General features: G+C 67.3%; 101 protein-coding genes (2 of these 101 only partly in view). 52 read left to right on the forward strand and 49 right to left on the reverse strand.

The window, feature by feature from the left end; all coding sequences use genetic code 11:
- The 8 genes from AC5P5S_RS11190 to moaA form a co-directional block, all read right to left on the reverse strand.
- Positions 1-574 carry the start of a NarK family nitrate/nitrite MFS transporter gene (locus AC5P5S_RS11190; RefSeq protein ID WP_012480472.1) on the reverse strand. Its footprint begins 845 nt before the window's first position, so 574 of the gene's 1,419 nt are visible here — the first part of the coding sequence; it begins with the start codon at positions 572-574; its stop codon lies beyond the left edge, outside the window.
- 145 nt (positions 575-719) lie between these two features.
- Entirely contained in the window at positions 720-1,085 is a 366-nt protein-coding gene (locus AC5P5S_RS11195) for a DUF7009 family protein (protein ID WP_012480473.1), read from the reverse strand.
- Positions 1,082-1,624, reverse strand: a complete 543-nt coding sequence (gene mobA / locus AC5P5S_RS11200; RefSeq protein WP_012480474.1) for a molybdenum cofactor guanylyltransferase — start codon at positions 1,622-1,624, stop codon at positions 1,082-1,084. The genes AC5P5S_RS11195 and mobA overlap by 4 nt, the downstream gene beginning before the upstream one ends.
- 108 nt (positions 1,625-1,732) lie before the next feature.
- A complete protein-coding gene (locus AC5P5S_RS11205; protein ID WP_012480475.1) occupies positions 1,733-2,233 on the reverse strand; it encodes a molybdenum cofactor biosynthesis protein MoaE in 501 nt (166 codons plus the stop codon).
- A 3-nt stretch (positions 2,234-2,236) separates the two neighbouring features.
- Positions 2,237-2,497, reverse strand: coding sequence for a MoaD/ThiS family protein (locus AC5P5S_RS11210; RefSeq protein WP_019337814.1), 261 nt, complete (start codon positions 2,495-2,497; stop codon positions 2,237-2,239).
- Positions 2,497-3,750, reverse strand: coding sequence for a molybdopterin molybdotransferase MoeA (locus AC5P5S_RS11215; protein WP_062606550.1), 1,254 nt, complete (start codon positions 3,748-3,750; stop codon positions 2,497-2,499). Before AC5P5S_RS11215 ends, AC5P5S_RS11210 begins: the two co-directional genes overlap by 1 nt.
- On the reverse strand, positions 3,750-4,745 hold the full coding sequence (gene moaCB, locus AC5P5S_RS11220; protein ID WP_231336590.1) for a bifunctional molybdenum cofactor biosynthesis protein MoaC/MoaB: 996 nt from the start codon (positions 4,743-4,745) through the stop codon (positions 3,750-3,752). The genes AC5P5S_RS11215 and moaCB overlap by 1 nt, the downstream gene beginning before the upstream one ends.
- 8 nt (positions 4,746-4,753) lie before the next feature.
- Positions 4,754-5,734 (reverse strand): GTP 3',8-cyclase MoaA, encoded by a 981-nt coding sequence (gene moaA, locus AC5P5S_RS11225; RefSeq protein WP_062606552.1) that lies wholly within the window; start codon positions 5,732-5,734, stop codon positions 4,754-4,756.
- Between the two features lie 194 nt (positions 5,735-5,928).
- Between moaA and AC5P5S_RS11230 the strand changes: the two genes are divergently transcribed.
- The gene (locus AC5P5S_RS11230) at positions 5,929-6,333 is read left to right on the forward strand and encodes a hypothetical protein (protein ID WP_012480480.1); all 405 of its coding nucleotides are present in this window, start codon (positions 5,929-5,931) and stop codon (positions 6,331-6,333) included.
- Here the strand turns inward: AC5P5S_RS11230 and AC5P5S_RS11235 are convergent.
- Complete coding sequence (locus AC5P5S_RS11235; RefSeq protein ID WP_005416862.1) at positions 6,327-6,656, reverse strand: hypothetical protein; 330 nt, start codon at positions 6,654-6,656, stop codon at positions 6,327-6,329. The genes AC5P5S_RS11230 and AC5P5S_RS11235 overlap by 7 nt on opposite strands.
- A gap of 572 nt (positions 6,657-7,228) precedes the next feature.
- Here AC5P5S_RS11235 and AC5P5S_RS11240 point away from each other — a divergent pair.
- Positions 7,229-7,603: a hypothetical protein gene (locus AC5P5S_RS11240; protein ID WP_044570359.1), complete on the forward strand. Its 375-nt coding sequence runs from the start codon at positions 7,229-7,231 to the stop codon at positions 7,601-7,603.
- 45 nt (positions 7,604-7,648) lie between these two features.
- Here the strand turns inward: AC5P5S_RS11240 and AC5P5S_RS11245 are convergent, their stop codons facing one another.
- Together AC5P5S_RS11245 and AC5P5S_RS11250 are read right to left on the reverse strand one after the other, a co-directional pair.
- The gene (locus AC5P5S_RS11245) at positions 7,649-7,984 is read right to left on the reverse strand and encodes a DUF6984 family protein (protein WP_049403413.1); all 336 of its coding nucleotides are present in this window, start codon (positions 7,982-7,984) and stop codon (positions 7,649-7,651) included.
- A gap of 10 nt (positions 7,985-7,994) precedes the next feature.
- Entirely contained in the window at positions 7,995-8,384 is a 390-nt protein-coding gene (locus tag AC5P5S_RS11250; RefSeq protein WP_062606554.1) for a hypothetical protein, read from the reverse strand.
- A gap of 1,124 nt (positions 8,385-9,508) precedes the next feature.
- Between AC5P5S_RS11250 and AC5P5S_RS11255 the strand changes: the two genes are divergently transcribed.
- The gene (locus tag AC5P5S_RS11255; RefSeq protein WP_062606555.1) at positions 9,509-10,330 is read left to right on the forward strand and encodes an alpha/beta fold hydrolase; all 822 of its coding nucleotides are present in this window, start codon (positions 9,509-9,511) and stop codon (positions 10,328-10,330) included.
- A 34-nt stretch (positions 10,331-10,364) separates the two neighbouring features.
- Here AC5P5S_RS11255 and AC5P5S_RS11260 read toward each other — a convergent pair whose 3' ends face one another.
- A complete protein-coding gene (locus tag AC5P5S_RS11260; protein WP_062606557.1) occupies positions 10,365-11,159 on the reverse strand; it encodes an AraC family transcriptional regulator in 795 nt (264 codons plus the stop codon).
- 79 nt (positions 11,160-11,238) lie between these two features.
- Here AC5P5S_RS11260 and AC5P5S_RS11265 point away from each other — a divergent pair, with 79 nt between their 5' ends.
- The 10 genes from AC5P5S_RS11265 to eptA all read left to right on the forward strand — a co-directional run bounded on the left by AC5P5S_RS11265 (position 11,239) and on the right by eptA (position 21,155).
- A complete protein-coding gene (locus AC5P5S_RS11265; protein WP_231098217.1) occupies positions 11,239-13,200 on the forward strand; it encodes an FUSC family protein in 1,962 nt (653 codons plus the stop codon).
- Between the two features lie 4 nt (positions 13,201-13,204).
- Positions 13,205-13,414, forward strand: coding sequence for a DUF1656 domain-containing protein (locus tag AC5P5S_RS11270; RefSeq protein ID WP_062606559.1), 210 nt, complete (start codon positions 13,205-13,207; stop codon positions 13,412-13,414).
- 1 nt (position 13,415) lies between these two features.
- The gene (locus AC5P5S_RS11275) at positions 13,416-14,300 is read left to right on the forward strand and encodes an HlyD family secretion protein (protein ID WP_062606561.1); all 885 of its coding nucleotides are present in this window, start codon (positions 13,416-13,418) and stop codon (positions 14,298-14,300) included.
- A complete protein-coding gene (locus tag AC5P5S_RS11280; protein ID WP_087802700.1) occupies positions 14,297-15,733 on the forward strand; it encodes an efflux transporter outer membrane subunit in 1,437 nt (478 codons plus the stop codon). Before AC5P5S_RS11275 ends, AC5P5S_RS11280 begins: the two co-directional genes overlap by 4 nt.
- 134 nt (positions 15,734-15,867) lie before the next feature.
- Positions 15,868-16,215, forward strand: a complete 348-nt coding sequence (locus AC5P5S_RS11285; RefSeq protein WP_062606565.1) for an RcnB family protein — start codon at positions 15,868-15,870, stop codon at positions 16,213-16,215.
- Between the two features lie 68 nt (positions 16,216-16,283).
- Positions 16,284-16,817 (forward strand): Cif family virulence factor, encoded by a 534-nt coding sequence (locus tag AC5P5S_RS11290; RefSeq protein ID WP_062606568.1) that lies wholly within the window; start codon positions 16,284-16,286, stop codon positions 16,815-16,817.
- 103 nt (positions 16,818-16,920) lie between these two features.
- Positions 16,921-17,595 carry a response regulator transcription factor gene (locus tag AC5P5S_RS11295; RefSeq protein WP_032962486.1) on the forward strand — a complete coding sequence of 225 codons (675 nt, stop codon included), beginning with the start codon at positions 16,921-16,923 and terminating at the stop codon, positions 17,593-17,595.
- Positions 17,592-18,824: a sensor histidine kinase gene (locus tag AC5P5S_RS11300; protein WP_062606569.1), complete on the forward strand. Its 1,233-nt coding sequence runs from the start codon at positions 17,592-17,594 to the stop codon at positions 18,822-18,824. The genes AC5P5S_RS11295 and AC5P5S_RS11300 overlap by 4 nt, the downstream gene beginning before the upstream one ends.
- Positions 18,825-18,883: 59 nt before the next feature.
- A complete protein-coding gene (locus AC5P5S_RS11305; protein WP_012480499.1) occupies positions 18,884-19,270 on the forward strand; it encodes a diacylglycerol kinase in 387 nt (128 codons plus the stop codon).
- 73 nt (positions 19,271-19,343) lie between these two features.
- Positions 19,344-21,155, forward strand: coding sequence for a phosphoethanolamine transferase EptA (gene eptA, locus AC5P5S_RS11310; protein WP_062606571.1), 1,812 nt, complete (start codon positions 19,344-19,346; stop codon positions 21,153-21,155).
- Here eptA and AC5P5S_RS11315 read toward each other — a convergent pair.
- Entirely contained in the window at positions 21,059-21,979 is a 921-nt protein-coding gene (locus tag AC5P5S_RS11315) for a M14 family metallopeptidase (RefSeq protein WP_062606573.1), read from the reverse strand. The two genes, eptA and AC5P5S_RS11315, sit on opposite strands and share 97 nt — an antisense overlap.
- Positions 21,980-22,124: 145 nt before the next feature.
- Between AC5P5S_RS11315 and AC5P5S_RS11320 the strand changes: the two genes are divergently transcribed.
- The 4 genes from AC5P5S_RS11320 to AC5P5S_RS11335 are packed head-to-tail and all read left to right on the forward strand — an operon-like array spanning position 22,125 to position 26,046.
- Entirely contained in the window at positions 22,125-22,778 is a 654-nt protein-coding gene (locus AC5P5S_RS11320) for a DUF3348 family protein (RefSeq protein WP_049452514.1), read from the forward strand.
- A 10-nt stretch (positions 22,779-22,788) separates the two neighbouring features.
- A complete protein-coding gene (locus AC5P5S_RS11325; protein WP_049452515.1) occupies positions 22,789-25,053 on the forward strand; it encodes a DUF802 domain-containing protein in 2,265 nt (754 codons plus the stop codon).
- On the forward strand, positions 25,050-25,688 hold the full coding sequence (locus AC5P5S_RS11330; protein WP_006449800.1) for an OmpA family protein: 639 nt from the start codon (positions 25,050-25,052) through the stop codon (positions 25,686-25,688). Before AC5P5S_RS11325 ends, AC5P5S_RS11330 begins: the two co-directional genes overlap by 4 nt.
- Positions 25,606-26,046, forward strand: coding sequence for a DUF2894 domain-containing protein (locus AC5P5S_RS11335; RefSeq protein WP_395760172.1), 441 nt, complete (start codon positions 25,606-25,608; stop codon positions 26,044-26,046). The genes AC5P5S_RS11330 and AC5P5S_RS11335 overlap by 83 nt, the downstream gene beginning before the upstream one ends.
- 497 nt (positions 26,047-26,543) lie before the next feature.
- Here the strand turns inward: AC5P5S_RS11335 and AC5P5S_RS11340 are convergent, their stop codons facing one another.
- The 10 genes from AC5P5S_RS11340 to AC5P5S_RS11385 all read right to left on the reverse strand — a co-directional run bounded on the left by AC5P5S_RS11340 (position 26,544) and on the right by AC5P5S_RS11385 (position 38,278).
- Positions 26,544-26,990 (reverse strand): REP-associated tyrosine transposase, encoded by a 447-nt coding sequence (locus AC5P5S_RS11340; protein ID WP_024958589.1) that lies wholly within the window; start codon positions 26,988-26,990, stop codon positions 26,544-26,546.
- Between the two features lie 205 nt (positions 26,991-27,195).
- On the reverse strand, positions 27,196-27,954 hold the full coding sequence (locus AC5P5S_RS11345) for a 2,3-dihydro-2,3-dihydroxybenzoate dehydrogenase (RefSeq protein ID WP_062606196.1): 759 nt from the start codon (positions 27,952-27,954) through the stop codon (positions 27,196-27,198).
- A complete protein-coding gene (locus AC5P5S_RS11350; protein WP_495276316.1) occupies positions 27,945-31,835 on the reverse strand; it encodes an enterobactin synthase subunit F in 3,891 nt (1,296 codons plus the stop codon). Before AC5P5S_RS11350 ends, AC5P5S_RS11345 begins: the two co-directional genes overlap by 10 nt.
- Positions 31,832-32,089 carry a phosphopantetheine-binding protein gene (locus AC5P5S_RS11355; RefSeq protein WP_495276317.1) on the reverse strand — a complete coding sequence of 86 codons (258 nt, stop codon included), beginning with the start codon at positions 32,087-32,089 and terminating at the stop codon, positions 31,832-31,834. Before AC5P5S_RS11355 ends, AC5P5S_RS11350 begins: the two co-directional genes overlap by 4 nt.
- Positions 32,089-32,721, reverse strand: a complete 633-nt coding sequence (locus AC5P5S_RS11360; RefSeq protein WP_012480509.1) for an isochorismatase family protein — start codon at positions 32,719-32,721, stop codon at positions 32,089-32,091. Before AC5P5S_RS11360 ends, AC5P5S_RS11355 begins: the two co-directional genes overlap by 1 nt.
- Positions 32,721-34,373, reverse strand: a complete 1,653-nt coding sequence (locus AC5P5S_RS11365; RefSeq protein ID WP_062606201.1) for a (2,3-dihydroxybenzoyl)adenylate synthase — start codon at positions 34,371-34,373, stop codon at positions 32,721-32,723. Before AC5P5S_RS11365 ends, AC5P5S_RS11360 begins: the two co-directional genes overlap by 1 nt.
- Positions 34,370-35,563 (reverse strand): isochorismate synthase, encoded by a 1,194-nt coding sequence (locus tag AC5P5S_RS11370; RefSeq protein WP_495276318.1) that lies wholly within the window; start codon positions 35,561-35,563, stop codon positions 34,370-34,372. Before AC5P5S_RS11370 ends, AC5P5S_RS11365 begins: the two co-directional genes overlap by 4 nt.
- Positions 35,560-36,756 carry an MFS transporter gene (locus tag AC5P5S_RS11375; protein ID WP_062606205.1) on the reverse strand — a complete coding sequence of 399 codons (1,197 nt, stop codon included), beginning with the start codon at positions 36,754-36,756 and terminating at the stop codon, positions 35,560-35,562. Before AC5P5S_RS11375 ends, AC5P5S_RS11370 begins: the two co-directional genes overlap by 4 nt.
- Before the next feature lie 153 nt (positions 36,757-36,909).
- Entirely contained in the window at positions 36,910-37,221 is a 312-nt protein-coding gene (locus AC5P5S_RS11380; protein WP_005413704.1) for a DUF3817 domain-containing protein, read from the reverse strand.
- Between the two features lie 121 nt (positions 37,222-37,342).
- Entirely contained in the window at positions 37,343-38,278 is a 936-nt protein-coding gene (locus tag AC5P5S_RS11385) for a TIGR03571 family LLM class oxidoreductase (protein WP_062606206.1), read from the reverse strand.
- A 66-nt stretch (positions 38,279-38,344) separates the two neighbouring features.
- Here AC5P5S_RS11385 and AC5P5S_RS11390 point away from each other — a divergent pair, with 66 nt between their 5' ends.
- The 5 genes from AC5P5S_RS11390 (at position 38,345) to AC5P5S_RS11410 (ending at position 42,228) form a co-directional block, all read left to right on the forward strand.
- Entirely contained in the window at positions 38,345-38,794 is a 450-nt protein-coding gene (locus AC5P5S_RS11390) for a GNAT family N-acetyltransferase (RefSeq protein ID WP_062606207.1), read from the forward strand.
- 129 nt (positions 38,795-38,923) lie between these two features.
- Positions 38,924-40,444 carry a thioredoxin family protein gene (locus AC5P5S_RS11395; protein ID WP_062606209.1) on the forward strand — a complete coding sequence of 507 codons (1,521 nt, stop codon included), beginning with the start codon at positions 38,924-38,926 and terminating at the stop codon, positions 40,442-40,444.
- A gap of 247 nt (positions 40,445-40,691) precedes the next feature.
- The gene (locus AC5P5S_RS11400) at positions 40,692-41,321 is read left to right on the forward strand and encodes a superoxide dismutase (RefSeq protein ID WP_062606210.1); all 630 of its coding nucleotides are present in this window, start codon (positions 40,692-40,694) and stop codon (positions 41,319-41,321) included.
- Positions 41,318-41,893, forward strand: a complete 576-nt coding sequence (locus AC5P5S_RS11405) for a flavin reductase family protein (RefSeq protein WP_060380633.1) — start codon at positions 41,318-41,320, stop codon at positions 41,891-41,893. The genes AC5P5S_RS11400 and AC5P5S_RS11405 overlap by 4 nt, the downstream gene beginning before the upstream one ends.
- On the forward strand, positions 41,893-42,228 hold the full coding sequence (locus AC5P5S_RS11410) for a tetratricopeptide repeat protein (RefSeq protein WP_005409958.1): 336 nt from the start codon (positions 41,893-41,895) through the stop codon (positions 42,226-42,228). The genes AC5P5S_RS11405 and AC5P5S_RS11410 overlap by 1 nt, the downstream gene beginning before the upstream one ends.
- Before the next feature lie 5 nt (positions 42,229-42,233).
- Here AC5P5S_RS11410 and AC5P5S_RS11415 read toward each other — a convergent pair whose 3' ends face one another.
- Positions 42,234-43,382, reverse strand: coding sequence for a fatty acid desaturase family protein (locus AC5P5S_RS11415; RefSeq protein WP_005413710.1), 1,149 nt, complete (start codon positions 43,380-43,382; stop codon positions 42,234-42,236).
- Positions 43,383-43,393: 11 nt separating this feature from the next.
- Positions 43,394-44,464, reverse strand: coding sequence for a ferredoxin reductase (locus AC5P5S_RS11420; RefSeq protein WP_043035259.1), 1,071 nt, complete (start codon positions 44,462-44,464; stop codon positions 43,394-43,396).
- Between the two features lie 92 nt (positions 44,465-44,556).
- On the opposite strand from AC5P5S_RS11420, the gene fabR reads away from it, so the two are divergent.
- Positions 44,557-45,213, forward strand: a complete 657-nt coding sequence (gene fabR, locus AC5P5S_RS11425; RefSeq protein ID WP_062606212.1) for an HTH-type transcriptional repressor FabR — start codon at positions 44,557-44,559, stop codon at positions 45,211-45,213.
- 637 nt (positions 45,214-45,850) lie between these two features.
- Here fabR and AC5P5S_RS11430 read toward each other — a convergent pair.
- Positions 45,851-46,111, reverse strand: coding sequence for a hypothetical protein (locus AC5P5S_RS11430; RefSeq protein WP_224481959.1), 261 nt, complete (start codon positions 46,109-46,111; stop codon positions 45,851-45,853).
- Positions 46,112-46,322: 211 nt separating this feature from the next.
- Between AC5P5S_RS11430 and AC5P5S_RS11435 the strand changes: the two genes are divergently transcribed.
- From AC5P5S_RS11435 to AC5P5S_RS11445, 3 genes are all read left to right on the forward strand, one after another.
- Positions 46,323-47,984, forward strand: coding sequence for an autotransporter family protein (locus AC5P5S_RS11435; protein WP_224481958.1), 1,662 nt, complete (start codon positions 46,323-46,325; stop codon positions 47,982-47,984).
- A 260-nt stretch (positions 47,985-48,244) separates the two neighbouring features.
- Complete coding sequence (locus AC5P5S_RS11440) at positions 48,245-50,404, forward strand: TonB-dependent receptor plug domain-containing protein (RefSeq protein ID WP_044570396.1); 2,160 nt, start codon at positions 48,245-48,247, stop codon at positions 50,402-50,404.
- Positions 50,394-50,942 carry a thioredoxin-like domain-containing protein gene (locus AC5P5S_RS11445; RefSeq protein WP_049396543.1) on the forward strand — a complete coding sequence of 183 codons (549 nt, stop codon included), beginning with the start codon at positions 50,394-50,396 and terminating at the stop codon, positions 50,940-50,942. Before AC5P5S_RS11440 ends, AC5P5S_RS11445 begins: the two co-directional genes overlap by 11 nt.
- Positions 50,943-50,982: 40 nt before the next feature.
- Here the strand turns inward: AC5P5S_RS11445 and mntR are convergent, their stop codons facing one another.
- A complete protein-coding gene (gene mntR / locus AC5P5S_RS11450) occupies positions 50,983-51,453 on the reverse strand; it encodes a manganese-binding transcriptional regulator MntR (RefSeq protein ID WP_005413716.1) in 471 nt (156 codons plus the stop codon).
- Positions 51,454-51,570: 117 nt separating this feature from the next.
- Between mntR and AC5P5S_RS11455 the strand changes: the two genes are divergently transcribed.
- Entirely contained in the window at positions 51,571-52,902 is a 1,332-nt protein-coding gene (locus tag AC5P5S_RS11455; protein WP_043035263.1) for an Nramp family divalent metal transporter, read from the forward strand.
- A 112-nt stretch (positions 52,903-53,014) separates the two neighbouring features.
- Here the strand turns inward: AC5P5S_RS11455 and AC5P5S_RS11460 are convergent, their stop codons facing one another.
- The 4 genes from AC5P5S_RS11460 to AC5P5S_RS11475 all read right to left on the reverse strand — a co-directional run bounded on the left by AC5P5S_RS11460 (position 53,015) and on the right by AC5P5S_RS11475 (position 57,319).
- Positions 53,015-53,341: a thioredoxin family protein gene (locus AC5P5S_RS11460; RefSeq protein ID WP_043035264.1), complete on the reverse strand. Its 327-nt coding sequence runs from the start codon at positions 53,339-53,341 to the stop codon at positions 53,015-53,017.
- Positions 53,313-53,780: a flavodoxin gene (locus AC5P5S_RS11465; protein ID WP_080334823.1), complete on the reverse strand. Its 468-nt coding sequence runs from the start codon at positions 53,778-53,780 to the stop codon at positions 53,313-53,315. The genes AC5P5S_RS11460 and AC5P5S_RS11465 overlap by 29 nt, the downstream gene beginning before the upstream one ends.
- Positions 53,781-53,805: 25 nt before the next feature.
- On the reverse strand, positions 53,806-54,846 hold the full coding sequence (locus AC5P5S_RS11470) for a ribonucleotide-diphosphate reductase subunit beta (RefSeq protein WP_024957408.1): 1,041 nt from the start codon (positions 54,844-54,846) through the stop codon (positions 53,806-53,808).
- A 109-nt stretch (positions 54,847-54,955) separates the two neighbouring features.
- A complete protein-coding gene (locus AC5P5S_RS11475; RefSeq protein ID WP_062606215.1) occupies positions 54,956-57,319 on the reverse strand; it encodes a ribonucleoside-diphosphate reductase subunit alpha in 2,364 nt (787 codons plus the stop codon).
- Between the two features lie 430 nt (positions 57,320-57,749).
- Here AC5P5S_RS11475 and AC5P5S_RS11480 point away from each other — a divergent pair, with 430 nt between their 5' ends.
- Entirely contained in the window at positions 57,750-58,727 is a 978-nt protein-coding gene (locus AC5P5S_RS11480) for a zinc-binding dehydrogenase (protein WP_062606217.1), read from the forward strand.
- Between the two features lie 350 nt (positions 58,728-59,077).
- Positions 59,078-61,705, forward strand: coding sequence for a TonB-dependent receptor (locus AC5P5S_RS11485; protein WP_062606219.1), 2,628 nt, complete (start codon positions 59,078-59,080; stop codon positions 61,703-61,705).
- 73 nt (positions 61,706-61,778) lie between these two features.
- Here the strand turns inward: AC5P5S_RS11485 and betT are convergent, their stop codons facing one another.
- Both betT and AC5P5S_RS11495 read right to left on the reverse strand, forming a co-directional pair.
- Entirely contained in the window at positions 61,779-63,758 is a 1,980-nt protein-coding gene (gene betT, locus AC5P5S_RS11490; RefSeq protein WP_062606221.1) for a choline BCCT transporter BetT, read from the reverse strand.
- 195 nt (positions 63,759-63,953) lie between these two features.
- A complete protein-coding gene (locus AC5P5S_RS11495) occupies positions 63,954-64,343 on the reverse strand; it encodes a VOC family protein (protein WP_005413725.1) in 390 nt (129 codons plus the stop codon).
- 150 nt (positions 64,344-64,493) lie between these two features.
- Here AC5P5S_RS11495 and AC5P5S_RS11500 point away from each other — a divergent pair, with 150 nt between their 5' ends.
- The 3 genes from AC5P5S_RS11500 to AC5P5S_RS11510 all read left to right on the forward strand — a co-directional run bounded on the left by AC5P5S_RS11500 (position 64,494) and on the right by AC5P5S_RS11510 (position 68,971).
- The gene (locus AC5P5S_RS11500; protein ID WP_062606223.1) at positions 64,494-65,012 is read left to right on the forward strand and encodes a sigma-70 family RNA polymerase sigma factor; all 519 of its coding nucleotides are present in this window, start codon (positions 64,494-64,496) and stop codon (positions 65,010-65,012) included.
- Positions 65,009-65,953: a FecR family protein gene (locus AC5P5S_RS11505; RefSeq protein ID WP_231336592.1), complete on the forward strand. Its 945-nt coding sequence runs from the start codon at positions 65,009-65,011 to the stop codon at positions 65,951-65,953. The genes AC5P5S_RS11500 and AC5P5S_RS11505 overlap by 4 nt, the downstream gene beginning before the upstream one ends.
- 69 nt (positions 65,954-66,022) lie before the next feature.
- Positions 66,023-68,971, forward strand: a complete 2,949-nt coding sequence (locus tag AC5P5S_RS11510) for a TonB-dependent receptor (RefSeq protein WP_062606227.1) — start codon at positions 66,023-66,025, stop codon at positions 68,969-68,971.
- 139 nt (positions 68,972-69,110) lie between these two features.
- Here AC5P5S_RS11510 and AC5P5S_RS11515 read toward each other — a convergent pair whose 3' ends face one another.
- Entirely contained in the window at positions 69,111-69,434 is a 324-nt protein-coding gene (locus tag AC5P5S_RS11515) for a DMT family transporter (protein ID WP_005409978.1), read from the reverse strand.
- Positions 69,434-69,787: an SMR family transporter gene (locus tag AC5P5S_RS11520; protein WP_005409979.1), complete on the reverse strand. Its 354-nt coding sequence runs from the start codon at positions 69,785-69,787 to the stop codon at positions 69,434-69,436. Before AC5P5S_RS11520 ends, AC5P5S_RS11515 begins: the two co-directional genes overlap by 1 nt.
- Before the next feature lie 160 nt (positions 69,788-69,947).
- Between AC5P5S_RS11520 and AC5P5S_RS11525 the strand changes: the two genes are divergently transcribed.
- Positions 69,948-70,799 (forward strand): LysR family transcriptional regulator, encoded by an 852-nt coding sequence (locus AC5P5S_RS11525; protein WP_062606229.1) that lies wholly within the window; start codon positions 69,948-69,950, stop codon positions 70,797-70,799.
- A 462-nt stretch (positions 70,800-71,261) separates the two neighbouring features.
- Here AC5P5S_RS11525 and AC5P5S_RS11530 read toward each other — a convergent pair whose 3' ends face one another.
- Entirely contained in the window at positions 71,262-72,182 is a 921-nt protein-coding gene (locus tag AC5P5S_RS11530; RefSeq protein WP_062606231.1) for a M14 family metallopeptidase, read from the reverse strand.
- Positions 72,183-72,313: 131 nt separating this feature from the next.
- On the opposite strand from AC5P5S_RS11530, the gene AC5P5S_RS11535 reads away from it, so the two are divergent.
- The 3 genes from AC5P5S_RS11535 to AC5P5S_RS11545 all read left to right on the forward strand — a co-directional run bounded on the left by AC5P5S_RS11535 (position 72,314) and on the right by AC5P5S_RS11545 (position 77,076).
- The gene (locus AC5P5S_RS11535; protein WP_062606233.1) at positions 72,314-74,395 is read left to right on the forward strand and encodes a TonB-dependent receptor family protein; all 2,082 of its coding nucleotides are present in this window, start codon (positions 72,314-72,316) and stop codon (positions 74,393-74,395) included.
- Between the two features lie 62 nt (positions 74,396-74,457).
- Positions 74,458-76,230, forward strand: a complete 1,773-nt coding sequence (locus tag AC5P5S_RS11540; protein WP_062606260.1) for a chloride channel protein — start codon at positions 74,458-74,460, stop codon at positions 76,228-76,230.
- Between the two features lie 129 nt (positions 76,231-76,359).
- Positions 76,360-77,076 carry an MgtC/SapB family protein gene (locus AC5P5S_RS11545; protein ID WP_049397746.1) on the forward strand — a complete coding sequence of 239 codons (717 nt, stop codon included), beginning with the start codon at positions 76,360-76,362 and terminating at the stop codon, positions 77,074-77,076.
- Between the two features lie 71 nt (positions 77,077-77,147).
- On the opposite strand, the gene AC5P5S_RS11550 is transcribed toward AC5P5S_RS11545, so the two are convergent.
- Positions 77,148-77,555 (reverse strand): MerR family transcriptional regulator, encoded by a 408-nt coding sequence (locus tag AC5P5S_RS11550; RefSeq protein ID WP_044570411.1) that lies wholly within the window; start codon positions 77,553-77,555, stop codon positions 77,148-77,150.
- A gap of 63 nt (positions 77,556-77,618) precedes the next feature.
- Between AC5P5S_RS11550 and AC5P5S_RS11555 the strand changes: the two genes are divergently transcribed.
- Positions 77,619-78,446, forward strand: coding sequence for a class I SAM-dependent methyltransferase (locus AC5P5S_RS11555; protein ID WP_062606235.1), 828 nt, complete (start codon positions 77,619-77,621; stop codon positions 78,444-78,446).
- An 80-nt stretch (positions 78,447-78,526) separates the two neighbouring features.
- On the opposite strand, the gene AC5P5S_RS11560 is transcribed toward AC5P5S_RS11555, so the two are convergent.
- From AC5P5S_RS11560 to AC5P5S_RS11575, 4 genes are all read right to left on the reverse strand, one after another.
- Entirely contained in the window at positions 78,527-78,817 is a 291-nt protein-coding gene (locus AC5P5S_RS11560; RefSeq protein WP_019659952.1) for a DUF6959 family protein, read from the reverse strand.
- 121 nt (positions 78,818-78,938) lie between these two features.
- Positions 78,939-79,775: an OmpA family protein gene (locus AC5P5S_RS11565; RefSeq protein WP_062606237.1), complete on the reverse strand. Its 837-nt coding sequence runs from the start codon at positions 79,773-79,775 to the stop codon at positions 78,939-78,941.
- Positions 79,776-79,837: 62 nt separating this feature from the next.
- Positions 79,838-85,366, reverse strand: coding sequence for an ESPR-type extended signal peptide-containing protein (locus AC5P5S_RS11570; protein WP_171968954.1), 5,529 nt, complete (start codon positions 85,364-85,366; stop codon positions 79,838-79,840).
- A 235-nt stretch (positions 85,367-85,601) separates the two neighbouring features.
- Positions 85,602-86,582 (reverse strand): AraC family transcriptional regulator, encoded by a 981-nt coding sequence (locus AC5P5S_RS11575; RefSeq protein ID WP_005409990.1) that lies wholly within the window; start codon positions 86,580-86,582, stop codon positions 85,602-85,604.
- Positions 86,583-87,276: 694 nt separating this feature from the next.
- Here AC5P5S_RS11575 and AC5P5S_RS11580 point away from each other — a divergent pair.
- The 13 genes from AC5P5S_RS11580 (at position 87,277) to AC5P5S_RS11640 (ending at position 99,883) form a co-directional block, all read left to right on the forward strand.
- The gene (locus AC5P5S_RS11580; RefSeq protein WP_012480544.1) at positions 87,277-87,483 is read left to right on the forward strand and encodes a Flp family type IVb pilin; all 207 of its coding nucleotides are present in this window, start codon (positions 87,277-87,279) and stop codon (positions 87,481-87,483) included.
- 88 nt (positions 87,484-87,571) lie between these two features.
- Positions 87,572-88,117 carry an A24 family peptidase gene (locus AC5P5S_RS11585; protein WP_005413738.1) on the forward strand — a complete coding sequence of 182 codons (546 nt, stop codon included), beginning with the start codon at positions 87,572-87,574 and terminating at the stop codon, positions 88,115-88,117.
- The gene (locus AC5P5S_RS11590; protein WP_062606241.1) at positions 88,114-88,590 is read left to right on the forward strand and encodes a TadE/TadG family type IV pilus assembly protein; all 477 of its coding nucleotides are present in this window, start codon (positions 88,114-88,116) and stop codon (positions 88,588-88,590) included. Before AC5P5S_RS11585 ends, AC5P5S_RS11590 begins: the two co-directional genes overlap by 4 nt.
- Positions 88,591-88,613: 23 nt before the next feature.
- Positions 88,614-89,651 carry a Flp pilus assembly protein CpaB gene (gene cpaB, locus AC5P5S_RS11595; RefSeq protein ID WP_059034669.1) on the forward strand — a complete coding sequence of 346 codons (1,038 nt, stop codon included), beginning with the start codon at positions 88,614-88,616 and terminating at the stop codon, positions 89,649-89,651.
- A gap of 18 nt (positions 89,652-89,669) precedes the next feature.
- The gene (locus tag AC5P5S_RS11600; protein WP_062606243.1) at positions 89,670-91,025 is read left to right on the forward strand and encodes a type II and III secretion system protein family protein; all 1,356 of its coding nucleotides are present in this window, start codon (positions 89,670-89,672) and stop codon (positions 91,023-91,025) included.
- A 27-nt stretch (positions 91,026-91,052) separates the two neighbouring features.
- Complete coding sequence (locus AC5P5S_RS11605) at positions 91,053-92,309, forward strand: CpaE/TadZ family protein (protein WP_024958095.1); 1,257 nt, start codon at positions 91,053-91,055, stop codon at positions 92,307-92,309.
- Complete coding sequence (locus tag AC5P5S_RS11610; RefSeq protein ID WP_005413742.1) at positions 92,294-93,643, forward strand: TadA family conjugal transfer-associated ATPase; 1,350 nt, start codon at positions 92,294-92,296, stop codon at positions 93,641-93,643. The genes AC5P5S_RS11605 and AC5P5S_RS11610 overlap by 16 nt, the downstream gene beginning before the upstream one ends.
- A gap of 2 nt (positions 93,644-93,645) precedes the next feature.
- A complete protein-coding gene (locus AC5P5S_RS11615) occupies positions 93,646-94,602 on the forward strand; it encodes a type II secretion system F family protein (RefSeq protein WP_043035231.1) in 957 nt (318 codons plus the stop codon).
- Positions 94,603-94,630: 28 nt separating this feature from the next.
- On the forward strand, positions 94,631-95,566 hold the full coding sequence (locus AC5P5S_RS11620; protein ID WP_043035230.1) for a type II secretion system F family protein: 936 nt from the start codon (positions 94,631-94,633) through the stop codon (positions 95,564-95,566).
- Positions 95,566-96,456 carry a tetratricopeptide repeat protein gene (locus AC5P5S_RS11625; protein WP_062606245.1) on the forward strand — a complete coding sequence of 297 codons (891 nt, stop codon included), beginning with the start codon at positions 95,566-95,568 and terminating at the stop codon, positions 96,454-96,456. Before AC5P5S_RS11620 ends, AC5P5S_RS11625 begins: the two co-directional genes overlap by 1 nt.
- Positions 96,453-96,911: a DUF3613 domain-containing protein gene (locus AC5P5S_RS11630; RefSeq protein WP_043035228.1), complete on the forward strand. Its 459-nt coding sequence runs from the start codon at positions 96,453-96,455 to the stop codon at positions 96,909-96,911. Before AC5P5S_RS11625 ends, AC5P5S_RS11630 begins: the two co-directional genes overlap by 4 nt.
- An 8-nt stretch (positions 96,912-96,919) precedes the next feature.
- On the forward strand, positions 96,920-99,073 hold the full coding sequence (locus AC5P5S_RS11635; RefSeq protein WP_043035227.1) for a TadG family pilus assembly protein: 2,154 nt from the start codon (positions 96,920-96,922) through the stop codon (positions 99,071-99,073).
- Between the two features lie 99 nt (positions 99,074-99,172).
- Positions 99,173-99,883, forward strand: coding sequence for a DUF2968 domain-containing protein (locus AC5P5S_RS11640; protein ID WP_043035226.1), 711 nt, complete (start codon positions 99,173-99,175; stop codon positions 99,881-99,883).
- A 68-nt stretch (positions 99,884-99,951) separates the two neighbouring features.
- Here AC5P5S_RS11640 and AC5P5S_RS11645 read toward each other — a convergent pair whose 3' ends face one another.
- On the reverse strand, positions 99,952-100,347 hold the full coding sequence (locus tag AC5P5S_RS11645; RefSeq protein ID WP_043035225.1) for a hypothetical protein: 396 nt from the start codon (positions 100,345-100,347) through the stop codon (positions 99,952-99,954).
- Positions 100,348-100,532: 185 nt separating this feature from the next.
- Between AC5P5S_RS11645 and AC5P5S_RS11650 the strand changes: the two genes are divergently transcribed.
- Positions 100,533-101,357 (forward strand): alpha/beta fold hydrolase, encoded by an 825-nt coding sequence (locus AC5P5S_RS11650; protein WP_005410005.1) that lies wholly within the window; start codon positions 100,533-100,535, stop codon positions 101,355-101,357.
- A gap of 627 nt (positions 101,358-101,984) precedes the next feature.
- Here the strand turns inward: AC5P5S_RS11650 and AC5P5S_RS11655 are convergent.
- The 7 genes from AC5P5S_RS11655 to AC5P5S_RS11685 all read right to left on the reverse strand — a co-directional run bounded on the left by AC5P5S_RS11655 (position 101,985) and on the right by AC5P5S_RS11685 (position 108,761).
- Complete coding sequence (locus tag AC5P5S_RS11655; RefSeq protein WP_062606248.1) at positions 101,985-103,631, reverse strand: MFS transporter; 1,647 nt, start codon at positions 103,629-103,631, stop codon at positions 101,985-101,987.
- Complete coding sequence (locus tag AC5P5S_RS11660) at positions 103,625-104,908, reverse strand: alginate export family protein (protein ID WP_043035223.1); 1,284 nt, start codon at positions 104,906-104,908, stop codon at positions 103,625-103,627. Before AC5P5S_RS11660 ends, AC5P5S_RS11655 begins: the two co-directional genes overlap by 7 nt.
- Positions 104,887-106,734 (reverse strand): amidohydrolase, encoded by a 1,848-nt coding sequence (locus tag AC5P5S_RS11665; protein ID WP_171968963.1) that lies wholly within the window; start codon positions 106,732-106,734, stop codon positions 104,887-104,889. The genes AC5P5S_RS11660 and AC5P5S_RS11665 overlap by 22 nt, the downstream gene beginning before the upstream one ends.
- A gap of 119 nt (positions 106,735-106,853) precedes the next feature.
- Positions 106,854-107,279 carry a DoxX family protein gene (locus AC5P5S_RS11670; protein ID WP_005413752.1) on the reverse strand — a complete coding sequence of 142 codons (426 nt, stop codon included), beginning with the start codon at positions 107,277-107,279 and terminating at the stop codon, positions 106,854-106,856.
- Between the two features lie 2 nt (positions 107,280-107,281).
- The gene (locus AC5P5S_RS11675; RefSeq protein ID WP_012480558.1) at positions 107,282-107,938 is read right to left on the reverse strand and encodes a hydrolase; all 657 of its coding nucleotides are present in this window, start codon (positions 107,936-107,938) and stop codon (positions 107,282-107,284) included.
- Positions 107,935-108,378 carry a helix-turn-helix transcriptional regulator gene (locus tag AC5P5S_RS11680; RefSeq protein ID WP_012480559.1) on the reverse strand — a complete coding sequence of 148 codons (444 nt, stop codon included), beginning with the start codon at positions 108,376-108,378 and terminating at the stop codon, positions 107,935-107,937. The genes AC5P5S_RS11675 and AC5P5S_RS11680 overlap by 4 nt, the downstream gene beginning before the upstream one ends.
- Before the next feature lie 50 nt (positions 108,379-108,428).
- The gene (locus AC5P5S_RS11685; protein WP_005413754.1) at positions 108,429-108,761 is read right to left on the reverse strand and encodes a hypothetical protein; all 333 of its coding nucleotides are present in this window, start codon (positions 108,759-108,761) and stop codon (positions 108,429-108,431) included.
- Positions 108,762-108,857: 96 nt separating this feature from the next.
- Between AC5P5S_RS11685 and AC5P5S_RS11690 the strand changes: the two genes are divergently transcribed.
- Positions 108,858-111,319, forward strand: partial view of a sensor histidine kinase gene (locus AC5P5S_RS11690; protein ID WP_062606250.1) — the 5' portion only. It continues 568 nt past the right edge of the window; 2,462 of the gene's 3,030 nt are visible here — the first part of the coding sequence; it begins with the start codon at positions 108,858-108,860; its stop codon lies off the right edge, out of view.

Genomic DNA, 111,319 nt, shown 5'->3' on the forward strand with positions numbered 1-111,319 from the left:
CCAGCGGAATCACCGCCTGCGCCACCGACACGCCCACATTGCCCAGGCCGGCGTTCAGGCCCAGCGCCAGGCCCTGCTTCTGCTTGGGGTAGAAGAAGGAGATGTTGGACATCGACGACGAGAAGTTCGCGCCGCCGAAACCACACAGGATCGCGATGGCCACGAACACCCAGTACGGCGTGGCCGGGTTCTGCACCGCAAAGCCGAGCCAGAGCGTCGGCGCCAGCAGCGACGCGGTGGACAGCGCGGTCCAGCGGCGGCCGCCGAAGATCGGGATCACGAACGAATAGAAGATGCGCAGGGTCGCGCCGGACAGGCTGGGCAGTGCCACCAGCCAGAACAGCTGGTCGGTGCTGAAGTTGAAGCCGATCTTCGGCAGGCTGATCGACACCGCCGAGAACAGCACCCAGACCGAGAAGGCCAGCAGCAGCGAAGGGATCGAGATGACCAGGTTGCGGGTGGCGACCCGCTTGCCGGTGCGCTCCCAATAGCCGGGATCCTCCGGCGTCCAGTCGCTGATGACGCGACCGGGACTGGCAGTGCTGCGGACAACAGGATCGCTACCGACGGTCATACATGGCTCCAAGGCTGTGGAATGACGTGGGTACTGCGTTTCAAGTTGTAACCCGTCGTCATGCAGCCATTAGGCCGTGCAGCACGGACGACGGGGTTGATCTGGATCAATCAAGGGCCGGTTTCCACCCTGCCCCTGACAAATGTCAAACCGATGAAGCGGTGCTGCGGCGGGTCACCCCGCGCTGGCGCACGCTGTCGCGCACGTCCACATCGAACTGCAGCTGAAGCTGGCTTCCATCTTCCAGGGCAATGTCGAATGGCAGGCCATCGCGGCACGGCAGCCGCGCCGCCAAGGCCTCGACGGCCGAGCGCGGCAGTACCAGGCGGCAGAAGGTGCCTCCGTCGAGCAGTACCGGTTGATCGCCGCCATGCAGCGACACCGCCATGCCCCAGCCTTCGATACCGCCGAAGCGGGTCATGTTCTCGACCGTTTCACCGGCCAGCAGGCGCGCCAGCTCGGCCTCGTCCAGGCGAAGCCGTACCGATTGGTCCTGCAACTGCACTTTCATGACGCAACATCCTCCCATTGTTCGGGGGTATTGCAGTTGACCAGCCCGGCCTCGTCAACCGGCGCCAGCGCCACGGAATTCACGCCAAGACGACGCTGCAGGGCCTGCAGCGAGCGCGGACCGTCCGGGTCGCCCAGCATCGATTCAAGTACGTTGCGACAAGCATCGTCTATATCCACCAGCATGGGCAGGGGATGGCCGGCAAAGATCGTGCATGGACCGCGATGGCCGTCACGCAATTGCTGCAGCAATCGCGGCGGCAGCAGCGGCGTATCCACCGGCACCACCCAGGCCGGGCCATCGGGCATGCGCATCGCCACGCTGTAGAGCCCGCCCAGCGGCCCGCAACGTGCCACGCGGTCCGGCACGCCGCCGAACGCCGGGTAATTTCCGCTGACCCAGACCTCGCGTGCGCCAGCCTGCATCAACAGGCCCCGCATGTGTTCCAGCAAGGTCCGCCCCTGCCACGGCAGCAGCGCCTTGTCGCGGCCCATCCGGGTGGACAGGCCGCCGGCCAGCACGATGCCGTTGACGCTCATCGCCGTAGAGCCACGCCATGCGTGGCTGCGCCGGCCGGGTGCTCGGGAAAGGCCTCATCCACGCATGGCGTGGATCTACTGAACCCCGCGCCGCCCTGAAGGGTGGGGTCAATGCCCGTGGTCGTGCGCATGATCATGGGCATGGGCGGGTTCGCTGTCCGCATGGCACAGGCTGCAACCCTCGCTCCACTCGCTGTCGCCGTCCTCGTAGTGCTCCTGCTTCCAGATCGGGCACTGGTGCTTGACCACCTCGATCAACTGCCGGCACGCGCGGAACGCTTCGTCGCGGTGCGGGCTGCCCGCGGCCACCACCACCGCCACATCGCCGATGCCCAACCGGCCCTTGGCGTGGGCCACATACAGCTTCAGCTTCGGACCGAACGCCGCCTCGACCTCGGCGGCCAGGCGCTTGAACTCGTTCAGCACCAGCGGCTCGAACAGGTCGTAGGTGATCCCGGTCACCAGCCGGCCGATGTTGACGTCGCGCACCTTGCCGATGAACACGTCGATGCCGCCGAAGCCCGGATCAGAGACCGCAGCAATGCCCTCGGCTGGATCGATCGCCGCCTGCGCGCGGTCCACCACCTTCGCGATGATCTTCTCGCTCATCGCTCAGCCCCCGCTCACTGGTGGCAGGATCGCCACGCGGCCATCGTCGGGCAGCGCCTCGTGGTCGCGCAGCACGCGTTGCTGGTCGGCGAACGCCGAGTAGTCCAGCAGGCCGGCACGGAAACCCGGCCAACGCAGCGGCAGCAGCTCGCGCAGCGCCTGGCGCAGATCGGCCACGGTGCCACCGGCCACATCCACGGCGATCTCGCGGCTGGCATCCAGATCGGAAAACGCACCGAACAACTGCAGATTCACCTGTTTCATCATGACTCCTGGCTCACCAGCTGCACCGGTTCGTGGTGACCCCAGCCCTGCACGCGCACGTAGGTGCCAGCGCTGGCCAGGTCTCCCTCGGCCTCCAGCACCACCCAGGCGTTGGCCTGCAGCATGGACATCAAACGGAACGACTCCTGCCCGGACAGCACGCGCGCACTCAGGCGTCCCTGTCCGTCCATTTCCACCCGCGCACGCGCGTGGAAGCGCAGGCCCGGCGGCTTGCGCACGTCGGCCTGCAGCGGCAGCTGCAACATGAGCTCCGGCGCCAGCCCCAGCAGGCGGCGCAGTACCGGCTCAACGAAGAAGCGCTGGCCCACCGCAGCCGACACCGGGTTGCCGGGCAGGCCGAAATACAGCGCGCCATTGGGCAGCACCGCAAACAGCAGCGGCTTGCCGGGGCGGATCGCCACCTTGTGGAACACGATGCGCGCACCCCGGCCGCGCAGCGCGTCGGGAATGAAATCGTAGCGGCCGGCCGACACCGCGCCGGTGCTGATCAACAGCTGCGCACCCGCGTCCAGCGCTGCATCCAGTACCGCGTTGAACGCGGCCACGTCGTCGCCCACCGTGCCCTGCCAGACCACCTCGGCACCGGCGGCCTGCAGGCGGCCGACCAGGTACGGCCGGTTGCTGTCACGGATCTGACCGGATTCCAGCGTCTGCGCCGCCTCGGTCACCAGTTCCTTGCCGGTGGCGATCACCGCCGCCTTCGGCCGTGCCACCACCGCCACCTCGCCCACGCCGATGGCATGCAGCAGGGTGCGCGCGTTGATGTCCAGCAACTGCCCGGCCCGCAGCACGCGCTCGCCGTCGCTCACATCCTCGCCGCGCAGGCGCACGTTCTGGCCCGGCTTCACCGATGTCTTCAGGGCGATGCGGGCCGGGCGGCCGTCCTCGCTGGCGAGGATCTCCACATTCTCGACCGGCACCACCGTATCCAGCCCAACCGGCATGCGCGCACCGGTCATGATTTCCCAGGCACCCTCGCCGCCTTCGGCGCCAGCATCGCCGGCCGCCTGCCAACCCTGCACGGCAAATTCGGTACCGGCCTCGAACGCCGTGCCGTTGGCGCGCAGCGCGAAGCCGTCCATCGCCGAATTGTCGAACGGCGGCAGCGACTGCGCGCTGTGGATGTCACGGGCCAGCGTGCGGCCCGCGGCCTCATGCAGCGGCAGATGCTCGGCCGGCAGCGGCTTGGCCGCGTCCAGCAGGTGCTGCAAGGCATCGCTGTAGGCAATCATCAGTGGCCATCCCCCTCGACCATCGCCAGGGCATGGCCCAGTACCGGCGCCAGGATATCCAGGCACTGCGCCGCCGCCTTCGGGCTGCCGGGCAATGCGAACACCAGCATGTTGCCCAGCTGTACCACCTCGGCGCGGCTCAGCCAGGCCATCGGCGTGTGCTGCGCACTCAGGGCCCGCACCATCTGCGCCAGGCCATGCACGGGCCGCGCGCTCAAGGAACGCAGCGCCTCCGGGGTCAGGTCACGCGGGCCCAGCCCGGTACCACCGGTACACAGGCACAGGCGCACGCCCTCGGCAGCCAAGGCCTGCAGGCGGCCCGCCAACGGCTCGATGCCATCGGGCAGCACTTCGGCGGCCACTACGTCGCCACCCAGCTTTCTCAGGCCGGTCACCAGGGTCGGGCCGGACACATCCTCATAAGTGCCTTCGCTGGCGCGATCGCTCAGCGTAATCACCGCGCAGGCCGCACCCTCCAACCCCTTAGGTGCACGTGGGTTGAAACGCACGCGCTCGGCCTCGTCCATGCCATCCGGGTGCAGCCAGACCCCGCGCTTGCCGCCTTCCTTGAACAGCAGGCGGATGCCTTCGATGCGCAGTGCCGGTTCCACTGGCTTGCTCAGGTCGTACAGGGTCAGCAACGCCGCGTTGACACCAGCCAGCGCCTCCATCTCGACGCCGGTGCGTGCCTCGCTGGCGCACTCGCACCACACGCGGATCGCCTGCCGCTCCGGCACCGGTGCGCAGAACACCTGCACCAGTTCCAGCGGCAGCGGATGGCACAGCGGCATCAGCATCGACGCCATCTTGGCGCCCTGCAGGCCGGCAATCTCGGCCATCACCAGCGCATCGCCTTTGGGCAGGCGGCGCTCGACGATCAGCGGATAGGCCACTGGACCGGCATGCAGCTCGCCCACCGCCACCGCACGGCGGCGGCTGATGCGCTTGTTACGGACATCGGCCATGTGGAAGGCCGCATTCAATTCCCCACTCATCGTGTTGCTCATCCTCCGATGGAGGCCAGGTGCGGGGTCAGCCCGGTCTGGCCCTGGTGCAGTCCATGCCCGGCCGCTTTCAGGCCAAGCTGTGTGGTGATGCGTGCCAGCAGCGCGTCGTGGTCCTCATCGCGCTGCAGCAGCGGGCGCAGCGGTACGCCGAACTCGCCGAACAGGCACAGCCGCAAGTCGCCCTTGGCGGTCACCCGCAGGCGGTTGCAGCCCTTGCAGAAGTCACGCGAATACGGGGCAATGATGCCGATGCTGCCGCGATGGTCGGGGTGGCCGAACTCGCGCGCCGGGCCGGCGTCGGCCGCGCGCGGCCGCTCGTGCCAGCCAGCGGCCAGCAGCTGCTCGATCACCACGTCGGCACGCAGGTGGTGGCGCTGGAAATAGGCTTCGTTGTCGCCGGTGCGCATCAGTTCGATGAAGCGCACGCTGAAGGGGCGGTCACGCAGGTAGTCCATCCACTGCGGCAGCTCGTCGTCGTTCAGGCCACGCAGCAGCACCGCGTTGAGCTTGATCGCCGGCAGGCCCAACGCCTGCGCCAGGGCCAGGCCCTGTTCGATCTCCGGCAGGCGGTCGTGCCCGGTGATGGTCTTGAAGCGTTCGCGCTGCAGGCTGTCCATGCTCACGTTCAGCGCAGTCAGGCCGGCCCGGTGCCACCCCGGCAGGCGCCGCGGCAGCAACGTGCCGTTGGTGGTGATGGCCACCTTGCGGATGCCCGGCACCGCCGCAACCGTGGCGATGATCTCGTCCAGGTCCTTGCGCAGGCTGGGCTCACCGCCGGTCAGGCGGATCTTGCTCATGCCCAGCGCCGCGAAGGCCCGCACCAGGCGGCCGATTTCATCCACCTGCAGGAAGCGCGGGCGGCCATCGGCCTGGTAACCGTCGGGCAGGCAGTAGCTGCAACGGAAGTTGCAGGCTTCGGTCAACGACAGGCGCAGGTACGGAAAGCTGCGTCCGAAACCGTCGGTGAGTTGGCTCATGGCTGGTCCACCTTGTTGCTCCACCGTCTTGCCTGTGCCCGGAACGGCCCGGATACCCTCGCCTGCTGGAACGATTGCCAGAGTACGCGGCCTTCAGTTCCATGGGCATGACTTAAATCAATCGCGTTCGGCCCCGCGCGGCAGGCGTTGTGGCAGCATGCGGCTTTCCGTGCAGCGGGCGTGTGACAACCCTCATGATGATGAACGATTTCCAGCAACTGCTGCATGCCGCCGGCGAGCAGGCTGAACCGCAACGCCTGCTGTTCGTATTCGTGCGCGCCGAGCTGCCCGAATCGCCCACCGGTGACCAGCGCGACCGGCATGACCGCCGCGAGGGCGGCACCCTGTCGCCGGTGCTGTGCGTGGACAAGCTGCCAGCCGAGGTGCCCAGCTTCCAGGCGCTGGCGACCGAATCGACCACCACCGGCATCGACTGGGACCTGGTGTTCGTGGCGGCGCTGGATGGCAGAGGCGGTTTCGCACCCAACAGCGACGAAGCCGCGCGCCCGCTGAAGCTGATGGTCAACGCCATCCATGACGGTCAGATCGGCCGCTTCGCCGCCTTCGACCGTGGCGGCGAGCCCGTTCAGTTCTATTGAGCCACCAGCTGCAGGGTCAGGAAGAAGATCACCAGCACGGTGTTCAGCCCCCAGGCGACGGTCAACCCGCGCGCCGCCACACCCAGGTTGGGGTTGTGCGCGGTGGGCGCCGCCCGCCAGACCGCCGGGATGATCCAGCCGGTATAAAGCAGCAGCACGGCAAATACCCCCAGCAGCAGCGTGGTGCGCTGGTTGGCCAGGGCCCAGAGGGCCACCGCCCACAGAATGTTGCTGGGAATGACGCCCTGCAGCCAGAACACACTCCACAGGCGGGAACGGCCCTGGGTGTCGGGGGTGGGGTGCAGCGAAGCGGTCGCGGTCATAAGTCTCCTTCTGTTTAGGAAACGTGCTGAACAAGCCTGCGCTTGGTGGCTGGGAACGTCAACCCGAGTCGCACGTCACGCTTTGACGCTTGTAGAGGCGGGCCATGCTCGACTCAGGCCCTTCCCTTCAGAGCCTGTCGTCATCGCCCCTCCCCCCTTGTTCCCTAACGCCCCCCAACCTCGACACCTGTCGCAGATTGCACGGTGCGGGCGGACCGCCGCGCCAGCTAGCGCTGGCGGTGCTTAACAGCGTGGGAGAATGCCGAAAGCGTCTCCAATCGAGTGATGTTTGCAACTCTTCTGATTGGCATTGCACAGCGCCACGGGCTCAGATGGCGTGCCACCGGAAAAGGGTGGCCGGGTTTCGAATCCCGAGTTGGTCCTGAGTGATTGCGCTTGCCAGTCGGCGTCCACATTCCGTGGCGCCGGCTGGCAATCCGTCTGCCGGCTATGGCGGGCGGTGCGTGGGGGCGTTCGCGCCCACCGGCTTGGGACCAACCCGGATTCGAACCACGTACCGCCCGCCACTTTTATGGGTGGCGGCTACCGATTGCCCTGCACGGAGCCTTGCCATGAACGAATCGGACTTCCCGCATCTGCACGCCTACCGCAGCACCGCCGGCGACGACGGTTCGCCACAGGCTGCGCCAACAGTGGACAGGAACACCTTCATTGCCAATCTCCACCGCATCGGCTCCGGTGCGGCGGCTGATGGGCAGCCGTGGCCGGAGCGGCATCAGCTGCCCGGGCGCTGCCTGGCCCTGGCCGATGCCGATTGCGCGTTGAGCGGGTTGCGGGTGGTGCTGGAAATGCTGCTGGCGGCCGAACGCACCCGGCAGAATGGCGAACCCGAAGAGTACGTGGGCGACCGGGTGATGGAGGGGTTGGTCATGGCCTGCCAGTCGTTGTGCGCGCAGGCGGTGGGGCGCTTGCAGCCCGAAGGGTGAAGGCGATGCGCAACGCCCTTCAGCTTGGATCGCTTTCAGCAGGCGTCAGTACTCGCTGAAAGCGCTCCTCAGATCGACGCCGATGATCGGCGAGAAGTCCACCTTGCACAGCTCCAGCTCGAAGAGCTGATCGTGATTGTCCAGGCACAAGGTGACCCTCACCGGTACGCCGTCGGCATCGGCAAGCATGGCCGTGGCAATGTCGCTTCCGAAAACCTGGGTCGTGCTGGACAGGAACACCACGCCCCCGAATCCGACGACCTCCACGTCCTCCACCTGGGCGAGTGCCAGATCCTTCAACAACCGTTCGGACAGTTCGGTCGTCTCGGGCAGAAGCCTGTGGATGAGGGAGACCTCGTCGGGGGTGAGGAATCTGGGCACGGAATGTCCTTCAGGGCACTGCATCCGCCATCGGCTGATTCTCGATCCGCCATGTCCTGGCGTAGATCAGAATGACGCTTCCGGTCGAGCTGGTCTCGATACGAAAACACTTCAGACCGGACAGCGGATAGCCGACCGCCTTCCAACGATCAAGAAGATCAGCGAGTCCCGGCTCGTCATCGTCCACCATGGCGAACTCAATTCCCTCGTCACCCAGTACGCCGAAGTTCATGAGAGCCGAGCACCCGTACGCTTCCGAGAAGCAGACGGTTGCCTGCCGGCAGTCCGGCCAGCGCACCTGGACCTTTACCTCGTCGGACTCGCCAGGATTGCTTCTGTCAATGTTGATAGCCAGCAACGTGGCGTCACACCATTCAAGGGAGTTGAAATCTTGGTTCATCTACTGGAATCCGCCAGATTCATACGACGGTGGTGCGACCTCATCCGCCCCTTCCTCTCTCTCCCCGCTCCTGAAGCTCCCCAAGATTGAGATCCCGAGCATAGGACCGCCGACTACTGATCTGTACCGGCTTGGATGCGAACCTCCGACCGTCCCTGCATTCAACGGCGAATTGGTAGCTCTGGGGTTCCGGCCCTGCAACGACCATCATGGGTACCGAGAATGTGCTTCCAACCGGTTTCGACGAAACCACACCTCCGCCCTCCCCGAGCATGCTCAGCTCACAATCGAGAGCGCGAACGTCACCCTGACCTGGCGGCACGCTTCCCGAGACGCGCACGATCATATCGCCACCCGATGTTGCACAGCCGGCCAGAACCAGACCGGCAATGACAGCTGCGGCATACCTCACCTTCGCCCCTTCTCCGCATTGTTAATGCACCTGTTGAACGCACTGACGTTCGCATTCACCACGGTCAACAGTTGCCGGATGGTGTAGCTGGCGGTACCTGCCGAGGTGACCAGCGCGATGCGATTACCTATGACGTCATGATCTCAAGCCCCCTTGCAAAGAGGTGGTTGAGAAGGCCCGCTACTCCGGGGACCCATCTGCAAAATGCCGCTTTCTCCTAAAGGCAACGAGAACGAAGGCTGTCGCAGCCAGGAAGGCACCACACGCATCCCAGATTCGGCCCATCCACAGCATCAAAGCGAAAATGGCGAGCCACATTACAGATAGTGCAAGAAGCCATCCGCGCGTCAGCTTCATAGGGCTCAGTACACAGGTTGAATTCCAACCATAGCGCAGACGATAGCCAATGCAACCTAATAGATTGCCGGCGTCCCTTCTTCCAACTGCTGCAACGCCGGCGACAAAGGGCAAAAGCAGCGCCAGATCCGACGCACCAGATGCCGACAAGGTCAGCCACGTTGATAGGCGGGCGGAAGAACCCGCAGCGCAGGCGCAGCGACCTCATACACCATGACTTCCTGCACGGGGAATCGGTGTTATACCTCACTACATTACCAGCACGACTTGTCGCGAGGTCGGCAGGCTGTGGCACTCCGCTGCAGACCTGACCCATCGGAAGGGCTGGCACGCGTCACGGCCCAGGGGAATGGCAATGAAAAGCAGCCGAGTGACGTTGTGGGCGCTGGCCGCCATGATGGCCGCAGTGGGCACCGCGCACGCAGGGGAAATCCAGGTGCATCGAGGCGCTTACGCACTGCAGGCCGAAGAGACGGGGGCCGGCCCGATCACCGTGGTCTTTGAATCCGGTTTCGGGCAGGGCGCGGGCGCCTGGAAGGAGGTGGTTGCCGGTCTGGGGCGCGACTACCACAGCATCACCTACGCCCGTGCAGGACTCGGCAAGTCCGGCAGCGACGGCCACCCCAAGCGCATCGATGCGCATCTGGCCGACCTCACGGCAGTGATCGATACGCTCGCAGCCGGTCGCCGCGTTGTGCTGGTGGGTCATTCCTATGGCGGCCTGCTGGCCACGGAGTTTGCACGCCGCCATCCGGAGCGCCTACAAGGCCTGGTGCTGGTAGACCCGGCCACGATGGGTCAGCGCCATGCGTTCAAGCAGGCCGACAGTGCCCGCGTGCAGGCAGATGATGCCCAGCTGCGGGCGATGCTGCCGCCGACCATGGCCGCCGACTACGCCGTGTTGACCGAACAGCTGGATGCACCCGGTGCGGAGACCCCGCGCACGATGCCGGACGTGCCCGTGGCGCTGCTGACTGCAACGCAGCTGGCTGCCGAACCGCTGTTCTTCGAAGAAACCGCAGCGGGCAAGGCACTCTGGAAGGCACAGCACGCCCTGCTCTTCTCAGGGTTCACGCGCGGTACGCATCGCTACCTGGCGACCGGGCATACCCTCCAGCGCGAGGATCCTGCTGCGGTGGTGGCCGCGATTCAATCGGTCTCCGGCACCTTGAAGTAGCCGTTCCAGGCAACGCTTTCCGGGTTGTTCCCTGCTACTGCCCCCGCAGGCGCACCGCAAAATAGCGCGTCGGGGAGAGGCCAAGCGCCTTCTTGAACATCGTGATGAAGGCCGTCACCGATTCATAGCCCAGCGTCTCGGAAACGCGTTGTACCGGTGCACCACCGGCGAGTTCACGAATGGCGATGAGCAGATGCAGCTGCTGTCGCCAGCGCCCGAAGGACAAGCCCGTTTCTCGCTCAATCAGCCGGGTCAACGTGCGCTCGCCCAGGGCCAGGCGCACGGCCCACTGGCCGATGGTGCTGCGGTCTGCCGGATCCGCCGACAGCGCCGCAGCCAGCGCACGCACCTTCGGGTGATGGCTGACCGGCAGCGACAGATGCTCAGCCGGCATCTGTACCAGCTCGTCCAGCAACACCCGCGCCAGCCGGTCGGTGTGGCTGCCATGCGGATAGTCCAGCGGCGCGTCGGCCAGGTGCAGGATCATCTCGCGCAGCATCGGCGAGATGGCCAGCGTCACGCACTGCGCCGGCAGGTCGACGATGCCGGGCTCGACGAACAGGTAGCACAGGCGCGCGTTGGCGGTGGCGCGGTTGCTGTGCGGCATGCCGCCCGGAATCCAGACGCCACACTGGGGCGGCACGATCCACAGCGCATTGGCCACTTCGCAGGTCACCGCCCCATGCAGCGCGAGAATGAGCTGACCCTTTCGATGCTCATGCACCGGAATTTCCGCGTCGTGCTCGGCCACCTGCAGGCGGCTGGCAACCGCCGGGCGATCGGTCTCGTCCGGGTCCAGGTCAAAGCCGGGGAGCGAAATGCGAGCCATTCTCACATTGACCGGTTTTAGCGATTGGTTGTCATTGTAGCGAAATTCGCCAGTGCGGCCGATCACTAGCATGAGCCGCATGCACTCCTCCAGCCCGCTCCGCCCCCACCTGCTCCAGGCATTTGCGCGGTTTAAAAGCCCTGCCCTCAGGACCGACCAGGAGGCGGTGCTGTTCTCGCTCAAATGCCTGCTCGCCGCGTCGCTGGGGCTGTATGTCTCTCTGCGGATCGGCCTGAACCGCCCGTTCTGGGTGATCGGCACGGTCTATCTGGTATCACAGCCTCTTTCCGGGGCAACGCTCAGCCGCGGCCTGTTCCGCCTGCTCGGTACCGTGGGCGGGGCCGTCGCCACCGTCGCGCTGGTGCCACGCTTCGCCAATGCGCCCTTGGTGCTGAGCGCCGCGCTCGCCACCTGGATGGCGCTGTGCCTGTACCTGGCGATGCTCGACCGCACGCCACGTGCGTACGCGTTCCTGCTGGCCGGCTATACCACCAGCCTGATCGGGTTTCCTGCGGTGATGGTGCCGGGAGAGGTGTTCACCATTGCCATCACGCGGGTGCAGGAAATCGCCATCGGCATCCTGGCCGCCACGCTGGTACATGGGTTGGTGCTGCCGCGCCGGGTTTCGATGCGCGTGCACGCACGGGTTGCTGCCGTGCTGGAAGATGCGGAACGATGGACACGCGACATGCGCGCCAGTGCATCGGACACGGTACTGGCGACGGACCGCTCGAAAGTGGCCGCCGACCTGCTCGAGCTGCATGTGCTGTCGATCCACCTGCCCTTCGACAGCGCCCACGGCGTCGCCCAGGTGCAGATCCTGCGTGCCCTGCATGACCGGATGCTGGACGTACTGATGCTGTCCAGCGCGGTGGAAGATTCCATCGCCCGGCTGCGCTCACCACAGGCCAGCGCGATGGATGCAACAGACTGGCGCGATCTGCTGCGGGCCGGCCTGGTCGCGCAACAGGCCGAGATCGACCTTGCCCACGCCGATTGCCGCGTACTGCAGGCGGAGCTGCACACTGCCCGGCCCGACTGGCGCCGGCATGTACCTGCCCGCCTTGCGCGACATACGCAGGGTGCGGCACTTCACCGGGATCATCGGCTTGCCCTGCGCAGCGCGCTGGGCGCGTTCGTCGGCATCCTGCTGAGCTGCGTTCTGTGGATCGTTACCGGCTGGTCGGACGGCGCCACGGCGGTGTCCATCATCGGCACGGCGTGCGTGCTGTTCGGCACGATCGAAGCGCCTGCGCCGCATGTCATGCGCTATCTGGTGGGGTCGTTGATCGGCGTTGGCGTCGGCCTGCTCTACGGTCTACTGATCTTCCCCGCGCTCTCCGATTTCGTCGGCCTGATGGCCGCGCTGGCGCCGGTGCTGCTGCTGTGCGGATCGTTCCTGGCCCGGCCGCCCTTCATCATGGCTGCGCTGGGCGTGGTGCTGACGTTTCCGCTCATCGCCGGCCTGGGCGCGACCAATTCGACCAACATCGTCGGCGCACTCAACAACGGCGTTGCGTTGTTCATCGGTACGACGGTGGCACTGTGCAGCATGCAGCTGTTCCAGACCGCCGATGCGGGCCGCAACCGCACGCGGTTGGAGGGTTCCATCCGTCGGGATATCGCACGACACGCCGCCGGACAAGACGGTGCGACCCGCGCCTGGCTCAGCCGCATGCTGGATCGAATCGGGCTGCTCGCTCCCAGGTTGCAGGGCCGTTCCAGTGCCGCACACGATCTGCGGGCATTGTTTGCGGACGTTCGTGCGGCACGTGCATCCAGCCAACTCCGCGCGCTGGAAAAGCGGCTGCACAACCCGCAGGTTCGGGCGCTTCATGCGGCGCTGGTCGAACGCATCGCTGCACATTTCAGGGTTCGCGCCCACTCTGCACGCAGTGTCGACATCCATCTTCTGGAACTGCTGGACCGCATGCGCGAGGCAGCGGCGGCCAGCAGCGGGGCCGATCAGAGGCATCTGTCGCACCTGCTCTGCGGGTTGCGCCGCGACCTGCTGGCATCCCCGCTCACCGATCGGCACTGACCACATGCTCTCTGATCTTTCCATTGATGGCGTGCTCATTCCCGGCCTGCTCGCCGTGGCCGCCGCCGCGCTGGTGCTGTCGATGCTGACCTCACGCCTGCTCGCCAGCCTCGGCCTGCACCGGTTGTTCGCCGCGCGGCCCTTGGTGGGCCTGTCCCTGTTCGTGATCCTGGCGGAGCTGATGATCCGGCTCTCGCCCCTGCTCGAGAAATGAAATGAAACACCTGCTTGCCGTCATCGGGCGCTGGAGCGCTACGCTGGTTGTATTCGCGATTGCTGTCGTCGCCGCACTGTCCATCTGGAAGCGTTACGAAACACGCCCGTGGACGCGTGATGGACGGGTGCGCGCCGATGTGGTGCGCGTTGCATCGGACATGGGGGGGCTGGTCACCCAGGTGCTGGTGCACGACAACCAGCGGGTCAGCGCCGGAGAGTTGCTGCTGGTGCTGGATCAACCGCGCTTCGCTGCCGCGCTTGAGAAGGCCGACGCAGCGGTCAGCAGCGCTCGCGCCACGCTGGCGCTGGCCCGCCGCGAATCGACACGGGACAACGCACTTGGCAACCTGGTCGCCTCGGAAACGCGCGAACGCAATGCCGCCAAGGTCGATACCGAGCTGGCTGCCCTGGCGCAGGCACGGGCCGAACAGCGCGTTGCCCAGCTCAATGTCCAACGCACCGAAGTGCGCGCAACCACCGATGGCATCGTCACCAACCTGGACCTGCATGCGGGCGACTACCTGCAACCCGGTGCGCAGGCGCTGGCGCTGATCGACACCCGCAGCCTGCGTATCGAGGGCTACTTCGAGGAAACCAAACTGGCCTGCATCACCGAGGGCGATGCCGCGGTGGCGCGGCTGATGGGCGTCACCCGCGATGTCCGCGGACACGTTGACAGCATCGCCGCCGGCATTGCCGACGATCAGCGCTCAAGCACGCACAACCTGCTGCCCGCCGTGGCGCCGACCTATACCTGGGTGAGGCTGGCGCAGCGCATCCCGGTACGCATCCGTATCGATGATGCGCCGCCGGATACCCGGCTGATCGTAGGTCGCACTGCGAGTGTGACCATCACCCCCTCGGCGCAGGGAGCCTGCAAGTGAGCGTGCGGACAGTACGTGGCGGGCTGCTTGCCCTGCTGCTGCCGATGACGGCCTGCGTGTCCGGCCCCGACTATCACCTGCCGGCGAGCGCTGTCGCAGCCTCCCCACGGGCGGCGCGGGCGTTCGTCTCGGGCCAGGAGGCATCGTTCAGCCACGACGCGCCACCGGATCGATGGTGGCAACTGTATGGCGACCCCCAGCTTGACGCCTACGTACGCGAAGCACTGGCGGCCAATACCGACCTGCGCGCCGCCGATGCCAACCTTCGGCGCGCCAGCGCGACCGTGCTGGAGTACCGCGCGCGCGGTGCCGTGCAAGGGGACGTGGATGCATCGGGCACGCTCGTCCATGCCGGTGGCTACACCCAGGCGTCGGCCGCGCCGCAGTCGTACGCGCTGGGCCTCCACCTCTCCTATCCGCTGGATCTCGCAGGTGGCATCCGCCGCGGCATCGAAGCCGCCAACGCGGACACGGAGGCGATTGCTGCGGCACGCGACCAGGTCCGCGTGGTCGTCGCTGCGGCCGTCACCCGTGCCTATCTCCAGGTGTGCACAAGCAATCACACGCTCGCTGCAACCCGGCAGGTGCTGGCGATACAGCGCGCCACGCTGGAGGCAACCCGACGCCTTGCTGCCGGCGGGCGCGGAACGGACTTCGATGTCAGCCGTGCCGGTGCCGCCGTCAATCGCAGCGCGGCGGCGATACCGCACCTGCTGGCGGAACGGCAGGCCTCACTGTTCGAACTGGCCGCACTGATGGGCAAAGTCCCGGCAGACTATCCCAGGGAAGCAGAAGGGTGCCCACAGCCCCCTGAGCTGCAGCAAGCACTGCCGATCGGTGACGGCTGGCAGCTGCTCCAGCGGCGCCCTGACGTACGCGCAGCCGAACGCAGCCTGGCCGCCGCGACTGCAATGATCGGTGTCGAGACGGCGGCTCTCTATCCGCAGATCACCCTGGGCGCCTCTTCGGGCGTGGCCGGCACACCGGCGCATCTGCTGTCTGCCGACGGCTTCGGTGCGAGCATCGGCCCCATACTGTCATGGCACTGGCCCAACCGCCGCGTGGCCAAGGCCCGCATCGCGGCGGCCGGTGCCAATGCGGAGACCGCTCTCGCTTCCTTTGACGGCATCGTGCTGCAGGCACTGCGCCAGACCGAGACCGCGCTTTCTGCCTGCACGCAGGAGCTTGAACGCGAGCGCAGCCTGGCGCACGCGCGTCGGGACGCAGCCCGGGCCACCGAACAGGCACAGCAACTCTACCGCTTCGGCAGGATCGATTTTCTCGACGTGCTTTCGGCCCAGGCCGAGCTGGCAGATGCGGAGTCCGCGTTGGCCGCCTCGCGCGCGGAGCGCATTGACGGGCAGATGGATCTTTTCCTGTCGTTGGGCGGAGGCTGGGCCGCAACGGATTCGGCCCCGGGCGCGGTCCAATGACCCGCTGCCTGGCGACGACTTCAGGCCCCGCCGTCTGTTCAGGAAAGCATCGCCTACACCCGCATTCATTCACATGGATTGCCCTATATTCCCGCCACAGCGCCGCATGCTGCGGCCATGTCGGAGGCATCCCCATGAAGACCACACGTTTGCTTGCCATCGCATTGAGCGCAGCCACCGCGTTGGCCGCGGCCCCCGCCTTCGCCGATCCGCCGCATCACGCCCGAGGCAACGGCCCGCCGCCGCACGCAGGCGGCCCGCACCACCGCGAAGCGCCGCCGCCGGGCTGGCAGAAGAAGGCCTGGCGACGTGGCGAGCGCCTGCCGTGGGCTGAAGTGGACCGCCGCTACTGGGTGAACGATTACGCGCGCTATGACCTGCGCGAGCCGGGCCGCGACCGGCGTTGGGTGCGCCAGTCCGATAACGAGTACCTGCTGGTGGAGATCGCCACCGGCTTGATTGTTGACGCGCTGCATCGTTGAATGCGGAGCGCGCCGGGGCCCTGTAGCCGTGGCCCTGGCGCGCTCCCACCACACTGCGGCCGACATGAATGATGCGAACCACCGGATTCCAGAGCGCGTTTCTCATTGTTGGCCTCATCGCAGGCCAGCCGGTCCACGCTAGCCAGCAGCCATCAGCGGCGGATGTAAAAGCGATCGAACAGGTGGTCGAAGCGTTCCGCACCTCGCTGATCAACAAGGACAAGCCGACCTACATGGGCCTGTTCTTCTCGGACAAACCAGAAGACATCGGCTGGCAGTTCGTTTCCGAGGACGTGCGCCTGCAGGACATCCGCAAGGCCAAGCCCGATGCAATCAAGGCGCGGCAGATTCCTGCAAACAACTTCATCGCGCTGATCGACGGGGCGGTGGCCTCGCCGAAGCCGAAGGAGGAGAAGTTCTCCAACACGAAGATCGAGACGGATGGTGATGTGGCTTCGGTCTCGTTTGACTACAGCTTCCACGACGATGGGGTGAAGACCAACTGGGGCAAGGAAATGTGGCAGCTGATCCGCACCGAACAGGGCTGGAAGATCTTCTCGGTGATCTACTCGGTCCGCGATTCACGCAGCCCGGCCGATTGAGCAGGGCTTGATGCGGGCGCCCTCACCCGCGATCCATTCAGCAAGGGCATTGGCATTCGGCGAGCGATCGGGCAGAGTTCGGCCACGCGCAAGGACGCATGCCATGACCCGCCTGCTGATCATCGAAGACAACCCCGAGCTGGTTGCCAACCTGTATGCCTTCTTTGAACCGCTGGGTTACGTACTGGACGACGCCCGCGACGGCGCCAGCGGACTGCGCCGGGCCACGCAGCACGACTACGACGCCATCCTGCTGGACCTGATGCTGCCGCGGCTGGACGGCATGACGCTGTGCCAGAAGCTGCGCCAGGAGTTCCAGAACCCGGTGCCGATCCTGATGCTGACCGCGCGCGATCCGGTCGAAGACCGCGTGCAGGGCCTGGCCCTGGGCGCGGATGACTACCTGGTCAAACCGTTCTCGCTGACGGAACTGGATGCGCGGATCAAGGCCCTGGTACGACGGGCGCAGGGTCGCCAGGTCCAGAGCGTGCTGGCGTGGAAGGACCTGCAGGTAGACACGCGCTCGCCACAAGCCTGGCGGCAAGGCCGCTGCATTGCGCTGACGCCCACGTCGCACAAGCTGCTGATGTGCCTGGTGCGTGCGGCGCCGGCCGTGGTGCGCAAGCAGGAGATGGAATACCTGGTCTGGGGCGACGAGCCACCGGACAGCGGCGCGCTGCGAACCCACATCCATGAGCTGCGCCTGCAGGTGGACCGCAGCTTCGACACCGCGCTGATTACCACGGTGCACAGCGTCGGCTGGCGCATGCAGGCGTGAGCCCTGCCTCCCTCTACCGCCGCCTGAGCCTGCGTACCCGCATCACGATCTCGTTCGTGCTGTTGATGGCCGGTGCCATGGGCTTCATCGTACTGGCCGAACAGGTGGACTACGATCAGGTCCGGACCGCTGTCGTCGCGCGGACCCAGGACAATGAAGTACGCCGCCTGCAGGACGAACTCGCCCGTGGTCGGCGTCCCGACCTGCCCTCTGGCAGCGCACTGTTCGATGCCCAGGACGTGCCTGTCGTGCTGCGCCAATATGGCCCGGGATATCACGGCGAAGCAGCACCCAACGAGTGGCACCTGCGTGTGTTCGACAGTGGCGGCCAACGTTATTACCTGCTGCAGGACGCTGCCCCCTATGGCTACCTGGAGCACCTGATCAATGCCTTTGCGGCGCTGGTCATCTCGATCTGCGTGCTGGGCGCCTTCCTGATCGGTCGCAAGGTGGCGACGCACGTCATCGCGCCCATCACGCGCTTGGCGGACGCGGTGCAGGACGGCCAGAAGCCCTTTCCCTATCAGGACGCGCGCGACGAGATCGGTGTACTCGCCCGCGCCTTCGCCCGGCACAGCGACGAGCTCGAACGGTTCCTGCATCGCGAGCAGTGCTTCAGTGGCGATGCCAGCCACGAGCTGCGCACGCCGCTGGCCATCATCGGAGGCGCCGCAGAGACGCTGGCCTGCCAGCTTCCGGCCGACAGCCACCTGGTTCCCAGTGCCGAGCGCATCCTGCGCACCACCCAGGAGATGCAGCGCCAGCTGACCTGCCTGCTGCTGCTCTCTCGCGCCCCCAGCACCGTGCCACGCAACGAGGTGGCCCTGCGTGCGCTGGTTGAATGCTGCATGGAGCGGTGCCAGCCCTGGCTTTCCGGCAAGCCGGTGATCGTTGCGTTTGATGCCCGGCATGACACCGTGCTGCACACCAACGCGGATCTTGCGCGCAGCGTGATCTGGAACCTTCTGCGCAACGCCTGCCAGTACACCGAAAGCGGCGAAGTCCGGATCTCCCTCCACGACGCCGCACTCATCGTCGCCGACACGGGGCCCGGCCTGCCCTCCAGTATCGATCCACAGCTGTTCCAGCGCTTCGTACCCGCTAGCGTGCACAGCGGCGAGGGGCTGGGGTTGTCGATCGTGCAGCGCATCGTCGAGCACCTGGGTTGGAGGATGACGGTGCATTCATCGCAGCAGGGATGCCGGTTCAGCCTGGAGTGGCCCCTCTGACGATTTCCTGACGCACGCGTGCACATGCTGGGGATTGCTCACTTCACGGCGGAAACCGCATGCAGCACCCCAAGGACAGCGGCAAGTACCCGCACGGGAAGACCGGCCTGAGCCGCATCTTCCACACCCTCATCCATTCGCGTGATGGCTTCGTCGCCACCTTCCGCGGCGAGGCTGCCTTTCGCCAGCTGCTGCTTCTGCACGCGCTGTTGATCATTGCAGCGTTCGTACTGGACATCAGCGCGGTCGAGCGCGCGATAGTGCTGGCGGTCTGCTTCATCAGCCTGCTGGTGGAACTGCTCAACTCGGCGATCGAAGCGGTGGTTGATCGCATCTCCCTTGAACAGCATCCGCTGTCAAAGAACGCCAAGGATATGGGCAGCGCCGCGCAGACCACCGCACTGTTGATGGTGGGTGCTGTGTGGGGCCTCATCCTGCTGGGCTAGTCCGCCCAACCTGACAACTTCCTGATAAAGCGGTTTCGATACTGCGCGCACTCCCGCTCCACGGAACCTGCTCGTGCGTCAATGCCGCCGTTTTCCACGGCCCCATCCGATCGTTCTGGTCTGGGCCGTCGCACTGTTCTTCACCACGATTGGAAACATCGCCCTCTGGAAGACGCTGTGGGGGCTGGTCGACCTCAACAGCGTGCGCAGCGTGCTGTTCCTGGCCAGCCTGCCGGTGGTGCTGTTCTGCCTGTTCAACCTGTTGCTGACGCCACTGCTGGCACTGCCATTCCTGCGCAGGCCGCTGCTGGTGCTGCTCGTTGTCGTCAGCGCCGCCTGCAGCTACTTCATGCTGCACTACAACGTGCTGATCGATCGCAGCATGGTGCAGAACGTGTTCGAGACCAACCAGGCCGAACTGAACGCCTATCTGTCGCTGCCACTACTGTTGACCCTGCTGGCGCTGGGCGTGCTACCTGCTGCCGGGCTCGCCCTGGTGCGCACCACCAGCGGGGCCGGTTCGATACGTTCGCTGCTGGTGTGGCCAGTCAACGTCCTGGTCTCCATGATGGTGCTGCTGGCGATCGGCTTTGCGTTCTACAAGGACTATTCGTCATTGCTTCGCAACAACCGCTACATCCGCGACCAGGTGCTGCCGTTGAACGTGGTGCGGCATACCCACGGTTACCTGAAGAGCCTCTACAGCACCCGCCAGCAACCGCTGCGCGCGATCGGCATGGACGCACGGCGAATACCGGGCCCGCGCCCGAAGCTGGTGATCCTGGTCGTCGGCGAGACCGCGCGATCACAGAACTTCCAGCTCAACGGCTACCCACGCGCGACCAATCCCCGGCTCTCGCGCAAGGAAGGCGTCATCAGCTTCAATGATGTCTCCTCATGCGGAACCGCCACGGCCATCTCGGTGCCGTGCATGTTCTCGCAGATGACCCGAGGCCAATACGACGACGTGCGCGCCGCAACCGAGGAGAACGTGCTCGACATCCTGCAGCGCACCGGCATAAGCGTGCTCTGGCGCAACAACAACAACGGCGGCTGCAAGGGCGTGTGCGAACGCGTACCGACCGAGGACATGCCTGCGCTGAAGGTGGCCGGCCAGTGCGTCAACGCCGACGGCACCTGCTACGACGACGTGCTGCTGCACCAGCTCGGCGCACGCATCGATGCCATCAACGGCGACGCCCTGATCGTGCTGCATCAGCTCGGCAGTCATGGGCCGACCTACTTTGAACGGTATCCCGCAGCGTCGCGGGCCTTCAGCCCGACCTGCGACAGCAACCAGATCCAGCATTGCAGCAACGAGGCGCTGGTCAACACCTACGACAACACCCTGGTCCACACCGACCAACTGCTGGGCAAGGCCATCGACCTGCTGCAGGGCTATGCGGACCAGCGTGATGTCGCACTGATCTATGTGTCCGACCATGGCGAGTCGCTGGGCGAACGCGGGATGTACCTGCACGGCACGCCCTACTTCATCGCCCCGCGCGAGCAGACCCAGGTGCCGATGGTGATGTGGTTCTCACCGGAATTCAGCCGCAACGCAGGCCTGGACCTGGCCTGCCTGCACCAGAATGCCCTGCACCGGGCGCACAGCCACGACAACCTCTTCCACTCGCTGCTGGGCCTGTTCGCGGTCAACAGCGGGGTGTACCAGCACGATCTGGATGTGTTTGCAGGTTGCCGCGCGTCGGCTTCGCCGGCTGTGGCCACCTCACCGGCGAAAGAAAGGCGCCGGCTGATGCCGGTCGCTGCCCGGAACGTGGCGCGCTACTGCGCCGCCAGGGCGAAATCCAGGCCCGCACACACCGCCGCCACCTGGGCGTCGTTGCATTCCTGCGGGTTGGTGCGCGGGCTGTCCGGGTAGACCTCGGTGGTGGTGGCAAAGCGCGCGTCGGTGAAGCCGGCGCAGGCGCCGATCGAACGCGATTCACCCCAGACCACGCCCGGCGACTGCAGCGGCAGGCCGACCAGGTTGCCTTCGGCATCGGCCGGGGCGATATGGGTGACCGGGGCCACGGCGGTGATCAATGCCTTCTGGAACTCGGCCTGCGGATCTTCGCTGTTGCCGATCACGTAGAAGCCATCCGGAATGGTGTCGCGCTCGAACGGCTTGCCATCGCGGGCGCAGCGGGCCGGGTCGAACTCGTGCAGGTCGCTGTCGGTGGTCTCGTGCAGGTCCAGGTGCACCAGCAGGTTCGGCCTGCGCTCGGCCACCCAGCGCATCAGCGCGGCGGCTTCTTCGATCTGGCCGCCGTCACGGAAGCTGCGGTTGGGGTCGATGGCATCCGGGTTCCAGCGCTGGATGCGCTCGTAGCCCCACGGGCTGACGCACGGCGCCACGATCAGGTTCAGCCGGCCCAGGTAACGCTCAGCCTGCTGTTCCAGGAACTGCAGGGCGCCATGCACGCCGCTGGTCTCGTAGCCATGCACGCCACCGGTGATCAGTGCGGTCGGCAGCGCCGGGTTCCAGTCGTGGTTGACCACGGCGAACAGCGGGTAATGGTCCGGCGCATAGTCCAGCTGGCCGTACTGGATCACATCGAAGCTGTCGTCCAGGCGCTCGAGCGCGGCCACCACGTCATCGTGGTAGCTGCGCTGGCGCTGCTGGCGAGCCCGCCACTGTGCGCGTTCCGCGTCGCCCCAGGGCTGTCCGGGGGTGCCGATCGGGTAGAACTGCGCAACGGTCATTGGGTACTCCGGGGGTCGAACGGGATGGGTGCAGCCGGTCATTCTAAGCCTTGTCGCGCCTGCGGGTCCCCTCCCCCGGCCCCGCCTTCATCCAGGCCGGGTCATCTGGTTGTAAAATCAACGGTTTTTGGCCCCTCACCCCTTGATGGCGAACGCAGCGCAGCCGGTCCTGGGTGGACCGGAGTTCCTCCGCCTGCTCGCCCGTCTCAGCGACGGCGCGATGCCGGCCAGCAGTCCCGCCCTGACCGATCGCCTCGGCCAGTGGGTGGACTGGAGCCGTGCCGTGGCCCTGTCCGGGGCGCTCGGCGGACGCCTGCCCGAGCCGGGTGAGGCCACCGAGGCGGTCGAGGATGTGCTGGCCGACTGCGCGCAGGCGCACGCCAGCCTGCTGGCCTCTATACGTGAGGATGCCGAAGCCGAGCGCCTGCTGGACCTGGCCGAAGCCGCCGCTGCACCCAACTTCGCCTCGCTGCGCCAGCGTTACCGGGTACTGCAGCAGGCCATCCAGACCGCCGCCGGGCGCCTGCGCGGCCGCCTGCGCGACCAGCTGGTGCAGGTTTCGCCCGAGCTGGCGCGGCTGGCCGAGGTCGATGCGGTGATGGAACAGACCCTCACCCCGCGCGAGCACAGCCTGCTGGCCACTGCGCCGGCCGTGCTCGGCGCCCGTTTTGAACGCGTGCACGGCCAGCCCGGTTGGCGCGCGGCCTTCCGCCATGACATGCGCACCCTGCTGCTCGCCGAGCTGCAGCTGCGCTTCCACCCGATCGAAGGGCTGCAAGACGCCCTGCGCTCCCACTGACCGGAACACCATGTCCAGAACTGCTTTCCATGTCGTTGTTTTCCTTGTCGGCCTGCTGGCCGTGTGCTGGATCGGCATTGGCTATGTTTCGGTGCATCCGCTGGGTGCAGCGGTGGCGGCGATCATCGCGGCCTGCTACATCGCCGGTGGCGTGGAGCTGTACCGCTACCGCCAGGCCAGCAACGGCCTGCGCAGTGCACTGAACGACCTGTCCAGCGCGAAGGAGAGCCTCACTCCCTGGCTGGAGCGCGTGCCCGCAGGCCTGCGCAATGCCGTGCGCCTGCGGGTGGAGGGCGAGCGCACTGCCCTGCCCGCTCCGGTGCTGACCCCTTACCTGGTCGGCCTGCTGGTGCTGCTGGGCATGCTCGGCACCCTGCTGGGCATGATGGACACGCTGCGTGGCACCGGACTGGCCCTGCAGAGCGCGACCGACATGGCCGCGATCCGCGGCTCGCTGGCCTCGCCGGTGCAGGGCCTGGCGGTGGCATTCGGCACCTCGATCGCCGGTGTGGCCAGCTCGGCCATGCTCGGCCTGCTGGCGGCGCTGCTGCGTCGTGACCGCCTGCAGGCCGTGCAGCAGCTGGATCGCGCCATTTCCGGCGACCTGCATCCGTACTCGCAGGCCTGGCAGCGCGCCGAGTCGCTGCGCCTCCTGCAGGCACAGTCCGCGGCGCTGCCGGCGCTGGTCGACCGCCTGCAGGCGATGACCAGCACCTTTGAACAGCACAGTGCGGCCGCCAATGAGCGCCTGCTGGCCGGCCAGGCCGAGTTCCTGACCCAGAGCCAGGCACTGCAGGAACGCCTGGCGGTCTCGCTGCAGCAGTCGCTGCGCGAAGGGGCTGAAGCCAGCGCCGCCGCCATCGGTGGCGCGCTGCAGCCGATGGCCGAGACCACCCTGGCTGGCCTGGCCCATCACGGCGAAGCACTGCATGCCCGCGTCGAGCAGGCCGTGCAGCAGCAGCTGGCCGGCCTGAGCGACGGCTTCGAACGCAGTCGCGTCGCCACCGAGGCCAGCTGGGCCAAGGTGGTGAGTGAACAGACCCAGGCACAGCAGGCACTGGTGAGCGACCTGCGCCAGCACCTGCAGGCCTTCAGCGATGGACAGGCCACGCATGCCGAAGCGCTGGTCACACGTATCGGCGAGCGCCTGCAGGCCGATGCACAGGACAATGCGGAGGCCTTGCGTGCTGCCGCCGAACAGCAGCAGGCCCTGAACAGCGCGCTGGTCGAGCGCCAGCAGCAGGCGTTGATCGCCGCCAGCGAGCATCTGGACGCGCGTGCGCAGGCGCTGCTGCAGGCACTGGAGCAGCAGCACAGCGCCAGCCAGTCGCTGCTGCAGGACCACGAACAGCAGCGTTTGCAGGATTGGCAGGCCGCGCAGGCCGCCGCTGCCACCGCGCACGCCGAACTGCAGGCCAGCCTGGACAGCCGCGAGCAGCAACGCCAGGCGCGCTGGGACGCGGTCAGCGCCGAGTTGCAGCAGGCCCACGCCGCCCTGCAGGCGCAGCTGCAGGCCGGCGACGAACAGCGCCTGCAGCGCTGGAGCGATGCTCTGCAGCACGTTTCCACCGAGCTGGCCGAGCGCCTGCAGGCCAATGGCGAACGCCTGGCCTCGCAGCAGCAGCGCGTCTGCGACACGCTGGCGGAGACCGCACAGCAGATCGGCGAGAACGGTCGCGCACAGGCCAGCGCCACGCTGGCCGAAGTGTCCACCCTGCTGCAGACCGCCGCCGCCGCGCCCAAGGCCGCTGCCGACGTCATCAACGAGCTGCGCAGTACGCTGTCCGAGAGCCTGGTGCGTGACAACGCGATGCTGGAGGAACGCGGACGCCTGCTGGCCACCGTGCAGACCCTGCTGGATGCGATCAACCACGCCTCGCACGAACAGCGCACCGCTGTGGACGCACTGGTCGGTGGCTCGGCCGAGCTGCTGGAACGCGTCGGCAACCGCTTCACCGACCATATCGCCGCCGAGACCGGCAAGCTGGATGGCATTGCCGCAGCGCTCCACGGCAGCGCGGGCGACGTCGGACAGCTGGCCAGCAGCTTCGGCGAAGCGGTCGCGCAGTTCGGCAGCGCCTCCACCGAGCTGTCCGGCCGCCTGGAACAGATCGGCGGCGCACTGGATGCCTCGCTGGCCCGCAGCGATGAGCAGCTGGCCTACTACGTGGCGCAGGCGCGCGAGGTGGTCGACCTCAGCCTGCTGTCGCAGAAGCAGGTGATGGAAGAACTGCAGCAGCTGGCCACGCGCCGCGGCAAGGCCGGTAGCGCATGAGCGACGAGTTGGAGGTCGACGGCGGTTCGCACGCCCCGATCTGGGCCGCCTTCGGCGACCTGATGTCGGTGCTGCTGGGCGCGTTCGTGCTGATACTGGTCGGTGTGGTCGCGGTGCAGCTGGAGCTGTCGCAGCGGCTGGACCAGGAAGTGAAGCAGCGCCAGGCCGAAGCCAAGCGCCTGCAGACACTGGAGCAGGCACTGGCTGGCCCGCTGGCCGCCGGTCGCGTGACCCTGGTCGACGGCCGCATCGGCATCAGCGGCAGCGTGTTGTTCGCGCTGAACTCCGACCAGCTGCAGCCGGAAGGCCAGGAGCTGCTGCGCAGCCTGGCCGCACCGCTGGCCGCCTATCTGGGCAGCCGCGAAGAGATCCTGATGGTCAGCGGCTTCACCGATGACGCACCGGTGCGCGAAGGCAATCGGCGTTTCGCCGACAACTGGGAGCTGTCCGCGCAGCGCTCGCTGACCGTGACGCGTACGCTCATCGCCGATGGCGTACCGGCCGACGCCGTGTTCGCCGCCGCATTCGGCAGCGAGCAGCCGGTCAGTTCCAATGCAAGCGAAGACGGCCGCGCACGTAACCGTCGCGTGGAAATCGCGCCGATTCCCAAGCCCAAGGCGCCGGATGCCAAGTAAGCCGCCAGCGCTCGAAGGCCTGCGCGCACTGGTGCGCGACCTCGATGCGGGGTCGCGCTCGCTGCCGCATTACCCGCAGGTGCCGATGCTGCAGCAGGTGCAGCGCGAGTGGTCGGAGCTGCGCAGCGAACTGCAGGTGCGCCGCTCACTGCGCACCGAGGCCCCTGCCGACGGCGGCCCGCTGAACTCGGCGGTGCTGGTGCAGCGCATGCTGGACACGATGCAGGCCACCAGCCCCGGCTACCTGCGGCACTTCATCGACTATGTGGATACGTTGTCGTGGCTGCAGGCGCTGCAGGACGGTGCCGCCAGCGGTGCAGATACCGCGAAGCCGAAGCGGACACGCAAGCCGCGCTGAACACCAATTGGTAGTGCCGGCCGCTGGCCGGCAGCTATGCATCTTCGCGCGGGTCATGGGGTTGCCGGCCAGCGGCCGGCACTACCACCGAGGGTGCTCTGTGCGCCGGAACGCAATCTGCGCTGCGCTTCGGCTTTGCTGTGGTAGTGCCGGCCGGTGGCCGGCATCACAACCAGACCGACCATCGCCGAGGCGCGCGCAAGCGGCGCTGAACAGCGAATGGCCGTGCTGAACATCGACTGGTAGTGCCGGCCGCTGGCCGGCAGCTATGCATCTCCGCGTGGGTCATGGGGTTGCCGGCCAGCGGCCGGCACTACCACCGAGGGCGCTCTGTGCGCCGGAACGCAATCTGCGCTGCGCTTCGGCTTTGCTGTGGTAGTGCCGGCCGCTGGCCGGCATCACAACCAGACCGGCCACGGCCGAGGCGCGCGCAAGCGGCGCTGAACAGCGAATGGCCGCGCTGAACATCGACTGGTAGTGCCAGCTGCCGGCCGGCATCACAACCAGACCGACCATGCATACGGATACTCGCCAATCTGCCCAGCAAGACCGGCGCGCACCGGATTCCCCAGGATGTACAGCGCTTGCTGCGCCAGCGACTCCTCGGCCCTCACGGCATGATCAAAGTAGCCAGACTGCCAGACCGTACATCGACGCCCCACCAGGCGATTCAGGGCGAGCGCGCTCGACGATTTCATCCGGCGCGCGATGTCGGGAAGGTGAGCTGCGCGCAGCTCGAACATCCAGTGGACGTGATCCGGCATGACGACCCATGCGTGTGACTGTACGAGCCCGCGCTGTTCGATGTAGTGGAACTGGTCGATTACACATGCTGCTGCAGCTTCGCTTTCAAAGAGCCGGCGGCGCTGGTGTGTCGTGGTTGTCAGAACGTAGGACTGGCCGATGATCGAGTGACGGCCCAGACGGAGGCGATGGCTGCTCATGCGCCATGGTGGGTCGATCATTGGGCGTTGGCTGTCGGGCCATGCCTCGATGGAGGTTGGGAGATGTCTGAAGTTGAATGAGGTTGCCGGCCAGCGGCCGGCACTACCGGAGCTGTGGGTTGCCGGCCAGCGGCCGGCACTACCGGGACTATGGATTGCCGGCCAGCGGCCGGCACTACCACTGCCGGCAGGCGGCCGTCGGGGCTCAGCCGCGCAGGGTGGCGCCGCCGTCGACGTACAGGTCGCTCATCGCCACGTGCCCGGCCTGCTCGGAGAGCAGGAACATCACCGAGTGCGCGATGTCCTCGGGGGTGGCCAGCTTGCGCAGTGGAATGCCGGCCTTGTAGGTCTCCAGGCTGCCAGCGATCACCCGCTCGGCACCGCGCTCGTCCTGCCACATGCCGGTCTGCATCGGGGTCAACGTGGACCCCGGGGCGACGATGTTGCAGCGGATGCCCAGCGGCGCCAGCTCCAGCCCGAGGCAGCGGGTGAACATGGTGGCGGCAGCCTTGGACGCGGCATAGGCGGCCATGCCGTGCCGCGGCACGCCGGCGGCATTCGAACTGACGGTAACGATCGCGCCCCGCTGGCGCGGCGACATCACCCGCGCCAAGGCACGCCCAACGTGGAATACGCCATCGGCGTTGACCGCGAACACTCGGCGCCAGTCGGCGTCGCCGGTCTCGGCGACGCTGCCCACGTGCAGCACGCCGGCCACGCTGGCCGCCAGCGTGATCGGCCCGATGCTGGATTCGACCTGATCCACCAGGGCGTCCACCGCTGCGCTGTCGGTCACGTCGAGTGCGAACGACCTGACCCGCGTATCGGCCACGTGTGGCGCCTCACGATCGGTCGCCACCACCGTGCAGCCGGCCTCGGCCAACAGCCGTACCAGTGCCTCGCCGATGCCGCCGGCGGCACCGGTCACCAACGCCACGCGGCCTTCAAAACCGGTCAACTGCATGTTGCGATCTCCTGTTGCTCGTCCCATTGGCGCAACCGCGCCGACAACCACGGCGCCAGCTGCGCCACCGCATCGCGGCCGGTCAGCTCGGCGTGCAGGAACGGCAGTTCCAAGGCCTGCACCTTGCGCGCGTGGGTCCGCCACAACGCCGACTGCAGCTGTGGTCGCGCCTGGTGATCCCGGCCCGCGCGGACGTGCACCAGCGTGCCGTCGAACGGTTGGTGGATGTGTTCGCGGATCAATCGATTGGTGCCGGTCACCGCGCGCACCACGCCATCGAGCACCACATCCGGCAGGCTGCCGAGTGCACTACCGCCACGTCGCAGGAACGCGAGAATGCGTTCACGGCTGTCCAGTTCCGGATGCGCATCCGGGTCATGACCGGCAATCGCCAGCAGTGCCCGCAATGCACCGATGGCATCGGGTTCCGGCTCGGCCCGCCAGCACTCGCTGGGATAGGCGTCCAGAAGCACCAGCTCGCCAACCTCGCGCCCGATCTCGTGGAGGCGCACCGCCATCGCCTGGGCGAGGATGCCACCCACCGACCAGCCCAGCAGATGCACCGGCCCCTTCGGCTGCAATGCGACCACGCGCTGTACGTAGTCGTTGGCCATCGCCTTGATGCTGCTTGGCAGCGGCAGCCGCGCGTCCAGGGCCGGCGACTGCAGGCCATACACCGGGCGTGCCGGCTGCAGTGCCCGGGCCAGGGTGCGGTAGTTCCAGGCGATCCCCCCGGCCGGGTGCAGCACGAACAGCGGCGTGGGCCCGGCAGCGTCGGTCGCGGCCAGCGCGATCACTGGCCCCAGTGCGTGATCGGCCAGCGCGGGCGGCTCGGCAATGCGAACTGCCAGCGCGGCCACGGTGGGCTGGGCAAACAAGGCACCCAGACCCAGATCGCAGCGCCAGCGCTGCTCGATCGCCAGCAGCAGGTGCACCGCCGACAGCGAATCACCGCCGAGACTGAAGAAATCTGCATCCACTGCCACCGGCGCCTCACGCCCAAGCGCCTGTGCGAACATCAACGCCAGCTCCTGTTCCAGCGGCGTGCGTGGCGCCAAGCCGGCAACTTCAAGTTGCAGTGGCTTCGGCAACGCGTTGCGATCGAGCTTGCCGTTGGCGGTCACCGGCCAGTGGTCCACACCAACGAAGGCCGAGGGCACCATGTAGTCCGGCACACGCGTGGCGAGGTGGCTGCGCAGCGTCACGGCGTCGGCATACGCCGCTGGAACATAGGCCACCAGCCGGGCATCACCCGGCGCGTCCTGGCGCAGCAGCACTTCCACCCGCTCCATGCCAGGCAGCTCGCGCAGTGCCGCCTCGATCTCGCCCAGCTCGATGCGCAGGCCGCGCAGTTTCACCTGGTGGTCGCTGCGGCCCAGGTACTCGACCGCACCATCGCGCCGCCAGCGTGCCACGTCGCCGGTGCGGTAGATACGCTCGCCCGGCAGGAAAGGATCGGCAAGGAAGCGCTCGGTAGTCAGGTCATCGCGACCGAGATAGCCGCGTGCCAGTTGCACACCACCCAGGTACAGGTCACCGGCCACGCCTACCGGCACCGGCTGCATCCGCGCGTCCAGCACGTACAGGCGGGTGTTCCAGACCGGGAATCCGATCGGCACCGGCCGCGAGCGATCCTGCGCCGACGCCGGCCAGTAGCTGACATCCACCGCCGCCTCGGTCGGGCCGTACAGGTTGTGCAGCTCGGCGTGCACGTGCGTGTGGAAACGGTCGCGCAATGAGGCATCCAGCGCCTCGCCACTGGTGAACACCCGTCGCAGCTGCAGCCCTTCGGAGGCCGGTGCAGCGAGGAAGGCATCGAGCATCGACGGCACGAAATGCACCGTGGTGATCCCATGCCCGCGGATCAAGCGCGCCAGTTCGATGGGATCGCGATGCACGTCCGGCCCGGCGACCACCAGCGTGGCCCCGCACAGCAGCGGCAGGAAGAACTCCCAGACCGAGACATCGAAGGTGGCCGGGGTCTTCTGCAGCACGCGGTCATCGGCGCGGATGCCGTAGTGCTCGCGCATCCACAGCAGGCGGTTGACGATGGCACGATGTTCGATGACCACGCCCTTCGGCTCGCCGGTCGAGCCGGAGGTATAGATCACGTAGGCCGCATCGTCAGGTGCCGGATCGGCCCACGGCGCGGCGAAGCTCAGCGCCGTCCACTGCTCCGGCGCGAGCACCGGTACGCCGGCCATGCGCGCCGATACGTCCGCCGCAGCCAGTACGCACACCGGCTGTGCCGACGCGAAAATACGCGCCAGTCGCTCATCGGGATGGGCAAGGTCCAGCGGAAGATAGGCCGCGCCTGCGCGCAGCACCGCGACCAGCGCGATCACCAGCTCCAGCGAGCGCGGCAATGCCACCGCCACCACGCTGCCCGGGCCGACATCCATCGCCCGCAGCTGCGCCGCCAGCGCGAAACTGCGCGCTTCCAGCGTTGCGTAATCCAAAGCAGCGTCGCCGAACACCAGCGCAGGCGCGTGTGGGTCCCGATCCATGCCCTGCTGCAGCAGCTCGACCAGGGTCGTCTCCGGCAGCGCGTGCGCGGTGGCATTGAATTCCTGCAGCACCTGCTGCGCCTCCTTGGGCGTCGCCAGGGGCACGGCTGCGATATCGTCAGCCTGCAGCGCCGCCGATACGAAATGCAGCAGCCGCGCCGCGTGCGCCTCGACATCCTCGCGACTGTACAGCGCGGGATTGGCCTCGATTTCCAGATCCAGCAGCGCCTGGCCATCGCCACGGAAGCCCAGCGTCAGGTCATCCACCGGCCCGGTGCACAGCACCTCGAGCGTCGCCTGCACGCCGGCCAGCGCCAGCGGCTTGTAGAACGGCTGCACATTCACCAACGGGCCGTGCAGGCGCTGCTGCGCTCCGACCAGGCCCAGGTCCCGGCGCAGCTGCTCACCGCGGTAACGGCCGTGCTTGCGCCCCTGGCTGAGCTTCCGGCCCAGGCCGCGGGTGAAGGCCTCCACGCTGCCCTCGCCGGCCGCCACGCGCAGCGGCAACACATTCATCACCATCGCCGGCACCCGCGCCGACGCGTTGCCGAGCCGCCCCATGTAGGGCACGCCCAGCACCACTTCATCGGCCGCGCTCATCCGCCGCAGGTACTCGGCCGACAACGCGGCCAGCACATCCGGCCAGGGCTGCAGCCAACGCACCGAGGCCTGCAGCAGCTGCTCACGGAAGGCCGCATCGAGCGGCTGCACCCAGCGCAGCGCGTCGTCACTGGCCGCGAGCGTGCCGGCCAGGCCCACGCCTGCCGGTGCGCCCTGCATGTGCTCGCGCCACCACTGCCCGGCCAGCGCGCGGCGCGGATCGGCACGATAAGCGGCATCATCGGCCAGCACGCCCGCCAGCCCCGGCAGTGGCTCACCCATGCGGCCGGCGTACAACGCGCACACGCGATCGGTGAACAGCGCCATGCCATAGCCATCGGCCGCCAGATGATGCACCCGCAGGTACCAGACCCAGCGCTGCCCGCCCAGCTCAAGCAGCATCTGTTGGCTGATCCGGTCGCGGGCGGGGTCGACCGGGCTCAGCCGGTCGGCGTGCATCAGGCTGCGTGCCGCAGCGGCTGGATCAGCCTCGACGGACACATCACGCACCGAAAGCAGCGGCACGTGTGCCGGGTCGTACCACTGCAGCGGCTGGCCATCGGCCCCTTCGGCAAAGCGCAGCGCAAAGGCATGGGCTTCGAACGCAGCCTGGTCTGCCGCTGCAACGAACGCGGTCACGTCCAGCGGGCCATCGATCCACACCGCGTGCGCGGTATTGAATGACGGATTGTCCGGCGCCAGCCGCTGTGCAAACCACAGTCCGGTCTGGGCCTCGGTCAATGCCACCGGCGTGGCCAGCGCAGCGGCGTTCATGCGTTCTGCGCGGCCTGCAGCGTCTGCACCACGTTCCACCACTGGCGCAGCGTGGTGTGCTCGGCCAACTGCGAGAACTCCAGCGGCAGGCCGGTGTTGCCCCAGGCCAGGACCAGGCCGAGCATGCGCATCGAGTCCAGGTGCAGGTCGATCAGGTTGTCGTCGTCACCGATCCCTGCTGGCTCGCACTCCAGAACGCGCGCCACGTCGGCACGCATGCGCTCCAGATCCAGCACCTCACCCGCGGCAGCCATCACAGCACCTCCAGCAACTGGTCGGTGGTCATCGGCACCCCGCTGGTGCGCGCGATCCAGTGCAGCGCCTGATCGTGATCGGCGCGCGAGAAGTCCGCCACGGCATCGGCGGCAATGAAGGCCTCGATATCACGCTGGAACGCCTCGACCACGGTCGCCGTGCAGCCGATATGGGCGTACACGCCGGTCACCAGCAACTGGTCGCGGCCACGCACCCGCATCAGCGTCTCCAGGTTGCTGCGCTGGAACGCGCTGTAACGGTGCTTGACCAGCACGTGCTCGCCCGGCTGCGGTGCCAGCGCGTCGATGATCGGTTCATGGTCGGCGCTGCGGCGCATGCCCGGTCCCCACAGGTCGGCCTGCAGGCCACGGTCACGGCGATCCTGGTCACCATGCTGGGCGGTGTAGAACACCGGAATACCGCGCGCGCGGCAATGCGCCAGCAGGCGTGCGATGTTGTCCACGGCCGGCCGCAGCGGTGCATTGCCGGCGTCGAATGCGGCCAGGAAGTAGCGCTGCATGTCGTGCACCAGCAAGGCGACACGATCGCGCTGCGGGCGCCACGGGCCGCGTGCCTGCGGCAGTTCGGCGGCGGTCGGCAAGGGGTAATCGGTGATACGGGGCAGCGCCATCAGCGCGTTCCTCCTGTCTGTTGCAGATGACGCGCACGCAACTGCGCGCGCAGTTCGCGGCGGCTGATCTTGCCGACCGCGGTGGTATCGAAACTGTCGACGAACACGACCTGGTCGGGCACCTTGAACGCCGCCAGGCCGCGCCCGCGCATCCAGGACTTCAGCGCCGGCGCCTTGAACGGTTCGCCCTGCGGAATCACGAAGGCACAGCTGCGCTCGCCCAGGTACTCGTCGGGAATGGAGACCACGGCCGCATCGAACACACCGGGGTGGGCCAGCAGGTGATCTTCGATCTCTTCGGCGGAGATCTTCTCGCCGGCACGGTTGATGTGGTCACCGGCGCGGCCCTGCACCACCAGGTAGCCTCCGGGCAGCTGCTGCACACGGTCACCGGTACGATAGAAGCCGTCATCGGTGAACGAGCGCGCATTGGCCACCGCGTCGTTGTGGTAGCCGCGGATGGTGTACGGCCCACGGGTGAGCAGATGCCCCACCTCGCCTTCGGCCACCGGCTGGTCATGGTCATCGACCACGCGCACTTCATCATCCGGACTGATCGGCCGGCCCTGGCAGGCCACGATCAGCTCCTCCGGGTCATCCAGCCGCGTGTAGTTGACCAGGCCTTCGGCCATGCCGAACACCTGCTGCAGCGTGCAGCCAAGGCCATCGATCACCCGCCGTGCGGCTTCCGGCACCAGTTTGGCGCCGCCTACCTGCAGTACCTGCAGGCTGGACAGGTCATGCTTGCTGGTGGCGGCGGCCTGTGCCCACAGCAACGCCAGCGGCGGCACCAGCCCACAGCAGGTCACCTGCTCGCGGGCGATCAGCGGGAGGGCCGCATCCGGACCGGGGCCGGGACTGAGCACCACGCGGGCGCCGGCATACAGTGCGCCGAAGAAGCCCGGCGAACTCATCGGGAAATTGTGCGCGGCCGGCAGCGCGACCAGATAGACGCTGTCGCGGTCGATGCCGCAGAGGTCATTGCTGGCGCGGAACGAGTAGATGTAGTCGTCGTGGGTGCGCGGAATCAGCTTGGACAGCCCGGTGCTGCCTCCGGAAATCTGCAGGAACGCCACCGACTGCGGGTCCGGATCGGACGGCAGCTGGCTGCGATCGCCCTGCAGTGCCTCCAGCGCGATGAACTCCGCTGCATCGCCGTCGATCACCACATGGCGAACCGCCGGCACTTCGGCCTGCAGCGCCCTTGCCAACCCGCGATGATCGAAGCCATCGTGGAGTGTGGTGGTGATGTAGGCACTGGCTTCCGCCTTGTTGGCGAAGTGCGCCAGCTCGGTGATGCGGTGCGCCGGCAACGCATACACCGGCACCAGGCCGGCGCGGAACAGGCCGCAGACAGTGGTGATGAACCCGGCGGTATTGCCCAGCTGCACCAGCACCCGTTCGCCAGGCTGCAGGCCGAGCGCCAGCAGGCCCGCACCGATGCGGCCTGCCTCATGCCACAGCTGCGCATAGCTCAGGCGTACGTCGCCGGCGACCACCGCGATGTCATCGGCATAGCGTTCTGCACGCTCGCGCAGGAAACCCGGGAAGGTCTCGCCACGCCAGTGACCGGCTTCGCGATAGCGCGCCACCAGCGCGTCGGGCCACACCTGCTGCAGCGGCAGGCGGGAAGAGTCAGTGGAGGTACTCATGCGGCAGGCTCGATGGCGGGCGCGGATTCATGGACACCCAGCGCGTTCAACAGGGCAGCGAACTTCGCTGCGGTTTCGGCCACCTCGGCCTCGGGGTGTGACTCGGCGACGATGCCGGCACCGGCATACAGGCGCAGCTGCGTGCCCTGCAGGCGCGCGCAGCGGATCGCCACGTACCAGTCGCCGTCACCCTGCGCGTCCAACCAGCCCACGGCACCGGCGTAGAAGCCGCGCGGCACCGGTTCCAGCTCGCGGATGCGCTGCAGCGCCGCCAACCGTGGCGTACCGCAGACTGCCGGCGTGGGGTGCAGCTGCGCCAGCAGTTCGGCGGCAGACGCCTGCGGATCCTTCAGGGTGGCGTGGATGCGGGTGCCCAGGTGCCACATACTGGCGGTGGCATGCAGCACCGGGCGCGGCTGCGCATCGATGTGGCTGCAGTACGGTGCCAAGCCCTCGACGATGGCTTCGACCACGTGGCGGTGCTCGTCGTGGTCCTTGGTCGAGGCCAGCAGCGCCTGCGCCGCACGCTCGTCCTCGGCGGCATCGGCGCTGCGCCGCGCGGAACCGGCCAGCGGATGCGACAACAGCTCGGCGCCGCGCTTGCGCAGCAGCAGTTCCGGCGTCGCCCCCACCAGCCAGGCCGGTGCCTGGCACAGCTCCACCGGCAACGGCACCGCGTAGGTCGCCACCGACGGATCTGCGCCCAGGCGTGCCAGCAGCACGTCCGGAGACAGCGCCTGGCGGGTGCGTGCCAGCAGGCTGCGCGCCAGCACCACCTTCTGGAGGTTCAGTTCGGGCGCGCGCAGTACCTGCACCGCCGCGGCAACCGCTGACGCATAGTCCTGCGGCGCAGGCTCGGCCTTCAGGGAACCGTCCAGCGGCGGTGCGGCCTGCGGCTGCAGTGCCAGTGCCGGCAGCAGGCGCTCGGGCTGGAATAGCGCATCGTCCGCACGCGGTTCGAACGGCACTGCGCCAACCAGCAGGCCCGGGCCGCCACGCTGCCGGGCAAAGAACGCCGAGACGCGTTCTGCCAATGTCGCCAGTGCACCGGCCGGCAGCGTGGCGCGGCAGCCGCGTGCATGCACGTGCTGGCCGGCATGCTGCAGCAGGAACAGCGACGCGTCGTCGGTGCTGTCCAGTGACGCTGGCGCAGCCTCCGGCCACGCGCCCTGCATCAGGGAATCGTTCATGGGGTCTCCTTCGTCCGATGCGCTGCAGCCAGCGCGCACAGCAACAGCAGCAGCGCACCGACCAGCAGGTAAGGCAGGCTCGGCCCGCCGCGATACAACAGCGTGCCGAGCATCGGCCCGGCCACCATGCCCAGCCCCTGCGCGGCAGCGACGGTGCCGGCGGCGGCGCCCTGCTCGTGCGCCTCCACCGCATCGGCGGCCAGCGCCTGGAACGAGGGGAATACGAAGCCCATGCCAAACGCGGCCAACGCGTACGCCGCCGGCAACTGCCAGCCCTGCTGCACGCCCGCCACCGAAGCAAAGCCGATTCCGGAAATCAGGGCGCCAAGGACGATCCAACGGCGTGGATGTACCTCCAGCTTCATCACCAGCGCCTGCGCCAGGATCAGGCCGACACCAACGGCGGTAAGTGCGATGCCGGCCATGCGTGCACCGGCCGCCGCATCCAGGCCCAGGCGATCAATCGCGAAGAAGCCGACCGTGACCTGCGCGATGGTCACCGAGACCATCGCGATGAACGCTGCCAGCTGCGGCAGGCGCAGGCGCGCGTCGAGACGGCTCATCGGCGTGCGGCGCTGTGCGGACGCGCCCACCACCGGTGGTGTAGCCGGCAGCCGCCAGGCCAGCAATGCCAGTGCCAGCAACGGCAGCAACGCGGCCACGTACAGCGCCAGCGAAAGATTGGTATAGGCCAGCCAGCCGGCAGCGGCCGGACCCAGTACCATGCCCAGCGCGTTGGCACTGCCCAGCCGGGCGAGGAAACTGGCGCGCTGCCCGGTCGGTGCCTTGTCGGCAATCAGCGCAGCGGCCGTGGGCGGCACGGCCGCGTAGAACAGCCCGATCAAGCCGCGCGCGCCGACCAGCACCAGCACCGACACCAGTACCGGCGGCACCGCCTGCAGGGCGACGTCGATGAACACCGCCAGTGCGATGTAGACCGCCGTATAGGCACTCATCGCCAGGATCAGCACGCGCTTGCGCCCAATGTGGTCGCTGAGCTGGCCCCAGGGGCGCGCGGCCAGCATCCACAACACGCCTGCGGCGGTGACCGACAGGCCGGCATGCCACTCGGACAAGCCGAGCATGCGGACCACCGGGCCGATCACGGCGACGAAGGACATCATCGCCATGGTGCCGATCAGGGCAGCCAACACCAGCGCCGGCAAGCCGGGAACGACGGGACGTGCGTGCATGGAACACCAGCCGTAACAGGAAAGGATGGCCGGGCACGCCTGCGCACCCCGCCCGGCACCGGCCCTGCTCAGGACCGGACGCCACCCTTAAATGATAACGGCTCGTATTTGCATTTGATACCCATTCTCTTGAATGGGCGCGCAACAGTGGGTTCAGCGCATTGCATGCAGGCCGAGCAGGCCACGGCGCTTGAACCACCACTCCAGCGGCAGCGTCACCAGCGGCGGGATGGCTGCCAGCAGCGCCAGCGCACTGGCCCACCACGGCCAGCGCAGGCGCACCGCCGCGAACAGGGTGACTGCCACATAGACCAGGAAGGCCACGCCGTGCAGCGGCCCGAACAGCTTCACCAGCGCCACGTTGGCCATCGGGCCGTACTTCATCCACATGCCGATGAGCAGGCCGGCCCAGGTCACGGCCTCGATGAAAGCGACCGCGGCGAACAGACGTCCGGTCGGGTGCATGGGGGAATGTTGGGTCACGTGGGGCTCCGGCATGGGGGTATCAAATGCGAATGATACGCAGATGCGAACCCCATGTAGAGTCGAGCCGTGCGCGACCGCTGGAGCCCACCGAGGTGGACAGCTACCGGAGCGTGTGTGGCAGAACGTGCTCCCCGATCTCACGCAGCATCGCGTCCATCGGCCGCCCGTTGTCGACCAGGTTGAACATCACGTGCGCCACGCCCTGCGCACGCACGCGCAGCAGGTAGTCACGCAGGCCATCGCGGCCGACCTTCAGGCCCAGCGGCAGCGGCTCGGCTGGCGCCTGCGGATCGGCCTGCAGGTCCAGCAGCATCGACTGCACGAACGGCTTGGCTGGCCCACCACGCTGCACCAGCGCCTGCTGCCACAGGCCGATGCGCCCTTCCTGCGCGGCCTCCTCGCGGTGATAGGTGGCCCAGCCTTCGGCCTCGCGCGCGATCCACTGCAGGCTCTGCCGCGCGGTACCCACCACCAGCATCGGGATGCGGGTTGCCGGCGCCGGCAGCACGTCGAAGCCACCCGTCGCCTGCAGTACGGCGGTCCGCTCATCGGCCTCCGGTGACAGCGCCGCGCGCAGCAACGTCCAGCGCGCACGGAAGGTCGCCGCCCTGCCCTCCAGATCCTCGCCGAATGCGGCGAACTCTTCGGGGCGGTCCCCCGAACCCAGGCCCAGCACGAACCGTCCGCCGCTGATCCGGTCCAGGCTCAAGGCCGACTTCGCCACCTGCAGCGGCTGCCGCAATGGCAGCACGATGGCCGCGCTGCCGACCACGATGCGTCCGGTCGCGGCAGCCAGCATGCCCAGCCACAGGAACGGGTCATCCAGCGCGCTTGCTGTCGCGTCCGGACCCTGCGGCACCATCAGTGGTACATCACGCGTCCACAATGCGGCAAAGCCCAGATCATCGGCCAGTCGCGCAATGCGCCGCGCCTCATTCGGATCGGCCAGTCCATGCGCGGCGACAGGCGTCATCAGGCCCAGGCTCAGGCCCTGTTGCGGAAACAAGGCAGCGTAAGCAGGATTGAACTCACTCATGCCGCCAGCTTAGCGTGCAGGCCTGCGGCAACGATGACGCGCCGCCCACTACCGGAAGAACACTGCATGCCGACGATCCGCCCTGCCCACGTCGATGACCTGCCTGCGATCAGCGCGGTGTGCCTGGCCGCGTTCACTGCGGCGGTCGCGCCTTCGCTCAGCGCGGCCGGCATCGCCACCTTCGGCAGTGTCGCCGCTGCCGAAGCATTCGGCGCGCGCCTGCACGGTGACAGCCACATCCTGGTGGCCGAGCAGGACGGCCGTGTCGTCGGCGTGATCGAACTGAAGGAGGGCCGGCACCTTGCGATGCTGTTCGTCGATCCCGCCTGCCAGGGCCAGGGCATCGGCTATGCTTTGTTCGAGGCGGTGGTTCCACAGGTGCGCGAGCCGGTCATGACCGTGCGCGCCTCGCTCAATGCAGTACCGACCTACCTGCGCTATGGCTTTGCGCTGGACGGTGACGTCGGCGAGTTCAATGGGTTGGTGTATCAGCAGATGGTGCGGGCAGCGGCCTGAAGGCATCCGCCCGGCGTTGCCCGGCAATGCCCGGTGGGCGTCATGCCCTGCAGCACGCCCGTCATAAGCAAACTGAATCAGCGGGCTCCCCGGCGGTTCCTACAATGGCCTGTCACCCTGCCCTTCGAGATGCTGCCGATGCGCGTCGCGCTTTCCGTGTTGCTGCTGGCTTCGGCGCTGAGCGCCTGCACCCCGGCCCCGGTTTCCACCGCCAACTCCGCCGAGGCACCCGCGCCGGCGTCCGCCATTGCCTGGCGCCAGGGCGATGTGGACGATGCCTTCGCCGAAGCCGCCGACAGCGGCAAGCCGGTGCTGCTGTACTGGGGCGCGGTCTGGTGCCCGCCGTGCAACCAGCTCAAGGCGGGCCTGTTCAAGGACCCGGCCTTCATCGCGCTGACCAGCAAATTCGTTCCCGTCTATCTGGATGGCGACGAGGAAGGTGCGCAGGCCTGGGGCGAGCGCTTCGGCGTACGCGGCTATCCGACCCTGATCGTGCTGGACCCACAGCGCAACGAAATCACCCGCGTGGCCGGCGGCAATGACGCCGCCGAACTGACCCGGGCACTGACCGTTGCCGCAGGCCGCCGCAGTGCTGTTGCCGCCACCCTGGCCACCGCGTTGGCAACGCCGGACCGACTGGCCACCGAAGACTGGCAGGTACTGGGCGACTACGGCTGGGAAGTGGACGCAAACCGCCTGGCCGGCGAGCGCAGGAGCCAGGACGTACTGCGCCAGTTGTCCAAGGCCGCACCGGATGCCGCCCTGCAGCGCCGCTTCGCTCTGCTTGCCTTGGCAACGGCCGAAAAACCCGCTGCCTCGCCCACCGAAGTACGCGAGCTGCTGCAGGCAGTGCTGGCGCAACCGGCAGAAGTACGCCGCAACCGTGAGTTGCTGGGCTATGCAGGCGTGCAGCTGGTCAAGCAGGCCAGCGCTGGGCCAGCCACCAGCAACACGCTGGGACAGCAGCTGCTGGTCGCACTGGAGCGCGCGGACGCCGAGCGCGGTGATCGCGCGGACGACGCGTTGTCGCGTGCGCTGACCGAAGTATCGCTGGCCCGCCAGCAGCAGCCGAAGGGCGCACTGCCCGCGGCCCTGGTTGAGCGGGTCAAGCAGCGCGTGGCCGCTGCCGATGCCGCCGCCACCGATGCGCATGCGCGCCAGGCCACAATCAGCAGCGCGGTCCATGCGCTGCGTGAGGTCGGCGACGACGCGGGTGCCGAGGCGCTGTTGCTGGCCGAGCTGAAGCGCAGCGAACAGCCCTACTACTACATGCCCGAGCTGGCCGAACTGGCCGAGCAGCGCGGCGACACCGCCGGTGCGCTGGAGTGGCTGAAGCGTGCCTACGACGGTGCCCAGGGCCCGGCCACCCGCGTGCAATGGGGCGTGCTGTACGTGGAGGGCCTGCTGAAGCTGGCGCCGGACGATGCACCACGCATCGAGCAGGCCACCACCTCGCTGATCGCCGAACTGGAAGCGCAGCCGTCGGGCTACCACCAGCGCACCCGCCAGCGCTTCGAGCGGCTGGCCGGGCAGTTGAAGACGTGGAGTGGCAAGCACCAGGGTGCGGAGACACTGGCGCGGCTGCAGCAGCGGATGCAGCAGGTATGCGGTGACCAGGTGGATGGTGCGTGCAAGGACTGGTTGAGTTGAGTTGATGAAAACGCTGGCAGCGGGCACGTCAGCGCGCCGGTGAGGTTCGAAAAGCGGGTTCTGGTAGTGCCGGCCGCTGGCCGGCAACCCGACCTTCGCTGATTGCCGGCCAGCGGCCGGCACTACCATGCCGCTCCTGCTCCCTTTCACGCATTTCAATCCTTCCCCTTGACCTCAACCAATGTTGAGGTGCGATAACAGTCTCCCCACGGCCAGCCCCCTGGCCTTCCCCACGGAGACTGATTCGATGTCGTACTCGCTTCCCCCGCTCCCCTACGCCTACGACGCCCTTGAGCCGCATTTCGATGCGCGCACGATGGAGATCCACCACAGCAAGCACCACCAGACCTACGTCAACAACCTCAACGCCGCCATCGAGCAGGCCGGCATCGCCGAGCAGCCGGTCGAGGCGCTGATCGCCAACCTCGATGCCGTGCCCGAGGCGCAGCGTGGCGCGGTCCGCAACAACGGTGGCGGCCACGCCAACCACAGCCTGTTCTGGACCGTACTCAGCACCAACGGTGGTGCACCCGATGATGAGCTGGCCGCCGCCATCGACCGCGATCTTGGCGGCTTCGATGCCTTCAAGGATGCCTTCACCAAGGCGGCGCAGACCCGCTTCGGCAGCGGCTGGGCCTGGCTGACCAGCGATCGCGATGGCCGCCTGCAGGTGGAAAGCAGCGCCAACCAGGACAGCCCGCTGATGGGTGCAGCCGTGGGCCTGTCCGGCAACACCCCGATCCTCGCACTGGATGTCTGGGAACACGCCTACTACCTGCACTACCAGAACCGTCGCCCGGACTACATCGGTGCGTTCTTCAACATCATCAACTGGGCCGAGGTCGGCCGGCGCTACCGCCAGGCCAGGGCCTCATGAGCGGCGAGACAATGCCGTACGCCGGGCCGTGGGCGGGGGTATTCCCCGCCCCGGCCCCGGTGCCGTCGGTCGAGATGCCGCCGCGCGCACTGCGGCGGCTGCTCGGCCACTTTCCTACCGGCGTGGCCATCGTCTGCGCACGCGATGCGCAGGGCAAGCCCATCGGCCTGACCATCAATTCGTTCGTGCCGGTGTCATTGCAGCCGCCCCTGGTGCTGTGGAACCTGGCATTGCACGCGCAGAGCCTGTCCACCTTCCAGCGCGCCACCCGCTTTGCGATCAGCGTGCTGGCGGCCGACCAGGAAGCGCTGGCCCGGCGCTTCGCCGATCCGCAGGTGCGCAACCGCTTCGATGGCCTGGCATTGCTGGATGACGACGAGGACGCCCCACCGCGCATCGCCGGTGCGGTCGCCCATCTCACCTGTACCCGCCACGCACAGTGGCCGGTGGGCGATCACCTGCTGCTGGCCGGCCGCATCATCGACGTGCACGAGAACGGCGGCGCGCCGCTGCTGTTCCATCGGGGCCGCTTCCAGCCCGGCCCAGCCGAGCTGCTGGTGGAGGTGCGCTGATGAACATTGAAGCTCTGGAATGCATGCTTGCCGCCGGCAAGGACGGCGCGCTGCTGCGCTTCGGCCTGGGCAAGGGCTGGCTGGATGCCGGCAACCCGGTGCGCGCGGCGACCCATCTGGGCCGTTGCGTGGTGCTTGATCCGCAGTACTCGGCGGCGTGGAAGCTGCTGGGCAAGGCCTGGCTGGCCAGTGGCCAGCCGCAGGCGGCGCGCGAAGCATGGCAACGCGGCCTGAGCGTGGCCGGCAGCAAGGGCGACCAGCAGGCACGCAAGGAAATGCAGGTGTTCCTGCGACGCCTGGACCGCGAGCAGGCGGACCTGGCGAAAGCGGGCTGAGTCGATCAGCCCGCGTTGGCCGATGCCGGTGCGGACATGATGTCCGACATCGGCAGGCGGCGCGGCTTGCTCGGGAACGCGTGACGCAGGATGCGCCAGACCACCTGGCCGAACTGGCGCGGCAGCGAGCCGTTGTTGTAGTGCTGGCCGTAACGGCGGCAGATGTCCTTCACTTCCTTGGCGATGGCCGCATAGCGGTTGGCCGGCAGGTCCGGGTAGAAGTGGTGCTCGATCTGGTGGCTGAGGTTGCCCGACAGCACGTTGATCAGGAAGCCGCCACTGATGTTGGACGACCCGCGCAGCTGGCGCAGGTACCAGTGGCCGCGCGATTCATTGCGCAGGCATTCCTTCGGGAAGGTTTCCGATTCGGCGGTGAAGTGGCCGCAGAAGATGATCACGTAGGTCCAGATGTTGCGCAGGCCGTTGGCCACCATGTTGCCCAGCATCACGGTGAGGAAGAACGGGCCGGCCAGCAGCGGGAAGAACACGTAGTCCTTCAGCACCTGGCGGGCCATTTTCCGCGCCACCGGGCGGGTCTGCATCCACATCGCACGGCCGCTGATGCGGCCCTTCAGCCAACGGCCCAGGCGCAGGTCCTGCGCGGCCACGCCCCACTGGAACAGCAGCGCGAAGATCGGTGCGATGATCGGCTGCAGCAGGTAGAACGGCTTCCAGCGCTGTTCCGGGAAGATGCGCAGCAGGCCGTAGCCGATGTCATCGTCCATGCCACGCACGTTGGTGTAGGTGTGGTGGCGGAAATTGTGGGTCTTGCGCCAGTTGTCGGCGGTGGCAACGATATCCCACTCGTAGGTGTTGCCATTGAGCTTGGGGTCGCCGGTCCAGTCGAACTGGCCGTGCATGACGTTGTGGCCCAGCTCCATGTTCTCCAGGATCTTCGACAGCGCCAGCAGCAGCGTGCCGGTGATCGCGGCCGGCCACAGCAGCGGCATCCAGAACAGTGGCGAGAACGCCGCAAGGAACAGCAGGCCACGGCCGCCCACGCCGAACCAGCGCACGGCGGCAGCCACGCGACGGATGTAGCGGGTATCGGAGGCGCCGAGGCTGCCGATCACACGGTCGCGGATCGCGTCGAGTTCCTCACCGAAGGCATGCATCTCGGCAGTACTCAGGGCACGGTCGGTAGCGCGGGTCATGGCAGGCGTCCTCAGAGATCCAAAGTCAGGTCGGTGGTCGGTGCGCTCACGCAGATCCGCACCGGTTGTGCCGATTCGGACTGCAGGTCGCCGGTGCGCAGATGGCGGGTGGCGCCACTGACGCGATCACAGGTGCAGGTATTGCAGATGCCCATGCGGCAACCATGCTTGGGCTTGATGCCATGGGCTTCCAGGCTTTCCAGCAGCGAGCGGCCACGCGGCACGCTCAGCTGGCGGCCACTGCGCGCGAGCGTCAGCGACACCTCGCCTTCGCTGCTGGCATCGCGCAGCGGCGCCGGCGGGGTGAAGGCTTCGGCCTGGAAGCCAGCCACCTGGTGCGCCAGGCGCTCACGCGCGGCAGCAACGAAGCCGTCCGGGCCGCAGGCCAGCACATGGCGCTGCGCCAGCGGCGTGTCATCGCCGGCCACCTGCAGATCATGGGTATCGATTCGCGCGGCCGGCACCTCACCCTCGCGGGTGGTCAGCAGGTGCACGCGCAGGTTCGGATGGGCCGCGGCCAGCGCCTGCAGTTCATCACGGAACTGCAGATGGGCGGCGGTGCGCTCCCAGTAGAACAGGTCCACCGGCGCTGCCAGCGGGCGCTGGCAGGCCTCGCGCAACAGGCTGCGCATCGGCGTGATGCCGCTGCCGGCCGCCAGCAGCAGCACCGGCGCCGCGGCCGGCATATGGAACTCGCCGAAGGCGGCATCGAGGCGGAACAGTTCGCCCGGCTGCGCGTGGTTGACCAGATGCTGGCTGACCCGGCCGCCGTCGATCGCCTTGACGGTGATCGCCAGCTCGCGCCGACCCAGTGCGGTGGGGCTGTAGCTGCGCTGCCACAGGCGTCCTTCAATCTCGACGCCGAGGGTGACGTGCTGGCCGGCACGCATGCCGGCCCAGTGCCGGTTGGTGCGCAGGACCAGGGTCGCCGCGCCCTCGCCGGCCGGCTCACGCCGGACCAGGCGGGCCACCGGCTCGCGCAGGGTCCACAGGGGATTGAGCTGGCCCGCCCAGAAATCGAACAGCGACGGCGAGACCCAGCGGTAGGGAGAGAACAGGGACGGACGGACGACAGCGCTCATGAGCGAACTATACGGGCGCACATACACCTGTGTATACATGTGTATATTGAACCGGATTGGGTATGATTCAGCCTCGCCCCACCGGAACCCCCATGGCCGCCGCCACCGCCTTGTCGCCGCCCGAAGATGCCAACAGCCCGGCCCGCCGTACGGTGAGCCGCGAGGATCTGCTGGCCGCCGCCCTGAAACTGATCGGGCCGCACCGCAGCCTGTCGACGCTCAGCCTGCGCGAAGTGGCACGTGAGGCCGGCATCTCGCCGAACAGCTTCTACCGTCAGTTCCGCGACATGGATGAACTGGCCGTGGCGCTGATCGACGCCGCCGGCCGCTCGCTGCGCACCATCATCGGCGAGGCCCGCCAGCGCGCCACCTCCACCGCCACCAGCGTGGTGCGCGTTTCCGTGGAGACCTTCATGGAGCAGCTGCGCGCCGACGACAAGCTGCTGCACGTGCTGCTGCGCGAAGGCGCGGTCGGCTCGGACGACTTCAAGCACGCGGTCGAACGCGAGCTGCACTACTTCGAAGAAGAGCTGCAGCACGACCTGGTGCGCCTGGCCGCACTGGATGGCGCCGTACTGCATGCCCCGGAACTGGTGGCCAAGGCCATCACCCGGCTGGTGTTCGCGATGGGCGCCACCGCCATGGACCTGCCGCCGGAGAAGGATCCGGAACTGGTCGAGCAGATCTCCACGATGATCCGCATGATCATCGTCGGCGCCCGCACCCCCGCCGCGTTCCGCCGCGGCTGATTCCTGCCCGATTGCCGGATCGATGGCGTCCGGCCCTGGCGGCAGACGCTGCGCTCCCCAGTGGGTCTTCACCTCGATTGTCGCAGCGCAGCGACGGACGCCCGCGCGCCTGCATGAACTGGATCACCCGTCACATATCTACATATGTGAATAGGGTTTCGCGTGGTTCCAACACGATCTTCATGACGCCCTCACCTGCCGTGCACTATTCCAGCACGGCGACCCATTCAGCTGAATACGTCAGTGAACGGCGTTTGAACCCAATCGGTGTCGCTGCAGGCGTTTCAGATTAATTGCATGGCCCAGGCAAGACCCGATCCGCACAGTGCCGCCTCCGGCCCTGCGGATGCAGGTCCCACCCAACGTTCCAAGGAGACACATCCATGCGCATGATGCAGTTCACACCGAAGATTGCTTCCACTTTTGTCCGATCACGGCTGAGCCAGATTATTGCCACCGCATTGATTCTGGCCGGTGGAGCGTCGTGGGCGCAGGCCCAGTCGATCGGCCCAGGGCAGACGCTCGTGATCACGCCGGGCAGCCCTCGCGAAGGCACCCAAGTATCGTTGGCTGGTGGAACGCTCATTGTTCGCGACGCGAACGTAGGCAGGATCAGTTCGGCTTCAACTGCAGGTGGTCAGCCGTCAAGCATCCAACTGTACGGCGCAACGCTCAACAACGCCTCAACAAGCCCGAGCCAGGTTGCAAACAGCAATGCCATCCTTGATAACTCAACAGTTCTCGGCGGCATGACGCTCTCTTCGCAACGACATTCCCCCGAGCGCCCCCGCGCTTCAATCACAGCAAACGAAAGCCAGATCAGCGGGCGTTCTTTCGCACTCAATGCAAACGCCGGCGGCACCTTGAATGCCAGCAGGACACAATTGACCAGCGACATGATTGCCATTCGAATTGGTGCTGCTGCGGTCAACCTTCGGAGTGGATCCAGCGCCATTGGCGAAGAAAATGGCATCAGGATGAGCTATTCCACCGTGCTCGCTGCCGAGTCTCCCGACAGCTCCTACTGGGGATTGCTCGTAGATGATTCGCGGCTGGAAGGGCGAGCCGGAGCCGCATTGTCGCTTGCTGCTGGGACGCACCCTGAAGTCATGCGAGTCGCCCTGCAGAACAATGCCGTTCTGGTCGGAGGCAATGGGAATATCATTGAGATCGGTAGCGATGCTGCCTATGACATCACCGCCCGCACCTCCACGCTCAAGGGCGATATCACCATCGCCGATACCGCCACCGGCGCGCTGCGCTTCCTCGACGGCCTCGACCTCACCGGCCGCATCCTCGGCCCGGCCGATGTCACCGTCGACCAGGGCGGCCGCTGGATGCTGTCCGGCGACAGCAACACCGGCAACCTCACCCTGGGTGCGGGCAGCGACATCCTGCTCGGGCCGGGTGAGTTCCGCCAGCTGACCGTCAACGGCAACTATGTCGGCCAGGGCGGCACGCTGCACTTCAATACGGTGATGGCCGCCGACGATGCGCCGACTTCGAAGGTGCACGTCACCGGCGATGCAAGCGGCAACACCCGGATCGTGGTCAACAACATCAATGGCGCCGGTGCGCAGACCGTCAACGGCATTCCGCTGGTGCAGGTGGACGGTGCCAGCAATGGCAAGTTCACTCTGCAGGGCCGTGCCATCGGCGGCATGCACGAGTACTTCCTGCACAAAGGCTCGCCGGGCGCCGCCAACGGCAACTGGTACCTGACCTCGGTCTACACCGGCAATCCGTGCGATATCAATCCGTCGCTGCCGGAGTGCACGCCGGTGGATCCCGTGGACCCGGTCGACCCCGTGGACCCGGTCGATCCCACCGATCCCACCGATCCGGTCCCCGTGCTGCGTCCGGAGCCGGGCGCGTACCTGGCCAACCAGGCCGCGGCCGTGCAGATGTTCCAGCTGCGCCGCCATGATCGCGGCGAGCCCGGTTTCGACCGCGCCCGCACCGGCACCTGGGTGCGCGCCGGGCGTGACCAGCTGCAGGCCAACGTGGCCGGCCAGGTCGATGCCCGTACCCACATCAACACCCTGCAGCTGGGCAGCGATGTCTGGCGCTGGGGCGATGGCCGTGGCCAGGTCGGCGTCATGCTCGGCACCGGCGAGGCGACCACACAGGCGGTGTCGACGCTGAGCGGTTATGGCACCCGCGGCAAGGTCAAGGGCAAGTCGGCCGGTGTCTACCTGGGCTGGGTTCAGGATGCACAGAGCAGTGCCGGCCTGTATGTGGACGGCTGGCTGCAGGCGGCGCGCTTCGACAACGAGGTGCAGGGCGAAGGCATCGCCCGTGAGACCTACGACTCCAGGACCCGCAGTGCATCGTTGGAAGCCGGTTATGCCTGGGCCATCCGCAGCACTGAGGCCAGCACGCTGTACCTTCAGCCGCAGGCGCAGCTGACCTGGACCGACTACGACGGCGACAGTCTGGTTGAAAACAATGGCACCACGGTCGAAGACGGTCGCGGCGGCGGCCTCAACAGCCGCCTCGGCCTGCGCCTGTTTGGCCAGAGCACGCTGCAGGGCAACCGCGTGCAGCCGTTCCTGGCAGCGAACTGGCTGCGTGGCCAGCGCGATGAGGCCATGCGCTTCAACAGCGAGTCGTTGAGCGCGAAGACGCCGGAGAACCGCTACGAAGTGCAGGCCGGTGCCCAGCTGCAGCTGGGCCAGCGTTGGAGCGCATGGGGTGACCTGCGTGTGCAGCGCGGCGACAGCGGCTACCGCAACCATGGAGCCCAGGTGGGTCTGCGCGCCGCCTGGTAAGGCCAACGCCGCCCCGGGCCCAGGCCCGGGGCGGTGTTCCTCAACTCCCCTCGCACCCTGCCGGGAATGACATCCGGCAGGGTTCTGGCGCTTATTTGTAATGTTATAACCTCGTCGTCCGCGATGTTCTGATCCCGCTTTCGGCTTCGTGATTGCACGGACTTATTTATATAGCCGTTGCTATATTTATAACCCTCTGCTTTCATATGCGTCAGCCAGGTCGCCCTCGCCGCCTTTCCTCTCCCAAGGACGACGCCTTCATGCCCGTTGCCACACCCCTCTTCCATCGGCTGCCCCTGGCCGCCGCCATCGCCCTGACCCTGCCGCTGCCCGCACTGGCCGCCACACCGAAGCCGACCGAGCTGGACCGCGTGCAGGTGAAAGTCAGCACCGCCACCCGCAGCGAACGCCTGCTGTCCGATGTCCCGATCCGCACCGAAGTGCTGCGCAAGGAAGACATCGCGTTGCGCGCGGCCACCGACTTCTCCCGTGCCGCCGAGCTGATCAACGGCCTGCGCGTGGAAAGCAACTGCCAGAACTGCAACACCAGCGAAGTACAGCTGCTGGGCCTGCCCGGTGCCTACAACCAGCTGCTGTTCGATGGCATCCCGCTGCTGTCCACGCTGGGCAGCGTGTACGGCCTGGAACAGATCCCGGCCGGGTTCGTCGACCGCATCGAAGTGGTCAAGGGCGGTGGCTCGGCGCTGTACGGCCCGGGTGCGGTTGCCGGTGTGATCAACCTGATTCCGCCGCTGCCGGCGCGCAGCGGTGGCCATGTGCAGGCCGGCGTGGATGTCCTGAAAGGCACGCCGCAGAAGAACGCCGACGTGCGGCTGGACCTGGTGGCCAAGGAAGCAGACGCCGGCCTGTCGGTGATTGCCCAGCGCAACTGGAACAGCGGCATCGACTACAACGGTGACGGCTACACCGAAATCACCCGCAAGAACCTCAAGGTCGGCGGGCTGCAGGCCTGGTACGCACCGACGCCGGGAACGCGGCTGCGCCTGGACCTGCAGGTGACCGATGAAACCCGGCGTGGCGGCAACCGCCTGGACCAGCCGGAATACCTGGCCAACATCGCCGAATCGCTGGATACGAAATACCGCCGCGGCAGCGTGTCGTGGGACCAGGAAATCAATGCCGACGTCGATTTCCGCCTGGCCTACGCCTTCGCCGACATTGACCGCGACAGCTTCTATGGCGGTCTGGGCGACGTAGTCACCGATCCGTCCGCGCCGGGCTATGACCCGTCGCAGCTGGACCCGAACGTGGCCGGCAGCGCGGCCTCGCGTTCGTGGCGCCAGTACGGCCGCACCCACAACCCGCTGCACTACATCGACAGCCAGTTGAACTGGCGGTTGGGTGCGCACGCGCTGGCCTTCGGCGTGCAGTACAAGCACGAGGCGCTGCGCGACGACAACCGCACCGGTGACGGCCAGCGTCTTGCGGTACTGGAGGATGCGACCTTCCACAACCTGGGCGCCTTCATCCAGGACGAGTGGAGCCTGCGCGACAACGTCGACCTGGTGTTGGGTGCACGCGTGGACAAGAGCTCGGAACTGGACAGCGCGGTGTTCTCGCCGCGCATCGCGCTGGCCTGGCAGGCCACGCCCAACCTGAAGTGGCGTGCCGGCATCGCCACCGGCTTCCGTGCTCCCGAGATCTTCGTCGAGGACGTGCATGTCGACACGCTGGGTGGCGAACAGGTGCGCGTGCGCAACACCGATGGCCTGAAGGAAGAGCGCGCGTTGACCACCCTGTTCGGCTTCGACTGGCGCTCGGACCCGGCCAATCCGGTGTGGAGCTGGGATGCCACTGCCTCCTATGCACGCATCCGCGACACCTTCGCGCTGGGCGAGATCCAGCGTGGCGATGACGGACAGCTGAGCCAGCTGCGCTACAACGCCTCCGGCTCCAACGTGCTGGGCGCGGAAACCAACCTCGGCTGGCAGCCGTCGCCGCAGTGGCGCCTGACCGCCGGTGCCTCGTGGTACCGCTCACGCTTCCGCGAACCGCAGCGCATCTTCGACGACACCGGCGATGGCGGCGACACCGTGATCGAAAGCCGCGACTACCTGAAGACCCCGCGCTGGACCGGCCTGGCCCAGCTCAGCTGGATGCCCGCCGAGCCGTGGGAAACCTTCGTCGCGCTGCGCCACACCGGCCCGATGGCGGTGCTGAACAACCGGCTGGGCGAGCTGCACCGTACGCGCTCGTTCCTGGTCACCGATCTTGGTGCGCGCTGGCACCGGCATCTGGGCGCGCAGGCGCAGCAGGAAGTGTCGGTAGCCGCAGGCGTCAAGAACGTGTTCGATCAGCGCCAGAAGGATCTGGAGATGGGCGCGCTGCGTGACAGCGACTATGTCTACGGGCCGCGTTTCGCGCGCTCGTGGTACGTCAACCTGCGCTATGCGTTCTGAAGCACTGCGAGCGCTGTTGCTGGCCTGTGCCGCGCTGCTGGCCGCACCGGCGGTGGCTGCGGACCTGCACGCACAGGTTTCGGCCTCGCTGATGCGGCCGGAACAGCGCTCGCTGCGACCGATGCAGTGGACGCCGCCGCCGAAACTGGTGGCGCTGTACTTCGGCGCCGACTGGTGTGCACCGTGCCATGCCTTCGTACCCACGCTGCGCAGCGTGCGCGACGCGTTGCGCGAGGCCGGCGCCGATACCGAAGTGGTGTACGTCAGCCTGGATGAGAGCGAGAGCGCACTGCGCCGCTACATGCATGCACAGGACATGCCGTGGCCGGTATTGGACCCACGCCGCGCCGCGCGCATGCCGGCACTGCAGGCGTTGGCTGGGCTGGCACCGCCGAATCTGGTGCTGATCGATGCCGACGGCGCGGTGTTGGCCAATGGCTGGCAAGGCCGGCGCTATGAAGGCCTGCAGCCGGTGTTGAAGGAATGGACGAAACGGGCGTGCGCGCAGGAACAGGCACGCTGCCCGCCTGGATTGTAGGGTCGCGCGAAATGCCGCCGGGCATGGCCCGGCGCCACCGCTACGGCGCCCCGCCCTCGGCCTTGCGCACGAACGCTTCGAACAAGGCCAGCGTCTGCTCGCTCACATGGTGCTCGATGCCCTCGGCATCGCGCCGCGCGGTATCCGCGTCCACGCCCAGCGCCAGCAGGAATCGCTCCACGGTCTGGTGGCGCTGGCGGCTGGCATGTGCCAGCGCCTCGCCTTCCGGGGTCAGGAACACACCGCGGTACGGCCGCTGCACCACCCAGCCATCACGGGCCAGGCGCCGCAGCATCTTCGCCACGGTGGGCTGGGCCACGCCCAGGCGGGTGGCGATGTCGACTTGGCGGGCCTCGCCGCCGTCGGCCAGCAGGTCCGAGATCAGCTCGACATAGTCCTCCACCAGCTCCATCCGGTGCGCCTCGCGCACTTGCCGGAAGCTCTCGACCTGGCGCTCGGCCTCGATCAAGGGGGTGCTTTTCAGCGATGTCGAATCGTCGGTCTTGCCCACGCCTGCGCCTGTCCTTCCGGGGTGATCCGGTGTTGAACCTGAATTCTGGACCAGTAACGCGATAAAGACGATTGTTTCACATTGCTAATGACTATAGCAGGAGCTATATTCGGACCCATGAACACCCTGGCGCCCCGCGACCCTTCGGCCTCCACTGCGGCCAGCCTGGGTGCGCTCAACGCCTCGGTGGCGGTGCCCGACAAGGGTCACTGGTGGTTCCGCCTGCTGGCCTTCCTCGGCCCGGGCTACATGATCTCGGTCGGCTACATGGACCCGGGCAACTGGGCCACCGACCTCGCCGGCGGTTCGCGCTTCGGCTACCTGTTGTTGTCGGTCATCCTCATTTCCAACCTGATGGCGGTGATCCTGCAGGCGCTGTCTGCGCGGCTCGGTATCGCCACCGGCATGGACCTGGCCCAGGCCTGCCGCGCGCGTTACCCGAAGCCGGTGAACCTGGCGCTGTGGGCGCTGTGCGAGGCGGCGATCATCGCCTGCGACCTGGCCGAAGTGATCGGCACCGCGATCGCATTGAAGCTGCTGTTCGACCTGCCGCTGCTGTGGGGCGCGGTGATCACCGCCCTGGACACGCTGCTGGTGCTGCTGCTGATGAACCGCGGCTTCCGGGCGCTGGAAGCCTTCGTGATCGCGCTGCTGATGGTGATCTTCGGCTGCTTCATGGTGCAGATCGCGCTGGCCGCACCGCCGGTGATGGACGTGCTGGGCGGCTTCATTCCGCGCGCGCAGGTAGTGACCGATCCGCACGCGCTGTACATCGCGATCGGCATCATTGGTGCCACGGTGATGCCGCACAACCTGTACCTGCATTCGTCGATCGTGCAGACCCGTGCCTACCCGCGCACCGATGAGGGCCGTCGCAGCGCGCTGCGCTGGGCGGTGACCGACAGCACCCTTGCGCTGACCCTGGCACTGTTCATCAACGCCAGCATCCTGATCCTGGCGGCGGCGGTGTTCCATGCCAATGGCCGATTTGATGTGGAAGACATCGAACAAGCCCACCAGCTGCTGGCGCCGATGCTGGGGGTGGGCGCGGCGGCGACGTTGTTCGCAGTGGCCCTGCTGGCGTCGGGCCTGAATTCGACAGTAACCGCCACGCTGGCCGGCCAGATCGTGATGGAAGGTTTCCTGCACCTGCGCCTGCCGCCGTGGCTGCGGCGGCTGATCACGCGCGCACTGGCAATCATTCCGGTGGTGGTGGTGATCATGCTGTTCGGCGACCAGGGCGCGGTAAAGCTGCTGGTGCTGAGCCAGGTGGTGCTGTCGATGCAGCTGCCGTTCGCGATCATCCCACTGGTGCGGATCGTAACCGACAAGATGACGATGGGCGCGTTGGTCGCACCGCGCTTGCTGGGTGCGATTGCCTGGGTGATCGCGCTGGTGATCGTGGTATTGAACGTGAAGCTGCTGGTGGATACCTTCAGCGGCGGGTGATGCCAGATCCAGGGGTTGGACCCAGTAGATCCACGCCATGCGTGGATGCCTTTACACGATGCGGGGTCAGAGCCCTTGCCTCTGGCAAGGGATCCGACCCACCATCTCCACGCTACAGATGCAACGCGATCGCGGCCTCGATCTGTTGCGGCGACTGGAATCCGGCCAGGCGCGTACGTTCGTCACCGTCACGGAACAGCGACAGCGTCGGCGTCTGCCGCAGCCCCAGCTCCCTGAAGAACGCCTCACCCAGCACTTCCAGCTGCACGCGCAGCAGGGTCGTTCCCTGCCCCGCCGCGCTGTTGGCCACCCGGTGCAACGACATCTCCAGCATCCGGCACCCCGGGCACTGGTCCTTGTGGAAATCCACCAGCACCCGCGGGTGCTCGGCCAGCAGCTGCTGGAACTGCTCAGGCGTGGTGGCGTCGATGATCTGCATCGGTGTTGCTCCAATAGTGGGCCAGGACCGCGTCGGTCCAGGCCTCGATGGCCCCCGCATGGCGTTGCCCATGCGGCATCTGTTCGATTTCCAGCGGCGGATAGTCGCTGCGGAAGTAGCGGATCAGGCGGTGCACGGCGCCGCAGTAGTACTCCTGCCCCCACTGCGTTTCGCCGGTGCCGAACACCGCCAGCTGCCGCGGCCGCTCGCCGCGTTCGGCGATGCCGGCCACCCATGCCTTCATCTCCGACGGCGTGCGGCCGGCGTTGTCGGTCCAGCAGCCCAGCAGCACCAGGTCGGCCTCGTCGGCCGCCAGCGGCGGCGCCTGGCGCAGGTCGTCAGCGTCCTGCCAGTGAACCGCATGACCGGCAGCGCGGCAGCGCTCGGCAATCTGCCGGCCAAGTTCGCGGGTATTGCCGCTCAACGAGGCGACCACCACCAGGATGCTCAGCGCGGCGCCGGACTCACAGGTCGTCGAAGCCGTTGTCGACGTTGGTCTTCTTGTAACTTGCATTGCGCATCTCGAAGAAGTCGGTCTTGGTTTCGGTGAAGTTGTCGGCGTAGGCCTTGATCCACGGCATCACGTTGTCGGTGGTATCGCTGTACAGGCGTTCGATGCCGAGCATGCCGGCCATCTTGTTGGCGCGGTACTTCACGTAGCGCACCATCTCGTCCACGTCGATGCCGTCGATGCCATCCAGCACCTCCGACGACCACTGCGTCTCCAGCTCGATGGCATGCTCGAACGATTGGTGTACGTAGGCGGTCAGTTCATTGGTCTGCAACTCCGGGTTCTCGCCGATGATGGCGCGGATCAGCTCGCTGATGAATTTGGTATGCGCCAGCTCGTCGCGGTTGATGAAGCTGATGATCTTGCCGGTGCCGTTCATGCGGTTCTGCCGCACCATGTTGTAGAAGTACGCGAACCCGGAATAGAAATTGATGCCCTCCAGGATCGAGGACTGGATCAACGACTTGAGCAGAGTCTCGGCGGTCTTCTCGCGCATGAAATCGTCATACGCCCCCATGATCGGTGCATTGCGCTTGATGATGGTCGGGTGGGTGCGGGCGATCTCGAAGATGCGGTTCTGGTTCGGCAGGTCGGTGATCGAGGCCAGCACGTAGCTGTAGCTCTCGTTGTGGATCACTTCCTGCTGCCCGATGATCGCCGCATTGGCGTGCGCGGCCGGGTCGGTGATGTACTCGGCCACGTTGTAGATGAAGCGGGTCTGCGGTGAGTCGAGCGTGGCGAGCAGGCCGATGATCGAGTCGTAGGCGTTCTTCTCGCGCGCGTTGAGCTCGCCGTACTGGCGCGCGTCCAGCTTCATGTCGACCTCGTCGGGAATCCAGAAGTTGGTCGACAGCTCCTTGTAGGCCCGATAGAACGACGGGTACGGGATGTCGTTCCAGTTGAGGATGCCGCTGGTGCGGCCGTTGATGATGCCGGTGCTGCGGTTGGGATGGCGCGGTTCGAGGATCTTGATGCGGTCGAGGGGAGTTGCCATGGTTTTCTGCCTTCGTTCTCTTTCTATCGTGTTGCCGGCCAGCGGCCGGCACTACCGAAGATCACGGGGTTGCCGGGCAGCGGCCGGCATTGCCGTGGGTCGCCGGCGATCAGCTGGAGCACCATTCGCATTCGCTGATGTCGATGTCGTTGGAGCGCACGTAGTAGGTGGTCTTCAGGCCCTCGCGCCAGGCGCTCAGGTGCAGCTCCAGCAACGTGCTGGCGCGGATGGTGCTGGGCACGTACAGGTTGAAGCTGATCGACTGGTCGACATGGCGCTGGCGGCGCGCGTTCTGGCGCACGCTGGCGAACTGGTCGACCTTGTAGGCACCCTTCTCGTAGTACGGCCAGGTTTCCAGCGACAGGCCCGGCGCCGCCACCGGCCGCCGGAAGTCCTTCTTTTCCTCGTAGTAGAACGCGCTGTAGATCGGGTCGATCGAGGCCGTGGAGCCTGCAATCTGCGCGGTGCTCATGTTCGGCGCCACCGCCAGCAGCCAGCCGTTGCGCAGGCCGTGCGTGGCCACTTCGCGGGCCAGGCTGTCCCACGCGGCGCCACTGTAGTCGCGGTCACGGAAGTAACGCCCGTTGTGCCAGTCGCTGCCCGCGAACATCGGGTAGCTGCCCTTCTCCTTCGCCAGTTGCGCGCTGGCCTGGATGGTCAGGAAGTTGATGCGTTCGTAGAGGCGGTCGGCCAATTCTTCGGCATCCGGTGATTCCCACTGGATTGCCTGCTGCGCCAGCAGGTGGTGCCAACCGAACGTGCCCAGGCCGATGGCGCGGTACTTGCGGTTGGTGATCGTGGCCTGCGGCACCGGCAGCGCATTGAGATCGATCACGTTGTCGAGCATGCGCACCTGGATCGGGATCAGGCGCTCCAGCACGTCGGTGGCCAGCAGGTCATCCGGCGCACTGATCGCCCGGCCGAGGTTGATCGAGGACAGGTTGCAGACCACGAAGTCACCGGCGCGGCGTGTGGTGACGATCTGGTCGCCGCTGACGATCTCCTGGATCATCCGCGTCGGGCTCATGTTCTGCAGGATCTCGGTGCACAGGTTGCTGGAATAGATCATGCCCGCGTGCTTGTTCGGGTTCCGGCGGTTGACCTCGTCGCGGTAGAACAGGAACGGGTTGCCGGTCTCCAGCTGGCTGAGCATGATCCGCTTGAACAGATCGATGGCCTTCACCGTGCGGCGGCTGATGCGCTCGTCGGCCACCAGTTCGGCGTAGCGGTGGCGGAAGCTGCCCGCGCCGCGCTTCTCGTCGTAGAAGTCCTGCAGGTACCAGCCCTTGGCCTGCTTCACCTCGTGCGGGTCGAACAGGTACCAGTCGGCGCGGCGCTCCACCGCTTCCATGAACAGGTCGGGCACGCACACCGAGGTGAACACATCGTGCGCGCGCAGGCGCTGGTCGCCGTTGTTGAGGCGCAGGTCCATGAAGGCTTCGATATCGCGGTGCCAGATGTCCAGGTAAACCGCCACCGCGCCCTTGCGCTGGCCAAGCTGATCGACCGACACCGCGGTGTTGTTGAGCTGCTTGATCCACGGCACCACGCCGCCAGAGGAATTGGCCACGCCACGGATCGGTGCGCCACTGCTGCGCACATAGCCCAGGTAGGCGCCAACGCCGCCGCCATGCTTGGACACACGGGCGATATCGGTGTTGGAGTCATAGATGCCCTGCAGGCTGTCGTCCACCGTGTCGATGAAGCAACTGGACAGTTGCCCACCCACCTTGCCGGCATTGGCCAACGTTGGTGTGGCGACCGTCATGTACAGGTTGGACAGCGCCCAATACGCCTCGCCGACCAGCTGCATGCGCCGCTCACGCGGTTTTTCTTCCTGCATGAGGTACAGCGCGATGGTCAGCCAACGCTCCTGCGGCAGCTCGTAGACCTCGCGGCTGCGATCGCTGGCCAGATAGCGCGTGGCCAGCAGGTACAGGCCGTTGTAGGCGAACAGGCGGTCGCGTTCCGGATCGATCATCTCGCCGGCCTGCTGCAGCTCTTCCTTCGAATAGCAGCGCAGGATGTCGTTGCTGTAGATGCCGCGGTCGGCCAGGCTTTCCTGCAGGCCCACATACGAGCCGTACTTCAGGCCGACGTCGTAGAAGCGGTTGCGGCTGGCACGCTTGTACAGGCGGCGCAGGTAGATGCGCGCGGCAAACTGTTCCCACTCGGGTGCGACCAGGTCCACCCGCGACTCGGCCTCGCGGATCAGCAGATCGACCAGGTCATCGGCGCTGATGCTGGGCTTGCGCTCGACCATCGCCTGCACCACGCGGCGGTAGTCGCTCACGTCCAGCTGCGGGAACTCGGCATGCACGGCGTCGATGCTGCGCTGCAGGCGCTCGGCCTCGAACGGCAGGCGACGGTTGCCGGCCTCCTTGGTGATCCAGGTCGGCACACGCTCGCCACCGGCGCGCAAGGCGTCGCCAGCGCCGGCCAGATCGGCCACGCGGAAGGTACTGTCGGTCATGGTGGTGAAACTCCAGGCTCGCGCGCGCGTTGGCGGTCGATGCCATGGCGGCCCTGAACGCGATACCGGCGCACGGGGCGAACGGGTGGATTGCCAGGGCACGGGAACGTAGGTCGTCGGCATCTGCCTGCGCCTGCGGCCGGTATCCGGGCCGTGGGGGCGACCTGCGTCCGCACGATGGCGGCCGCGTCGACACGGCAAGCCTCAGGGGCGGGCCGCGGGACGTTTGCTGCATGTCCGGCGGCGGCGGCTGACCGGGAGTGACGGCCACAACATAGTGGGGATATCCGAACTCGTCAACACAAGATGCGGTAATCAACACATGTCGCGACGATCAGTCGCAGGATGCCGTGTTGCACCTGCGGCGCCTTGTCGACAGCGCCTGCGTCCCCAGTTCGGTACAACATCAACTTTCCCCGGAACACCGCCCATGCGCGCTGCCCAGTACCCCTCCTTCGGCGATCCGGCCGACGTCCTTGCCATTGCCGATGCGCCGCTGCCCGAGCCCGGCCCCGGCGAGGTGCGCATCCGCACCGTGCTGGCCTCGATCCACAACCACGACCTGCTGACCGTGCGCGGCCTGTACGGCTACAAACCGACGCTGCCGGCGATCGGTGGCAGTGAAGCACTGGGCGTGATCGATGCACTCGGCGATGGCGTCGACGGCCTGCAGGTCGGCCAGCGGGTGGCCGCTGCCTCGGTGCACGGCACCTGGGCCGAAGCGTTCATTGCGCCGGCACGCATGGTGATTCCGATGCCGGAGGCGATCCCGGACGAAATGGCCGCGCAGCTGATTGCCATGCCGCTGAGCGCGCTGATGCTGCTGGAGTTCCTGCACGTCGAGCCGGGCCAGTGGATCGTGCAGAACACCGCCAACGGCGCGGTGGGCAAGTCGCTGGCGATGCTGGCGCGGGCGCGTGGCGTGCATGTGGCCAACCTGGTGCGCAATGCCGATGCGGTCGCGCAGTTGCAGGCGCTGGGCATCGATCATGTGTTCGACACCTCGGTGGACGGCTGGAAGGATCGCGTGCGTGAGGCGACCGGCGAAGCACAGGCCGCGGCCGCGGTGGATTCCATCGGCGGCGACGCCAGCGGTGACCTGGTTGACCTGCTCGGCCACCACGGCACGCTGGTGTCGTTCGGTGTGATGAGCGGCGAACCGATGCGCATCCCGGCCGGCGGCCTGATCTACAAGGAAGCCACGGTGAAGGGGTTCTGGGGCAGCAAGGTCAGCCAGGCGATGGCGGTGGAGGACAAGCGCCGGCTGGTTGGCGAACTGCTGAAGCGTGCGGCGAACGGCGAACTGACCCTGCCGGTGGAGCAGATCTTCGCACTGGACGACATCGCCCAGGCAGCGAAGGCTGGCGCAGGTTCGGGACGCAATGGCAAGGTGCTGCTGCGGCCTTGATGCCTCAGCGGATGGCGCTGCCCCGGTGGTGGCGCTGTCCCGGTAGTGGCGCAGTCCCGGTAGTGGCGCAGTCCCGGTAGAGTCGACTGTCAGTCGACTCTCGCGCGTAGCGCGGGGGGATGAGACTTCTTTCCACAGGGAAAGGGCTGTGACCCTGCAGGGTGTGCGGACCAACGGTCCGCACCCACCAAAGATCGGTGCCGCACCCACCGAGTGGGTCTGCTCCAACGGAGGCACCGACTTTCGTTAAGAACCTGTGATGTATAACTGAATGCGCTTTCGTCATTGGAAGGCGCATGTGCCTGCGTGCGGTACTGACGGCTCCTCCCCCGTTCGGCGTTGTCGCTTCCATGTACCGCACCACCCTGAACCTGCTTGCCGGCGCGATCGCGCTGGGCCTCACCGCCGGCGCTGCCGGCGCCGCTGAAACCGCCGATACCGGCAAGGACAGCACCACCTTGGGCGCCGTGCTGGTGACCGGCTCCAACATCAAGCGCAGCGATACCGCCGGGCCGAACCCGGTGCAGATCGTCAGCCGCGAACAGATCGAGCAGACCGGCCGCTCCACCCTCACCGACGTGCTGCGCAACCTGTCGGCCAATGCCGGCAACAGCTTCGACGAACAGTACACCGGCAGCTTCGCCGCCGGCTCGGCCTCGATCGGCCTGCGTGGCCTGTCTCCGAAAAACACGCTGGTGCTGGTCAACGGCTACCGCGTCTCCAACTTCGGTTTCGCGCTCAACACCCAGGACACCTTCGTCGACCTCAACGCGCTGCCGATCAGCGCAGTGGAACGCATCGAAGTGCTGAAGGATGGCGCCTCGGCGGTGTACGGTTCCGATGCCATCGCCGGCGTCATCAACATCATCCTGCGAAAGAACTTCCAGGGCGTGGAAGTCGGCGGCGGCTTCGGTACAGCCACCCAAGGCGGCCTGAACGAGCGCAAGGCCAACCTGCTGGCTGGCTTCGGTGACCTCGAACAGCAGGGCTGGAACGTGCTGTTCGGGCTGGACCTGCTCAAGCGTGATCGCCTCGACGCCGACCAGCGTGCCTACACCCGCAGCGGCGATTTCCGCGACAAGCCCGGCGGTCGTCTGGCCGGTTGGTCCACCGCCGGTGGCAACTGGCTGTCCAACCCGCGCGCACCGCAACCGTTCGCCAACTGCCCGGATGGCAGCCAGCTGCGCCCGTACAGCGATTTCGGCAGCACCCTTCCCGGCCAGGCCTGCGCCTTCAACGCGCAGCCGTTCAAGACCCTGCAGCCCGGCGCCGAGCGCCTGCAGGCGTCGTTGAGCGCGACCTACCGCTTCAACGACAGCGTCGAGGCGTTCGCCGATGTGCTGTACAGCCACAACAAGGCCGACCAGATCTTCAGCGCGCCGCTGACCGTCGGCCCGGGCCTGCGTGCCTACAACCCGGCCACCGGCACCCTGATCGACGTGCCGGCGGTGCTGCCGGTCGGCCACCCGAACAACCCGGGCAGCGCGCCGCTGCCGTTCGAGTACACCTTCTTCGATCTCGGCCCGCGCCTGAAGGACAACACGCAGGTGTTCTACCGTGCGCTGGCCGGCGTGCGCGGCAGCGGCGAGCGATGGGACTGGGAAGTGGCGGCGCTGACCTCGCAGAGCGCGCAGCGCGAATACGTCGACAACTTCGTCAACCGTTACGCGTTCGAGCAGATCCTGCGCGATGGCAGCTACAACTTCCTCAACCCGTCCAGCACGCCGGGCGCGCTGGATGCACTGCGCCTGCAGACCAAGCGTCCGGGCTGGTACAAGCTGCATTCGTTGAACGTGAAGGCCTCGACCTCGCTGTGGGAGCTGCCGGCCGGTGCGGTCGGCTTCGCCTGGGGTGCCGAGTTCCGCAAGGAATCACTGGACGCGCGCACCAGTGCGCAGGTGCTGTCGGGCACCGAACTGCGCCCGGCCATCAACGTGGTCAACGGCGAGCGCCAGGTCAGCGCCGCCTACGCCGAACTGAGCGTGCCGCTGCACCGCACGCTGGAGCTGCAGGTGGCCGGTCGTGGCGACCACTATGACGACTTCGGCAACGCGTTCTCGCCGAAGGTGGCGCTGCGCTGGCAGCCGTTGGACAGCCTGCTGCTGCGCGGTTCGTTCTCGCGCGGGTTCCGCGCGCCTTCGCTGCCGGAGATCGCGCCGGGCCAGACCGTCAGCTACGGCTCGGTGATCGATCGGCTGGACCCGCTGCAGCCCGGTGGCAGCCGTGGCGTCACCAACATCCGCACGGGCAATCCGGACCTGAAGGCCGAACGCTCGCGCAACTTCAACGTGGGCGCGGTGTGGTCGCCCGATGGCGATACCAGCATCGGCCTGGACTGGTACCGCATCGAACAGGACAACCTGGTCAAGCCGGACAGCGCGCAGTTCATCGTCGACAACCCGACGCTGTTCACCGGCCGCGTGCAGCGTGATGCACAGGGACGCATCCAGTTCATCACCAACCAGTATGCCAACCAGGGCGAACTGACCACCTCGGGCCTGGACCTGGAAGCCAACCGCACCTTCCGCACCGAAGGCTGGGGCAACTTCACCGTGGCCGGCAGCTGGACCCATCTGCTCAGCTTCAAGCAGCCGCTGGTGGCCGGTCAGGCACCGTATGAAGGGGCCGGCAACAACCGCCACGGCGCACTGCCGCGCACCCGCGGCACTACGTCGCTGAACTGGGCAGTGGGCGACTGGAGCAGCACGCTGAGCCTGCAGTACGTGAGCGGCTATGACCAGCGCGTGGCGACAGCGACCAGCAACCCCGGCCTGCGTGATCGCATCAAGCCGTATCACCAGCTGGACCTGTACGTGGCCTACGAAGGGATTCCCAACACCACGCTGTCGCTGTCGGTGCTGAACCTGACCGACAAGGACCCGCCGTTCGACCCGGCCGGTGGCTCCAATGGTTTCGACATCAGCCAGTACAATCTGCGCGGGCAGTTCATTTCGCTGGGGGCGCGCTACCGGTTCTGATGCGCCACCTGCAGAGCCGAGCATGGGCTCGGCTCTGCAGGGGTGTGCGGACCAACGGTCCGCACCCACCGCATCACCGGCTCAGGTGCAGGAACTGCAGGTGCCGTTCGTACTGGCTGATGATGTCGTTGATGATCTGCTTGCGGCTGTAGCCCACCAGGTCGTAGTCCTGGCTGCCTTCGAACAGATGCACTTCAGCGCGGTAGTAGCGCTGGTTGCGCAGCTGCTGGGCCGCGAACGACGGGGTCAGGTAGCCGCTCAGGATCACCCGGTACAGGAAGTCCTGCTGCTCGCCGTGATTGACCGTCAGCTCCATGTCGCCGGCCTCGAAGCGGGTGGATACATCCCAACCCTGCCCGCGCAGCTGTTCAGCCACCGCTTCCATCGCCGGCTTCACCGTATCGTCCATGAAGCGGTAGACCTGGTCGCGCACCGGGAAGTGCATGGCCTGGCTCAGGCGCTGACGCCAGCCCTGGTGATGGCGATCGTCGCCGATCAGCGGCGAGGGCCGGTACTGCAGCGCGCGCTTGCGGTGCGACTCGTCACTGAAGGCGCGGGTCAGCCCCCACATCATCAGCAGCAGGATCGCCGAGAACGGCAGCGAGGCCAGCACCACCGCCGATTTCAGCGCATCGATGCTCCCAGCCAGCAGCAGCCCGGCGGTCAGCACGGCGATCACCGTGCCCCAGAACACGCGAAGCCAACGCGGACCATCATCCTCCGGCGCGCCGCCGTGCGAGGACAGCGTGGACAACACCACCGCCCCCGAGTCGGCCGAGGTCACGAAGAAGATGAAGCTGACCAGCACCGTCACCGCGATCACCGTGCGGCTCCACGGGTAGCCATCCAACAATGCATACAGCACCGTCGGTGGATCATCCACCGCCAGCTGTGCCAACTGCTGCTGGCCGTGGTGCAGGACCTGGTCCAGCGCGCTGTTGCCGAAGATCGACAGCCAGGCCAGGGTGAAGCCCAGCGGAATCAGCAGCACGCCGAACACGAATTCGCGGATGGTGCGGCCCCGTGAGATGCGTGCGATGAACAAGCCCACGAATGGCGCCCAGCCGATCCACCATGCCCAGTAGAACACCGTCCAGCCGCCCAGCCATTCCGGTCGGCCGCCATAGGCGTACACATCAAAACTCTTGCCGACCACGCTGCCCAGGTAGTCGCCCAGGTTCTGCATCAGCGTGCTGAACAGGTACTGCGTCGGCCCGGCAAACAGCATGAACAGCACCAGCGCGATCGCCAGCAGCATGTTGATGTTGGCCATCCAGCGCACGCCCTTCTCCACGCCGGAGACGGCCACGGCCACCGCCGCGCCCATCATGCTGACCACCAGGATGATCTGCACCAGGTTGGAATGCGGGATGTTGAACAGGTGCGCAAGGCCGGCATTCAGGTGCAGCACCCCGAAGCCCATGTCGGCACCAATGCCGAACACGGTGGCGACGATGCCCAGCGCGTCTACGGTGTAGCCGATCGGCCCGTTGATACGCTTGCCGATCAGCGGGTACAGCGCCGAGCGCAGGGCCAGTGGCAGGTTGTGGCGGTAGGCGAAGTAGGCCATGGCCATCGCCGCCAGCGCGAACACACCCCAGCCGTGCAGGCCCCAGTGCAGGAACAGCAGCTGCATGGCCTGGCGCGCGCCGGCCTCGCCCGCGGCCGGATCGCCCTGCGGCGGCTGCAGGTAGTGGGTCAGCGGTTCGGAAACGCAGAAGAAGAACAGGGTGATGCTGATGCCGGCAGCGAACAGCATGCCGGCCCAGGAAAGGTAGCTGAACTCCGGCTCGTCATGGTCGGCGCCGAGCTTGATGCCACCGTACTTGGACAGCGCCACGCCGACCACGAACACCAGGTAGAGGGTCATCGCCAGCAGGTAATACCAGCCGACATTGAGTGCGGCCCAGTCCTGTGCCTTCAGCAGAAGGCGGCCCGCACCAAGCGGGAACAGGCTGACGAACAGCGCGAACGCCACGACAACGATCGCCGCGAAGGCGAACACAGGCCGAAGGGTGCGCACCGGGGATTGTTGCGGCTCCAGTACATCCATGGGGCGGCGTTCTCCGGTAGATCAAAGGGTTAGCCGACCAATTCTGGCTGAACCGCAGTGGACAGAGCATGAAGTTGCGGCCTGTGGTCACAGGCCCGGCCCGCCATTCCGTGTTATCACGCGCGCGCCGAAGCGTACCTGCGAGCGCAGCCGCGCGCGGACCGCGTGCATCGCGGCCACGCGCGTCCTGTCCAATCACGACATCACATGCACCACATGCACCGCGCACAGCTTGTTGCCGTCCGGGTCGCGCAGGTAGGCCAGGAACAGCTGGCGCCCGGCCATGCTGCGGATGCCAGCCGGGTCTTCGATGGCCGTACCGCCATGGGCCACGCCAGCATCCTGCCAACCGCGCACGGCCTCGGCACTGTCGAGGGTGAAACCAATGGTGCCGCCGTTGGCATGGCATGCAGGCTGCCCATCGATGGGCGCGGTGACGCCGAACATCCGCCCATCCTTGAAGTACAGCAGCCGACCCTTTTCGTCGAACACACCCGGACGTGCCCCCATCGCGGCGAACAGGGCATCGTAGAAGCGGCGCGCGGCATCCATGTCGTTCGTTCCTACGGTGATGTGGCTGAACATGCGGGCACTCCTTGTGGAAAGCCGCAGTGTCGGCGAGCACGCCGGGCATCGCAAATCCGGCGATCTCTCCTGCTGCGGCATGCGCAGGATTTGTCGTGCGCCACCCGATCATTCTATAATGGGAATCATTCTCATTCATGACCCGTGCCGATGGCCGTGCCCGCCGCCTCCAGCACCGCGCTGGCGGGGTTCTACCGCGAACACCATGGCTGGCTGCTGGGCTGGCTGCGCCGCCGCACCCACAACGCCGACTGCGCCGCCGACCTGACCCAGGACACCTTCCTGCGCCTGCTCAGCCGGCGCGTCGATCCATCCGAACTGCGCTTGCCGCGCGCCTATCTCAGCACCATCGCGCACGCCCTGCTGGTCAATCACTGGCAGCGCGCGGACCTGGAGCGCGCCTATCTGACCGCGCTGGCCGCACAGCCGGAGCCGGTGCATCCCTCCGCAGAGGAGCGCACACAGGCGCTGCAGCTCCTGCATGCCATTGCTGACATGCTGTCCGGCCTGGCCGAGCGGCCACGGCGTGCCTTCCTGCTGGCCCGGCTATCCGGACTGGGCTATGCGGAGATCGGCCGACAGCTGGGCGTGTCCGAGCGCATGATCAAGAAGTACATGGCGCAGGCGATGCTGCATTGCCTGCGCCTGTCCGGCGACGCGGCGGCATGAGCGCGGCAGTGGCCGGCCCGGCGCTGGAGCAGGCGGCAGAGTGGTTCGCGCTGCGCCAACAGGGCTGGAGCGACGACGACCAGCAAGACTGGCGTGCGTGGCTGCAGGCCGACGCCGGTCACGCCGACGCCTGGCGCCGGGTCGAGTCGGTCTGGCAGTCGTTCGCCCCGCTGTCGGCACCGGCGGCAGCAACGGCGCTCGATGCCGCCGGCCATCGCCGCCGCCGCGCGCTTCGCAGTCTCGGTGGCGCCCTCGGCATCGGTGCGGTCTCGCTTCTCGGCCTGCACGGGCTGCAGGCGCAGCGCCACCTGCAGAGGCAACGCACCGCTGCCGGGCGCACCGGTCATTGGACGCTGGCCGATGGCAGCCAGTTGTGGCTCAACGCCGGCAGCGAAGTGACCGTCGACATCGGCAACGGCAACCGCGCCCTGCATCTGCTGCGCGGCGAACTGCTGCTGCAGACCGGCCACCACCCAGCATTCACCGGGTTGCCCCTGAGCGTGCATGTACCCGGCGCGCGCCTGCAGCCGATCGGCACCCGCTTCGCGGTCGGCCGCGAAGCCCAGCACAGCCGGTTGGACGTGTTCGAGGGCGTGGTGCGGTGCCTGCCGACGTTCGGCGCGGCGCTGGATGTGCCTGCGGGAAGTGCGCTGCAGATCGGACCGATGGGGGGACTCACAACGGTCGCTGCCGATCCTCTGCGCGGCGACTGGCAGGACGGACGCCTGCAGGTGCAGGACACGCAACTGATCCGGGTGATCGACGAACTGGCCCGTCACCATCGGGGCTATCTGGGCTGTGATCCGGCACTGTCCGCATTGAATGTCACCGCGGTACTGCCACGCCTGGACAGCCTGCAGGCCCTGAAACTGCTGGCGCGCGCCCTGCCGATCCGCATCGAGCAGCGCTGGCCATGGTGGACCGTTGTGCGTCCGCGTTGAAATCGCGGTTCCCTTTCTGCGCGCTCGGCGGGCACTACAAGGGAACCCATTGCGGATGTCGCCGCCCCCATGAAACTACCCTGCCCTTCCCCTCGCCCGCTGGCCATCGCGCTGTGCCTGGCCCTGGCCACGCCGTGCCTGTTGCCGGCCGCCGCCCATGCACAGGATGCTGCCTCCGCCGTTCGCTGGCAGATCCCGGCCGGTCCGCTTGACCAGGCCTTGACCGCGTTCGGTCAGCAGTCCGGCCTGTCCATCGCTGCCGATGCGCGCCTGACCCGCGGCCGGCACAGCGGTGGCGTGCAGGCCTCGCTCAACACCGAGGCCGCGCTGGCACAGCTGCTCACCGGCACCGGCCTTTCGTTCCAGCGTGATGCCAGCGGCGTGGTGCTGCAGGCCGCCCCGGCCACCGACGCCGGCGTACGCCAGATCGGCACGCTGCGTGTGGCCGGCCAGGCCAGCGAAGGCGCTTCGCCGTGGGGGCTGGCCGATGCCGACGCCGTCTACCGCGACAGCGGCTCGCGCGTGCATCTGGACCACCAGCAGCTGGAACGCTTCCGCGGCCAGTCGATCGGCGATGTGCTGGCCGGCGCAGTCGGCGTGCACACCGGAGACGTACGCAATGGCGGCGCGCTGGACGTCAACATCCGCGGCCTGCAGGGCCAGAACCGGGTGCCGGTGATCATCGACGGCGGCCAGCAGGCCATCGACGTGTACCGCGGCTATGCCGGCGTGCAGCAACGCAGCTACCTCGACCCGGACCTGATCAGCGCGATCAGCATCGAAAAGGGACCGAGCCTGGCCGCCAATGCCGCCAGCGCGATCGGTGGCGTGGTCTACATGGAAACGCTGAAGGCCGAGGACATACTCGATGACGGCCAGGCCTGGGGACTGCGTGTGCGCGGCGGCGTGGCCGACAACAGCATCGACCGCACCCGCACCTTCAGGCAGATCGCGCGCGGCAGCGACAACCGCAACAGCCTGCGCGACCCGCGCGACTGGAACGGCAGCGTCGCCTTCGCCCAGCGCGGCGAAGACTGGCAGCTTGTCGCAGCCTACGCACGGCGCCGCCAGGGCAACTACTTCGCCGGCAGCAACGGCGCCCACCGCTACGACGACCAGCACCTGTCCAGCGGCGGTACCGGCATGTCCAGCCAGGCCGTTTCCAAGCTGTACCACCCGGGCGATGAAGTCCTGAACACCCACACCGAAAACGAATCGGCGTTGCTGAAGTTCACCTGGACGCCCAACCCGGACCAGCGCATGGAGCTGAGCCACCGCTTCTTCAACTCCAGCTTCGGCGAAATCATGCCGTCGGCGATCGGCCGCGTGGGCGAGTCCAACGAATGGGTGACCTACGTGGACAAGGCCAACACCATGTTCCAGTTCGAGCCCGGGAAGATGCGGGTCAACGCCACCTCGCTTCGCCATCGTTACCGCCCCGAGGCGCACCCGTGGCTGGACCTGAGCAGCACGCTGTGGTTCACCACCGCCACCAGCCGCATGTTCAACAGCAACATCGCCAACACGCCGCTGTTCAAGGACGTGCCCAACGACCAGATGCCCGACACGCTGGGCGAGACCTACGGCCCGGGCCTGCAGTCGGACGTGAAGACCCGGCGCTGGGGCCTGGACAGCAGCAACACCACCCGCTTCAGCAACGATCTGGGCGACTGGACGCTGCGCTATGGCGCGTCCTTCCAGCACGAAGACACCGCACCGAACTCACCGGTGCTGCCGGTGGACTACAACAACAACCGTTACCTGCGATCGGGCACGCGCCGCGAGGCCAGCGTGGTGGCGTCGTTGCAATGGCAGCCGTGGGACTGGCTGTCGCTGACCGCAGGCGGCCGCTTCATCGACTACCGCACCCGCGACCGCAACCGCGTGGCCTTCGTCAGTGAATCGCGCGACCTGCGCTACACCTTCGCGCGCCTGAGCAAGGGTGGCCAGCTGCTGCCGGGCTGGTACAAGGAGTGGTACCCGGATGCACAGGGCAACTACACGTATGACTCGCTGCGCGCCACGCCCTATGGCGACAGCACGCTGGGCCAGACCTACGACTTCGACGGCTTCATCCGTGACCCGCGCGGTGCCAACGGCTTCCATACCAAGCAGATTCCCACCGCCTGGGGCTACAAGCCGGCGATCCGCCGCTCCGGCCACGGCTTCGCGCCGTATGCCGAAGCCCGCTTCAACCTCGACGCGGACATGTTCTTCTACGTGAAGTACGCGCAAGGCTGGAAGATGCCCAGCCTGTTCGAATCAACGCTGGGCAACAGCACCTCGGCGCCGGTGGCCGACCTGAAGCCGGAAAAGAACCGCTCCTGGGACATCGGCTTCAGCCTGCTCAAGCAGGACCTGTGGCGTGACGGTGATCGCCTGGCGTTCAAGGTGGCCTGGTTCAAGAACGATATCGACAACGCCATCACCCGTCGCTTCGATTCCAGCAACTGGGCCTTTTACGTCGACAATGTCGACAACTACACGGTGTCGGGCTACGAGCTGCAGTCCGGCTATGACGCCGGCATCGCCTACCTGGACCTGTCGGCCAGCTATTACCAGCGCGCGCGTACCTGCGATGCGGCCACTGCCAAGCGCCTGCGCGAAGATCCGTATGCGAAGTGGAGCAAGCTGGACACCACACCGGACTGCGTGGACGGCGGCTTCGGCACCTCGTTCGTCAACGCGCAGAACCCGCCGAAGTACTCAATCCACAGCACGCTGGGCTTCCGCCTGTTCGACAAGCGGCTGGATACCGGCATCCGCCGCACCTACAACAGTGGCCCCACCCATGAACTGGACAAGCCCTGGAACACCACCGGCTCGACCGGCCTGCAGAACATCTACCTGCCGACCGCGATCTATGACTTCTATGCGCGCTGGCAGTTCACCCCGAAGGCCGAAGTGGAACTGGTGGTCAGCAACCTGCGCAACACCTACTACATGGACACGCTGGCGATGAGCCTGATGCCGGGCCCGGGCCGCACCACGCGGCTGAACTTCACCGCACGGTTCTAACTGCTGCAGAAACAGCAACGCCCCGGAGGGGTCCTCCGGGGCGCTTGCCTGCGGCGCTCACGCTCTGGCAGGTGCCAACCTTGGTTGGCACAGCGCTTCCGCACCGGTAGATGCCAACCCTGGTTGGCACGGCGACGCGTTACTTCGCGGTACTCAGCAGCAGTACCGCGACGGTCACCAATGCGATGCCGACCCAACCGATCGGACGCAGGCGATTGCCGAACAGCAGGCGTCCGCAGGTGGCGGTACCGATCACGCCGATTGCCCCCCACATCGCATAGGCGGTGGCCAGGTCCATGTAACGCACGGCCTGGCCCAGCAGGGCAAAGGCAATCCAGACCATGACGATGGCTCCAACGCCCCAGCGCCAGCGGCGGAAGCCCTCCGACTTGGCCACCATCATGTTGGCGGCGACGTCGATCAGCGCCGAACAGATCACGAAAAACAGGGCCAGGGTATTCATCAGTGCGCCTCCCCGAGAGTGACGCAGACGATGCCGACCACCGCCAGCACCAGGCCGGCCAGCTGCTGCAGCGACAGGCTTTCACCGAAGACGGTGAGGCCGACCACGGTCAGCAGGGTCAGGCCCAGGCCTTCCCATACCGCGTAGGCCACGCCCACCGCGATGCGGCGCACCGACTGCGCCAGGAAGAAGTAGGACAGCGCCAGCGCGCCGGCCATGACCAGATAGCCGGTCCAGCCGCCATCGCGGGCGGCGTGGGCCATGAACGAGGTGCCGACCACTTCGGCGACGATCGCCACGGTCAGGCAGGCCCAGGCGACCAGCGCGCCACGGGCGGGAACAGTACGGGACATGTGAAGCTCCTTGCAGGGCGGGGACCACGCCGCCTCATCAATGGATCCACGCCGAGCGTGGAGGGTCCGGAACGCCCCGCAGACAGGGGCGACGGCGATCAGTATCATCGTCTTTTACGGTGGAATCAAAATGGATTCCATCGACAGGAGCGATGGATATATGCCCTACTCCCCTGAATCCCTGCAGGCCTTCGTGGAAGCCGCGGCGCTGGGTTCGTTCTCGGCGGCGGCGCGACGCCTGCGCAAGACCCAGTCGACAGTCAGTACCGCCATTGCCCACCTGGAAACCGACCTGGGCGTGAGCCTGTTCGATCGCAGCGGGCGCTACCCGCAGCTGACCGAGGCCGGGCGACAGGTATTGGGGCACGCGCAGGAAATCCTGGCTGCCGATGCGCGCCTGCAACAGTTGAGCGTGCGCCTGGCCGCGCCGGTCGAGCCTCGCCTGACCGTGGTGTTTTCCGATGTCTATCAGCTCGATCCCGAACAGCGGATCCTGCAGCGCTTCTCCGAGGCGTTCCCAGAGATCGAACTGGAATGGCTGGATGCGGAGGGTGAGGACGTGCTGGAGCTGGTCGGAAGCGGCCGCGCCGCACTGGGCCTGCTGCCGCGACAGGAACACTATCCAGATGGCCTGATGGCCCGGCCGCTGGCCCACCACAGCGAACTGTCGGTGTACGTGGCGCGCGACCATCCGCTGGCCAGCGCCGGGCGTCGCGCCGCCGCACAACTGGCGCGGCATCGGCAGGTGCGCCTGAGCGCGGAAGTCGATCAGTCCCGCGTGGTCACCGGCCTGGCCTGGACCGCCACCGACTACCTGATGGTGATGGAGATGGCCGAGGACGGCATCGGCTGGGCCGAGCTGCCCCGCGCGCTGGTGCAACGCTACGACCGCGGGCAACTGGTGGAACTGACCCTGCCCGGGTGGCCGCGGCGCATCCACAGCGACCTGCTGTGGCGCCGCGACACGCCGCCCGGACCGGCCGCACTGTGGTGGGCCGACGCGCTTGGATGAGGTAGTGCCGGCCGCTGGCCGGCAATCCCAGTGTCCCGTGGTTGCCGGCCAGCGCCCGGCACTACCGATCAACGATGGGCGAGCGCGTAGTCCAGCGCCGAGCACACCGCCGCCACCTGCGCGTCGTTGCACTGCTGTGGCGTCGCGACACGCCGCCCGGACCGGCCGCACTGTGGTGGGCCGACGCACTTGGATGAGGTAGTGCCGGCCGCTGGCCGGCAATCCCAGTGTCCCGTGGTTGCCGGCCAGCGGCCGGCACTACCGATCAACGATGGGCGAGCGCGTAGTCCAGCGCCGAGCAAACCGCCGCCACCTGCGCGTCGTTGCACTGCTGTGGCGCCGCGACACCCCGCCGGGACCGGCCACACTGTGGTGGGCCGACGCACTTGGATGAGGTAGTGCCGGCCGCTGGCCGGCAATCCCAGTGTCCCGTGGTTGCCGGCCAGCGGCCGGCACTGCCGATCAACGATGGGCGAGCGCGTAATCCAGCGCCGAGCACACCGCCTCCACCTGCGCGTCGTTGCACTGCTGCGGGGTCGCCCGCGGGCTGTCCGGGTAGACCTCGGTGGTGGTGGTGTACTTGGCGCCGGTAATGCCGGCGCACAGGCCCAGCTTCACCAGCGGGTACTCGATCACGCCATGGGCCACAACCGGCGAACCGATGATCTCGCCCTTGTCGTCGGCCGGCGCGATGTGGGTGACCTTCTCCACCGCGGCGATGACCGCCTGCTGGAAGGCCGGTTGTGGGTTCTCGCTGTCGTCCACCAGATAGAACCCATCGGGAATCAGGCCCGGCTCGAACGGCTTGCCGTCACGCGCGGCCAGCGCCGGGCGGAACTCGCTCTCGTCGCTGTCGGTGGTTTCGTGCAGGTCGATGTGCAGCACGAACTGGCCCTTGTACGGCGCGATCAGTTCGATGACGGCGGTCGATTCGCGGGCCGGGCCGTCGGCCCGGAAGTTGCGGTTCGGGTCGATCGCATCGAAGTTCCAGCGGTTGATGCGCTCGAAGCCCCACGGATTCACGCACGGCGTCACCAGCAGGTTGGCCTTGCCGGCATAGTCGGCGGCGTGCTTTTCGAGGAACTCCAGCGCGCCCATCACGCCGCTGGTCTCATAGCCGTGCACGCCACCGGTGACCAGGGCAGCCGGCAGCGCCGGGTTCCAGTCGCGGCTGCGCAGGGCGAACAAGGTGTAGGTTTCGCCCGCGTAGTCGAGCTGGCCGTAGGCCACCTTGTCAAAGCGCGAAGCCAACGCCTCGATCCGCGGCAGCACCTCTTCGTCATAGCGACGCAGGCGCTGCTGGCGGCCACGCCACGCCTCCCGCTCCGCCGCTCCCCACGGCTGGCCAGGGGTTCCGACGGGGTAGAAAGCAGCTTGGGACATGGCGGATCTCAGCGGGTCAGGAAGCAATCGCCCACTCTACCACCGGGGCATCGGCATGAACCGGAGGTGCATTCCAATAGCGAATGGAATCAGCAATAATTCTCATTTACGACCTTCCACAACCCGCACCGATGCCCATCCACGCCCTGCAACCGGCCCGCCTGCCCCTGGCTGCCGCCCTCGCCCTGTGCCTGCTCCCGGCCACGCGTGCCTTCGCCCAGGACGGCGCCACCACGCTGGACAGCATCCAGGTTTCCGGCAGCTGGCTGGGCACCGGCCTGCATGACAGCGTCAAGAGCTTCGCCGGCGCGCGCACGGTGGTCGACCGCCAGCGCATCGAGGCCAGTGGCGCAGCCAGCATCGGCGATGCCATGCGCCGCATCCCCGGCGTGCAGGTCACCGACAACTCCGGCACGGCCGGCAGCTCGGTCTCGCTGAACATCGGCGTGCGCGGCCTGACCGGGCGCTACTCGCCACGCTCGACCGTACTGCTGGACGGCGTGCCGCTGGCGGTGGCGCCGTATGGCCAGCCACAGCTGTCGTTCGCACCGACCAGCCTGTCCAACATCGAATCGATCGACGTGGTGCGCGGCGGCGGCGCGGTGCGCTACGGCCCACAGAACGTGGGCGGCATCATCAACTTCAGCACCCGCGCCATTCCGACCGGCGCGGGCCTGCACGGCGAAGCGGGTGTGCGCTACAGCGCCTACGACCATGGCGGCGGTGACAGCACCCAGTACAACGCCTTCCTCGGCGGCACCGGCGGCAACGGCCTCGGCGCGGCGCTGCTCTACTCCGGCCAGGACGGGCGTGGCTGGCGCCAGGGCAGCGATGACCGCTTCAACGACCTCGCCCTGAAGTTCGCCTATGCCATCGACGAACAGCAGGAACTGCGCGCCAAACTGTCCTACTACGATGTGCGTTCGCTGACCCCGGGCGGCCTGACCCGCGCCCAGTACCAGGCCGATCCGTTCCAGAACACCCGCCCCACCGATTTCTGGAAGGGCCACCGCACCGGCATCGACCTGGGCTACACCAACACGCTGTCGGCCAACAGCGAGTTCGAGGTGCTGGCCTATTACAACGAAAGCAGCCGCGCCAGCTCGCTGATCAACGCCGCCAACACCCAGCTGACCGTGCAGCCGCGTGACTACCGCGTGCTCGGCATCGAGCCGCGCTACACCCAGCGCCTGCACTGGGGCGCCAGCGTGCACGACATCACCGCCGGCTACCGCTTCCTGCGCGAACGTGGCAACGACCGCAGCTACACCGTCACCCGCCGCACCGGCGTGGCCAGCGCCACCAACCGCTTCGACAACGCCACCGACGCCCACGCGTTCTACATCGACGACCGCATTGCGATCGGCCAGTGGCGGATCACCCCGGGCGTGCGCATGGAATGGATCGACATGGACCGCCGCCAGGCCGGTGGCACGGCGACCTTCAGCAGCCGCAACGACAAGGCCCTGCCCTCGCTCAACATCGCCTACCTGCTGACCCCGCAGCTGACCGTGTTCGGCAACTACACCACCTCGTTCGGGCCGGTGCAGAACATCCAGCTGAATTCGCAGACCGCCAGCAATCCGCTGAACCCGGAAGTTGCAAAGACCACCGAACTCGGTGCGCGCTGGCAGGACGGTGCACTGCGCGCGGAAGTAACCGTGTTCAAGATGCGCTTCGACAACCAGATCCTGCAGGTGCCGGGGATCACTCCGCCGACTTTCCAGAACATCGGCGCCACCGATCACAAGGGTGTGGAGAGCGCACTGGAATACCGCTTCGCCGAGGACAGCGCGCTGGCCGGGCTGGAGCTGTACGCCAACTACACCTGGACCAAGGCGATCCAGCAGTCCGGCGACAACCGTGGCCTGGACGTGCCCTTCTACGCGCGCGACACCGACAGCGTCGGCGCCCGCTACGCACTGGCCGGCTGGACCTTCAATGTCTCCAGCACCCACCAGAGCGGCCAGTACGCCGACGCCGCCAACACCTGGGCCGAGAGCGCCGATGCGCGCGTGGGCCGCGTGCCGGGTGTTCGCCTGTGGAACGCGCAGGTGGCCTGGCAGGTGCCGGGACTGGGTGACAGCGAGATCGCGCTGGGCGTGAACAACCTGGCCGACAAGCGCTGGTACACCCGCAACGTCGATGGCAACGCCGGCCGCATGGTGGCCGCGCCGCGTACCTTCTACGTGCAGGGCCACTACCGCTTCTGAAGCGGTAATCGCCCGATGCAGTGACGGTGGCGATCACGGTGGCGGCGTATCATGCCGCCACCATGTCACTGCCTGTTTCGTCATCGCGCCTGCACTCAGCTTTCCAGGGCCTGCGCCTGCGGCTGCGCGGCAGTGATCTGTGGTTCATCGCACTGGCGTTGCTGGTCGGACTGATCGCCGGCTACCTGACCCTGCTGCAGTCGGGCATCGCGCGCTGGTTGCAGGGCACGCTGTATGGGCTGGACGAAGGCATGCGCCTGAGCTCCCTGCCCTCGCTGACCTGGACCGCGCTGCTGGTGCTGCCACTGGGCGGCCTGCTGGTCGGCCTGGTCAGCCTGGCCGCGACGCGGCTTAAGCGCCCCCTGCTCGATGCGGTGGAAGCCAATGCCCTGCATGGCGGCCGCATGTCGATGCGCGACAATTTGATCGTGCTGACCCAGACACTGCTGTCCAATGGCTGCGGCGCCTCGGTCGGGTTGGAGGCTTCGTATACGCAGATGGGTGCCGGCAGCGGTTCGCAGCTGGGCCGGGTGATGCGCCTGCGTCGCAACGACGTGCGCATCCTGGTCGGTGCCGGTGCCGCCGGTGCCATCGCCGCCGCCTTCGGTGCGCCATTGGCTGGTGCGTTCTATGCCTTCGAAATCGTCATTGGCGCCTACACCCCGGCCGCACTGGCACCGGTGGCCGTCGCCGCGCTGGCCGGTGCGTTCGTGGCCGACCAGGCTGGCATCGAGGCCTACCTGCTGCCCGCTGCCTCGACCATCGACGTGCGCGCCGCCGACTACGCCATCTACGGCCTGCTCGGCTGCTGCTGCGCGATGGTCGGCATTGTCATCATGCGCCTGATCGCTTCGATCGAAGGCACGGTCAAGCGCAGTCCATTGCCGCTGTGGGGTCGCCCGGTGGTGGGCGGCCTGCTGCTGATCCCGCTGGCCCTGGCCAGCCCGCAGGTGCTCTCGTCCGGCCATGGCGCGCTGCACCTGGACCTGACTACCCACCTGCCGTTGATCTGGATCGGCGGCCTGCTGACCCTGAAGTGCCTGGCCTCCGGCATCTCTCTCGGGTTTGGTTTCCGTGGCGGCCTGTTCTTCGCCTCGCTGTTCATGGGCACCCTAGTCGGCGCCCTGTTCGCCGGCCTGCTGGCGATGGCCACCGGCGTGCCGGTGGTCGACGCCACGTCCGCCGCGCTGGCCGGCATGGCAGCGCTGGCCGCGGCGGTGGTCGGCGCGCCGATGACCATGGCCATGCTGGTGCTGGAAGGCACCCACGACTTCCTGCTGACCAGCGTGGTGATGAGTGCGGTGCTGGTGTCCAGCACGCTGGTGCGGCAGTGGTTCGGCTATTCGTTCTCGACCTGGCGCATGCACCTGCGCGGCGAGACCATCAAGAGCGCCCGCGACGTCGGCTGGGTGCAGAACCTCAACGCCGGCCGGCTGATGCGCAAGGGCGTGGCCACCGCGCCGGCCGATCTCGATGCCGCCGCGTTCCGCCAGCGCTTCCCGCTGGGTTCGGGCAGCCGGGTGATCCTGATCGACAGCGAAGGCCACTACGCCGGCATCGTGCAGATTCCGCGCGTCTACGGCGACGGCGTGAAGCCGGAGACCACGATTGGCGAGCTGGCCGAGAACCGAGATGTGTCGCTGCCGCCAGCGGCGGACGTGGTCAGCGTGATGCAGCGCTTCGACCAGACCCAGGCCGACGAACTGGCCGTGGTCGCCGCCGACGGCCAGGTGCTGGGCGTGGTCTCTGAAGCCTTCGTACGCAAGCGCTACGCCGAGGAACTGGACAAGCGCCAGCGCGAACTGATGGGCGAGCGCGTCGAGGACACCGACTGATCCCGCAAAAAGGGGGACGGAGGGGATTAAGTCGTTTCTGGCACGCTGACTAGCCACGCGTGGCGTGGATCGCTGGAAATCCACGCATGGCGTGGCTCTACTGTCACTTCGACCGGGTAGACTCCGGCCATGCGCTTCATTGAGACCTTCCAGGCCGGTCCCTTCGCCGACACCGTGGTGAGCCTGCTGGCCGCCTTCGTGCTGGGCACGCTGATCGGCGCCGAGCGCCAGTACCGGCAACGCACCGCCGGCCTGCGCACCAACGTGCTGGTCGCCGTCGGCGCCGCCGCCTTCGTCGACCTGGGCATGCGCATCGCCGGCAGCGCCGAGGCGGTGCGGGTGATCTCCTACGTGGTCTCCGGCGTCGGCTTCCTCGGTGCCGGCGTGATCATGAAGGAAGGCATGAACGTGCGCGGTCTGAACACCGCAGCCACCCTGTGGTGCTCGGCGGCGGTGGGCAGCTGCACCGGCGCGGACATGCTGGCCGAAGGCGTGCTGCTGACCGTGCTGATCATCGCCGGCAACACCCTGCTGCGGCCGCTGGTGAATGCGATCAACCGCATCCCGATCAACGAGGCCGCCACCGAAGCGACCTACGAAGTGCGCCTGAGCGTGGATGCCGAAGCCGTGCCGCGCGTGCGCGAGCGCCTCGTCGATGCGCTGGAGGCTGCGCAGTATCCGGTCGGCGACGTGCAGGTGGTCGAGCATGCCGATGCACCCACCGATGTGATCGCGATACTGGTCAGTACCGCCGTGAGTGCCGATGAGCTGGATGTGGTGCTGGCGCGGATGGAACACGTGCCGGGCGTGCTGCACGCCACCTGGGAAGTCAGCACCCGCGATTGATTCATCCACGCATGGCGTGGATCTACCGAGGTCGTGGTGAAGTAGATCCACGCCATGCGTGGATGCTTCTCTCACCCACCCGCCATGCGCTGCTGTGCGCGCAGCAGCTTGCGGAATGAACCGCACTGCCGCGCGTCCTGCGCTTCCGGGCAGGCCGCCGCGCGCTGCAGGTGCCGGCGCACCCGCTGCAGCTGGGTGATCTGCCGCTGCAGCACATCGGCCTGTGCCAGCAGCGCCTCACGGTCCAGCGAGATACATCCATGCTGCGGCGGCAGCGACAACCCGATCTGCTGCAGCGACAACCCGGCCGCCTGGCCAAGACCGATCAGCGCCAGCCGTTCCAGCACGCGCTCGTCGTACTGCCGGCGCAGGCCGCGACGGCCCAGTGCCTGCAGCAGCCCAAGCTGTTCGTAGTAGCGCAGGGTCGAGGCCGGCACGCCACTGCGCTTGACCACCTCGCCGATATCCAGTTCACGCACGGGCTTGACCTCAAGTGACCTTCAAGCGCCAACCTATGGGCGACTTCCCCGCAAGGCAAGACCATGACCAGTACATCCCCCGTTGATCAGAGCGCGCTGTGGAACGGCCCCGGCGGTCAGATCTGGGTTGCGCAGCAGGCCATCCTCGACGGCCTGTTCCAACCCCTGGCCGACCTGCTGGTCGACGAACTGCCCGACACCGTCACGCAACTGCTGGATGTAGGCTGCGGGACCGGTGCCAGCCTGCTGGCATCAGCCGCCGCACGCCCGTCAGCGCACTGCACCGGCCTGGACATCTCCGCGCCGATGCTGGCGCTGGCCCGTCAACGCGCCGAGGCGGCAGGACTGGACGCAGACTTCATCGTCGCCGACGCACAGCAGCATCCGTTGCCCACCGCGCACTTCGACTGGATCCAATCTCGGTTGGGCGTGATGTTCTTCGAAGATACCGAGGCCGCCTTCGCCAACCTGCACCGCGCCGCGCGGCCAGGTGCCGGCCTGCGTTTCATCGCCTGGCGCAGCGCAGCGGAGAACCCGTTCATGACCACCGCCGAACGCGCCATCGGCGATGCACTGGATCTTCCGCCCCGCGCGCCCGGCGCACCGGGCCAGTTCGCCTTTGCCGATGGCGAGCGCGTGCAGCACCTGCTGCAGGCCGCCGGCTGGAATGACGTGGAGGTTGTTGCGGTCGACCTGCCCTGCTCGCTCGCCCGCGAAGACCTGCCGACCTATGTCGGCCAACTGGGCCCATTGGGCCTGGCGCTGCGCAATCTGCCCGAAGACCGGGCCACCTCGCTCCGGAACAAGGCGGTAGCGGCATTCACCCCGTTCATCGAGGGCGACCGCGTACGCGTGGATGCCGCCTGCTGGCTGGTCCGCGCCCGCGCCTAGGAAAAGGGGACGGAGGGGATTAAGTCGCTCTTGCCCCGAGTGTGCCGGAAACGACTTAATCCCCTCCGTCCCCTTTTTCCCTACAGCGCCTCGCCGGCGTCGGCCAGGCGCGATTCGATCAGCGCATACCACTGCTGCAGCACGTCGATCAGCATGTCCAGCTCGGCGTCGGTACGCTGTGCGCGGCCACTGCGCAGGCAGGCCTGGGCTTCCTGCAGCTGGGCCAGGAACCCGGCCACGGTGTCTGCCTGCAGGATCAACCCCGGCAGGCGCCGCCCGGGAATGCGCACCACGGCATGGTTGCCGAGCTGGCCGTACACGCTGAGTGTGGTTTCCGTCTTCATGGAAAGAGGCAGGAATTGAGCGTTCATCGCGGGCACCATGGAAAACCTGAGCCGCCGGCAGGCGTGGTCAACGGGGGAGACGTAACCACGTCCTGCCGACGGTCAGGGGGGACTCGGGATACCGGGGCATGGCCCCGGTGCGGGACTCTCAGCGCGGTTGGGCGATCCCAGCGATCTGCACGCGACGGTTCGGCGCCAGGCAGGCGATCAGCTCGCGCCGATTGCGCTGCTCGCACTGCACGATCGGCTCGGCTGCGCCCCGCCCTTCGGCGCTGATGCTGGCCGCAGGCACCCCGCCCTGCACCAGCGCGCTGCGTACGGCCTCGGCACGTCGCTGCGACAGGGTCTGGTTGTAGCTGGCACTGCCGATACGGTCGGTGTACCCGGTCACCCGGATCGACTGCACCTGCGCAGCCTCGCGCACCTGCGCCAGGATGCCCTGCACCGCCTGCAGGCCTTCGGCGCTGAGTACCGCGCTGTCGAATCCGAACAGCGCGTCGGCCGACAGCCGCAGGGGTTGCTCCGGCAGCGGTGCCGGTGCAGGCGGCGCCGGTGGCCGTGGCGGTTCGATCACCGCCGCGCACGATTCCGGCTTCCAGTAGCCCCCTTGGGCGATGCCCTTGCTGTCGAAGCGCACCTGGAACTGGCAGGTGAAATACTCCGCGCCCTGCGCGGTGCGGAAGTTGAACAGGTAGTTCCACTCGCGCACGCCCCACATGCCTTCGTTGAAGTGCGGCGTGCCCAGCAAGGTATACAGCTGCCGCTTGCTCATGCCCGGCGCGAATCTGCGCAGGTCGGCGACGTCGGGATAGATGCCCTCCTTCAACGAAGCCTTCGACGCCTCCGGGAACTGCACGGCGGTGGTGTCGGCAGGACGGTCGGCGGCCGGCGCATGGCTGCGGCAGGCGGCCAGCAGGCCCATCCCCAGGACCAGGCCAAGCACTGCGGCCATCTGGCCGGTGCGGGCGATGCGATGCTGTTTCATGTCATTCCCCCCTTTGGACGTTTCCGCGATGCCGGGCCGCGCGTGCGGCCCGGCCGCGGGGATCACCACTGGATGCCGGCACCGACGGCCACACCGGCCTCGCCACGGCTGTTGGTGGAGCCGCTGAACTTGTAGATCCAGCGACCACCTTCAGAGACACCGGAGATACCGATCGCCACGCCGGACTCGCCGTTGTAGCTGCCAGCGGCGACCGAGGCCATGCTGCGGCCCGCTTCGCTGGGCTGCGGCAGCGCTGCGGTGGCCATCGCCGACGCGATACCGGCCGAGGCGCGGTTGTCGGTCTTGCGCAGGTCGCGCTCGAAGCCGCCCATGCGCTCGTCGGTGTACGCCTTCGACCAATCCAGGGTCTGCGCCATGCCCGACTTCAGCTGGTCCACGTTGACCGCGTCGGTACCGGCGGTGCCGGCGGCGACGTTGCGCACCGTGGTCGGGCCGCTGCTGGTGCTGCCCAGGGTGACGCTGTTGTAGTTGGTCGCACCGTTCACCGTGGTGTCGTAGCGGATCGTGCCCTGCTGCGAGGCCTGCAGTTGGCGTACGTTGACCGCATCAGTGGCCTGCGAACCGTCGGCCACGTTGACCACCTGGCGTTCGGCACCAGCGGCACCCACCGAGACCGTGTTGGCCCGGTTCGCCACCGAACCCGCACCCAGCGCCACCGAGTTGTCGGCCTGCGCCTGCGAACCATTGCCCAGCGCGGTCGAGTTGGCGCCGGCTGCGGTTGAGCCTGCACCACCGGCGGCCGAGTTGGCACCGCTGGCGGACGGGTCGGCCAGGTTGTTGGTGTTGTTGGCGCGGAAGCTGCCGGCCACGTTGGTGATGTTCTGGATCTTCTGGTCGGTGTACTTCTTCGATTCGTCGATGGCGTAGTTCACGCCGTTCTTCAGCTGGCCCACATTGGTTGCGTCGTACGTATCGGAGCCGTCGGCGACATGGGTGATCTTGCGCTCGCTGCCGGTGCTGCCGACCGAGACCTCACCGGCCGAGTTGCTGGCGCCGGTCTGGCCGTAGGCACCGGTGTAGCCGCTCTGCGCACCGACGCTGGCCACCGAACCTGCACCCAGTGCCACGCTGTTGCCGGCACTGGCGCTGGCGCCGTTGCCGACCGCCACGCTGTTGGCACCGGCCGCACTGGCCTGCGGGCCGACCGCCACCGCCTCCGCCCCGGCCGCCGTTGCGGCCGCTGCCGTCGAGTTCACCGCCAGGTAGGCACTGCCACCGCCGCCGTTGGTGATGCGCTGGTTGAGGACCTTCAGCGAGCCGTCCACCGCAGTGAAGGCGGCGGTGACATTGTTGTAGTCGCCGCTGGTGAAAGTGCCATCGGTGGCGATGCTGGAGATGCTGAACTTCGGCGCGGTCCACACGTTGGTGGTGCCGTTGTAGGCGGTGGTGCCACCGAAGTAGTTGGCGATGGTGCTGTGGGTGCTGAACAGCTGGTCGCCGGTGATGGCATCGCTGCTGCCGGCCAGGATGCTGCCGGCGGCGACGTTGGTGATCTTCACCGCGCCGGTTCCGGTGCCCGTCAGCGTCACGCTGTTGAGCACGTTGCCGCTGGCGTCGACGTCGTACTTCACGGCCAGCTTGTCGATCTCGCCGGTCTGGTCGGCAACGTTGGCCAGCGAATTGCTGACCGCGTCGAAGGCGGTACCGACGTCGTTGTAGTTGCCCTTGGTAATCGTGCCGTTGGCGGCCACGTTGTTGATCGAATAGGTCGGTGCGGTCAGCACGCCGCTGGCGTTGACCGCCGCGCCACCTCCGAGGTGGGTGGCAACGGCCTGGTTGGCCGCAAACAGCTGGGCACCGTTGATGGCCTCGCTGCTGGTGGCGCTGACCTGGCCCGGGCCCAGGTTGCGCAGCGTGGTGGCGGTGCCGCTCTGGCCCAGCGTGGCACTGGCGTAGTTGACGCTGCCGTCGCCGTTGAGGTCATAGCGCAGGGCGCCCTGCTCCGACGCCTGCAGCTGGCCCAGGTTGACCGCATCGGTCGCGGCGGTACCGGCGGCGATGTTGGTGACCTGGCGTTCGGCACCGGCCGCACCGATGGACACGCTGTTGGCACGGTCGGCCAGGCTGCCGGCACCCACCGCGATACTGTTGGCGGCGGTGGCGCGGGCGTTGGTACCGACCGCGATCGAGTCGGCGCCAGTGGCCAGCGCCTCGGTACCGGTCGAGTTCACCCGCAGGTACTTGGTGCCACCGTTGCGGATATCGGTGATCTGCGTGTTGAGATTGACCAGCGAGCCGTCGACCGCGGCGAAAGCATCGGTGGCGTTCTCATACAGGCCCTTGGCGATGGCGCCGCCGGTGGAGATGGTGCTGATCTCGAACAGCGGTGCAGTGAACGCGCCGCTGGCCGGATCGAAGGCCGCGCGGCCGCCGAAGAAGCTGGCGATGGCAGCATTGGTCGCCGCCAGCTGGCCGCCATTGACCGCTTCCAGACTGCCGGCAGTGACTGCGCCGCCGGCCAGGTTGCCGATGGTGGTGGTGCCGGTGCCCGCGCCAAGCGTGACACGACGGTAGTTCGGATTGCCGCCAGCATCCAGGTCGTAGGTGACGGCGGCATCGGCCACGCCGTTGATCAGGCTGATCGCGCCCTTCAGCTGGGCTACGTTGACCGCATCGGTGTTGACGCTACCGGCAGCCACGTTGGTGATCTGGCGCTCGCCACCACCGGCGGTGCCCACCGACACTTCGCCCGCCGAAACCTGCGGAGCAGTCAGGCCGTAAGCACTGTAGCTGGCCTGCGCGCCGCGCAGTGCGGCCGAGCGGTAGCCCAGTGCGACCGAGTTGGCCTGGTTGGAGGTGGCTTCAGCACCGAGCAGGGTCTGCCCGTTTGCGGTACCGACGGCACTGTCGCCGACGATCACCGAATGGCCCATGCGCGCAGCGTAGTCCGCGGTCGGTACACCGGTCGGGTTGCTCGGGTCGTTGACCCCATCACCCGGGAAGGCGACGTTGGCATCGACCTTCGGCAATTCGTGCCGTGCATTGGCACCGATCACCACTTCCTTCGAACCGTTGGCGAAGGCGCCATCGCCCATCAGCACCTGGTAGTCCTGCGCGGCGTTCACGGCCCAGCACGAGATGTCAGCCAGGGCGACGTCCAGGCACTTGGCGGCCCACGCCGGCGAGTCCTTCGGCAGCAGCAGGCCCAGCAGGCCACCCGGATTGCCATTGTTGATGTTGTAGATGTAGCTGTCGGAGGTGACGCCACCGATCAGGGTCAGGTGCGAGCTGCCACCGGTAGCGGCACCGCCCAGCCCGTTGAGGGTGCTGCCGACGGGTGACAGGTTGACCACCGGCAGGCCAAGCACATTGACCGTCGAGTAGGTCTGCATCACGTTGGCATTGCTGAGCTTGAGGTTGCCGTTACTCAGGTAGCCGTCGCCACCGAACAGGCTGGTGGTGGTCGGGCCGATCAGCTGCCCGACATTGCCGACCAGGCCGCCGGTGCCGATGATCAGGCCCGCGTTCGGATCGGCCGGAGCCGGCGCCTTCGGGCTGGTGGGCGGGATCGCCGAGGGCTTGGTCAGGCCGAGGCCGCCGAGCGTGCCGCCGACCAGGCCGCCGACCGCGCTGCCCAGATTGCCGAGGGTGCCATTGAGGTTGCCGTTGAGCAGGTTGCCCACGGCACTGCCGACGTTGCCGAGCGTGTTGCCCAGCAGGCCACCCAGGCCAGTGCCGGAGCCGGTGGCGCCATTGAGCAGACCGCCGACGGAACCGACGGTGTTGTTGAGCGTGCCGCCGACCGCAGTGCCGACGCTGCCAACCGTGCCGCCGACTGCGCCACCCACGCTGCCGACGGTGCCATTGAGGGCGCCGCCGACCGCACCACCGACGCTGCCTACGGCGCCGTTCAGTGCGCCGCCTACGGCGCCCACGGTGTTGTTGAGCGTGCCGCCCACGGCACCGCCGACGCTGCCGACCGTACCATTCAGGGCGCCGCCGACCGCACCACCGACGGTGCCCACGGCTCCGTTCAGTGCGCCGCCTACGGCGCCCACGGTGTTGTTGAGCGTGCCGCCTACGGCGCCGCCCACGCTGCCAACCGTGCCATTCAGGGCACCACCGACCGCACCACCGACGCTGCCTACGGCGCCGTTCAGTGCGCCGCCCACGGCGCCTACAGTGTTGTTGAGCGTGCCGCCCACGGCACCGCCGACGCTGCCTACGGTGCCATTCAGCGCGCCACCCACGGCGCCTACAGTGTTGTTGAGCGTGCCGCCTACGGCGCCGCCCACGCTGCCGACCGTGCCATTGAGGGCGCCGCCGACCGCACCACCGACGGTGCCTACGGCGCCGTTCAGTGCGCCGCCTACGGCGCCTACAGTGTTGTTGAGTGTGCCGCCTACGGCGCCGCCCACGCTGCCGACCGTGCCATTGAGGGCGCCGCCGACCGCACCACCGACGGTGCCTACGGTGCCGTTCAGTGCGCCGCCAACGGCGCCCACGGTGTTGTTGAGCGCGCCGCCCACGGCACTGCCGACGCTGCCGACCGTGCCATTGAGGGCTCCGCCGACCGCACCACCGACGCTGCCTACGGTGCCATTCAGTGCGCCACCCACGGCGCCTACAGTGTTGTTGAGCGTGCCGCCTACGGCGCCGCCCACGCTGCCGACCGTGCCATTGAGGGCACCACCGACCGCGCTGCCGACCGTACCGACGGTGCCGTTGAGCGCACCACCGACTGCATTGCCTGCGGCGCCGACCGCACTACCCACCAGCCCACCGACACCCAGTGCGCTGTTCTGCGCCGCAACCGTTGCCTGGCCGGCCAGTTTCAGATTGCGATCGGCAACCACTTCCTGGCCATTCGGCGCCTGCACGCGCACCTTGCCGGCAGCACCAGCATCAAATGCTGCGGTGATCGCGCGATCGTGGGTTTCTCCCGGCAGTTCCTCCTTGGCGGGCAGCGTGATCGCCGCCGTCGCCTTTACCTGGCCCTGGGCGTCGATCTGGTGGCCTGCCACCTTCAGCTTCGAATCCAGCGCCCCATCCACAGAAGCCTTCAGACCCCGCAGTGCGCCCGCCGGCGCGCCGCTGATGCCGGCGGCCGCCTTTGCACCGGTATCGATTGATGCCACCTGCCCGCCGCCAAGACCGATGTTGGCATTCGCTCGGACATCAGCGGCAAGCCTTGGCACGGCGACCTGCTTCGGCGCTGTGTTCGCGGCCAGCTTGACCTGCACGGAGGCCGGCAGCACGTCACGCACCACCGGCAGCGACGCGGTGCTCAACTGCAGGCCGACGCGCGCATCCGCGCTGATCGCCGGGCTGCTCTGGGCCTGGCTTGCGGCAGCCGCGAGGGCTACCTCGGCATCGACCTTGACTGGCATCGGCTGGGTGTACTTGGCTGCAAGAGCCTGCAGATCACGCAGCGACTGATTGGATTCGGATGCTCCCGCGTGGCCACTGGCCAGCACGCACAGCAGTGCCAGGGCGAGCGTGGTGGGCATCAGCAGGAAGGCGCGCGGATCCCGCGCGGCGCTGCCGCCGCTGTCGCCGGTGGCCAGTTCCGAGGCCACAACCAGAGCATTGAGCTGGCGGTTCCATACACGCCGGTAGATGCGATTCATGAGCACTTCCCCCGTAGGCGAACAACTTGAATGTCAGTGGACTTGCCGTTAGGCAGGTGACTGACATTTCAGCGTTTGCAACGGTGGCTGCGCACTTCATTCCGGCACGGCAATCGTGCATTCCGGCAAATCCACGGCCGGAATCGGCAGCGGGCTATGCAGAAGCGGCAACGATATCGGCAAGCACATGGGCAATTCCGGCAGAAACCACCCCGAAACCCTTGCGGCGCTTGATTCAGGCCGGCTGGCCGATCTGCGCGGGAGCGCGCATCAGCGTATCGCGCGGCAGCTCGCCGAAAACCTTGCGGTAGTTGTCGGCAAAGCGGGAGAGGTCCCATAGGCCACAGCTGAGGGCGATCGCCTTCACCGAACGGCGGCTGGAATCGGCCATGGACAGGCTGCGGCAGGCAGCGCACAGGCGCAGCATCGACAGATAACGGTTGGGCGAAGTTCCGAACAGGTCCTCAAAGGCATAGCGCAGGCCGCGTTCGCTGACACCCGCCGCGTCGCATATCTCGTTCATGTAGATATTGCGGCGCAGGTTGAGCCGCATGAAGTTCTCCGCCCGCTGCGCGATCAGATAATGCGTGCGCCGGGCGCGGCTGCAACCGGGCCGATCGGCGGCGCCTGCGCCGAGCAGGGCCTGCACGTGCTCGTGCAGCAATCGTTCGGTTTCCTGCGGCTGCAGGCCAGCGCCCTGGCCGAGCTGAAGATGCAGCTGCTGATAATGATGGGCGAGTGGTGCCGAATCGTTCGCCAGATTGAACAGAGAAAGTGCCTGGCCCGCGGGCGGTGTGCTGCGCAGGCTCAGTTCGGTCAACTTGCGTTGCACCCGTGCGACCGGCACCAGCATCAGGGTCATGTGCGTACCGGGGCTGAGCGTAAACTCGCTGATGCCTTCGGGCATCACCGTCAGCGCCATCCCCGGTGCAAGCGGCACCCCGTGGCACCAGCTCAGTGTTTCATCGGTGGCGTGCAGATACCCCAGCATCGCCCAGTCGGGTGGCAGCATGAAGCGGCCACGACAGTGGAAACCGCAACTGATGCTGCAGAACAGGGCTTCCTCATGCACGCGCGAAGCGAAGGCCGCCCGCGGCCCGTTGCCATCGAGCAGCAGCAGTTCGACATCGCACACGCGAAGTACGCCGCCCAGCGTCGCCAGATCGATCGATCGCAGGCCGCTGTCGTCGCTGTCTTCTACCCCACCATCGACCATGACAGTGTCGTCCCCCCGTTGATCCGCAACTCGCTGCGGCCCCCACTGCCTGACAGGGCCACACCATTCCTCCAGGAACCTTCGCCATTGCCGGGATTGCCTCGGCCGGTGCCGCGCGACCAACCCGGTTGAAAGCAGCAACGTGAGAGCGAGTATGCCCGATAATCATCGAAGGTAAACCCGAACTCCGCATTGACGAAAATAGATACAGAGATGAAGAAAATGTCGTCGCCAGTGGCACGATATTCGCATGCATCATTTGCGCCATCACAATATCTGCACGTCGATGAATCGTTTTGCCAGCGAACGGATACGCGTCACAGAAACAACCTGAAAGTTTAAGGGCTGCCGCGTTTCTGCCGAATTTGCATATAGGTTCCAGTTGCAGCCAACCGCCATTCAGGCAAAGTCGACGACACGGTGATCCGGTCGCTTCAAAAACGACCACACCTGGGGGAGCGTATGACCACGACCGTATCGCAGAACAGTTCGACCGCCGGCGCATCGCCGCGTGGTTGCGACGTTGCGGCCGGCATTTCCCCCGGGGCAGATCACCAGGAATGAGCACGGCGGGTCATTCCCGTCATGCCACCCCGCCAGGATGTGCGGGGCCCACGGACGATCCCGGCGGAGCCGGGCCACCGCCCAACAGGTGTCCTGCATCTGCAGACAACAAGTAGAGGGAGACAAGGCCATGAACGCATCCATCCGCAAGTTCCTGAAGGAAGAAGATGGCGTCACCGCGCTCGAGTACGGGCTGCTGGCCGCCGTCATCGCCGGCATCCTGATCGCGGTCGGCAACAAGGAGATCAAGGGGTTCTTCGAGACGCTGTTCAAGAACCTCTCGGACCTTGCCACCAAGGCCTCCGGGTCGGCACCTGCGACCAGCGGTGGCGGCTGAGCCTGCGCGCATCGCACATCCCTGCAGCGGTGCTGGGATGTGCCGGTGGCAACTGCAGGCTGTCCAATGACGGACGACGGAGTGTGTGATGACGTTGCTGGGACTATTGGCCATCGGCGTATGCCTGCGGATCGCGATCAGCGATCTGTATGCCCGCCGGGTGCCCAATGCCTGGCTGTTGTCTGCGTCCATCATTGCCGTCGCATTGATCATCGCGGGGCAGTTCAGCACGCCGCGCCAGCCGTGGCTTGCCCACGCAGCGGGCGCGGCGCTCGGCCTGGTGGCCCTGCTGCCGTTCTATGCCATCCGCTGGATGGGCGCCGGTGACGTCAAGTTCTTCGCGGTACTGGGGCTGATGCTGGGCTGGAAAGCCCTGCTGCCGATCTGGATGGTGGCCAGTCTCGCGGCCGGCCTGCACGCGGCAGTGATCATTGTTGGCCGCCGCCTGGGCGTGATGCTGCCCACAGGCCTTCAGATGCAGGTCAACCGCGCCAGCAGCCAATGGCAATCGCACCCCGCCCTGCGCGACATGCAGGCCGCGCGCCAGGGACGACATGGCATTCCCTACGCAGCCTACCTGGCCATCACCGGCATCGGCTGGGTCCTGGCAAGCGTCTATGGAGGTGTGGCATGAACATCCGCAATCCACGGCGTCAACGCGGTGTAGCCAGCATCGAATTTGCCCTGATGCTCATGCTGGGCCTGCTGCCACTGCTGCTGTTCACGTTCTCCGGCGTGATGATCATGGCCGCGCAACAGACATTGGCGACGGCCTCGGCCGAGGGCGCTCGCGCTTCGTTGCGCTATGGCAGCGCCAATGAACGGCGTACCGCAGCCTGCGTAGCAGCCCGCAGTTCGATGCAGTGGCTGTTGAAATTCTCTAGACAGGGTGTCGACTGCAGCAATGGCGGCAGCAACGCAATCGTTGTCTCCGCGCAGGCACCCTGCGCCGGCCTGGCCACTGCGCAGTGCATGACGGTGACCGTCAGCTACGACTACGCCAGCCATCCCTTCCTGCCGGGCACCGCCACGCTTTACAAGTGGGTGATGCAGGCCCCCATCCGTAGTGTCGCGGTCGCCCAGCTCGACCTCGGCAGCGGCAACTGACCATCGGCACAGGAGACGGTTCCATGCTCAAGTTGACCCGCATCGCTGCCGTCGCCCTGATCGGGCTGGCCGTGCTGCTGGCGGTGATCGCCTTGATGATCGGGCGTAAGCAGGCCGCGCCGGCCACGGTTGCCCCGGTCGCGCAGAGCGAAGCCCAGGCGATCACCGTGGTAGAGGCGGTGGCACGACTGCCGGCCGGCGAACCGATCTCTGCCAATGGGGTGCGCCTTGCGCAGCGGACCACGGCGGTAGCCGGTGCTGCCACCAGCATCTCGGCCGTGGTCGGCAAGGTGCCGGTGCAGGACATCGCCGAGGGCACCGCCATCAGCAGCGGCGCCCTTGCACAGGGATTCTCGCTGCAGCTGCGCCCGGGCGAACGCGCGCTGGCCATCCCGGTGGACGAACTGGTCGGCGCCGGAAACCGCATCCTGCCGGGTGATTTCGTCGATGTCTTCCTCAACCTGCGCAATGCCCAGCCCAACGCCAGCGGTCCGGCAGAGGCCGCGCAGACCCGCCTGCTGCTGTCGCGGCTGCGCGTGCTCAGCTACGGTCAACAGGACATCGCTCCGGTCACCGGCGATGCCGTCGCCGGCAACGAAGGCGATACCCGCAACGATCCCCGCGCCGCCGACATCACCGGCAATGGCAACAACCATGGCTCGGGCAACGAGGCCACCCAGCCGGCACGCAGTGCGGTGCTGGCAGTGCCGGTGGCCGATGCCAACCGCCTGCTGCTGGGTGCGCAGCAGGGAAAGCTGTTCCTTGCCCTGCGCAACCCGGCCGATACGGGGCAACCCGACCTTGCACTGTTTCCACAGGCGCGTGGCGTGATCGATCCCCTGCGTGGCCTCGATGCCGAACAGCAGCTCGCACTGCAGCGGCCGGAGAACCACGCCTTCGCCGGCATCGATGGTGATGCCCTGGCCGGCCGCGGCAACAGCGCAGCCCGCAGCAACCCGCAGCCGCCGGTGCATGCGCCGGCGGCTCGACGCAGCGCACCGCGTGCATCGGGCATCGAGATCATCCGTGGCGACAGCTCCGCCCCCCGCGGTTCCCTTTGACCTGCATCGAGCGCATCCATGACCGAACGCCGCCGCCCACGCCCCTCCCCCCGCCAGCGCTGGCTGGCCCTGCTGCTGGTGCTGCTGGCTCCGGCAACAAGCGTGGCCGCAGACGATCTCGTGTTGCAGGCGCGTGAGCAGCGCCCGTGGACGCTTCCGGCCGATCTGGAACGGGTCGCCATCGCCGACCCAGGCGTCGCCGATATCGTGATGCTGCGTGGGCAGCGGCAGGCCCTGCTGGTCGGGAAAGCGCCGGGTACGACGACCCTCCTGCTGTGGCACCGCAAGCAGGCCGAGCCGCAACGCCTGCAGGTGCGGGTGCAGAGTGCCGTGCAGGGCGCGGCAGACGCAGGCTCCAACGGGCTGGTGTTCACTCAGCAGGACAACCAGGGCCTGCTGCAGGGAAGCGCCGATAGCGTGCTCTCGCACATGCAGGAACAGAAGACCGCGGCCATGGCGCTGGGCAAGGACGGGCTGCTTGCCGACGCGTCGACGGTCAGCAGCGGCGGCGTGGTGCAGGTCGAGGTCAAGGTGGTCGAGTTCAACAAGACCGCGTTGAAGCAGATCGGCATCAGCTTCCAGAACCGCAATGGCAGCTTCGCCTACGGCTTCGCCCGCCCGGGCGGCCAGTTGCCGGGCAACACCGGCATCCTGCCGGGCATGAAGGAAGGCAACTCCGGCAACGAGGCCGAGTCACCCATTTCTTCGGCGTTCCGGCTGGTGTTCGGCTCGACCAAGGGCCTGTGGAACGCCGATGTCGACCTGTTGCAGAGCAACGGCATGGCGCGCGTGCTGGCCGAACCTACCCTGGTCGCACTATCCGGCCAGAGCGCCAGCTTCCTGGCTGGCGGCGAACTGCCGATCCTGGAACCGCAGGGCCTGGGCACCACCACCATCACCTATAAACCGTTCGGCATCGGCCTGACGGTGACACCAACGGTGCTGGCCCCCAACCGCATCGCGCTGAAGGTCGCACCGGAAGCCAGTGATCTGGACTACAGCAACGCCATTGCCCTCAATGGCGTGCAGATTCCCTCGATCACCACGCGCCGTGCCGACACCACGGTCGAACTGGGCGATGGCGAGAGCTTCGTGATCGGCGGTCTGGTCAGCTCCAATGTCGTCTCCAACGTCGGCAAGATCCCGCTGCTGGGCGACCTGCCGATCATCGGCTCGTTCTTCCGCAACTTCGACTACAAGCGCCAGGACAAGGAGCTGGTGATCATCGTCACGCCGCGGCTGGTGCAGCCGCTGGCCCGCAACACCGAGCTGCCGTTGCCTGGCGAACGCGAGGCCAAGCCGCACATGCCCGAATGGGGCGCCTGGCTGCTGGGTCCCATCAGCCAGGACCCGGTACCCGGCTTCTCACGCTGATTCCATGATGCCTGCGATACCACGCCCATGCCCTACGCCACTGCCCAGCCGCTGCATCCGCAAGGACCGCCGATGAATCTGGTCCTGTACGGAATGGATCGCGAACTGCTGCCCCGGCTGGCGGCCAAACTGCCGCCGACCACTACCCTGCACTGGCAGGACAGCAGCACGCCGACCTCCGCTCTGGACCTGCAACGCGGGCCGCAGAGCCTTGTGCTGCTGGATTTCCGCCCTGAACATGCCGCCGCCTCCAGCGTGCTGGCGCAGCAACTGCAACAGACCGAACCGGATCTTGCATTGGTTGCCGTCGGTGCCACCAGTACCGGCCAGGTGGAAGGCATCGTCATCGCATTGCGGGCGGGCCTGCGCGATGTGCTGGACCTGGACAGCGACAACGTCGGCATCGAGGCCGCGCTGCGCCGCGCCCTGTCGCCGCGACCGGCTGCCGCCGCGCAGCACGCGCACAAGGCGCGCCTGATCGTGCTGCTGGGCGTGCGCGCCGGAGTGGGCACCAGTACGCTGGCCGCGCATCTTTCGGTGCTGGCACAGCAGACCCGTGCGCTGGCGCAGGGCGAGGCACTGCAGCAGGATGGCCTGCTGATGGAGCTGGCCCAGCCTTCGGGTGACCTCGCGCTGTACCTCAACCTGGACAGCCGCTTCCATTACGAAGACGCGCTGCGCAACGCCAGCCGCATCGACGCCACCCTCGCCCGCACTGCGATGGCTCGCCATGACACCGGCCTGGTGCTGCTGGACCGCGCCAGCGGCAGCGATGCGGTGCCGCCATCCGATCCGGCTGCGCTGCTGCAGCGCCTGCGCCACGTATTCGCCAGCGTGCTGTGCGATGCCGGTGGCTGCCCGCTGCGGCAGCTACCGCCGCTGTTGCTGGACCAGGCCGACGAGATCTGGCTGGTCACGGACGCCTCGATCGCCACGCTGGTATCGCTCGACCAGGCCTTGAAGCACCTGGCCGGTCAGCGCGAACGGGAGAAGCGCCTGCAGCTGGTGATCAACCGCCACGACGACAGCAGCGGCATGAGTCCCGACCAGATCGCACGCCGATTCGAAGTGCCACTGCTGGCCACGCTGCCCGAACGCCCGCGCGTGCGCCTGGCGGCCAGCCAGGGACATCTGCTGCTGCAGGACGCACCGCGCGACCCCTACCTGCGTGCCCTCGCCCCGCTTGTGTCGCGCCTGGATCCGGCTGCCTGCCCGGTCCAGGCCCATGGCCTGCGGGAAAGACTCTCCCTTGCCCTGGGTGGATCGCAATGGAAGACAAGGTAACCCCGTTCCCGCATGCCGCCACCCGCCCGGTGCTGCCCGACAGCGCCCCGGCCCACCTGCCGTTCGCGCAGACCGAGCAGTACCAGAAGGTGCTGTCGGCCGCCCATGAGCACCTGCTCAACAGCATCGAGGACGAGCGCATCGACATCGATTCCTGGGCCCCTGACACCATCGCCCGCTGGGTGCAGGTGCAGACGGTGGGCTTCATCCAGGAATGGCGCATCCCGATCAACGAGGAGGAGATGCAGGTGGTGGCCGAAGGCCTGGTCAAGGAGCTGACCGGCTTCGGCCCGCTCGACGACCTGCTGCACGACCCGACGATCGAGGACATCCTGATCAACGGGTTCAAGGATGTGCATGTCTCGCAGGGAGGACAGCTCAAGCGCGCCACCCAGCGTTTCACCGACGACACCCACCTGCTGCGCATCCTTCGCCGCATCCTCGCGCCGCTGGGCCGCCGACTGGACGACTCCAACCCGATGGTCGATGCGCGCCTGCCCAACGGCGGCCGCCTCAACGCGATCATCTCGCCGCTGGCAGTGGATGGGCCGATGGTCTCCATCCGCAAGTTCCGCAAGGATCCGTTCACCCCCGACGAGCTGCTGGCCAAGGGCACCTTCGATGCGCCGATGCAGGCGCTGCTGAAGGCCATGGTGCTGGGCCGCTGCAACATCCTGGTGTCCGGCGGCACCAGTTCCGGCAAGACTTCACTGCTGAACGCACTGGCCAGCTACGTGCCGCCGAACGAACGCGTGATCACCGTCGAGGACACCGCCGAACTGTCACTCAACCACCCGCACGTGGTCCGCCTGGAAAGCCGCATCGGTGGCGCCGAAGGCCATGGCGCGGTGAGCATCCGCGACCTGGTCCGCAACAGCCTGCGCATGCGCCCGGACCGTATCGTGGTCGGCGAGGTGCGCGGCGCCGAAGTACTGGAAATGCTGCAGGCGATGAACACCGGCCATGACGGCTCGATGGCGACCATCCATGCCAACTCTCCGCGCGACTGCCTGTACCGCATCGAGATGCTGGCCGGCTTCGCCGGGTTCCAGGGCAGCGAGGACAGCCTGCGCCGGCAGATCGCCAGCGCCATCGACTTCATCGTGCAGATCTCGCGGCTGGGCAGCGGCCGGCGCGTGCTGGTCTCGATCACGGAAATCACCGGTGTCAGTGACAACCTGATCACGACCCAGGAAATGTTCCGTCACGAACTGCAGATCGATGGCAACGGCAAGGAAATCGATCGCTGGATCGGACTGGGCTTCCACCCGCATTCGCACAAGCTGGAGCCGTTCCGGCAGCAGTTGCGCGAATCGTTGTACGGAGACTTCTGAGCATGGGCACGGGCCTGCTGCTGGGTGTACTGAGCATCATCTCGGTGCTGCTGGCGCTTGCGGTATGGCTGTGGGGCACCGCCAGCAACCGGGAGCAACGCCAGGCTTCGCTGCAGCACGCCGAGCAGCAGCTGGCTCGCGGAGGCGCCAGTGGCGGAGCCCCGGCCGGGGCATCCGTAGCCGCCGCCAACGACCCGGCGCGACCGGCAAGTGCCGGGCGCCGGGTGTTGCCGCTGGACGGCCTGCTGCAACGTGCGGGCCTGCAGACGGGTTGGAAGCTGCCCATCATGATGCTGGTGCCGGGACTGGTGCTTTCGGTCGTGGCCATGCTCAGGCTCGGTACGGCGTGGATGTTCCCCCTGACCCTGCTGCTGTACCTGCTGGCCTGCTGGCTGTGGGTCATGCGCCGCACCACGAAACTGCGTGCACAACTGCTGCACCAGCTGCCCGACTTCCTCGACAACCTGGTGCGGCTGACCGCGCTCGGCAACAGCCTGCAGGCTGCCTTCCAAGTGGCGTCGATGCAGACCAGCGCGCCGCTGCGGGGACTGCTGGACACCACCGTGCGCTACGCGCGCAGCGGCATGGACCTGGACCGTGCCCTGAGCCTGGCGGCACAGCCCTACCGGATGGATGTGCTCAAGGTGCTGTCCGTCGTGATTGGTGTCAGCGTACGCATCGGCGGACGCTCCGATCAGATCCTGCAGCGCATGGGCGATTTCATGCGCGACCTGGAGCAGGCCCAGCAGGAGCTGGCCGCGACCACGTCGGAAACCCGCATGTCAGCCTGGGTGCTCGGCCTGCTGCCACCGGCCAGCGCGGTGCTGATGGCCATATCGAGCCCCGAATTCTTCCAGCCGGTGCTGCACGATCCGCTGGGTCACAAGATCCTGTTGATCGCGCTGGGGCTGGAGCTGTTTGGCGCTTTCCTGCTCTACCGCCTGGCCAAGTCGCTATGACCACCCGGATCCGCCACGGAGGTGCCCGATGAGCGCCAGCACCTGGTTTGCCCTGTCGCTGCTGGTTCTGGCCGCCGGTGTTGCCCTGCTGGGCATCGCCGGATGGGTACGCAGCCATCGCGAACAGCGCACCTCGGCCACCTTGAAGACCGCACTGCAACCGCGGGATGAGGCGCGCGACACGGAGGCCGCGCGCCGTGATTCGCTGGGTTGGCTGGAACGCTTCGGGCGCGCGCTCAGTGGCGGCCGCCTGGAATCTGCATTGCTGGCCAATGAAGACCGGCTGCTGCTGGACCTGGCGGGCTGGAACACACGTCGTGGCACCGCCATCTATCTTGGCCTGCGCCTGCTGCTGGGCGTGCTGGTGCTGGTGCTGGCCCTGGCGTTCAGCAGCTCCCAGGGGCTGGCCAGGATGATGGTTGTGATCGGTGCGCTCGCGGCAGGCCTGCTGCTGCCGAAGTTCATCCTCTCTTCGTGGGTGAAGCGGCGACGGCGCGCCGTCGACAACGAGCTGCCCCTGCTGATCGACCTGCTGCGCCTGCTGCAGGGCGTGGGCTTCAGCATGGACCAGAGCCTGCAGACGCTGGGCGACAAGCTGCGCGACGCGTTGCCGGTGCTTGGCGGCGAGTTGCAGGAGGCCAACGTCGCGTACACCCATGGCCGCACGCGCGCGCAGTCCCTGCGCCGGCTGAGCGAGGTCTACGCGGATGATGACCTGACCAGCCTGATGCAGTTGATCCTGCAGGTGCACGCGCACGGCGGCGCAGTGCAGGAACCACTGCGGCAGTTCAGCATCCGGTTGCGCGAACAGCGTCGCAACGCCCTGAAGGAAAAGGTTGGCAAGCTCTCGGTGAAGATGACCGTGGTGATGATGCTGACCCTGCTGCCAGCGCTGATGCTGGTTCTTGCCGGACCGGCGCTGGTCGCGCTGGCCACCACCATGTCCAAGATGGGATCGCCCTGATGCCTGCCCTGCGCACCTCCTGCCTGTTGCTCGCCCTTGCCGCCGTCGCCAGTGGTTGTGCGTCGACCACGCCGAAGTACCTGCGCGCGCCCAGCCTGGCCGCGCCCGAACCGGCGCCGCAGGACAGCCGCAATGCCTACCTGGAACTGATCGGGCGCATGCAGCAGCAGGGTGCCTGGTATGCCTCGCTGGCCCACGTCGATGCCTTCCGCCAGCGCTATGGCGACCCGCCGGCGTTGCGCCTGCTGCAGGCCGACGCCCTGCGCGAGACCGGCCAGGCCGACGCTGCCATCGCCCTGTACCGCGAGCTCTCCAGTGGCCCGCAGGCCGCTGCAGCCGCACACGGCCTGGGCCTGATCGCCGCGCGCCGTGACGATGATGGCGGCAGCGAGGAGGCACTGGCCCGGGCCACGCAGCTGCAGCCATTGAACACCGATTACCTGGGCGATCTCGGCTATGCACGTCTGCGTGCAGGCCAGTTCGAACAGGCGCGTGAACCGTTGGCCAAGGCGCTGGAGCTGTCTCCAGGCAATGCCAAGGCCACCGCCAACCTCGCCCTGTGGGCGGTGCTGCGTGGCGACACCACCACGGCAGAGCGCCTCGCCGGACAGGCCAATCTCAACGAGGACACCCGCCGCAGCATCCAGCAACAGGCCGCGCAGATCCGTGCCCGCCTGCAGCAGCGCCAGGCCGCCGCGGCAGCTGCCGCAGTCGTGCCGGCCCCTGCGCGTGCTACCGCCAGCGATGCCGGCAGCAACCGGCCCGGCGCCACGCGACTGGCGGCGGAACCACGCCGCGACAGCCGCGATGAGCGCGATCCGCAGCGCCTGCCGCCCTCGATGCTGGAGCGCTTCAGCACCTCCGATCAGCCGAACGGAAACACTCCATGAGCACCATGCCCCTGACCCGACACCTGTTGCCTGCACTGGCCTGCCTGCTGTTGACCGGCGGCGCGCAGGCGCAACAGCAACCCCTGACCGGGCAGATGCTTGGCGGCGGCACGCCCGCTGCGCCGGCTTCGCAGCCGCTGCAGTCCGAGTCACTGGCCACCGTGGACCTGGCGACCCCGCCGGCACCGGTGCCGCAGGCGGCGCCTGCAGCGGTCGCCACCACCGACGGCAACGCTGCAGCCGCGCGACCCGGCCGCAGCCAGATCGGCGACACCACGCGCGACCTGTTCCGCCTGCAGGCATCAGGGCAGCAGGCCGGGCAACGCCTGCCGATCCTCGGCGACCAGGCTACGTTGAGCTACGCCCGCTACATGAAGAGCTTCGAACACGAGATCCCGGACTTCTTTGAAACCGATGTCGCCAAGTCCAAGGGATCATCCTCATCGGGACGCTGAGGTAGGCCATGAAACGCCCACGCCAGTTCAGTTTCGGCCGCCCCCGCGGCGGCATGTCGGTCACCATGATGCTGGTCATGCTGGCGCTGCTCGCCATGCTGGGCCTGGTAGAGATCGGCTATCTGTTCTGGGCCAAGCGTGACGCACAGAAAGTCGCGGACCTCGCTGCACTGGCCGGTGCACAACGGCTGGAGCTGTGCACGTCTGACAACAGCGACAACAGTGCAGCGCGGCAGAGCGCGGTCACCCAGAACAGGTTTGCAGGCACCGTGCAGATCCGCTGCGGCAACTGGAGCGCCACACGCAGCACGTCGAACCGCTTCGTTACCACCGTCGATGCCAGCAACCCGCGCAATGCCGTGCAGGTGGTCGCGCAGCGCAGCGTGCTGCCGTTCTTCGGCCAGAACACCGGCCTGCCCACCGTCAGCGTGGAGGCCGTAGCCCGCCGTTCGGAGCCCACTGCAGTATTCGCGGTCGGTTCGCAGCTGCTGCGCACCAATGGCGACTCGGTACTGTTGTCGACCCTGCGCCTGGTCGGCCTGGATGTGACCAATGCCACCGTGCTGTCCTATGACGGCCTCGCCCAGGCCAACATCACGCCGTCGGGTCTGCTCAAGGCGCTGAACATCCCGGTCAGCGCCAACCTCAGCGTGGCTGACTTCAACCGGCTGCTGTCGGTCAACAAGGTCTCGCTGGCACAGCTGGTCGATGCCACCGCCACCGTGGTCGGCCGCGACAGCACCGTGGGCGTACAGCTGCGTGCACTGTCCGATCTGGTCGCCACCCAGCTGGACATCAACAAGCTCAACATCGTGCTGGGCAGCCAGTCCGGTGGCGGCGGTCTGTTCGCCGAAGTGGTCTCGCCCGATGGCACGATCGGCAGCGCGCTGGAAACGAAGGTCAACGTGCTCAACCTGATCAGTACCGCCATCTCCATCGCCAACGACGGCAATGGCGTTGCGGTGAAGGGACTGGACCTGCTGGGCATCAACATCCAGGCCGGCGTGGTGGAACCGCCCTCGATCGCCATCGGTGGCGTCGGCACACGCGCGTACAACGCGCAGGTGCGGCTGATGGTGGACGTGGACAGCAACAACCTGTTCGCGGTGGGCCCGTTGCTGAACCTGCTCGGCACGCGCCTGCACCTGCCACTGCATGTCGATGTCGCCAACGCGATGGGCACGCTGACCGGTATCCAGTGCGGCGCCAGTCCACCCAAGGCCACCATCCAGGTCGATTCGTCGGTGCTGCGCGCCTGCGTCGGTAATGTCGACCCGGCGCAACGCTTTTCCAGGAGCAATGTCTGCGACGCCACCCTGAAGAACGAGCAGTTGCTGAGACTACTCGGACAACCCTTGATCAATGACAGGATCACCCTGCCCGCCCTGACCAGCTCCCAGAACCTGACCCTGGCCGCCGGCGAGACCGCCTCGACCCGGATCAACCCGCTGGCAGTAGGCAACGCGGTGTCGGACCTGGTCAATGAACTGCTGCGCGTGCTGTCAGGCATGCTCAGCTCACCCAAGCAGGGCATGAGCGCCAACGACACCGCCAAGGCACTGGCCGACCGCTACCTGCAGGCCACCTTCCCGCCGAACACCCGCTATGAGGTGGACAAGTTGATTCCACTGCTGCGCGATGGCGACGCAAGCCGGCAACTGGCCCCGCTCAACAGCTGGACCGTACCCGGAGGCCTGCCCTACGCCTGCGGCCTGCTGAACCTGGCCACCTGCCACAAGGACGGTCCGGTCTGGGACGCGTTCAAGGTGACCGTCACCGGCCAGGGACTGGGCGTGCTCGATGGGCTGCTGGGATCGCTGGTGGGCGGCCTGCTGATCAACCGCTGCGACAGCCTGCTCGGCAACCTGATCGACTACAACGGGTGTGTACGCAACAACCTGGCCTCGTACATCCAGACCGCGCCGGCCGGCTTCCTCGATGGTACCGGTGGAACCGGCGTCACCAATCCGGATGGCAGCGTGAGCTGCAGCGGCCTGCTGTGCACGCTGCTCAAGCCGATCCTGACCGCCCTGCGGCCGGTGCTCAACAGCGTCGGCACCCTGCTGACCAACCTGCTGGCGAGCGTGCTGGGCCTGGAACTCGGCCGCACCGACGTCAACGTGCAGTCGATCCAGTGCAGCGCGGCGCAGCTGGTCTACTGACCCGTGACGGGCGCCCTTGGCGGCGCCTGCGCCCATGCTAGACTCCCGGCGGGGAACCACCTTCATCTCAACCCACACTCATCCGTGGATGGTCTAGACATGCGAGAAACTTCAGGGGGCGCGGTCTTCGCCCGGCACGCGCGCGGCGCGGCACTGCTGGCCGTGGCCATGATGCTGGTGGCACCTGCGGCCATGGCTGCCCGTGGCGACCGCGAAGCAGCAGAGCCGGCCGCACGCAGCGCGCCGGTGGTGCGCAACACCGTTGACGAGCTCAAGCAGCTGATGGATTCGCGCCAGCTGACCGAGCTGCGCACGACCTACAACGGCAACTATGGCGCCAGCCTGCTGTTCAACGCCAACACCCTGACCTACTACGTCGCCCTGTTCCAGGAGAAGAACTTCTGGCGGGTGATCAAGACCGATGCGGTCGACAACGCCGAGCGCGTCTACCGCACCTTTGCCCAGCAATCGGAACAGCTGGCGCAGGTCTACATCGATACGACCCGCCTGGAAGCCGGCAAGCGCTACACCGAGCGCCTGGTGGCCTACAACGAGGAGCGCCTGCGCACCCTGCAACAGGAAATGGAACAGCAGCAGGCGCAGTCGGCCCAGGTCAGCGCCGCCCTGCAGCAGGCGCAGCAGCAGGCAGTCAGCCTCAGCACCGACGTGCAGAGCACCAACAGCCAGCTGGATGCGCTGCAGCGCCGCATCCAGATCCTGCAGGCCGAACAGGGCAACCCGGAGCTGAGCCTGCCCAAGCCGGAAGGCGTGCCCTCGCCGGCACCGGCTGCCGCCAGCGACGGGCGCTGAGGCCAGCGCGCAGTAGTCCCGCACGACGGCGCCCTTGGGCGCCGTTGTCGTTTCCATCATTACCGGATTCAGCGGCACGCGTCGTACACCGCGTCATCGAGCTGCCGACGCTGTACGAAGTCCAGGCGCTTGACCTTGGCCAGCACCTCCCCGCGGCGCTGTCGTGCGCGCTCACAGGCTCTGGGGTCCGTGCTGATGGGTATCAGCGCGGCCTGCGGCCGCCCCGAGCGCACGGTGCGCGGTCGCGCCGGCACCGCGCTGCCCGCGCCGGCCGGCTTTGGCACCGGTCCGCGTGACAGCGACTGCTCCTCGGGCACCTCCCAGCGCCATTCCGCATGCCCCTGGCAGGGTGTCTGCTGATAGACCGGATGTGGCCCGTCCACGCATTTGTAGACGTTGGTCTGCGCATGAACCGCCGTGACCAGCATCAGGCACAACAGTGGGCTGCATCGCATTCTCGGCATCGGGGGCTCCTCGACCAGCTGCCGCCATCGTCTGTGCGGTGGCCGCTTCATGCCAGAGCGATACGCGTCACAGTCCGGGCAATCCAGCACAGCCGTGCAAGCCGTCCGATGTGCACTGCGATGTACTGCCGAAGGCACCGGCACCGCTGCCAGTGCCTTCCCTCCCTTCCGCCAAGGAACCCGCAATGAGCAATTACGTCACCGTCGCCGATGGCGCCCGCATCTTCTACAAGGATTGGGGCACCGGCCAGCCGGTCGTGTTCGCCCACGGCTGGCCGCTGTCGTCCGATGCCTGGGACCCGCAGATGCTGTTCATGGGCCAGAACGGCTTCCGCGTGATCGCCCACGACCGTCGCAGCCACGGCCGTTCGAGCCAGACCTGGGATGGCAACAACATGGACACCTACGCCGATGACCTGGCCGCGGTGATCGAGGCGCTGGACCTGAAGGACGCGATCCTGGTCGGCCATTCCACCGGCGGCGGCGAAGTGGCCCACTACATCGGCCGCCACGGCAGCAAGCGCGTGTCAAAAGTGGTGCTGGTCGGCGCCGTGCCGCCGCTGATGCTGAAAACCGACGCCAATCCGGCCGGTACCCCGCTGGACGTCTTCGACGGCATCCGCAAGGGCACGGGCGGTGACCGCTCGCAGTTCTTCAAGGACCTGACCACACCGTTCTTCGGTGCCAACCGCGATGGCAATACCGTTACCCAGGGCATGCGTGATTCGTTCTGGCTGCAGGGCATGCTCGGCGGCGTCAAGGGCCAGTACGACTGCGTGCACGAATTCTCGGAAGTGGACTACACCGAGGACCTGAAGAAGATCGACGTGCCGGCGCTGGTGGTACACGGCGATGACGACCAGATCGTCCCGTTCGATGCCTCGGCGAAGCTGTCCTCGCAGATCATCAAGGATGCCGAGCTGAAGGTGTACGCCGGTGCGCCGCATGGCCTGACCGTCACCCACGCCGACCAGTTCAACGCCGACCTGCTCGCGTTCGCGCGCAGCTGATGTACCGCGGCGGCGCTGCACCGGTGCCGCCGCCCCTTCGGTAGTGCCGGCCGCTGGCCGGCAACCCCGATCACCCATCGTGATCACACACAGCCGGCCAGCGGCCGGCTCTACCACCGGCGGGTCAACCGCCTCTGCTTCGGTAGTGCCGGCCGCTGGCCGGCAACCCGATCACCATCGTGATCACGCGCAGCCGGCCAGCGGCCGGCTCTACCACTGGCGGGTCAAACGCCTCTGCTTCAGTAGTGCCGGCCGCTGGCCGGCAACCCGATCACCATCGTGATCACGCACAGCCGGCCAGCGGCCGGCTCTACCACCGGCGGGTCAAACGCCTCTGCTTCGGTAGTGCCGGCCGCTGGCCGGCAACCCGATCACCCATCGTGATCACGCACAGCCGGCCAGCGGCCGGCTCTACCACCGGCGGGTCAACCGCCTCTGCTTCGGTAGTGCCGGCCGCTGGCCGGCAACCCGATCAACATCGTGATCACGCGCAGCCGGCCAGCGGCCGGCTCTACCACCGGCGGGTCAACCGCCTCTGCTTCGGTAGTGCCGGCCGCTGGCCGGCAACCCCGATCACCCATCGTGATCACGCACAGCCGGCCAGCGGCCGGCTCTACCACCGGCGGGTCAGATGTCGGTGTGGTGATGCGGCACGGCGGCAGGCAGCGGGTCATGCCCACCCACGAAGTGACGCACCACGGGGGCACGCTCACCGCGATGCAGCTCCCGCAACACTTCCTGGATGGCCTTGTCATCAGCGGTGATGCGTTCGTGCTGGCGCAGGTGCTCCAGCCACGACGGGGTCACGAAATACTCCAGGTGGATGCCTGGACTGGCCACGTCCTCGACCACGCCCCAGACCACCGCGCCATCGCGGCGGCGGATCGTACCCAGCGCGCGCATCTGCGACTGGAACGCGGCACGCTCAGCACCGTCGATGCGGTACTCGATGGTGACCAGCACCGGGCCGCGATCGTTCGACACCGGCACCGACAGCTCGGGTGCGGGCCAGTGCCCGGCCGGACGCAGGTTCAGATCCTCGGTGCCAGCAATCCGCACGCGCCACACCAGCAGTCCGCCGATCACCGCACCTGCGGCAGCCACCAGCAACGCCAGCTCCGGCGAGGTGCGCTGTGCCAACGCGCCCCAGCTCAGGCCACCGGCCGCCATGCCGGCCGAGAACACCATGATGTACAGCGCCAGCGCACGCGCGCGTATCCATGCCGGCACCGCCGTCTGCGCGGCGATCTGCAGCGACGACAGCACGGTGATCCAGGCGAAGCCATTGACCAGCATCACAGCCGGAAGCACGTACCAGCTGCGGGTCAGCGCCAGCCCGACCAGGCTGAGCGCCAGCGACAGCGTGGCCAGCAGCACCAGCAGGTCGCGATCCAGCTGCGCGCGCAGCTTCGGCAGCAGCAAGGCACCACCTACGGCACCGATACCGATGCAGCCCAGCAGCATGCCGTACTGCCCCGCCCCACCCTGCATCTGGCCGCGTACCACCACCGGCAGCAGTGCATTCATCGCCGCAGCAAAGAAGAAGAAGCCCACCGACTTGATCAGCACGGCCTGCAGGCGTCCAGCGCGGCTGGCATAGCGCAGGCCCGCCTTCAGCCCTGCACCAAAGCCTTCCGGTGGCAGGCTGGATTGCTTGGGATCACGCTTCCAGCCCCACACCACGAACAGCATCGCGGCAAAGGTGATGGCATTGAAGCCGAACGCCCACACCGCACCCAGCTGCGCCACGATCACGCCACCAATGGCCGGGCCGATCGAGCGGGCGATGTTGATGCCGATCGAGTTCAGCGCCACCGCCGAGGCCAGCATCGGCTGCGGCACCAGCTCGGACACGATCGCGGCCTGCGCCGGCATTGCCATCGCTGCACCGCAACCCATGCAGAAGGTCAGCAGTACCAGCAGCTGCGGAGTCAGCATGTCCATCGCAGTCAGCGCCGCCATCACGGCCGCGACCAGCAGCATCCAGCCCTGGGTCGCCAACAGGTACCTGCGGCGATCGACGATGTCGGCCAGCGTTCCGGCGGCGAGTGCCAGCAGCACGATCGGCACCGTGGTGGCCGACTGCACCAGCGCCACCATCAACGGCGAACCGGTACGTTCGGCCATGACCCAGGCGGCCGCCACGTCATTGACCCAGGTGCCGATGTTGCTGGCCAGGATCGCCAGCCAGATCGAGCGGAACATCTGGATCTTCAGCGGGGACCAGGCACCTGCGGCCTGTACGGGGGGTTGCGACGCGCTTGCGTTCACCATTGCCATGCTCCAACGATCGAGGCGAACAGCGTGTCCTGGCCACCGGCCTGCTTCAGCGCAGGACCGGCATCGACCCAGGCCAGCTGCAGCTGCCATTGCCAGTGTTCGCTGGCCTGCCAGCGGGTTTCGGATTTGTATTGATTACCGATGCGGCGCGCAGCACCGGCACTGCCTGGCAACGCCACCAACGGCGCCGGCGTGGTATAGACCGCATCGGCGCGACGATGCTTCCAGGCCATCTGTACGCCCAGCTCCGTCGTCACCGTGTCGTGCAGGCGCAGGCTCAGGGTCGGCTGCACGTCCATCAGGTTGGCCGGGGCCAGCAGGCTGGCCTCGCTGAAGTAGGCCGATTTCGGGAACAGTGCATTGAAGGTTCCCAGGCGGCCGTCCCGCGGATTGCCATCGCCGCTGGCGACGTCGGCCTTCAGCCCCAGGCGTGGTTGCAGCGGCACATCGTTCCAGCGCCAACCGGTATCGGTAGCCAGCGTCCAGGCGCGAATGTCGAGGTTGCCGGTCGCGGTGCGCAGTTCACCGCCCTGCGCCACCAGCTCGCTGTTCCAGTCCAGTGCACCGGCCTGGCCGAACCAGCGCGCACCCAAGGTCTGCCGCCGCTCGATGCCGGAACCCGCCGCGAAGCGTGCGCCTTCGCGGCGGTAGTCCAGCAGATACAGATCCCACTGCGCCGCGCCCTGCCCGCGTGCCGTGGTGGCATAGGCACCCCACAGGTGGGCACCGTGCTCCCCGCGATCATCAAAGGCACCCGGCCGGTTCTCCACCGGTCGCAGTGCCATCAGATCAAGCGTGCCGAGGCGGCCCTTCCAGCCCAGGCGCGCACCATCGAAGGCCAGGCGGATGTTCGGCCCATCGCGCACCGACAACAGTCGTGAGCTTCCGTAGCCGGCTTCCTGCCGACCGAGTTGCAGGTGGAAGCCGCCGCGCTGCCAGCGCCAATACGCCTGCTGCACGTCCAACGCGCTGCGGTCGGTGCGGCCGGGTCCGCCAGCCCTGCCATTCTCAGCATGCACGCCCAGCTGCAGCTTTGCCTGCCAGCTGTCCTCCACATAGGTGGCCGAGGCCAGCGCACGCAGCAGGCCATGGCCATCTTCGCTGCCACCAATACCGAACCGGGTCGGGTCGTAGTACAGGCCACGCACGCGCAGTGAGGCATCCCACTGCAATTGGCCGTCACCGGCGTCTGTGCAGTGGCCACCCTCGCAGGCCAGCGCCAGCGATGGCACGGCCAGCAGCGCCAGGCTCAGAACGCGAAGCACGAGCATCCCATCGCGCCCCAGAACGCGGTCAGGTCATTGGTCGGCGCCGCGTGCTGCGCGGCATGCCCGTGCGCACCGTGGGTACTGCAGGCCACGCCGTGATGGCGGCGATGGGTGGTGGCCAACCCGGTGGCCGCACCGCCGACGTGGTAGCCACCGAACCGGTTGACCGGCGACCAGTCCGGCATCGCCGGCGGCAGCTGCGGCGCAAGGCCGGCGTAGTCGCCGTCGGCGTGCACGATGCGGCCGCCGACCACGGTCAGCAGGCTGGTGATGTCGGCAATTTGCGCGTCGTCGACGCGGAAGAAATCGGCCGAGAGCAGGATGAAGTCGGCCAATTGGCCAGCTTTCAGCGTGCCCTTCACCGCCTCGTCGCCGGAGAACCAGGCGCTGCCCTGGGTCCACAGGCGCAGGGCCTGCTCGCGTTCAAGCAGGTTTTCCTCGCCATACAGGGCCAGCCCACCCACGGTGCGCCCGGTCACCAGCCAGGACAACGCCACCCACGGGTTGTAACTGGCCACGCGGGTGGCGTCGGTACCGGCACCGACCGGCACGCCTTCGGCCAGCATGCGCTTGACCGGCGGCGTGTGCCGCGCGGCCTGCACGCCATAGCGCTCGACGAAGGCTTCGCCCTGGTAGGCCATGCGGTGCTGCACGGCAATGCCGCCACCCAGCGCACGGATGCGTTCGATGTTGCGCGGGGTGATGGTCTCGGCGTGGTCGATGAACCAGTGCAGGCCATCGAACGGCACCTCGCGGTTGACCTGTTCGTACACATCCAGGATGCGGGTGATGCTCTCGTCGTAGGTGGCGTGGATGCGGAACGGCCAGCGCTTCTCGACCAGCAGCTTCACCACGTCGTGCAGTTCCGGCTCAAGCTCCGGCGGCAGTTCCGGGCGGGGCTCGTTGAACAGTTCGAAGTCGGCGGCGGAGAACACCAGCATCTCGCCGGCACCGTTGTGGCGCAGCAGGTCATCGCCCTGGCGCGGCTGCAGGATCTCGCTCCAGCCACGGAAGTCATCCACTTCCCTGCCCTTGTTCTGGGTGAACAGGTTGTAGGCAATGCGCACCGTCAGCTGGTCATCGCGGTGCAGCTGCTCGATGACCTGGTAATCCTCGGGATAGTTCTGGAAGCCACCGCCGGCGTCGATCACCGAGGTGATGCCAAGCCGGTTCAGTTCGCGCATGAAGTGGCGTGTCGAGTTCGCCTGGTACTCGATCGGCAGGCGCGGTCCCTTGGCCAGCGTCGCGTACAGGATCAACGCATTCGGCTTGGCCAGCAGCAGCCCGGTCGGGTTGCCCAGCGAGTCACGCACGATCTGCCCGCCCGGCGGATCCGGCGTGTCCTTGGTGTAGCCGCAGGCGCGCAGCGCGGCACGGTTGAGGAGTGCGCGGTCATACAGGTGCAGCAGGAACACCGGTGTATCCGGCGCGATGTCGTTGAGCTCCTGCAGGGTCGGCAAGCGCTTCTCGTTGAACTGCGCGGCAGTGAAGCCACCGACCACGCGTACCCACTGCGGCGCGGGCGTGCGGTCGACCTGGGCCTTCAGCATGTCCAGGGCGTCGCCCAGCGAGCGCAGGCCGTCCCAGCGCAGTTCCAGGTTGTAGTTCAGGCCACCGCGGATCAGGTGGGTGTGGCTGTCGTTGAGGCCGGGCAGCAGGCGCCGGCCCTGAGCGTCGATCAAGGTCGCTTCATTGCCCCAGCCACGCATGATCTCCTCGTCGCTGCCGACGGCAACAATGCGTCCTTCCTGCACGGCCAGCGCCTGCGCATGCGGCTGCTGCGGGTCGAGGGTGGTGATGCGGGCATTGCGGATGACCAGCGTGCTCATGCGACGCTCCTTGGAAGTGGAATCGAGTTCGGCACCGGCACGGCCGGCCAGACCGAGCGCAACAGCGGCGCCGCTGGCCAGCAGCACGTTGCGGCGGCCGTGATCGAGGGGATCGTGACTCATGCGAGGTCTCCCGGAAGGCGATGGACGTCCAGTGCCCAGGTGCCGGGCCCGGCCAACGCGATGGCCAGCAGTACCGTGGTCCACATCAACGGGTACTCACTGCCACCGCGCATCCAGAACCAGCCCCTGGGCAGGGCCAACAGGACGGTGAAACCGATGAAGGCGGCCGCTGCAAGCGCGGCGATGCGGGTCTGCCATCCCAGCAGCACGGCCAGCCCGGACAGCACCTGCAGCAGGGCCAGCAACAGCGGCAACGGTGCCACCGCTGGCAGCCCGAAGCTGCGCAGCTCGGTAGCGAAGCCGGACAGCCCCGGTCCACCGAACCAGCCGAACAGCTTGCCCAGTGCGTGCGGCAGCAGGAAGCCTCCTGCCGCCAAGCGCAGCATCAGCAGGGCCAGGTCGAGGCCATGGCCAGCCAGCATGCTCAGTGCCCGCCTTCCTGCGCGCCGAACATGCGCTTGGCGTACTGGATGCCGATGCCGTAGCCGCCGGCATGGTCGCGGGCAATGCCGGTGGTCAGGTCGTAGGTTTCACCGCGTGCCCAGTCGCGCTGCAGTTCGAGCAGGTACTGCACGCTGGTCATCGGCACCGCGCCGGCCTGCACCATGCGGGTGATCGCACGCTCGTGCGCTTCTTCGCTGACATCGCCGCAGGCATCGGTGATCACGTAGACCTCGAAACCCTGCGCCAGCGCCGACAGCGCCGGCCCGACGATGCAGACGCTGGTCCAGAGGCCGGCAAGCACCAGGCGGCGCTTGCCGATGCGGTTGATCTCGTCGATCACCGCCCGGTCTTCCCAGGTATTCATCGAGGTGCGGTCGAACACCGGCTGGCCTGGGAAGATCTGCGGCAGTTCCGGGAACATCGGGCCGGAGAACGACGCTTCTGCAACCGTGGTCAGCACCACCGGCACATTGAAGCCCTTGGCCCCCTTGCTGATCAACGACACGTTGTTGCGCAGCGCGGAGATGTCGATGGTATGGGTAGCGAATGCCATCTGTGACTGGAAGTCGATCAGCACCAGGGCATGGTCGGTGGGCGACAACAGGGCCGGGGCGGGCGTGGCGGTGGCAAGGCTCATGGGTGAACTCCGTTGGAAACACGATCAGGGGGAAGCAACAGGGCTGCATCGCCGGCCAGGTACTGGCCGGGGCTGCAGCCGGTCTCGGCGCGGAAGCTGCGGACGAAATGGCTCTGGTCGAAGAAGCCGAGCTGCTGCGCCAGGCAGGACATCGGCAGGTGCTGGGCCGACAACAGCTGGCGCGCACGTTCGATACGGCGACGGCGTACATAGCGCAGCGGGCTGGCGCCGGTACCGCTGCGGAACAGGCGCACCAGATGGAAGCGACTGACGCAGGCGACGGCCGCCAGTTCGGTGACCCGCAGCGGCTGTGACAGGTGTTCATCGACATAGCGCAATGCACGCTGCAATGCGGCGACCTGCTGCGGCGCCAGTGAAGCGGCGGGCGGATCAGGCGGAAGGATGGTGGCCATGCGGGACGCCGCGAAGGGATGCCCCATGGTGCGTGACCCCTGCGTGATGCCCTACCCCCGTCGGTCGAGGCCAGCACCTACCCGAATGGGGGAGGCCGACGGCCGAGCAGGCGGCGCCCGAACAACCGCGCATCCAGTGAATAAGCGCCAGGGCCCAGCGCCAGCAAGGCCAGCGGCAACACCACCAGTGGCCACGGCAGTGCCTGTGCATACAGGCCCAGTGTTGCCGGCACTACCGCCAGCGGCGTCAATACGCCCAGTGCAAGCATCGCCACCGCCAGCAGGCATAGCGCCGACAGCCAGCCCGCGTGCGTGCCCGGCGTGCACAATGCAGCGGCCACGCACAGCCGCAGCCACAGCAGGCCGATGCCCGGCCCGCGGTCGGGGAACATCACGAACAGGCGCTGCATGGCCGGACTCCACAGGACATGCCGGCGTGATAGCCGACCACGGCACCAGGCGCCTACCCCGTTCGGGTCACCCGCGGCTGCCCCGCACCTGCGAGAATGCGCGCCATGCGTGGCCGCCCCTTCCCGTTCCTGCGTCGCCTGCCGGCGCTGCTGGCGTGCCTGCTGCTGTGGACCGCCCTGCCCGCCCTCGCCGTGCAGCGGCCGGCCGTGAGCAGCGGGTTGCCCGGCTACGAGCACACTGCCTGGCGGGTCGGCCAGGGTGCACCCGGTGACATCTGGGACATCAGCCAGGACCGTGACGGCCTGTTGTGGTTGGCTACCGGTTCGGGCCTGTACCGATTCGACGGACGTCGCTTCGAACGGCAGGCGCCACCGGCTGGCACCCGCTACCCGTCCACCAACATGGTCACGTTGGAACACAGCGCCGATGGCGCACTGTGGATCGGCTACTTCCAGGCAGGCATCAGCCAGTTCGCGCGCGGCCACCTGTACAACTACGGCCGCGGCCAGGGCGTGCCGGTTGGCGTGGTACCGCACTTCAGCCAGGACCGCGACGGCCGCATGTGGGCAGCCATCAATGGAGGGCTGCGCGAGTTCGATGGCCAGCGCTGGCAGCCGCTGCCCGCAGACACGGGCGTTCCGGAACACCGCGTGCAATGGGTGCTGCACGACAGCCGTGGCACCTTCTGGGTACTGGCCAACCTCAGGATCTGGATGCGTCCTGCAGGCCAACCGCGTTTCGAGGACACCGGCATTGCTGTATCCCAGATGGCGACGCTGACCGAGAGCCCGCAGGGCGAAGTCTGGCTGGCCGACCGTGTGCGCGGCACCTCGCCGCTGGCCAATGCGCAGGGCCTGCTGCCGGACAGCGAACGCGAAGCGCGACGCCTGCCGGACCTGGTCGCCGCGCGCCTGCAGTTCACTGCCGACGGCGCGTTATGGGCCACGATGAGCCCGCATGGCGGTGTGGCCCGGGTCACGTTCGACGGCAGCCGCGCCGTGCGCATGGAGCGTTTCGATTCGCCGCACGGGCTGACCGCCACCTCGGCCGTGCCGATCATCGCCGACCGCGAAGGCAATCTCTGGGTCGGCACCAATCTGGGCCTCAACCGCTTCCGCGTGCGCAGCGTGCACACGCTGGCGGTCGGCCCCAGTGATCCCTATCGCTCGCTGGTGCGGGCCAGCGATGGGCGTGTGTACGGCTACGGCGAGGACCTCAAGCCGTACGACCTGCGCCGGCCACTGCTGGAAGGCAGCGCCGCACAACTGCAGGCGGCCGCGCGCCGGGCACCCACGCCGATCTGGCAGTTCGACTGGGTCAACCTGGCACGCACGGTGGCCGGCCACACCACGCTGATTCCGCTGCCCGAGCCCTTCACCGGGCAACCGCTGCATGCCCTGCTGTTCGCCGATGACGACCAGGCCTGGGTCTGCACCGGTGAACGTGGCGTGCTGCACTATCTGCACGGCCAGTGGCAGCGCGAAACGCGCCTGCCCGAACAGGCCTGCTCATCACTGGCGCTGGATGCCAATGGCCAGCTGCTGCTCGGCTATGCCGACGGCCGGCTGCGCAGCATGGGCGCGACCCGCATCGAAACCTTCGATGCCAACCACGGGCTGTTGGTCGGGCCGGTCACCGCGCTGCTGCACCACCAGGACCTGTTGCTGGTGGCCGGTGAGGCCGGGCTGGCCGCCCGCCTCGGCAATGGCCGCTTCATGCCGGTCAGCACCGACATGGCCGGCGTGCTGGAGGGCATCACCGGCATGGTTGCCGATGCGCACGGTCACCTGTGGCTCAATGGCAGTCGTGGCCTGGTCCGGTTGGGGAGCGATCAGTTGCGGCGGGCGCTGCGTACCGGGCAGCCGGTGACGCCACGCCTGTTCGATGCGGTGGATGGCATGCCGGGCATCGCCCTGCAGAGCGGACCGATCCCCACCGCCGTGCTGGCCGACGACGGCCTGCTATGGCTGGCCACCAACCAGGGCCTGGCCTGGCTGGACACCACCCGGTCGCACGTCAATGCGATGGCTCCCAGCGTGCGCATCGGCGACGTGCTGCATGGCAGCGAACGGCAACCACTGCGGGACGGCCTGCGCCTGCCGGCCGGCACCAGCCAGCTGCAGATCGACTACGTGGCGCTGTCGCTGGCACGCCCGGAACGCAACCGCTATCGCTATCGCCTGTCCGGCGTTGACGATAGCTGGCAGGACGCGGGCAGCAGCACCCGCGCGTATTACACCAACCTCGCGCCAGGCAACTACCGGTTCGAGGTGGAAGCCGCCAATGAGGACGGCATCTGGAGCACCGCACCGGCCAGCCGCAGCTTCCGCATCGCGCCTACCTTCATCCAGACCGTGTGGTTCAAACTGCTGTGCACCGCCGCCGTGCTCGCACTACTGGTGCTGGCAGTACGCATCCGCAGCGGGCAGCTGGCCGCGCTGTTCCGTGCGCGCCTGCAGGAACGCAATGGCGAACGCGAACGCATCGCGCGCGACCTGCACGACACCCTGCTGCAGGGCAGCCAGGGCCTTATCCTGCGCCTGCATGCGATCAGCCA

The organism is Stenotrophomonas sp. YJH_SMC_54, assembly GCF_059368435.1.

What these genes read in the sequence shown, in the direction of transcription:
- AC5P5S_RS11195 (WP_012480473.1), bottom strand. Translation starts at nt 1,085, where the DNA reads ATGAAAGTGCAGTTGCAGGACCAATCGGTACGGCTTCGCCTGGACGAG.
- mobA (WP_012480474.1), bottom strand. Translation starts at nt 1,624, where the DNA reads ATGAGCGTCAACGGCATCGTGCTGGCCGGCGGCCTGTCCACCCGGATG.
- AC5P5S_RS11205 (WP_012480475.1), bottom strand. Translation starts at nt 2,233, where the DNA reads ATGAGCGAGAAGATCATCGCGAAGGTGGTGGACCGCGCGCAGGCGGCG.
- AC5P5S_RS11210 (WP_019337814.1), bottom strand. Translation starts at nt 2,497, where the DNA reads ATGAAACAGGTGAATCTGCAGTTGTTCGGTGCGTTTTCCGATCTGGAT.
- AC5P5S_RS11215 (WP_062606550.1), bottom strand. Translation starts at nt 3,750, where the DNA reads ATGATTGCCTACAGCGATGCCTTGCAGCACCTGCTGGACGCGGCCAAG.
- moaCB (WP_231336590.1), bottom strand. Translation starts at nt 4,745, where the DNA reads ATGAGTGGGGAATTGAATGCGGCCTTCCACATGGCCGATGTCCGTAAC.
- moaA (WP_062606552.1), bottom strand. Translation starts at nt 5,734, where the DNA reads ATGAGCCAACTCACCGACGGTTTCGGACGCAGCTTTCCGTACCTGCGC.
- AC5P5S_RS11230 (WP_012480480.1), top strand. Translation starts at nt 5,929, where the DNA reads ATGATGATGAACGATTTCCAGCAACTGCTGCATGCCGCCGGCGAGCAG.
- AC5P5S_RS11235 (WP_005416862.1), bottom strand. Translation starts at nt 6,656, where the DNA reads ATGACCGCGACCGCTTCGCTGCACCCCACCCCCGACACCCAGGGCCGT.
- AC5P5S_RS11240 (WP_044570359.1), top strand. Translation starts at nt 7,229, where the DNA reads ATGAACGAATCGGACTTCCCGCATCTGCACGCCTACCGCAGCACCGCC.
- AC5P5S_RS11250 (WP_062606554.1), bottom strand. Translation starts at nt 8,384, where the DNA reads ATGAACCAAGATTTCAACTCCCTTGAATGGTGTGACGCCACGTTGCTG.
- AC5P5S_RS11255 (WP_062606555.1), top strand. Translation starts at nt 9,509, where the DNA reads ATGAAAAGCAGCCGAGTGACGTTGTGGGCGCTGGCCGCCATGATGGCC.
- AC5P5S_RS11260 (WP_062606557.1), bottom strand. Translation starts at nt 11,159, where the DNA reads ATGGCTCGCATTTCGCTCCCCGGCTTTGACCTGGACCCGGACGAGACC.
- AC5P5S_RS11265 (WP_231098217.1), top strand. Translation starts at nt 11,239, where the DNA reads ATGCACTCCTCCAGCCCGCTCCGCCCCCACCTGCTCCAGGCATTTGCG.
- AC5P5S_RS11270 (WP_062606559.1), top strand. Translation starts at nt 13,205, where the DNA reads ATGCTCTCTGATCTTTCCATTGATGGCGTGCTCATTCCCGGCCTGCTC.
- AC5P5S_RS11275 (WP_062606561.1), top strand. Translation starts at nt 13,416, where the DNA reads ATGAAACACCTGCTTGCCGTCATCGGGCGCTGGAGCGCTACGCTGGTT.
- AC5P5S_RS11285 (WP_062606565.1), top strand. Translation starts at nt 15,868, where the DNA reads ATGAAGACCACACGTTTGCTTGCCATCGCATTGAGCGCAGCCACCGCG.
- AC5P5S_RS11290 (WP_062606568.1), top strand. Translation starts at nt 16,284, where the DNA reads ATGATGCGAACCACCGGATTCCAGAGCGCGTTTCTCATTGTTGGCCTC.
- AC5P5S_RS11295 (WP_032962486.1), top strand. Translation starts at nt 16,921, where the DNA reads ATGACCCGCCTGCTGATCATCGAAGACAACCCCGAGCTGGTTGCCAAC.
- AC5P5S_RS11305 (WP_012480499.1), top strand. Translation starts at nt 18,884, where the DNA reads ATGCAGCACCCCAAGGACAGCGGCAAGTACCCGCACGGGAAGACCGGC.
- AC5P5S_RS11315 (WP_062606573.1), bottom strand. Translation starts at nt 21,979, where the DNA reads ATGACCGTTGCGCAGTTCTACCCGATCGGCACCCCCGGACAGCCCTGG.
- AC5P5S_RS11320 (WP_049452514.1), top strand. Translation starts at nt 22,125, where the DNA reads ATGGCGAACGCAGCGCAGCCGGTCCTGGGTGGACCGGAGTTCCTCCGC.
- AC5P5S_RS11325 (WP_049452515.1), top strand. Translation starts at nt 22,789, where the DNA reads ATGTCCAGAACTGCTTTCCATGTCGTTGTTTTCCTTGTCGGCCTGCTG.
- AC5P5S_RS11330 (WP_006449800.1), top strand. Translation starts at nt 25,050, where the DNA reads ATGAGCGACGAGTTGGAGGTCGACGGCGGTTCGCACGCCCCGATCTGG.
- AC5P5S_RS11335 (WP_395760172.1), top strand. Translation starts at nt 25,606, where the DNA reads ATGCAAGCGAAGACGGCCGCGCACGTAACCGTCGCGTGGAAATCGCGC.
- AC5P5S_RS11340 (WP_024958589.1), bottom strand. Translation starts at nt 26,990, where the DNA reads ATGAGCAGCCATCGCCTCCGTCTGGGCCGTCACTCGATCATCGGCCAG.
- AC5P5S_RS11345 (WP_062606196.1), bottom strand. Translation starts at nt 27,954, where the DNA reads ATGCAGTTGACCGGTTTTGAAGGCCGCGTGGCGTTGGTGACCGGTGCC.
- AC5P5S_RS11350 (WP_495276316.1), bottom strand. Translation starts at nt 31,835, where the DNA reads ATGAACGCCGCTGCGCTGGCCACGCCGGTGGCATTGACCGAGGCCCAG.
- AC5P5S_RS11355 (WP_495276317.1), bottom strand. Translation starts at nt 32,089, where the DNA reads ATGGCTGCCGCGGGTGAGGTGCTGGATCTGGAGCGCATGCGTGCCGAC.
- AC5P5S_RS11360 (WP_012480509.1), bottom strand. Translation starts at nt 32,721, where the DNA reads ATGGCGCTGCCCCGTATCACCGATTACCCCTTGCCGACCGCCGCCGAA.
- AC5P5S_RS11365 (WP_062606201.1), bottom strand. Translation starts at nt 34,373, where the DNA reads ATGAGTACCTCCACTGACTCTTCCCGCCTGCCGCTGCAGCAGGTGTGG.
- AC5P5S_RS11370 (WP_495276318.1), bottom strand. Translation starts at nt 35,563, where the DNA reads ATGAACGATTCCCTGATGCAGGGCGCGTGGCCGGAGGCTGCGCCAGCG.
- AC5P5S_RS11375 (WP_062606205.1), bottom strand. Translation starts at nt 36,756, where the DNA reads ATGCACGCACGTCCCGTCGTTCCCGGCTTGCCGGCGCTGGTGTTGGCT.
- AC5P5S_RS11380 (WP_005413704.1), bottom strand. Translation starts at nt 37,221, where the DNA reads ATGCACCCGACCGGACGTCTGTTCGCCGCGGTCGCTTTCATCGAGGCC.
- AC5P5S_RS11385 (WP_062606206.1), bottom strand. Translation starts at nt 38,278, where the DNA reads ATGAGTGAGTTCAATCCTGCTTACGCTGCCTTGTTTCCGCAACAGGGC.
- AC5P5S_RS11390 (WP_062606207.1), top strand. Translation starts at nt 38,345, where the DNA reads ATGCCGACGATCCGCCCTGCCCACGTCGATGACCTGCCTGCGATCAGC.
- AC5P5S_RS11395 (WP_062606209.1), top strand. Translation starts at nt 38,924, where the DNA reads ATGCTGCCGATGCGCGTCGCGCTTTCCGTGTTGCTGCTGGCTTCGGCG.
- AC5P5S_RS11400 (WP_062606210.1), top strand. Translation starts at nt 40,692, where the DNA reads ATGTCGTACTCGCTTCCCCCGCTCCCCTACGCCTACGACGCCCTTGAG.
- AC5P5S_RS11405 (WP_060380633.1), top strand. Translation starts at nt 41,318, where the DNA reads ATGAGCGGCGAGACAATGCCGTACGCCGGGCCGTGGGCGGGGGTATTC.
- AC5P5S_RS11410 (WP_005409958.1), top strand. Translation starts at nt 41,893, where the DNA reads ATGAACATTGAAGCTCTGGAATGCATGCTTGCCGCCGGCAAGGACGGC.
- AC5P5S_RS11415 (WP_005413710.1), bottom strand. Translation starts at nt 43,382, where the DNA reads ATGACCCGCGCTACCGACCGTGCCCTGAGTACTGCCGAGATGCATGCC.
- AC5P5S_RS11420 (WP_043035259.1), bottom strand. Translation starts at nt 44,464, where the DNA reads ATGAGCGCTGTCGTCCGTCCGTCCCTGTTCTCTCCCTACCGCTGGGTC.
- fabR (WP_062606212.1), top strand. Translation starts at nt 44,557, where the DNA reads ATGGCCGCCGCCACCGCCTTGTCGCCGCCCGAAGATGCCAACAGCCCG.
- AC5P5S_RS11430 (WP_224481959.1), bottom strand. Translation starts at nt 46,111, where the DNA reads ATGTCGCTGGTCAATTGTGTCCTGCTGGCATTCAAGGTGCCGCCGGCG.
- AC5P5S_RS11435 (WP_224481958.1), top strand. Translation starts at nt 46,323, where the DNA reads ATGCGAGTCGCCCTGCAGAACAATGCCGTTCTGGTCGGAGGCAATGGG.
- AC5P5S_RS11440 (WP_044570396.1), top strand. Translation starts at nt 48,245, where the DNA reads ATGCCCGTTGCCACACCCCTCTTCCATCGGCTGCCCCTGGCCGCCGCC.
- AC5P5S_RS11445 (WP_049396543.1), top strand. Translation starts at nt 50,394, where the DNA reads ATGCGTTCTGAAGCACTGCGAGCGCTGTTGCTGGCCTGTGCCGCGCTG.
- AC5P5S_RS11455 (WP_043035263.1), top strand. Translation starts at nt 51,571, where the DNA reads ATGAACACCCTGGCGCCCCGCGACCCTTCGGCCTCCACTGCGGCCAGC.
- AC5P5S_RS11460 (WP_043035264.1), bottom strand. Translation starts at nt 53,341, where the DNA reads ATGCAGATCATCGACGCCACCACGCCTGAGCAGTTCCAGCAGCTGCTG.
- AC5P5S_RS11470 (WP_024957408.1), bottom strand. Translation starts at nt 54,846, where the DNA reads ATGGCAACTCCCCTCGACCGCATCAAGATCCTCGAACCGCGCCATCCC.
- AC5P5S_RS11475 (WP_062606215.1), bottom strand. Translation starts at nt 57,319, where the DNA reads ATGACCGACAGTACCTTCCGCGTGGCCGATCTGGCCGGCGCTGGCGAC.
- AC5P5S_RS11480 (WP_062606217.1), top strand. Translation starts at nt 57,750, where the DNA reads ATGCGCGCTGCCCAGTACCCCTCCTTCGGCGATCCGGCCGACGTCCTT.
- AC5P5S_RS11485 (WP_062606219.1), top strand. Translation starts at nt 59,078, where the DNA reads ATGTACCGCACCACCCTGAACCTGCTTGCCGGCGCGATCGCGCTGGGC.
- betT (WP_062606221.1), bottom strand. Translation starts at nt 63,758, where the DNA reads ATGGATGTACTGGAGCCGCAACAATCCCCGGTGCGCACCCTTCGGCCT.
- AC5P5S_RS11495 (WP_005413725.1), bottom strand. Translation starts at nt 64,343, where the DNA reads ATGTTCAGCCACATCACCGTAGGAACGAACGACATGGATGCCGCGCGC.
- AC5P5S_RS11500 (WP_062606223.1), top strand. Translation starts at nt 64,494, where the DNA reads ATGGCCGTGCCCGCCGCCTCCAGCACCGCGCTGGCGGGGTTCTACCGC.
- AC5P5S_RS11505 (WP_231336592.1), top strand. Translation starts at nt 65,009, where the DNA reads ATGAGCGCGGCAGTGGCCGGCCCGGCGCTGGAGCAGGCGGCAGAGTGG.
- AC5P5S_RS11510 (WP_062606227.1), top strand. Translation starts at nt 66,023, where the DNA reads ATGAAACTACCCTGCCCTTCCCCTCGCCCGCTGGCCATCGCGCTGTGC.
- AC5P5S_RS11515 (WP_005409978.1), bottom strand. Translation starts at nt 69,434, where the DNA reads ATGAATACCCTGGCCCTGTTTTTCGTGATCTGTTCGGCGCTGATCGAC.
- AC5P5S_RS11520 (WP_005409979.1), bottom strand. Translation starts at nt 69,787, where the DNA reads ATGTCCCGTACTGTTCCCGCCCGTGGCGCGCTGGTCGCCTGGGCCTGC.
- AC5P5S_RS11525 (WP_062606229.1), top strand. Translation starts at nt 69,948, where the DNA reads ATGCCCTACTCCCCTGAATCCCTGCAGGCCTTCGTGGAAGCCGCGGCG.
- AC5P5S_RS11530 (WP_062606231.1), bottom strand. Translation starts at nt 72,182, where the DNA reads ATGTCCCAAGCTGCTTTCTACCCCGTCGGAACCCCTGGCCAGCCGTGG.
- AC5P5S_RS11535 (WP_062606233.1), top strand. Translation starts at nt 72,314, where the DNA reads ATGCCCATCCACGCCCTGCAACCGGCCCGCCTGCCCCTGGCTGCCGCC.
- AC5P5S_RS11540 (WP_062606260.1), top strand. Translation starts at nt 74,458, where the DNA reads ATGTCACTGCCTGTTTCGTCATCGCGCCTGCACTCAGCTTTCCAGGGC.
- AC5P5S_RS11545 (WP_049397746.1), top strand. Translation starts at nt 76,360, where the DNA reads ATGCGCTTCATTGAGACCTTCCAGGCCGGTCCCTTCGCCGACACCGTG.
- AC5P5S_RS11555 (WP_062606235.1), top strand. Translation starts at nt 77,619, where the DNA reads ATGACCAGTACATCCCCCGTTGATCAGAGCGCGCTGTGGAACGGCCCC.
- AC5P5S_RS11560 (WP_019659952.1), bottom strand. Translation starts at nt 78,817, where the DNA reads ATGAACGCTCAATTCCTGCCTCTTTCCATGAAGACGGAAACCACACTC.
- AC5P5S_RS11565 (WP_062606237.1), bottom strand. Translation starts at nt 79,775, where the DNA reads ATGAAACAGCATCGCATCGCCCGCACCGGCCAGATGGCCGCAGTGCTT.
- AC5P5S_RS11570 (WP_171968954.1), bottom strand. Translation starts at nt 85,366, where the DNA reads ATGAATCGCATCTACCGGCGTGTATGGAACCGCCAGCTCAATGCTCTG.
- AC5P5S_RS11575 (WP_005409990.1), bottom strand. Translation starts at nt 86,582, where the DNA reads ATGGTCGATGGTGGGGTAGAAGACAGCGACGACAGCGGCCTGCGATCG.
- AC5P5S_RS11580 (WP_012480544.1), top strand. Translation starts at nt 87,277, where the DNA reads ATGAACGCATCCATCCGCAAGTTCCTGAAGGAAGAAGATGGCGTCACC.
- AC5P5S_RS11585 (WP_005413738.1), top strand. Translation starts at nt 87,572, where the DNA reads ATGACGTTGCTGGGACTATTGGCCATCGGCGTATGCCTGCGGATCGCG.
- AC5P5S_RS11590 (WP_062606241.1), top strand. Translation starts at nt 88,114, where the DNA reads ATGAACATCCGCAATCCACGGCGTCAACGCGGTGTAGCCAGCATCGAA.
- cpaB (WP_059034669.1), top strand. Translation starts at nt 88,614, where the DNA reads ATGCTCAAGTTGACCCGCATCGCTGCCGTCGCCCTGATCGGGCTGGCC.
- AC5P5S_RS11600 (WP_062606243.1), top strand. Translation starts at nt 89,670, where the DNA reads ATGACCGAACGCCGCCGCCCACGCCCCTCCCCCCGCCAGCGCTGGCTG.
- AC5P5S_RS11605 (WP_024958095.1), top strand. Translation starts at nt 91,053, where the DNA reads ATGCCCTACGCCACTGCCCAGCCGCTGCATCCGCAAGGACCGCCGATG.
- AC5P5S_RS11610 (WP_005413742.1), top strand. Translation starts at nt 92,294, where the DNA reads ATGGAAGACAAGGTAACCCCGTTCCCGCATGCCGCCACCCGCCCGGTG.
- AC5P5S_RS11615 (WP_043035231.1), top strand. Translation starts at nt 93,646, where the DNA reads ATGGGCACGGGCCTGCTGCTGGGTGTACTGAGCATCATCTCGGTGCTG.
- AC5P5S_RS11620 (WP_043035230.1), top strand. Translation starts at nt 94,631, where the DNA reads ATGAGCGCCAGCACCTGGTTTGCCCTGTCGCTGCTGGTTCTGGCCGCC.
- AC5P5S_RS11625 (WP_062606245.1), top strand. Translation starts at nt 95,566, where the DNA reads ATGCCTGCCCTGCGCACCTCCTGCCTGTTGCTCGCCCTTGCCGCCGTC.
- AC5P5S_RS11630 (WP_043035228.1), top strand. Translation starts at nt 96,453, where the DNA reads ATGAGCACCATGCCCCTGACCCGACACCTGTTGCCTGCACTGGCCTGC.
- AC5P5S_RS11635 (WP_043035227.1), top strand. Translation starts at nt 96,920, where the DNA reads ATGAAACGCCCACGCCAGTTCAGTTTCGGCCGCCCCCGCGGCGGCATG.
- AC5P5S_RS11640 (WP_043035226.1), top strand. Translation starts at nt 99,173, where the DNA reads ATGCGAGAAACTTCAGGGGGCGCGGTCTTCGCCCGGCACGCGCGCGGC.
- AC5P5S_RS11645 (WP_043035225.1), bottom strand. Translation starts at nt 100,347, where the DNA reads ATGCCGAGAATGCGATGCAGCCCACTGTTGTGCCTGATGCTGGTCACG.
- AC5P5S_RS11650 (WP_005410005.1), top strand. Translation starts at nt 100,533, where the DNA reads ATGAGCAATTACGTCACCGTCGCCGATGGCGCCCGCATCTTCTACAAG.
- AC5P5S_RS11655 (WP_062606248.1), bottom strand. Translation starts at nt 103,631, where the DNA reads ATGGTGAACGCAAGCGCGTCGCAACCCCCCGTACAGGCCGCAGGTGCC.
- AC5P5S_RS11660 (WP_043035223.1), bottom strand. Translation starts at nt 104,908, where the DNA reads ATGCTCGTGCTTCGCGTTCTGAGCCTGGCGCTGCTGGCCGTGCCATCG.
- AC5P5S_RS11665 (WP_171968963.1), bottom strand. Translation starts at nt 106,734, where the DNA reads ATGAGCACGCTGGTCATCCGCAATGCCCGCATCACCACCCTCGACCCG.
- AC5P5S_RS11670 (WP_005413752.1), bottom strand. Translation starts at nt 107,279, where the DNA reads ATGCTGGCTGGCCATGGCCTCGACCTGGCCCTGCTGATGCTGCGCTTG.
- AC5P5S_RS11675 (WP_012480558.1), bottom strand. Translation starts at nt 107,938, where the DNA reads ATGAGCCTTGCCACCGCCACGCCCGCCCCGGCCCTGTTGTCGCCCACC.
- AC5P5S_RS11680 (WP_012480559.1), bottom strand. Translation starts at nt 108,378, where the DNA reads ATGGGGCATCCCTTCGCGGCGTCCCGCATGGCCACCATCCTTCCGCCT.
- AC5P5S_RS11685 (WP_005413754.1), bottom strand. Translation starts at nt 108,761, where the DNA reads ATGCAGCGCCTGTTCGTGATGTTCCCCGACCGCGGGCCGGGCATCGGC.